The organism is Frigoribacterium sp. PhB118, assembly GCF_003751725.1.
Taxonomy (GTDB): domain Bacteria; phylum Actinomycetota; class Actinomycetes; order Actinomycetales; family Microbacteriaceae; genus Frigoribacterium.
Map to the genome: position 1 here is coordinate 519,045 of NZ_RKID01000001.1, position 114,947 is coordinate 633,991.

The following is a 114,947-nucleotide window of genomic DNA, read 5'->3' on the forward strand; positions in this document are numbered from 1 at the left end:
GGTGTGCCGTGGGCTCTCGAGGCGCAGCAGCTGCTCGCCGACGACTGGAACGTCGCGGCCGACGTCTGGAGCGTCACGAGCTGGAACGAACTGCGCCGCGACGGCCTGGCCGCCGAGGAGCACAACTTCCTGCACCCGAACGACGAGCCGAAGACGCCCTACGTCACCGAGAAGCTGAAGGACTCCGAGGGCCCCGTCATCGCCACGAGCGACTTCATGGCCGCCGTGCCCGACCAGATCCGCGAGTACGTGCCCGGCGACTACCTGACCCTCGGGGCCGACGGCTTCGGTTTCAGCGACACCCGGGCCGCCGCCCGCCGGTTCTTCAAGATCGACGGACCGTCGGTCGTCGTCCGCACCCTGCAGGCCCTGGCCCGTCGCGGCGAGGTCGACCCCGCTGTGGTCCAGCAGGCGATCGATCGTTACCAGCTGCACGACGTCACGGCCGGCACCAGCGGCACCGCCGGCGGGGAGGCCTGACGACCCCGTGAGCGCCGAGCGGGTGCCCGGATCGCCCCTGCAGCCGTCCGCGGCCACGAAAGAGCGCACGCTCGCGTGGCTGCGGACGGTCTCGGGTGAGCTGTCCACCGCGACCATCAAGCGCCTCGAAGAGACGCTGCCCTGGTACGGGGACATGCCCCCCGGGCGCCGCTCGGCGGTCGGGCTCGTCGCCCAGGCCGGCATCACCTCGTTCATCAGCTGGTTCGCCGACCCGCGATCCACCCCGTGGATCGCAGCCGACGTCTTCGGTTCGGCCCCCCGCGAACTTCTCCGCTCGGTCAGCCTCACGCAGACCCTGCAGCTCATCCGCATCACCGTCGAGGTCGTGGAAGAACGCGTCAAGGACGGCGACGACTCGCTGCGCGAAGCGATCCTCCTGTACTCGCGCGAGATCGCGTTCGCCTCGGCGGACGTCTACGCCCGGGCCGCCGAAGCCCGAGGCCTCTGGGACGCCCGACTCGAGGCCCTGGTCGTCGACTCGATCCTGAGCGGCGAGTACGACGACGAGTTGCCCAGCCGCATCGCCGCGCTCGGATGGCACGGGCACGGTGAGGTCGCCGTCCTCGTCGGCACGGCTCCGCGGATGCTCGACGTCGACATGCTCCGACGCACGGCCCGGCACCGGGAGGCCGACGTGCTCATCGGCGTGCAGGGTAGCCGACTGGTGCTCGTCATCGGGCGGGCCGATCCGCTCGACGAGGGCAGCGCCTCCTCGACCCATCCCAGCTTCACCGAGATCGCGCGTGCCCTCGAACCCGGCTTCGGAGACGGGCACCTCGTGCTCGGCCACGAGGTGCCGAGCCTCGTCGACGCCTCGAAGAGCGCCAAGGCCGCCCTCGCCGGTTTCGCGGTCGCACGGGCCTGGCGCAACGCGCCCCGCCCCGTCCTCGCCGACGACCTCCTGCCCGAGCGCGCCCTCGCCGGGGACCCGGTCGCACGGTCGACCCTCGTCAACCGCATCTACAAGCCCCTCAAGACGCACTCGACCGAGTTGCTGACGACCTTGTGGTGCTACCTCGACAACGGGCGCTCGCTCGAGGCCACGGCACGCGAACTCTTCGTGCACCCGAACACCGTGCGGTATCGCTTGAAGCGCGTCACGGACGTGATCGGCTGGGATGCGACCGGCGCCCGTGAGGCGCTGATCCTCCAGTCGGCGCTCGTGCTCGGATCGATCGCCGACCCCGAGGGCTCAGGGGTCCGACGCAAGTGACCGTCGGGCTGACCGCGAGGACGGCTGTGCGCTTCGACAACGTTCTCGCTCATCTTTGGTCGAGTTGCTACACCGCAGACCCTCGACTCATTGGCATGATGGTCCAGTGATCGTTGTCGTAGCGCCCGGTCAGGGCTCCCAAACTCCCGGTTTCCTCGACCCCTGGCTGGCCGACCCCGACCAGCGTGAGCTGCTGACGTCGCTCTCCGACGCGGCCGGCCTCGATCTCGTCGCCCACGGCACCACGTCCGACGCCGACACGATCCGCGACACCGCCGTGGCCCAGCCCCTCATCGTCGCGGCCGGCATCCTGACCGCCCGTGCCCTCTTCCGTCGCGTCGAGCGCTCCGCCGTCGCCGGCGTCGCGGGCCACTCGGTCGGCGAGTTCACCGCCGCGGCCGTCAGCGGCGTGCTGAGCGACCTCGACGCCGTCACGCTCGTCGCCGAACGGGGCCGGGCCATGGCCGACGCCGCCGCACTCGTCGAGACCGGCATGAGCGCCGTGCTCGGCGGTGACGAAGCCGAACTGCTCGCCCGTCTCGACGCCCTCGGGCTCTTCCCCGCCAACTACAACGGTGGCGGCCAGATCGTCGTCGCCGGCGAGACCGCCGCACTCGCCGAGCTGGCGGCCGACCCGCCGGCCAAGAGCCGCGTCGTGCCCCTCCAGGTCGCCGGCGCCTTCCACACGCGGTACATGCAGCCCGCAGTCGAGCGCCTCCGCTCCGCCGCCGCCTCGGTCACGGCCGCCGACCCCTCGACGACGCTCTGGACCAACCACGACGGCAGCACCGTCGACTCGGGCGCGCGCTTCGTCGAGCTGCTCGTCGGGCAGGTCTCGTCTCCCGTCCGATGGGATGCGACCATGCGGTCGTTCGCCGACGCCGGTGTGACGGGCATCGTCGAACTCGCCCCGGCCGGAGCCCTGACCGGCCTGGCCAAGCGCGCGCTGAGGGGTGTCCCCTCGGTCGCCGTCAAGACACCCGACGACCTGCAGGCCGCCGTCGACCTCATCGAGGGAGCAGCATGACCACCCCCCAGCTCAACCAGACCACCGGTGCGCAGTTCACCCGGATCTACGCACTCGGCGCCGCCCGCGGTGAGAACGTGGTCCCGAACGCCGACATCATCGAACCGATCAACTCCAGCGACGAGTGGATCCAGCAGCGCACCGGTGTGATCACCCGCCGACGGGCAGGCAAGGACGTCAAGGTCGTCGACCTCGCCGAGACCGCCGCCAACGAGGCCATCGCCAAGTCGGGCATCCGCCCCGACCAGATCGGCGCCGTCCTCGTGTCGACCATCGGTGCCGGCGTCGTGACCCCGTCGGTCGCCTCGCTGCTCGCCGAGCGCGTCGGTGCGAACCCGGCCGCCGCCTACGACATCTCGGCCGCCTGCGCCGGCTTCACGTACGGCATCGCGCAGGCCGACTCGTTCGTCAAGTCGGGCCTCGCCGAGTACGTCCTCGTCGTGGGTGCCGAGAAGCTCAGCGACGTCATCGACCCGACCGACCGCACGATCTCGTTCCTGCTCGCCGACGGAGCGGGTGCGGCCGTCGTCGGCCCGTCCGACACCGCGGGCATCGGCCCGACGGTCTGGGGCTCGGACGGCTCGAAGTGGGACGCCATCGGCATGACCAACACCATGACCGAGTACCGCGAGGGTGCCGGCGAGATCCCCTGGCCGACCCTCCGCCAAGAAGGTCAGACGGTCTTCCGCTGGGCCGTCTGGGAGATGGCCAAGGTCGCCAAGGAGGCCCTCGAACGCGCCGGCGTGACCGCCGACCAGCTGTCGGCCTTCGTGCCCCACCAGGCCAACATGCGCATCATCGACGAGTTCGCGAAGCAGCTCGGCCTGCCCGAGTCCGTCGTGATCGGTCGCGACATCGCGACCACCGGCAACACCTCGGCCGCCAGCATCCCGCTCGCGACCCACCGACTGCTCGACGAACACCCCGAACTCAGTGGCGGTCTCGCGCTGCAGATCGGTTTCGGTGCCGGACTCGTGTTCGGCGCCCAGGTGGTCGTGCTGCCCTAGCGCGCCGCTGCCCACCCGACCGCGGGGCGCTGTATAGGCTTTACCCCGGTCACAACGACACCCCCTCAAGGAGACAACACCATGGCACTGTCCACCGAAGAAGTCCTCGCCGGCCTCGCCGAGCTCGTCAACGACGAGACCGGGATCGCCACCGACACCGTCGAGATGGACAAGTCGTTCACCGACGACCTCGACATCGACTCGATCTCCATGATGACCATCGTCGTCAACGCCGAAGAGAAGTTCGACGTCAAGATCCCCGACGAAGAGGTCAAGAACCTCAAGACCGTCGGCGACGCCGTCACGTACATCCACAAGGCGCAGAACTAAGACGTCGGCTGCCCGGTCGCCGTCACGGCGACCGGGCCCCGCCGCTGTGCCCTCGACGCCGTCGACCCCACGCCACCAGCCTCGGCTGCAGCCCGGGTCACGGCGTCGTCGTACATCGGCACAGCCCACCGACCGGCCCTCCCAGAAGGAACGTCAATGACCAAGAAGATCGTCGTCACCGGCCTCGGCGCCACGAGCCCGCTCGGTGGCACCGCCACCGAGAGCTGGCAGAACCTGCTCGCCGGCCAGTCGGGCATCACCACGCTCGAACAGGACTGGGTCGCCAAGTACGAGCTGCCCGTCACCTTCGCCGGCCAGGCACGCACCCCCTCGGCCGACGTGCTCGACCGCCGCGAGATCAAGCGCCTCGACCCGTCGAGCCAGTTCGCGCTCACCGCGGCCCGCGAGGCCTGGGCCGACGCCGGCTCGCCCGAGGTCGTCCCCGAACGCTTCATCGTCGACTGGGCCACCGGGATCGGCGGTGTCTGGACGCTGCTCGACGGGTGGGACACCCTGCGCGAGAAGGGCCCGCGACGCGTCCTGCCGATGACCGTCCCCATGCTCATGCCGAACGGTCCCGCCGCCGCCATCTCGATGAGCCTGGGTGCGCGCGCCGGAGCCCGCACGGTCGTGTCGGCCTGCGCCTCCAGCACCGAGTCGATCGCCATGGCCTACGAGCACCTGCAGTCCGGCCTCGCCGACATCGCCGTCGCCGGCGGTTCCGAGGCGGCCATCCACCCGATGCCCCTGGCCTCCTTCGCGGCCATGCAGGCCCTCTCGAAGCGCAACGACGACCCCGCCACCGCCTCGCGTCCCTACGACGTCACGCGCGACGGCTTCGTCCTCGCCGAAGGAGGCGCGGCGCTCGTCCTCGAGACCGAGGAGCACGCCCTGGCCCGCGGGGCCCGCATCTACGCCGAGCTCATCGGTGGTGCGGTCACCAGCGACTCGTACCACATCACCGCTCCCGACCCCGAGGGCACCGGCGCCGCCCGGGCCGTCATCGCGACGCTCGAGAACGCGGGGGTCGACCGCGACCAGGTCGTCCACGTCAACGCCCACGCGACGAGCACCCCGGTCGGCGACATCGCCGAGTACCACGCCATCAAGCGCGTCTTCGGCGACCACACCTCGAAGCTGATCGTCTCGGCGACCAAGGCGGCCACGGGCCACCTGCTCGGCGGCGCGGGCGGCATCGAGGCGCTGTTCACGGTCAAGGCGCTGCACGAGCGCGTGGCACCGCAGACGATCAACGTCACGCAGATGGACGACGAGATCGACATGGACGTCGTCGTCGGAGAACCGCGCCCCCTGCCCGAGGGCGAGATCGTGGCCATCAGCAACTCGTTCGGCTTCGGCGGCCACAACGCCGTCGTCGGGTTCCGCTCGGTCTGACCGAGGCGACCGACGCAGGAGGCGCGGGTGGCGTGATCACGCCACCCGCGCCTCCTGCGTCGTCACCCGGTGCGCCCGGGACGCCCCTCCCCGGGCAGGGCCGGGTCAGCTGACCTTGTGCAGCCAGACGACGGGGTTGCCTTCGCCGCTGTAGCGGAACGGTTCGAGTTCGTCGTCCCAGGCCTGGCCGAGGGCGAGACGCAGCTCGCGGTGCAACTCGAGGGTGTTCGACCCGGCGATCTCCATCGCGTAGCGGATGCGGTCCTCGGGGATGACCGTGTTGCCGGCGGTGTCGGTCTGGGCGAAGAACACGCCCAGGTCGGGAGAGTGCATCCAGCGACCCCCGTCGTGGGTCTCGCCGGGGTCTTCGGTCACCTCGTAGCGGAGGTGCTCCCAGCCCCGCAGAGCAGAGGCGATGCGCGCGCCGGAGCCTTCGTCGCCCTGCCACGAGAACTCGGTGCGCTGGGCGCCGGGCAGCACGGGTTGGTCGACCCAGGCGAAGTTCACGCCGTGCCCGAGGGCACGACCGACGGCCCACTCGACGTGTGGGCACAGTGCACGAGGGGACGAGTGCACGTAGAGCACTCCCCGAGCGGTTGCAGCAGCCACGATTCCTCCATCTGGTTCAGGTGCGACTTCCCCATCGACCTGTCAGACGTGATTCGTGTGCGTTCTTCGATTGTGCGGGCCGGGACCCGGTGATGCGCGGGACGGTGCCCGTTCTGTGAATTATGACCGACCCGCCTGAGAAATCACAACTGTGTAACACCTGCGAATGGTGCGGCGTCTCGCACGGCCGGCCGGCTCACTTGGCCTGCGAGTAGTCGTCCACGACCGCGACCGTGACCGGGAAGGCCACCGGGGCGTCGCCGAAGAGCAGCCGGCCGGCCTCGACCGCGCTGTCGGCGACCAGCGCGGCGACCTCGTCGGCGGCGGCCGCGGGGGCGTGCACCACCACCTCGTCGTGCAGGAAGAACACGAAGTGGGGTGCCGGGACGCCGGTCCCCCAGCGCGCGTGCAGACGACGGCGCAGGGCGCCCATCCAGCAGAGGGCCCACTCCGCGGCGGTGCCCTGCACGACGAAGTTGCGCGTGAACCGACCCCACGAGCGTGCGTCGCGATCGGCCGGCCGCACGCCCATCTCGGGAGGCAGCGCGCCCGCCCCGGCGCCCCCGGAGGCGTCCGGGTCGTCGGACGGCCGCGGTGAACTGCGGCCGAGCAAGGTGTCGACGACTCCCCCGGCCTCGCCCGTGCGCGCCGCCGTCTCGACGAGCGCCATGGCGTCGGGGAACCGCCGCGCCAGACGGGGCACGAGACGGCCGCTCTCGCCCTGGGTCGCGCCGTACATCGCGCCGAGCATCGCGACCTTGGCCTCGGCCCGCGTGGCGACGGCCCCGCTGGCGACGATGCCCTCGTAGAGGTCGCCCGACCCGGCCCGGGCCATCGAGCGGTCGCCGGACAGGCCGGTCAGGATGCGCGGCTCGAGTTGCGAGGCGTCGGCGACCACGAGCTTCCAGCCAGGGTCGGCCACGACGGCGCCGCGGACCGCCCGGGGAAGCTGCAGAGCGCCTCCTCCGCTCGTGGCCCACCGGCCGGTCACGACGCCGCCCGGCACGTAGTCGGGGCGGAAGCGCCCACCGTGCACCCAGGCGTCGAGCCAGGCCCAGCCGTTGGCGACGAGCAGGCGCTGCATCTTCTTGTAGCGGAGCAGCGGCTCGATCGCGGGGTGCTCGTGCCGTTGCAGTTCCCACTGCCGCGTCGACTGCACGAGCACGCCAGCACGGTTCAGGGCCCTGATCAGCTCGGCGGGCGAATCGGGGTTGAGGTCGGGCGCGTCGAGCGCCTGCCGCACCTCGTCGAGGGCGTCGCGCATGCGGGCCGGTCGCTCCCCCGGGGCGGGCCTCGGCCCGAGGGCGGCGGTCAGCAGTTCGTCGTGCACCCGGGGCGACCACGGGATGCCCCGGTGACGCATCTCGGCCGCGGTCAACGCGCCGGTGGACTCGGCGGCGACGAGCAGCTCGAGTCGACCCCGGGCAGGCGACGCCTCGACCGCCTCGCGCTGGGCGAGGAACTCGGCCGCCGGGTCGGGCAGCGACTCGGGGAGGACCTCGAAGAGGCCGTCGGACTCCCCCGGCGATGCCTGGGCGACGTCCCACGGCCCGGGAGCCGCGCCTCCGAGGGGGAAGGCGGGCGCCGCCGTCGACCGTCGCAGGATCGCGTGCACGAGCCGGAGGTCGACGCACCGCGCCAGCGTGACCCCCGCGTCGAGGAGGCGCGGGTACCACCGCGGGGTGTCGTCCCAGACCCAGCGGGGCGAGGCCTCGCGCTCGAGGTCGGCCACGCGCGCCGGCAGGTCGGCCGCGGGGATGGTCTCCACGCCGACCGCTTCGAGCAACCCCGACGTGCCACGCTCGTACCGCGTCAGCTCGACGTCACCGTCGGGCAGTCGACGCAGCAGGAAGAACACCGCCTGATCATCCCACCCCGCGCCGACGCCGCCGGCCCGTTCTCAGTGCAGCGGCTGCCCGGCGGCGTCGAGGACGTTCTTCTCGCCCGCCTCGATCGGCGACGCGAACCGGTTCTGGGCCGGCGGGATCGGGCAGTTGAAGGCGTACGAGAAGGCGCAGGGCGGCAGGACGGCCCGGTTGAAGTCGAGCGTGATGGTGCCGTCGCCGTTCGGCACCGGGAAGAGGAACCGCCCGACCGAGTACGTGCTGTCGCCGTTGGTCGCGTCGCCGAAGACGAGCTGCAACCGGTCGCCGTCACCCGACGGGAACGCCGCGAGCTCGTGGTCGACCCCGTCGCGGGTGAAGCGGATGAGCCCGGGCAACGGCTTGGGCCGACTGAGCTCGAGGTCCGCCTGGTGACGGATGTCGACCTGGGTGTCGGGCGCGGTCGGCACGAAGTCGGCCGTGACGACCCAGTCCGGGTCGAACGGGAAGGCGTCGATCGATCCGAAGCCCGTCACGGCGTCCGACGCGGAGTCCCAGACGCGCAGGGCGTACCCGGTGTGGTCGTCGTTCGCGATCACCGTGCCGGTCGTGGTCTCCGAGAACCGGAGGCTGCTCGGGACCAGCGCGTCGTCACCCGCCACGACGACGGTGCCGTCGACGAGGTCGCCGTCCACGTGGATGCCGTCCGCGGCGGCGGCCGTCAGCGCCAGTCCCGACACGCCCTGCGGGGTCGGCGCCCAGCGACCCGGCACGCCCCAGACGGTCTGCTCGTGGTCGACCCACTGCGTGCCGGTCAGGGCGAGCGGACCCTGCGGCGACACCGCGCGGGTGCGGCGCAGGACGTGGAAGCGGTCGAGCTCGGCCTGCGCGGCCGCGTGCTCGGACGGGCGGGTGGTGTCGGCGGTGCTGTGGGTCATCGGTCCTCCTGGGGTCTGACGGGGGCAACGCCGGGGAGGCGCGGTTCATGCCCCGACGGACGGGACGTGGTCGGGACCGGCACCGCGCCTCCTCGTCCGCCGTCTCAGTCGTGCAGGTCGTCGCCGCCCACGGCGAGGCGCCGGAGCTGCTCGTCGAACGGGACGACCGCGGCGAACGGGTCGTCGAGCGCGCCCTCGTGCCGCGCCACGAGCTCGGCGAACTCCCCCGCGGCGCGCGCGACCCGCTCGGGCAGCGTCGTGGAGGTGCCGTCGCCCTCGCCCCAGTCCTCGGACGCCGCGAACACGGAGGTGGGCACGACGACGGCCTGGAGGTAGGCGAACAGGGGTCGCACCGCGTACTCGAGGGCCAACGAGTGGCGGGCCGTGCCGCCGGTCGCCCCGATCAGCACGGGCGTGCCGGTCAGCGCCTTGTGGTCCATCACGTCGACGAACGACTTGAACAGGCCGCTGTACGAGGACGAGAAGACGGGCGTGACCGCGATCACGCCGTCGGCGCTCGTCACCTTCTCGAGCGCCTCGGCGAGGGCGGGAGGCGCGAAGCCGGTCAGCATCGCGTCCGTCACCTCGTGCGCGAGGTCGCGCAGCTCGACGACCTCGACCTCGACGAACGAGCCGCGGCCGACGAGGTCCCGCGTGGTGGCCTCGACCAGCCGGTCGGCCAACAGACGGGTGGAGGACGGCTGGCCCAGCCCCGCGGACAGGGCGACGATCTTCTTGGTGCTCATGGCGCGCCTCCTGCGTGTCTCAGCGGGCGGACGACGCGGTGAGCGCGTCGTGCGCGGTGGGTGTGGCCGTGGACCGCGACGCCCGGGTCGCGGCCTCGACGAGCGAGGCGTGCGTGGGGGCGTCGGGCACGTCGGCCGGACGGTTCGCGGCGAACTCGCGACGGAGGACCGGCACGACCTCGCTGCCGAGGATGTCGAGCTGCTCGAGGACGGTCTTCAGGGGCAGGCCGGCGTGGTCCATGAGGAAGAGCTGGCGCTGGTAGTCGCCGACGTAGTCGCGGAAGCCGAGGGTGCGGTCGATGACCTCCTGGGGGCTGCCGACGGTGAGCGGGGTCTGGCTCGTGAAGTCCTCCATCGAGGGGCCGTGGCCGTAGACCGGGGCGTTGTCGAAGTAGGGACGGAAGGTGCGCTTGGCGTCCTGCGAGTTCTTCGCCAGGAAGACCTGACCGCCGAGACCGACGATCGCCTGGTCGGCACGCCCGTGCCCGTGGTGCTCGAAGCGGCTGCGGTAGAGCTCGACCATCTGCTTCGTGTGCGAGGCGGGCCAGAAGATGTGGTTGGCGAAGAAGCCGTCGCCGTAGTAGGCGGCCTGCTCGGCGATCTCGGGGCTGCGGATCGACCCGTGCCAGACGAAGGGCGCGACGCCGTCGAGGGGACGCGGGGTCGCCGTGAAGCCCTGCAGCGGCGTGCGGAAGTGGCCCTTCCAGTCGACGACGTCCTCGCGCCAGAGGCGGTGCAACAGGGCGTAGTTCTCGATCGCCAGGTTGATGCCCTGGCGGATGTCCTTACCGAACCAGGGGTAGACCGGGCCCGTGTTGCCGCGACCGAGCGTGAGGTCGACCCGGCCACCGGCGAGGTGCTGGAGCATCGCGAAGTCCTCGGCGATCTTGACCGGGTCGTTCGTCGTGATGAGCGTCGTGGCCGTGCTGAGCACGATGCGCTCGGTCTGCGCGGCGATGTAGGCGAGGAGGGTCGTCGGGCTCGAGTTCACGAAGGGCGGGTTGTGGTGCTCGCCTGCGGCGTAGACGTCGAGGCCGACCTCCTCGGCCTTCTTCGCGATGGTGACCATCGCCTGGAGGCGCTCGCCCTCGGTCGGGGTGGCACCGGTCGTAGGGTCGGTCGTGATGTCGCCGACGCTGAAGATTCCGAACTGCATTGCTCCACCTTAGAACATCTGCATGCGTTTGCATGCACTTCGGTGAACCGCGGGGTGGGGCGTGGCATTCCCGGGCGTGCGACGGCAGCCCGGCCCGGCCCGGCCCGGCTCGACCTCGGTGTGCGGGGTGCGGGTGCGGGGTGCGGTTCGGGGTGCGGCGCGTTGGCAACTCCGGATCGGTGCCGCGGCGCGGAGGCTCAGGCCCGAAAACACGCGGTCCTCGCCGATCGGCGCCGCAGGAAGCAGGAGTTGCCGGCACGCGTCGGCAATTCCCGACGGGTGCCGCGCCGCGGAAGCCCGAGCCCGGAAACACGCGGCCCCTCGCCGATAGGCGCCGCAGGGGGCAGGAGTTGCCGGCACGCGTCGGCAACTCCGGACCGGTGTCGCAGCTCGGGGACCCGGGCCCGGAGACACGGGACGGACGCCGGCCGGTACGACGGGAGTCAGGAGTTGCCGACCACGCGACGGGGTAGGTGCGGGACGGACTGGGGTCGGGCGGAGAGGAGGCGCGCCAGAGTGGAGGCGCGCCGGGGTGGTCGCGCGCCGGGGCGGGGTGAGGCGGTGCGGCGGCGGGTCAGGCGAGGGGGGCGAGGCGCAGCCAGCGCTCCGCGACCTGGGCCTGCGAGACGGGCCCGTCGCCGTCACGGTCGATCTGGGGCGAGTCGAACTCGACCCACCAGGTGCGGGCCGAGCCGCCGATGGCCGACACCCCCTGCCAGGCGCTGCCCCCGGCCCGGACCACGATGCCCGTCGGGCCGTACGGGAACGGCGTAGAAGGGTCCTCGTCGGAGTCGAGGACGTACACCTGGGCCCCCACGCCCATGCGCGCCGGGCCGGATCGCCCGGCGTCGTCGGAGGAGGCGCCGCCCCAGGCGTCGGGGTCGGGCTCCGGCTGTCGGGGCCGCTTGGTGAACATGGACGACATCGTGCCACGCACGACGGACGCCGGGCGACGACGCGGCCGCGCTCACAGCAGGCCCGGAGGCCGCGAACCGACCGGAACCGGGTCAGGCGCCACCGGACACCACGAGTAGGGCGGACGGGACTTGAACCCGTGACCGATCGATTATGAGTCGACTGCTCTAACCGGCTGAGCTACCGCCCCTCGCGTCGGCCCACCGGTGCGAGCCGTGGCCGGCCGGGGCGGTGCCGCGGTCGACCGTCAGTGCGCGCGGTCGGACGCCGCGTCGGTGGAGGGGACCACCGGCTGACCACGATACAGGCTCTCGAACACGCTGAGCGTTCGCTCGATGTCGTGCCCCTCGATCATCTTCAGGCTGGCCCGGCGCATCGCGAGGTACTCGTCGTCGGGGGCGGTCAACACCGTCGTGAGCTTGTCGGCGAGGTCGCGGCTGTCGCCCGGGCGGAAGAGGTAGCCGTTCTGGCCCTCGTCGACCAGGTGCGGCAGGGCCATGGCGTCGGCCACGACGATGGGCAGCCCCGACGCCATCGCCTCGAGGCTGGCGATGCTCTGGAGTTCGGCGATCGACGGCATGGCGAAGACCGTCGACTCGGTCAGCGTGCGCCGCAACTCGTCGTCGGACAGGTACCCGGCGAAGGTGACGACGTCGGTGAGGCCGAGGTCGCGGCTGGTCGTCTGGAGCTGCTTGAAGAGGTCTCCGCCGCCCACGATCGTGAGCGTCGCGCCGAGGGCCGGGTCGAGCAGGGTCATCGCCTTGAGCAGCACGTCGATCTGCTTCTCGGCCGTGACCCGGCCGACGAACACGATGCGGTTCTCGGCCGGACGGGTGTCGAGGGCGGTGTAGTGCCCGGCCTCGATCCCGCAGGAGACGGCGAGCACGCCCGTGACCGCGACCGACTTCTCGAGGAACGTGGCCGCCTTCTGCGTGGGGGTCGTGATCGCCGCGGCCTTGTGGAACGTCTTGCTCGCGTCGTTCCAGGCCATCTGGGTCGCCTTGGCGCGCAGCCCCTTAGGCAGACCGGTGTGCTCGAGCAGGTTCTCGGGCATGAAGTGGTTCGTGGCGACGATCCGCACGCCCCGGCGTTCGGCGACCTGCGCGACGCCCCGGCCCATCACGATGTGCGACTGGATGTGGACGACGTCGGGGTGGATCTCGTCGAAGATCGCCTCGGCGTGCTCCTGCACGCGCCACGGGGTGGCGAAGCGCAGCCAGTCGTGCAGCGGCCACCGCGTCGAGTACAGCCGGTGGACGGTCAACGTCACGCCGCCGTGCTGCTCGAGGAAGGTGCCGTGGTGCCGGCTGGCCGCGGGCACCATGAGGTGCACGTCGTGGCCGCGCTGGGCGAGCCCCACGGCGAGCCGCTCCGTGAAGTTGGCGGCGCCGTTGACGTCGGGCGGGAAGGTGTCGCCCGCGATCAGGACGGTCAGACGGTCGGACGACCCCGAGGAGGCGCGGGTCGCGACGTCAGCCGACGTCGCGTCGTCGGGTCGGCCGGGTTCCGAGGGCGTCGGGGCAGGTGTCACGGGTCGTGGCGTCCTTCTCGTGCTCGGTGGGGTGTGCGGCGCATCGTGCCCGGACGATCGTCGACCGGCGGGCGAGACGACCCCACGCTAGCTCAGGCTCGGGTCTGGGGATGGTATTTGGCGAGTTGGAACACGCCGTAGACCGCGATGGCGGCCGCGACGACGAAGAAGACGCCGGCGATCGCGGGGGCGTTCTGCGCCTCGCCCAGGACGACGATGCCGATGCCGACCGCGATGAGCGGATCGACGACCGTGAGACCGGCGATGACGAGGTCGGGTGGGCCGGACGAGTAGGCGTTCTGCACGAAGTACCCGCCGAGCAGTCCGGCCGCGAGCAGGAACACGATGCACACGATCGTCAACCAGTCGAAGTTGCCGGCGAAGACCCGGTTGAGGACGACCTTGGCGAGGGTCGCGACGAAGCCGTAGAGCACGCCCGCCGCGATGATGTAGAACAGCGCGCTGCGACGGCGGCGCAACAGGGCGAAGGCGACACCCAGCACGGAGCCGACGACGGCGAGGATCACGAGGACCGTGACGAGCTGCCGCGTGGTGATCTCGGGCTCGATGGCCGTGAAGGCCGCCACGGTGACGAAGAGCCCGACGCCGCCGACGCAGAAGAGGATGGCCCGCTTGGCGCGCCGGTCGAGTCGTCGACCCGTCGAACGGGAGTTGAGGACCGCCGTGATGACGAGGGCGACCGCCCCGAGCGGCTGCACCACGAGGAGCGGGGCGATGCGCAGACTGGTCAGCTGGAAGAGGATCGCGAGGCCGAGCATCAGCGTGCCCAGCACCCACGAGGGGCGGCCCACGAGGGCGAGCACCTGGCGGACGTTCATGCCGCTCTTCGCCGCACCGATCCGTCGCTCGACCTTGGCGACGCCCTGGTGCTGGAGCTGGGCGCCGATCGAGAGGAACACCGCTCCGATCAGCGCGATCGGGATGCCGAGCGCCTGATAGGGGGTCAGGGATACCTGCTGGGTGAGCTCCCCGATGTCCGTCGTCACGGCGTCCACGCTAGCGCCGTGGCGCTGGATAGTCTGGACGAATGGCCGTTCGACCCATTTCCATCACGGGTGACCCCGTGCTCCACTCCCCCGCCTCCGAGGTGACCGTCGTCGACGACGACCTGCGCACCCTCGTCGCCGACATGTTCGAGACGATGGACGCCGCCCCAGGCGTCGGTCTGGCGGGCCCGCAGGTGGGCGTGGGCAAGCGGCTGTTCGTCTACTCGTGGACCGACGACGACGGCGAGCTGTGGCGCGGCGTGGCCATCAACCCGACGCTCTGGCAGAGTCCGCTCTCGATCGAGCCGCTCGACGACGACTCCGAGTCCGAGGGCTGCCTCTCGGTGCCCGGCGAGAGGTTCCCGTTGCGGCGTGCCGACGGCGTCGTGCTGCGGGCCACCGACCTCGACGGCGACGCGGTCGAGATCGAGGCCTGGGGCTGGCTCGCCCGCGTCTTCCAGCACGAGTACGACCACCTCGACGGCATCCTGTACGCGGACCGGCTCGAGCATCCCTTCCACAAGGCGGCCGCGAAGGCGGTCCGCAAGAAGGGCTGGGGACAACCGGGCAGCACCTGGCTGCCGGGCGTCGACCACCTCGAGGACTGACGGCCGGCCCCGGCCGACCCCGCGACCGAGGAGGCGCGTCCTGCGAACCGCAGGACGCGCCTCCTTCTCGTTCGGGCACGGAACGGAACGTAACGGAACGGCGAGAGAGGCCCAGGACGGACCGGGCAAGAGAAAAGGCCCAGAGGGTGGAGCCTCTGGGCCTTCGCTCCCCGAGTTGGACTCGAACCAACAACCTGCCGGTTAACAGCCGGCTGCTCTGCCAATTGAGCTATCGAGGAATGGCAACCGCCCCGGACTTTCGTCCGTGACAGCGGAGACAACACTAGCAAAGATCTGAGCCCCCGAGGGACCACGCCGACGACGCGGCGCGTCGCACGGCTCCGAGCGCCGCGTCAGTACCCGTCGTGCGGGTCGACCACGCCGACGAACTCCCCGTCGCCGAGGAAGGCCCGCACGTTGAGCCGGATGCGCTCGGCCAGCAGCGGGGCCGTCATCTCGGGGGTGTCCGCCTGGTGCGGCGTGACGACGACACGCGGCTCGCCGAAGAGCGGGTGCCCGTCGGGGAGCGGCTCGGGCGTGGTGACGTCGACCCCCGCGCCCCAGAGTCGCTCCGCCCTGACCGCCTCGACGAGGGCGTCCGTGTCGACCAGGCTGCCCCGCGCGACGTTGACGAGCACGGCCGTCGCCGGCAGCAGGGCGAGCCGACGCGCGTCGAGGAGGCCTGCCGTGCCGGGCGTCGCGGCGGCGGCGAGGACGAGGACGTCGGCCTCGGGCAACACCTCGTCGAGTCGCTCGACGGGGACGGTCCGGTCGGCCCCGGGCACGGGTTCGCTCGACCGGCGCACGATGGTCACCCGGACGTCGAACGGGGCCAGGAGGCGCATCAGCTCGATCGCGATGCCCCCCGCCCCGACGATGACGACGTGCCGTCCGTAGAGCGACCGGCCCTGTTGTTCGGTGGCCCAGGAGGTGGCGCGCACGCGCTGGGGAACGACCCTCAGCAGCGACAGCACGAGCATGAGGGCGTGCTCGGCGACGGGTTCGGCGAACGCCCCCTTGGCGCTCGTCCAGAGGGGCAGCGCGCGGTCGGCACGGGCCGCGATGACCTCGGAGAAGGCGTCGACCCCGGCGTAGGGCAGCTGGACCCACTCGATGCCCGGGTGCTCGTCCAGCGCGCGGGCCAGGCCGTCGGGGTCGCGGTACGAGAGCCAGACCAGGCCACGGGTCTCCGGGCCCAGGGGGACGACGTCCGCTCCCCCGGTCCGCACGGCGTCGACGAAGACCGGGGTGGGGCGGGGGGCCACCGAGACGGCACCCGGGGTCGGGCGTCGACCCGGGGCGAGGACGGGGCCCGCGGTGACGACCGCGCGGTGGCCGCGCGCGCCTCCCGGGCTCGTCGCCCGGGCCGCATCCGAGACGGTCGAGCCCGTGGCCGGCTCGGCGGTCACGAGGGCCGGTCTCCGCGGAGGCCGGAGTCGGGGTCGAGCGGTCGCCCGGCCTCGCGCTCCTCCGGGCGGATGATGTCGATCGGGGTCGTCTGCGAGAGCACCTTGACGTAGGGGTCGATGCCGGTCCGGAGGACCTCGTCGATGTCGCCCAGTCCGACCAGACGGCCACCGCGCATGACGGCGACGCGGTCGGTGATCGCTCGCGCCTCGGCCACCGAGGAGGTGACGACGAGCGCCGAGAACTGACGCCCCTCGTGCAGGTTCCCGATGACGTCGAGGACGGCCTGGCGGACGAGCACGTCCACCCCCCGGGCGGGCTCGTCGGCGATCAGCAACGGGGGCTCGAGGACGAGGCTGCGGGCCAGGGCGACGCGTTGTCGCTGACCGGAACTGAGCTCCCAGGTCTGCTTGAGCATGGTGCCGAGCGGCAGGTGCACGCCGTCGACGAGCGTCGCGACGATGCGCCCGGCCTCGGTGCGGTCGAACTTGCGGTCGCGCTGGTAGATCGGCTCGGCGATGGCCTCGCCGACGGTCAGGTCGGGACTCAGCCGCTCGCCGTCGTCCTGCGCCAGGTAGCCGACCATGGCCGAGAGCCGGTCCCGGCGCCGGCCCGAGAGCTTGCCGACGTCCTGGCCGAAGACCCGTGCGGTCCCACCCACCAGACGCGGGCGCCCCTCGTCGACGCGGCCCGTGCCGGTCAGTCCGGCGAGGGCCATCGCAAGCGTCGACTTGCCCGAACCGCTCTCGCCGAGCACGGCGACGATCTCGCCCGGCTCGACCCGCAGGGTGACCCCGTCGACGGCACGCACGGCCGGATGGCCCGCCCGGGCGGGGTAGAGCAGCGACAGGTCGTCGGTGACGACCGGCTGGTCGAGGTCGAGCTCGCGACCCGGCACCGTCAGGCCGCCCCGACGGTGTCGGTTCCGCGCTCCGGGTCGCCCGCCGCCCGGCGGTCGAGTTCGGCCAACCGCTCGCGGCGGGACGCCTGCTCGATCGGATCGGGCACCGGCAGCGACGCCAGCAGGCGCTGCGTGTAGGGATGCTCGGGCGCGCCGAGGACCTGGTCGTTCGGTCCGCTCTCGATCAGGTCGCCGTGGAACAGCACGCCGATCCGGTCGGCCAGCATGTTGACGACCGCGAGGTCGTGGCTGATGAACAGGGCGGCGAAGCCCAGCTGCGACTGCAACTCGGTGAACAGCTCGAGCACCCGGGCCTGCACGGAGACGTCCAACGCGCTGGTGGGCTCGTCCGCGATCAACAGCGTCGGGTCGAGGGCGAGCGACCGGGCGAGGCTCGCCCGCTGACGCTGTCCGCCGCTGAGCTCGTGGGGGTACCGGTCGGCGAACGACTTGGGCAGCTGGACCGCCTCGAGGAGTTCGTCGACGCGCGGACGGGCGGCCCGGGCGTCCTTCGCACGACCGTGCACGATGAGCGGCTCGGCCACGCACTCGGCGATCGTCAGCAACGGGTTGAAGCTCGACGCGGGGTCCTGGAAGACGAAGCCGATGTCGGCGCGCTTCGGCTTGAAGTCACGCTCGTGCACCCCGTTCATCTCGATGCCCAGCACCTCGAGCGACCCCCCGGTGACCTTCGTCAGCCCGGCGATGGCCCGTCCGATCGTCGTCTTGCCCGAACCGCTCTCGCCGACGAGGCCGAGGACCTCGCCGCGGGCGATGGTGAAGTCGACGCCCTTGACGGCCCGGAAGCCGCCGCGGCCGAGGCGACCGGGGTACTCGATCTCGAGACCCCGGGCACGTACGACGACCTCGCTGTCGGCGGGCTGCTCCTGCTGCGTGTGGCCGCGGGCCTCGAGCTTCGGCACCGAGCCGAGCAGGCGCTTCGTGTAGTCGTCCTGCGGGTTCGCGAACAGCTCGACGGCCGGGGCCTGCTCGACGACCTTGCCGAGGTACATGACGGCGACGCGGTCGGCGAGGTCGGCGACGACGCCCATGTTGTGCGTGATCAGCACGATGGCCGTGCCGAACTCGTCCCGGCAGCGGCGCAACAGGTCGAGGATCTCGGCCTGCACGGTCACGTCGAGGGCCGTGGTCGGCTCGTCCGCGACGATCACCGACGGGTCGAGCACGAGCGCCATCGCGATGACCACGCGCTGCTTCTGCCCGCCCGAGAACTGGTGCGGGTAGTAGTCGACGCGGGTCTCGGGGTCGGGGATGCCCACGCGACGCAGGATGTCGATCGCCTTGACCCGCGCCTCCTTGCGTCCGACCTTGCCGTGGGCCCGCAGGCCCTCGGCGATCTGCCAGCCCACCGTGTAGACGGGGTTGAGCGCGGTCGACGGCTCCTGGAAGACCATGGCGACGTCGGTGCCGCGGAGCTCGCGGACCTTCTTCGGGCCGACCTCGAGGACGTTCTGCCCCGAGAGCAGCACGGCACCGGTGGCGACCGCGGTCTCGGGCAAGAGGCCGAGGATCGTCTTCGCCGTGACGGTCTTGCCGCTCCCCGACTCGCCGACGATCGCCAGCACCTCGCCGGCGCGGACGTCGAGCGTCACGCCCTGGACGGCCGCGACGTCGCCGCCGTCGGTCGCGAAGGTCACCTCGAGGTCGGTGATGCCGACGGCGACGGGGCGCTCGTCGCGCGGCGTCGCGGGTCGGCCGGTCGTGGTCGTGTCGGCGGTCATGCGGTCACCTCGTCGTGGGTCGTGGTCGGGGCCTGCTCGGTGCGTCGGGTGCCCTTGGTCTTGCGCTTCGCGCGACGGCGGGTCCGGAGGCGCGGGTCGGCCAGGTCGTTCAGGCTCTCGCCCATCAGCGTGATGCCGAGCACCATCAGCACGATCGCCGCACCGGGGAAGACGCCGGTCCACCAGATGCCGCTGGCGGTGTCGGAGAGGGCGCGGTTCAGGTCGTACCCCCACTCGGCCGCCGCGGTCGGGCCGATGCCGAACCCCAGGAAGCCGAGGGCCGCCAGGGTCAGGATCGCCTCGGACGCGTTGAGCGTGAGGATCAGGGGCAGGCTCCGCGTGGCGTTGCGGAGCACGTGCTTGAACATGATGCGGCCCGTGCTGCTGCCGTTGACCTTGGCCGACTCGACGAACGCCTCGGCCTTGAGCCTCGTGGCCTCGGCGCGGACGACGCGGAAGTACTGCGGGACGTACACCACGGTGATCGAGATGCCCGCCGAGACGATGCCGCCCCAGAGGCTCGACTGGCCCCCGCTGATGACGATCGAGACGACGATGGCGAGCAGCAGCGAGGGGAACGCGTAGACCGCGTCGGCGACGACGACGAGCACGCGGTCGAGCCACCCGCCGAGGTAGCCCGAGATCAGGCCGAGCGTCACGCCGATCGTGATCGACAGCACCACGGCCACGATGACGACGGCCACGGCGGTCCGGGTGCCCCACATGACGCGGCTGAACACGTCGTAGCCGCCGACAGTCGTCCCCCAGAGGTGTTCGGCCGACGGTGGCGCCTGGCGCGGGAAGGCCTCGGTGGCACCGCGCAGCTGGCCGAAGCCGTAGGGCGCGATGAGGGGGGCGAAGATCGCCAGCAGCACGAACACGGCGACGATGACGACGCCGGTCAGCAGCATGCCGCGCTGCAGCCCCACCGAACGGCGGATCTGGGCGACGACGGGGAGGCGCTTGTAGAGGGGTTCGCGGCGGTCGGCCGCGACGGTCGATTCGGTCATGGTCAGTACCTCACGCGGGGGTCGATCAGGGCGGCGATCACGTCGACCACGAAGTTGGTCACGGCGACGATGACGGCGAGCACGGCGACGATGCCCTGCACGGCGATGAAGTCGCGGGCCGACAGGTACTGCTGCAGCTGGAAGCCCAGCCCCCGCCAGCCGAAGGTGGTCTCGGTCAGCACCGAGCCGCCGAGCAGCATCGCGATCTGCAGCCCCATGACGGTGATGATCGGGATCAGGGCGGGCTTGAGCGCGTGGGCCCGGACGAGCCGGAACTCGCTGACGCCCCGCGACCGCGCCGCGTCGACGTACTCGGAACCGAGCGTGCCGATGACGTTGGTGCGCACCAGGCGCAGGAAGATGCCGGCGGTCAGCACGCCGAGCGCGAGGGCGGGCAGCACGGCGTGCGAGAGGACGTCGACGATGATCGTCGAGTTGCCGGTCCGCAGGGCGTCGACGATGTAGATGCCCGTGGGGTTGTCGATGCGCCCCAGGGCGATGGCGACCCGCGTGCTGGCACGACCGCCGAGCGGGAGCCAGCCGAGCCAGACCGAGAAGGTGAGCTTGAGCAGCAGGCCCGCGAAGAAGACCGGGGTCGCGTAGGCGAGGATCGCCAGCACGCGCAGGATCGCGTCGGGCCAGCGGTCGCGCACGTACGCGGCGAGCATGCCGAGCGGGATGCCCAGCACGAGCGCGACGATCAGCGCGTAGAAGACCAGCTCGATCGTGGCGCTGCCGTACTGCAGCAGGATGCCGCTGATCTCGCGGTTGTCGGTCGCGGTGGTGCCGAAGTCGCCTCGGACGATCTGGCCGAGGTACTCGAGGTACTGCACGATCACGGGGCGGTCGTAGCCGGCGGCGGCGAGACGCTCCTGCAGCTGGGCCTCGGTGAGACGCCCGCCGACGGAGGCGGTGATCGGGTTGCCGACCACGCGCATCAGGAAGAACACGAGCGTGACGAGGATGAACACGGTGGGCACGATGAGGATCGCGCGGATCACGATGTAGCGTCCGAGGCCGCCGCCGCCGGAACTCCGGGACTTCCCGGGACTGGAGGTGGGCGGTGCCGTGAGGGAACCGTCGGTGATCAGGGTCACGTCGTTGGGCCTTTCGATGGTGTGGTGCCGGTCGCAGACCGGAGGGGGCGCCCCGCGGTGTCGCGGGTCGCCCCCTCGGCGTACGGCCGTGGTGCGGAGTCCCCCGACGCCGGAGGCCGACCGGCGGACCGGCGGGACTCAGGGGACGGGGAGGCGCGTCAGCGGCTCAGCGCACCGTAACGGAACTTGAACGACGCGTCGAGCGTGTCGTCAACGCCCTTCACGTCGGACTGCGAGACGACGACCTGCGTGCCCTGCAGCAGCGGCAGGGTCGGCAGGTCGGCCGCGACGGCGTCCTGGATGTCCCCGATGGTCGCCTCACGAGCCGAGGCGTCCTGCTCGCCGATCTCCTTCGTCAGCAGACCCTGGACGGTCGGGCTGTCGTAGTGGTTGCCGACGAAGTTGTCCGCGCTGAAGAACGGCGTCAAGTAGTTGTCGGCGTCCGAGAAGTCGGGGAACCAACCCAGCTGGTAGACGGGGTAGGCGTCCTCGCGGCGCTCGGTGCTGTAGGTGTCCCACAGGGTCGACTGGAGGTTCACGGTGAACAGGCCGCTCGCCTCGAGCTGCGACTTGATCAGCGCGTACTCCTCGTCGCTCGACGCACCGTAGTGGTCGGGGCTGTACTGCAGGTCGATCGACACCGGGGTGCTGACGCCGGCGGCCGACAGGGCCGCGGCGGCCTTGTCGACGTCGGGGCCACCCTGGCCGTCGCCGTAGAGGCCCTCGAGGGGCGTCGTCGCACCGGTCAGGCCGTCGGGGACGACCGAGTAGAGCGGCGTGTAGGTGTCGTTGTAGACGTCCTTGGCCAGGGCGGCACGGTCGACCGTGTCGGCCACGGACTGACGCACGGCCAGGGCCTTGGCCGGGTCGGCGTCGGGCTGCGTGGCGCCGTAGGGCATGGTGTTGAAGTTGAACACCAGGTAGCGGATCTCGCCGCCGGGGCCGTTGTGCACGGTGAGCGCATCGTCCTTGGCCAGGTCGGCCAGGTCGGTCGGGCTCAGGCTGCGGTTCGCGACGTCGACGTCGCCGTTCTGGACGGCGAGCTTGAGGTCGGTCTCTTCGGTGTAGTAGGTCGCCGTGACCGAGTCGGTCTTCGGGGCACCGAGCACGCCGTCGTAGGCGTCGTTCGCCTCGTAGGCGATCGTCTCGTTCTGCGAGTAGTCGGTGATCGTGTACTGACCCGAGAAGGCGTTGCCCTTGACGATGTCGTCGGCGTCGGTGAGCCCGGTCGCCGAGAAGACGTCCTCGTCGACGATCGGGCCGGCGGGGCTCGAGAGCACCTGGGGCCAGGTCTGGTCGGCCGACTTGAGCGTGAAGACGACGGTCGTGTCGTCGGGCGCGTCGGTGCTGGCCAGGTTGCCGAGCAACGACGACGGGCCGTTGGGGTCGGCGATGGCCAGCTGGCGGTCGAAGCTGAACTTGACGTCGCTCGAGGTGAGCGCGTTGCCGTTCGCGAAGTTCAGTCCGTCCTTGAGCTTGACCGTGTACTCGGTCGGGCTGGTGAAGTCGGCGGACTCGGCCAGGTCGGGCTCGACGTCGGGGCTGCCGTACGGGGCGTTCGTCAGGAAGCCGAACACCTGGTTTTGGACGGCGAACGAGCCGTTGTCGTACGAACCGGCCGGGTCGAGCGACGTGATGACGTCGGTCGTGCCGATGCTGAGACCGTCGAGGGCGTCGGTCGCGTCACCACCGGAGGCGCAGCCCGAGAGGACGAGTGCGGTGGCAGCGGCGCCACCGACGACGGCGAGGGCGCGTCGGGCGAGCTTGGAGTCGGATGTCATATCCGGTTACCTCTTTCTCTGTGTGCAAGGGGCCCCGGGCCGTGCTGTGGACGCGGCCGTTTCAGGGAACGTCCATTGGTAACACACACGTGAGCGCGAGACGGGCTCATCGCGCAACTGTTTACAGGCCCGCAACGAACCCTTGCCAACTGGTCGCCTCGAGGCCGGCGGCGCATCCTCATGATGTATGCGCGTTCAGGCCGGGGCACCGCGTGACGGCCGCCGACCTCACTCTTGGCGGATGGACCGGCGCTCGGCCTCGACGGCGGCGATCCGCACCTGGATCTCGCGCCAGCGATCGGGTTCGGTCTTCATGTCGGTGCGGAACGACTGCCCGAGCAGTTCGGACTTCTCGCGGATCAGGTCGCGCTCGACGATCGAGACGACGATGCCGCGACAGTAGGTCGTGATCTCGCGTCCCTCGCGCTCGGGGATGGGGGCGACGGCCAGCTCTTTCGCCAGGGCGTCGAACGGCGACGGCGTCTGGCCGAGGACGACGTCGAGCCAGTCGGCCGAGTCGAACCGGTCGAGGCTCGCGCCGATCGCGTCGCGGACGACGGCCAGCGCACCGTTCTCGATGCGTGCCCGTGCCGCCCGCTGCATGAGTTCGAAGCCGACCGTCGCCGGGTGCTGGAGCATCGCCATGAGCGCGTCGCGCTCGGTGCGGGTGGTCAGGTCGCCCGGGAGCGTCAGCAGGCTCGGGCCGGCGGGCTCGTCGGGCACCGGCGGCAGGCTCGTGATCGACTGCCGGCCGTCGGTGGCGTTCTTGGGCTGCGACCGCTCGAGCGCGTTCTGGGCCGAGGAGGCGCGACCCGCGTCGTCGACGGACCGCGCGACGTCGGCCGGGTCGAGCCCCAGCCACCCGGCCAGCGACCGCACGTAGCCCTGGGTCATCGAACGGTCCCGGATGCCCGCCACCACCGGCGAGGCCGCCCGGAGCGCCGACACGCGACCCTCGACCGTCTCGAGGTCGTGCCCGTCGATGAGCCGGCGGATCATGAACTCGAACATCGGACGCTTGGTCGAGATGAGGCGGCGCACGGCGTCGTCGCCGCGGTTCAGCCTGAGGTCGCACGGGTCGAGCCCGTCGGGGGCCACGGCGACGAAGGTCTGCGCGGCGAACCGCTGCTCTTCGGCGAACGCGCGTGACGCCGCCTTCTGGCCCGCCTCGTCGGGGTCGAAGGTGAAGACGACCTCGCCGCCGGTCGAGGTGTCGGCCCCGCTGACGTCGCCGAGCATGGGTCGCAGCACCTTGATGTGGTCCACGCCGAACGACGTGCCGCAGGTCGCGACGGCCGTCGTGACCCCGGCCAGGTGGCACGCCATCACGTCGGTGTAGCCCTCGACGATGACGACCTGCTTGCCCTTCGAGATGTCCCGACGGGCCAGGTCGAGCCCGTAGAGCACCTGGGACTTGTGGTAGATCGGCGTCTCGGGGGTGTTGAGGTACTTCGGGCCCTTGTCGTCCTCGAGCAACCGACGCGCGCCGAACCCGATGGTCGACCCCGTGACGTCGCGGATCGGCCACACCAGCCGCCCGCGGAAGCGGTCGTAGGGGCTGCGGTCGCCCTGGCTCAGCAACCCCGCGGTGACGAGCTCGTCGTCGCGGTAACCGAGCCCCTTGAGGTGCGACCGCAGGGCGTCGAACGACTTGGGGGCGAACCCCACGCCGAACCGCTCGGCCGCGGCCGGGTCGAACCCCCGCTCGCCGAGGAACCGGCGGGCGGGCTCGGCGTCGGCGGCCGTGAGGTGGTCCACGAAGAACTCGCGCGCGGCCTCGTTCGCCGAGATCAGACGCGCCCTGTTGCCGTGGTCGCTGGCCTGCCCGCCGTCCTCGTAGTGGAGCTCGAAACCGATGCGCGCCGCCATGCGTTCGACCGCTTCTTGGAAGGTCGTGTGGTCGGTCTTCATGACGAAGCTGAAGACGTCGCCGTCCTCACCGCAGCCGAAGCAGTGGTACCGCCCCACCTGGGGCCGCACGTGGAAGCTCGGACTGCGCTCGTCGTGGAACGGGCAGAGCCCCTTGAGCGACCCCACGCCCGCCCCCTTGAGCGTGACGTGGTCGCCGACGATGTCGGCGATGTTGGTGCGCGACCGGACCTCGTCGATGTCGTTGCGTTTGATCAGGCCGGGCACGTGTCGATTGTAGGTCGAGCCACCGACCACGCCGACCCGGGAGGTCGGCCGCGGGAGGACGAGGAGGCGCGGTGCGGCCGGTCGGGACCCGCGCCTCCTCGGCGACCCGCCGTCAGCGGCCGGCGGTGAGCCGGTCGTGCCATGCCATGGCGCTCTGGTCGGTCAGCGAGGCGACCTGGTCGACGACGACCCGACGCCTCGCGGCGTCGTCGTCCGCCGAGGCCCAGTCGGCGGCGAAGCCACGGTCGAGTTCTGACGGGCCCGCCTGCCACAGGGCGTCGGCGAGGCTCGTCAGGACCTCGCGCTGACGCAGGTAGATGGGCTGCCGGTTGTCCCGCGTCATGACGAAGGCCGCGACGATGCCCTTGAGCACGGCGATCTCGCCGATCACGTCCGGGGCGACGACCACCGACGCGCCGAAGCGCATCAGGGCGTCACCGGGATAGGACTCACGGGTCGCCTGGGTGGCCGAACCGGCGAAGCGCCCGATCAGCTGGCTCGTGAGGTTCTTGAGACGGGCCTGCGCGAACCGGCTGCCGTCGTACGACTCGAGCCAGAACGGCAGCGCCTGCAACCGGTCGAAGGCCTCGGTCAACTCGTCGCGGCTGAGCTCCCCGCCGACCCACTCGTGCATGGCCGTCACGAGCGAGTCGTGGTCGACCCGCGCCCCGAGGGCGGCGACGTCGACGTAGCCGTTGACCACGGCGTCCTCGAAGTCGTGCACCGAGTAGGCGATGTCGTCACTGAGGTCCATGACCTGGGCCTCGACGCACCGCCGTCGACGCGGGGCACCCCGACGCAACCACTCGAACGCGGCCGTGTCGTCGTCGTAGAAACCGAACTTCATGCGACCGCCCGGGTCGGGGATGCCCTGGGCCGCGGGCCACGGGTACTTGCAGCTGGCGTCGAGGCTGGCACGGGTGAGGTTCAGCCCGAAGCTGCGTCCCGTCGCGTCGATGACCTTCGGCTCGATGCGGGTCAGCAGTCGCAGGGTCTGCGCGTTGCCCTCGAAGCCGCCGATGTCGGTCGACCAGTCGTTCAGCGCCCGCTCGCCGTTGTGCCCGAACGGCGGGTGGCCGAGGTCGTGCGCGAGGCAGGCCGTGTCGACGACGTCGGGGTCGAGGCCGAGGCTCGTGGCGAGCTCGCGACCGACCTGTGCCACCTCGAGCGAGTGCGTCAGCCGGTTGCGGGCGAAGTCGAGGCCGGCCGTGGGGCTCAGCACCTGCGTCTTGGCCGCCAGGCGCCGGAGCGCGCTCGAGTGCAGCAACCGGGCCCGGTCGCGGGCGAAGTCGCTGCGCCGGTTGGAGTGCTGCTCGGGCGCCCAGCGCTCGGAGTCGGCGGGGTCGTACCCGGGGGTGGCGCTCGGCAGGGCTTCGGTGGACACCGGGGCCTCTCGGTCGGGACGGGAAGGGATCTCGGGAGGGGGTGCCTAGCCGCCGCTGTGGTGCAGCTCGGCCGCGGCGAGCTCGGCCTTGAAGGCCTCGTCGAGCTCGCGGCTCTCGAGCCAGCGGTCGGGCAGGGCGGGCCGCTTCGGGCTGCCCGCACGGCCACGCGGCCCCTCGGCCGCCTCGCCGGGGTACCGCTCGTGGGGGTCCATCGTGGCGAGCAGGTCGTCGATCTGCTGCAACGAGTCGGCCAGGGCGAGAGCCGCCCGGACCTCACCGCCCACGGGGTAGCCCTTGAAGTACCACGCGACGTGCTTGCGCATGTCACGGCAGGCGCGGCCCTCATCGCCCGACCAGAACTCGACCATGAGTTCGGCGTGGCGCCGGAAGGCCCGTCCCACCTCGCCGAGCGTCGGCTCGGCCTTGAGATCCTCGCCGCGGAAGGCCGCGGCGAGGTCGCCGAACAGCCACGGCCGACCGAGGCAGCCGCGACCCACGACGACGCCGTCACACCCGGTCTCGTCGACCATGCGCAGGGCGTCGGCCGCCGACCAGATGTCGCCGTTGCCGAGGACCGGCACGTCGGTCACGGTCTGCTTCAGGGTGGCGATGGCGGACCAGTCGGCGGTGCCCGAGTAGAAATCGGCAGCCGTGCGGGCGTGCAGCGCGATGCTCGCGACGCCGGCCCCCTGGGCGGCTCGACCGGCCTCGAGATAGGTGAGGTGGTCGTCGTCGATGCCCTTGCGCATCTTGACGGTCAGCGGGATGTCGCCGGCGGCCTTGACGGCACCCTCGACGATCTCGCGGAAGAGGCCGATCTTCCAGGGGAGGGCCGAGCCGCCGCCCTTGCGCGTGACCTTGGGCACCGGGCAGCCGAAGTTGAGGTCGATGTGGTCGGCGCGGTCCTCGGCGACGAGCATGGTGACCGCCTCGGCCACCGTGTTCGGCTCGACGCCGTAGAGCTGGATGCTGCGCGGCGTCTCGGACTCGTGGTGCTGGATGAGGCGCATCGACTCGGGCGTGCGCTCGACCAGCGCCCGACTCGTGATCATCTCGCTCACGTAGAGGCCGGCGCCGTACTCGCGACAGAGGCGGCGGTACGCCGTGTTGGTGATTCCGGCCATGGGGGCGAGCACGACGGGCGAGGCCACGTCGATAGGTCCGATCGAGAGGCCGCGCGAGGGCAGGGTGGTGGTGGACATCGTTACGATTCTCCCATGAGCGACGGCGGGCTGACGAGTGGTGTGGACGACGCGGACGTCGGGGGCGACCAGGGTCCACTCGACGGCACGGACCGGGTGCGGGAAGACGCCGCTGCGCGCGGTCTCGCGGTCGAGATCGTCGCGCGCCCCGCGGCCGACTCGCTCGAGGCCGCTGCTGCTCTGCTCGGGCTGCAACCGTCCGACATCGTGAAGAGCCTGGTGGTCAAGCGACACGACGGCTCGTTCCTGTTCGCGCTCGTGCCGGGCGACCGACAGATCTCGTGGGCGAAGCTCCGAGCCGTCGTGGGCGTCAACAAGCTGTCGATGCCGAGCGCCGACGTCGCCCTCGAGGTCACCGGATACGAGCGGGGCACCATCACCCCCCTGGGCAGCTCGACCGCGTGGCCCGTGGTCGCGGACTCCCGAATCGTGGGGAGGCGCGTCGCCCTGGGTGCCGGAGCCCACGGCTTCAGCGCCTTCGTCGAGGCCGACGACCTCGTCGCCGCGTACGACGCGACCGTGGCCGACGTCAGCGACTGACGCCGCGCCTCCCGGGCTCGGCGGCCGGGGACCCGACCGCGGACGTGCCCTCGGCGACCGGGGGGACGACCAGACAGGAGTCCCCCTCGCAGGCGACGGCGTCCGGTGCACCGAGCATGGTCAACGGCGCGGACGGCGTCGCGAGCCCGGCCCCCGACCCGGCCCCGGCCTCGCGGGAATCGCTCATCGGGCCACCTCGGAGGCGACCTGCTCGAGGGCCTGGACGAACGTCTCGGGAGCCTGGGCGCCCGAGATGCCGTACTTGCCGTCGAGGACGAAGAACGGGACGCCGGTGATGCCGAAGGCCTGCGCCTGGGCCTGGTCGGACCGCACGTCGTCGAGGTGACGCCCGGTCTCGAGAGCTTCGCGCGCCTCTTGCTCGTCGAGGCCGACCTCGGCGGCCAACGTGACGAGATCGTCGACGCGGCCCACGTGGCGGCCCTCCTCGAAGTAGGCGTGGAGGAGGCGTTCCTTCATCTCGGCCTGACGCCCGTTCGCCTTGGCGAAGTGGAGCAGCTCGTGCGCCTTGACCGTGTTGGTGTGCTGCAGGTGCTCGAAGTCGTAGGCGAGGCCGACCTCGGACGCGATGCCGGCGACGGTGTCGAGCATGCCGCGGACCTGGTCGGCGGGCATGCCCTTGTGCTTCGAGAGGAAGTCGACCTCGTCGCCCTCGAAGTCGGCCGGGGTGTCGGGCGAGAGCTCGAACGAGTGGTACTCGACCTCGACGGGGCCGTCGAAACGTCGCACGGCCTCCTCGAACTTGCGCTTGCCGATGAAGCACCACGGGCAGGCGATGTCGGACCAGATGTCGACCTTGACGGTCGCGGACGGGGTGGCTGGGTCTGCGGTCACGGCAGGCCCAACCCTCGGCCGTGCCCCGCCATTCCCCGCGCCGTCCCTCCGCCCCCCTCAGGCGCCCCCTCCGGCTCCTCCCCTGTCGGCAACTCCTGCCTCGTGCGCTGCCCGAGTACGGCGAGCCGCCAGTTCCTGCGGCCGCGGGGGCCGAGCACCCGGGGCGTGCAGGAGTTGCCGACACGTGACCCGGGCGTGGGGCCACCCGCCGTGGCCACCAGGGCGTCGATCGCGGCAGAGGTGCGAGCCCACAGGTCACGCACCATGATCGTCCCCGCGCGGAACGGGACGAGCCCGTCCAGAGCGATGTCGGCGTCCTTGAGGCGGTCCTGGTCGAACCGCCTCTCGTGGTGCTCGCGACCGTCGGTCTCGAGACCGACGATGCCGTCGACGAGCATGTCGAGGACCTTGCCCGTGGTGCCGACGGGCACCTGCCGCACGACGTGGTGCCCGGCCAACCGGAGCCGCGTCCCGGCCGCCGACTCGAGGATGCTCTGTGCTCCCCCGTCGCTCCAGGCCACCAGGCCCACGGCATCGGCACGCTTCCGGGCGAGGACCTCGGCGGCGTCCTCGTCGTCGGTGACGAGGCCCATGCTGCGGGCCCAGTCGACCAGGATCACCGCGTCCTCGAGCGATGCCGCCTCGACGACCGCGCGGGCGAGGGCGTCACGTGGGTCCACCATCCAGGTCGAGCCGCGGGCTCCCAGAGCGACGGGGTCCCAGACCACCCGGACGCCCCGTCGACGTCGGAGGCGGGAGGCGGTCTCGGGTACCGAGACCGTGATCCGCGGGCGTCGCCACGACCAGGCGCCGAGTTGGTGCAGGGCAGCTGCCCCGGTGAGCCGGCCACCCACTGCGACGGCGACGAACCTCGGGTCGCGGGGCGGCCACGTCGAGTACCAGCCACGTCGGGGACGACGGACCGTGCGGGCGCGCACGGCGACGGTCAGGTGGCGGTCCGTGGCACCCAGCGCGACCAGGTCACGCTTGTGCAGCAGGCCACCGGCATCGGAGACGAGTTCGGCGATCGTGGTCATGCCGACAGCGTGCCGAGCGGTGCCCCTCTCCCGGGGCGGCCGAGGGCGGCTTGGGGACGGTGGCCGCGCGTGGCTCCCCTGGGGCCGAGACCTCGTCGCGGGGACTGCGACTCGGGCGACGGCAACTCCTGCCCCGTGCCTCGTGGGCCCGCGACACGCCACGTGGGCGGCGCGGGTCGCGGCACGAGGCAGGAGTTGCCGACGCACCGCCCCACGAACGAACCGGGCGCGGAGGCGCAGGGCGGCACGTGTCGACGCGACCGGGCGTGGGGCGGCACGAGGGTGCGCGGAGTCCCCGGGCGATCGGCCGAGCACGGCGGGGCACGGAGGTGCAGGGCAATCGGCTGAGCACGACGGAGCGCGGAAGTGCAGGGCGAACGGGCTCTGCACGAGGGGGTGCGGAGGCGCTCGGCGGTCGGCAACTCCGGGCCCGTGCCTCGTGGGCCAGCGACACGCCGCGTGGGCGGCGCGGGTCGCGGCGGGAGGCAGGAGTTGCCGACGACGGACGGGCCCCCGTCGTGCAACGCGTGCACGACCGGGGCCCGTCGCGGAGGGGCGGGCGCGAGGCGCCCCGGCGGCTACGCGCCGAGCAGCTGCTCGGCCAGGTAGGCGCGCAGCCCGGCCAGGGGGATGCGCTGCTGGGCCATGGTGTCGCGCTCGCGCACGGTCACGGCGTCGTCCTCGAGCGAGTCGAAGTCGACCGTGACGCAGAACGGCGTGCCGATCTCGTCCTGGCGGCGGTAGCGTCGGCCGATGGCGCCCGCGTCGTCGAAGTCGATGTTCCAGTACTTGCGGAGGTCGGCGGCGAGCCCGCGGGCCATCGGCGACAGCTGCTCGTTGCGGCTGAGCGGCAGCACGGCCACCTTGATCGGTGCCAGGCGACGGTCGAGCTTCAGCACGGTGCGCTTGTCGACGCCGCCCTTGGCGTTCGGCGCCTCGTCCTCGGTGTAGGCGTCGACGAGGAACGCCATGAGCGAGCGGGTGAGACCGGCCGCGGGCTCGATGACGTAGGGAGTCCAGCGCTCGTTCTTGGCCTGGTCGAAGTAGGTCAGGTCTTTGCCCGAGGCGGCGGCGTGGGTCTTGAGGTCGTAGTCGGTGCGGTTCGCGATGCCCTCGAGCTCGCCGAACTCGCCGCCGGCGAACCGGAAGCGGTACTCGATGTCGACGGTGCGCTTGGAGTAGTGCGAGAGCTTCTCGGCCGCGTGCTCGTAGAGGCGCAGGTTCTCGGGGTCGATGCCGAGGTCGACGTACCACTGGAACCGCTGGTCGATCCAGTACTGGTGCCACTCTTCGTCGCTGCCGGGCTCGACGAAGAACTCCATCTCCATCTGCTCGAACTCGCGCGTGCGGAAGATGAAGTTGCCGGGCGTGATCTCGTTGCGGAAGCTCTTGCCGATCTGGCCGATGCCGAACGGCGGCTTGATGCGCGACGACTGCAGGATGTTGTCGAAGTTGGTGAAGATGCCCTGCGCGGTCTCGGGTCGCAGGTACGCCATGCCCTGCTCGTTGTCGACCGGGCCGAGGAAGGTCTTGAGCAGACCGGAGAAGTTCTGCGGTTCGGTCCACGAGCCGGGCTGGCCCGTGTCGGGGTCGCGGACGTCGGCCAGGCCGTTCTCGGGCGGGTGGCCGTGCTTGGCCTCGTACGCCTCGAGCAGGTGGTCGGCGCGGTAGCGCTTGTGGGTGTGCAGCGACTCGACCAGCGGGTCGCTGAAGACCTCGACGTGCCCCGAGGCCTCCCACACCTGGCGCGGCAGGATGACCGCCGAGTCGAGGCCGACGACGTCGTCGCGGCCCTGCACCATGGTCTGCCACCACTGACGCTTGATGTTCTCCTTCAGGGCGACGCCGAGGGGCCCGTAGTCCCAAGCCGAGCGCGAACCGCCGTAGATCTCTCCCGACTGGAAGACGAAGCCGCGGCGCTTGGCCAGGGCGATGACGGAATCGAGACGGTTGGGTGCTGCCACGTGTGATGCTCCGATGAGTTGAGGCCCGAGCTGGGTGCCCGGTCGGTCGAGGTACCCGGCAACTCTACCGGCGGTGCGTCACCGGCCGAGCGCGACGGCGACGGCCTCGACGTCGCCCTCGTCGTTCCAGAGGTGGAAGGCCACGCGGACGCGACCGGCGCGCCCCGAGACCACGAGACCGGCGTCGCCGAGGAGGCGCTGGTCGCGTCCGTCGGGATCGGCCCAGGTCACGATCGCGCGGCCCTGCGCCTCGATCCCGAGCCGCGAGCAGAGCGCGTCGCCCGTCCCGGCGGCGTGCGCCCAGGTCTCGTCGGGGTCGAGCGCGGCGAACGTCGTGAGCGCGGGCAGCGCCCCGGCCCAGGCCTGCCAGGCGGGCGACACGTCGAAGGCCCGCGCGTCCGTGGCGAGGCTCATGTCGGGGCCGTAGCACGAGGCCCACACGTCGTCTCCCGCGTACCAGCCGGCCTGGGCCGGGACCATGGCCTCCTGCAGCCGCTCCCCCACGGTGAGGAACGCCACCCCTCGCGGGCAGCACAACCACTTGTAGGCATGCGTGACGCTGGCGTCGTACCGCGAGGCGTCGACGGGCCGCACGCCGGCCGCCTGCGTGAGGTCGCACAGCGTCAACGCCCCGTGTCGGGCCGCCGCGGCGACGATGGCGGCGTCGTCGGCGACCTCGCCGGTGGCGGACTGGACGGCCGACCAGGCCACGAGGTGCGTGCCGGGCCCGACGGAGCCGGCCAGCTCGGCCAGCGGGACGCTCCGCACCCGGATGCCCCGCGCCTCCTGCACCACGAAGGGGTAGACGATCGAGCTGAAGTCGCCCGTGGGCACCAGCACCTCGGCGCCGTCCGGGACCGAGGCCGCGATGACGGCGACCATCGCCGACGTCTGCGACGCGATGGCCACGCGGTCGACGCCGACCCGGGCCAGCCGCGCGAAGGCCGCGCGCGCCTCCTCGACGACGGCGCCGTAGGCGGCCGGGCCGGCCCGACCGGACGACCACCGGTCGAGGTCGGCGCGCGACGCCTCGATCGTGGACCGCATCGGCAGGCCCATGGTGCAGGCGGCCAGATAACCCGGTGCGGGGGCGAAGAGGTCGGGTCGGGACACGGTCATGTCCTCAGGCTCCCCCCGTCGAGACCGGAGGACAACCACCAGTGTCTGAGGCCGATCATCACCGCGGCTTATGATTCGTCCGTGCCCGACGACCTCGACCTCGCGTCCCTGCGCGTCGTCCGTGCCGTGGCCGACACCGGCACCATCACGGCGGCGGCCGCCTTGCTCGGCTACAGCCAACCCGCCGTCAGCCAGCAGTTGCGTCGAGCCGAACGCCAGGTCGGGCAACCGCTCGTGCTCCGCGCCGGGCGCGGCGTCGCCCTCACCGAGGCCGGGCACAGGCTCGCCGCGCACGCCGTCCACGTGCAGGCGGCCCTCGACGCCGCGCGGCAGGACCTCGACGACCTGGGCGGCGTCGCCACGGGCCACGTCACCCTGGCCGGGTTCCCCAGCGCGTCGTCGACGATCGTCCCCGACGTGCTCTCGCGCCTGCGCGACCGGCATCCGGGCCTCACGGTCGACTACGTCGAGGCGGAACCCCCGGAGGCGCTGGCACGACTGCGCGACGGCTCGGCGGACGTCGCGGTCACCTTCCGTCACGGGGGCGACCCCGGGGGCGAACGCGACCTCGACGGGTTGCTGCACCGCGCCTCCTTCGTCGACCGCACGGTGCTCGCCGTGCCGTCTGCCCACCCGTTCACGCGAGGCGACGACTTCGGCGGCCTGGCGCACGAGAGGTGGATCGGCGGATGCCCCCGCTGCCGGGGCCACCTGCTCGCGACCTGCGCCGCGTCCGGGTTCGAGCCCGAGATCGTGCTCGAGACCGACAACGCCCTGGCCGTGCTCGGCCTCGTCGCGGCGGGCCTCGGCGTCGCCCTGCTCCCGGGGCTCTCGCTCGTGTCCGCCGCCGTGCCTCGCGGGGTGCGGGTGGTGGAGCTCGACGACGGCCTCGCCCGCGTCGTGCACGTGGTCCACGGGCGTGGCGGCGACCGCGTGCCGAGCGTGCGGGCGGTCCTCGACGCCTTCGAGCAGGTGGACGGCGACGCGCTGGGCCTCGTGCCGGTGCCACGGGGCGAGCCGTCCACGGCGCCGGGTTAGGCTGGCCCGACGAACCAGGAGAGGTGCAGGTCGTGCGCACAAGACTGACCGTCGGCATCGCCGTCTCGGTGCTGGCCCTCGTCGGGCTGACCGGCTGCTTCCCGAGCCTCGACGACCTCACCCCGGCCGGTGCGGGCGGATCGGCGTCGACCCCCGGCCCGGGAGCCACCGGCGCGCCGCAGCCCCAGGTCACCGGGGCTCCCGGCACCGGCGGCGGCACGGGGTCGCAGCCCGACGCCCTCGCCCCCGGGGGCACGCTGCTCGGCCAGGTCAACTACAAGGACCTCACCATCTACGTCTACGGCGTCGGCGAGCTGACGACCTCGGCGCCCTCGATCTACGCCCGCCCCGACGGCACCGACCCCTACCCCGCGGGCACCGACGTCGAGGTCACGGCCTACGTGCTGACGAACAACTCGCAGCGTCGGCTCGACCTGACCGACCTGAGCGCCGACTACTCGTCGTACGGCAACGACCTCGCCACACAGGACGTCTTCGCCGGGCAGGATCTGTTGACCCAGCTGGGCTACGAGACCTCGCTCGAGTCGAAGTTCCCGGCGGACAGCGCGAACTGGTACCTGCTGCCGGGCGAGTCGACCGTCTTCGCCAACGCCTGGTTCCACCGGGCGAGCGACGGACCGCTGACCCTGCAGTTCCTCTGGCCGGCCGAGCGGATCTTCCTGGGCGCGAACATCCAGTTCTGACGGGCGTCCGGTCAGGCCGGGCCGGGGGCGTCCACCGCTCCCCCGAAACGACGGGTGCGCGAGGCGTAGGTCTCGACGGCCTGCCAGAGGTCGGTCCGGGTGAAGTCCGGCCACAGCCGGTCGAGGAACACCATCTCGGCGTAGGCGGACTGCCAGAGCAGGAAGTTGCTCGTGCGCTGCTCGCCCGAGCTGCGCACGAAGAGGTCGACGTCGGGCAGTTCGGGTGCGTACAGCCGCTTCTGGATCAGCTTCTCGCCGACGGCCGAGGGCTTGAGTCGACCGGCGGCGACGTCGTCGGCGATCGAGCGCACCGCGTCGGCGATCTCGGTCCGCCCGCCGTAGTTGACGCACATCGTCAACGTCAGGACGTCGTTGCCCTTGGTCAGCTCTTCGGCGAACTGCAGCTCTTTGATCACCGACCCCCACAGCCGCGGCTTGCGCCCGGCCCAGCGGACCCGCACGCCCCAGGCGTTCAGCTGGTCGCGACGTCGGTGCAGCACGTCACGGTTGAAGCCCATCAGGAAGCGCACCTCGTCGGGCGAGCGCTTCCAGTTCTCGGTCGAGAACGCGTACACGCTGAGGTGCTTCACGCCGATCTGGATCGCCCCGGCGACCACGTCGAGCAGCGACATCTCGCCGGCCTTGTGGCCCTCGACGCGGGTGAGCCCGCGCCCGTTCGCCCAGCGGCCGTTGCCGTCCATCACGATCGCGACGTGCTCGGGCACGGCGCCCCGCGGCATCTCGGGCGGGTGGACGCCCGTCCAGTCGAGGGGGCGGAAGTCGGCGGCGTCGCGGTGGGTCTTCTTCACGGTCTCTCTCTTCCGGGCACCCGGTCGACGTGCTGCAGCGATCGCAGTCCCCGTTCGAGGTGCCACTGCGTGTAGGCGGCGACGACGCCGCTCGCCTGGTTGCGGGTCGCGTCGGGTGCGTCCTCGGCGTGGTCCCAGTCCCCCGTGAGCAGCGCGCCCAACAGGGCCAGCGCCTCCTGCGTCAAGCGCGGAGCGCCGGGAGGCGCGTGCGAGTCGGCCACCACGCCACCGAGCTGGACGACGAAGGCCGAATGCGGCCCGGGGGCACCGGTCACTGCGCAGTCGCCGAAGCTCGGCGACCAGCCCGCGATGCTGAGCGCACGCAGGAGGTACGAGTCGAGCGTGAGCTGGGGGGCGTGCTCGTGCCGTGCGAGCGAGCGGAGGGCCCCGACGAGCAGGAGGTACTGCTGCAGACCCGCCTCGGCCTCGGTCAGCTTGTCGGCCGTCTCGACCATCACGCTGCCGGCCGTGTAGCTCTCGTAGTCGGCCGCGATCACGGCACCGTACGAGCCGAGCGACTCGGCCTGCTGCACGATGTCGAGCGAGCGGCCCTCGTAGAGCTGCAGGTCGGCGACCATCATCGGCTCGAGGCGCGCCCCGAACTTCGACGCCGTCCGTCGGACGCCCTTGGCCACGGCCCGGATCTTGCCGTGGTTGCGGCTGAGCATCGTGAGGATGCGGTCGGCCTCACCCAGCTTGTGGGTGCGCAGCACGACGCATTCATCACGGTAGACGGGCACCGACCAAGCATCGCACGCGTGGTACAAACGTCAGGTGCACGCCACAGCCTTCGCCGTACCCCTGTGGGTGGACCTCCTGGCCGTCGGCATCGGCAGCCTGCAGGGGGCGATGTTCGCGTCGGAGTACAAGGACCGCCGTCTCGACCTGCTCGGCATCGCCATCATCGGGATCGCCACCGGGCTCGGCGGCGGCGTGCTGCGCGACGTGCTGCTCGGCGAGGTGCCGCGCGCCATGTCGAGCAACTGGTACCTGCTCGTCGCCGTCGCCGCGGCGATCGTCGGCATGGCGCTCCAGCGCGTGTTCACCCGGCTAGCCGGGGTCATCACCGTGCTCGACGCGCTGACCATCGGCCTGCTCGGCGCGATCGGGTCGACCAAGGCGCTCTCGCTCGGACTGCCCGAGATCCCGGCCGTGTTCGTCGGGGTCATCGCGGCCGTCGGCGGCTCGGTGCTCCGCGACCTGCTGATGAACCTCACCATTGCGATGATGCACGTGGGATCGCTGTACGCCGTGGCGGCGGCCGGCGGCACCGTCGTGCTGGTCGTGGCCGTGACGCTCGGCGCACCCGTGGCCGTCTCCGCGATCGCGGGCACGTCGATCACCCTGGTCATCCGCATGTTGGCGGTGCGGTTCGGCTGGACCCTGCCCGAGCAGCGCGCCCTCAGCCGGCTGCCCCGCTGGCGTCGTCCGCGCTGAGTCCGGCTGCCCGGTCTCGACGCCCGGTCTCGACGCCGGGCCCGTCGCCGGGCCCGACGCCGGGCTCGGCGTCGGGCCGGTCGCCGGGCTCGGCGTCGGGCCGGTCGCCGGGCACGTCGCCCCTCGTCGGGCCCGTCGCCCCTCGTCGCTCGTCCCTCGTCGGGCCCGTCGTCCTTCGTCGGGCCCGGGCCGCACCCCGTCGGCAACTCCTGCCCCCTGCGCCAGCGCACCCCGACACGCCGCACACCCGCACCCCCGCACGACACCGGGCAGGAGTTGCCCGCACCCGTCGGGAACTCCTGCCCCCTGCGCCAGCACACCCCGACACGCCGCACCCCCGCACCCGCGCGCGACACCAGGCAGGAGTTGCCCGCACCCGTCGGGAACTCCTGCCCCCTGCGCCAGTACACCCCGACACGCCGCACATCGGCGCCTGCGCCCTACACGAGGCAGGAGTTGCCGACGACCGCAGGCGCGAGACAGCCGGCACGACGACGCCCCCGGCACCGCGAGGGCACCGGAGGCGGGTCGGGTCGGGCGGGGCGGGTCGGGTCGGGACGGTCAGACCGACGCGAGCTCGCGCACGTCGGTCGTCGTGCGGATGGCGCGGTTCACCGCCGAGACGATGGCCTTGAGCGACGCCGTCGAGATGTCGGCGTCGATGCCGACTCCCCAGAGCCGGGTGCCGTCGACGTCGAGCTCGACGTAGGCCGCGGCCTGGGCGTCGCCCGAGGCGCTGAGGGTGTGCTCGACGTAGTCGTAGAGCTTGACCTGGACGCCCTGCTCGGCGAGGACGGCGATGAACGCCGCGATGGGCCCCGTGCCCCGGGCCGACGTCGACTCGACCGTCTCGCCGACCCGCAGGTCGACGTCGAGGACGGTCTCGCCCGACATGTCGCTCGCGGTGCTCGTCCGGGTCAACTCGAAGCGACCCCACCTGTCGTCGGCCTCGTCGGCGGGGAGGTACTCGTCCTGGAAGATCGACCAGATGTGGGCGCTCGTCATCTCGCCCCCCTCCTGGTCGGTACGCGACTGCACGACGCCGCTGAACTCGATCTGCAGCTTGCGCGGCAGGTCGATGGCATGGTCGGCCTTCAGCAGGTAGGCCACGCCGCCCTTGCCCGACTGCGAGTTGACGCGGATGACCGCCTCGTAGCTGCGCCCCAGGTCTTTGGGGTCGACCGGCAGGTACGGCACCGCCCACTCGAGCGCGTCGACGTCGACCCCGCGCGACGCCGCGGTCGCGGCCATGGCCTCGAAACCCTTCTTGATGGCGTCCTGGTGCGAACCGGAGAACGCCGTGTAGACGAGATCGCCGGCCCAGGGGCTGCGCTCGTGCACGGGCAACTGGTTGCAGTGCTCGGCGGTGCGCTTGACCATGTCGAGGTCGCTGAAGTCGATCTGCGGGTCGATGCCCTGGGTGAACAGGTTGATGCCCAGCGCGACGAGGTCGACGTTGCCCGTGCGCTCGCCGTTGCCGAAGAGGCAGCCCTCGATGCGGTCGGCGCCGGCCAGGTAGCCCAGCTCGGCGGCCGCGATGCCGGTGCCCCGGTCGTTGTGCGGGTGCAGCGACAGGATGACGCTGTCGCGACGGGCCAGGTGACGGTGCATCCACTCGATCGAGTCGGCGTAGACGTTGGGGGTCGCCATCTCGACGGTCGCCGGCAGGTTGACGATCACCGGTCGCGAGGGCGTCGCGTCGAAGGCCTCGATCACCTGGTTGCAGATGTCGAGCGCGAAGTCGAGCTCGGTGCCGGTGTAGCTCTCGGGCGAGTACTCGTAGAACACGGCCGTCTCGGGGATGGTCTTCTCGGCCTCGAGGCACAGGCGGACGCCCTCGAGGGCGATGTCGACGATGCCCTGCCGGTCGGTGCGGAACACGACGTCCCGTTGCAGCACGCTCGTCGAGTTGTACAGGTGGACGATGGCCTGCTTGGCGCCGGCGATCGACTCGTAGGTGCGGGCGATCAGGTGCTCGCGCGCCTGGGTCAGCACCTGGATCGTGACGTCGTCGGGGATGGCCCCCTCGTCGATGAGGCTGCGGACGAAGTCGAAGTCGGTCTGCGAGGCGCTCGGGAAGCCGACCTCGATCTCTTTGTAGCCCATGCCGACCAGCAGGTCGAACATGATGCGCTTGCGCTCCGGGCTCATCGGGTCGATCAGCGCCTGGTTGCCGTCGCGCAGATCGACGGCGCACCAGCGGGGTGCCTCGGTGATGCGCTGGGACGGCCAGGTGCGGTCGGGCAGGTCGACGGCGATCTGCTCGTGGAAAGGCCGGTACTTGTGGATCGGCATGGCCGACGGCTGCTGTGCGTTCTTCATGTCCTGTGGTCTCTCTCGCCCTCGAGGGGCTGCTCTTCGCGGGGGTGTCGGCCGACGACGAACTCCGCGACGAGGGGGGCCTGGGTCAGGACTCGCCGCGGCAGCTAAGGAGGAGCAGGCCGGTGAACACGTGACGAGGCTAGCACCGACCGAGGAGGCGCGGGTCGTCGCGGGCCGGCACCGCGCCTCCTCGGCTCCCCCGCCCGATCAGACCACCGTGCGGACGAGCCGCACGACGGCCCCGACCGAGAGGTCGGGCAGGTAGGCGCGGCCGAGCGCCGTGCCGATGGCCGGGAGCTGCACCGGATCGGGGAACGCCATGACGAGCGGGACGAAGTCGGGCTGGAACTTCTTCTTGAACGCCAGGAGGGTCCGGAACCCGTAGGCCGGCTCCAGCACGCGCCCGAGGAAGGCGAGCACGCGCTCCGTCTGCGTCGACGGCCCGTCGGACGGCGCACCGCTCGCCAGCGGCGCCGCCGACAGGCTCAGGAACTCGACGCCCTGCTCCTTCATCGCCAGGGCCGACGAGGCGATGACGAACTCCATGACGCCGTTCATGCTGTCCGGCCGACGCCGCATGAAGTCGAGCGTCCAGCCGACGACGACCCCGTCGCGCCACGAGGGCAGCCAGCTCGTCACGGCCTGGACCGAGTCGTCCTCGTCGAGGGCGAGCATCAGCGCCACATCGGGGTCGCGCAACTCGTCGACGCCGCCGAGGGTGAAGCCCATCTCGGGCAGGTCCTTTTCGGCGACCCACTGCTCGCTGATCTCGCCGATCTGGCGGGCGACGGCGGGACGGAGGTCGGCGTACCGGGTCCATTCGGCCCGGACGCCGTTCTTGGTCGCACGGTTGATGCTCGACCGGACGTCCTGCCACTTCTTGCCCGTCATCGCGAAGGTGGCCGGGTGCAGCACCGTCTCCTCGCCGACGGGCAGCGTCGCCCACCCCATCTCGTCGTAGAGGGGCGAGAGCTCGCCGCGCACGCTGTAGAAGACCGGGGTGAGGCCCTGGTCGTCGCACCACCGGGCGAACTCGCGGGTCACCTCGCGGAGCCGGTCGGCCGCGCAGAGCGGCTCGCCCGTGGTGATCGCGATGCCCGCGACGACGCGATAGGCCACCGCGGCGAGGCCGTCCTCCGTGAACCAGTACCGGTTGCCCTCCCAGAGGGCCATGTGCGACAGCGTGCCGGGGGTCCCGCGGTGGACGATGTCGCGCACCTGGGTGCGCGCCGCGTCGGGACGGACGTCCCCCGGCCGGGTCGCGCCCACCCCGAGCCCGACCAGGACGACGAGCCACCAGACCGGCCCCACCCACTCGAAGGCGGCCCGGACGAGCCCGCCGTCCGGCACCGGTCCGATGCGGGTGAGCCCGACGAACCCGACCGGCACGAAGCGTTCGGGCACGTCCAGCAGCAACGTCCACGGTTCGATCGTCGGGACGAAGGAGGCGCGCCCCAGCCACCCGACGACGGCGAACGTCACCGCCAGCACCAGACCCGACAGCACGACGACGAGCGCGAACCGCGGTCGTCGCGTCCCCTCGGCACCGACGCCGAAATGACGGCGCAGGAGGAACAGCCCGAGGGCCACCGCGGCCGGCACGGCGACCGCCAGCCCGGCGAGCACCACCCTCTCGACCACGTGTCGGGGCTGGTCGACCACCGGATCGGTCGTGACGGGCAGCACCACGTAGTACAGACCGGCGAAGAGGGCGAGGAGCCCGTTGACCGCGACGGCCACGTCGAGGGCGAGGCGACGTCCCCGCCGCAGGTACCAGGCGCAGAGCAGCAGCACGGCCAGCGGCAGCAGGCTCAGCAGGACCGTCGGGACGGTGTCGATGCCGGCGAGGGCCGCGGCGCGCGCGCAGGCTCCGATCGGAGGCGCGTGCCGGTCCGGTGCGCCCTGTCCCGCGGCCACGCACGCGGCCGAGAGCGATCGCCCGGGGAGGACGTCGCGGAACAGCATGCCGAGGGGCGAGAGGGCCCCGATCGGGCTGCGGGTGAGGAGGGTCAGGACGGGACCCAGCGCGGTCACCGCGACGATGGTCGACGCGAGGCGGCGTACCTCGTGGTGCGAACTGCGCGACCAGCCGCGTTCGGCGGGGCGACCGGTCAGCACCACCCCGAACGCGAGCCCGACGAGGGCGCCGATCAGCGCGTAGAGACCGGCCGGGTGCCCGTCGTAGAGCACGAAGGCGAACACGCACGAGAATCCGACCAGCCGGATGCGCCGTCGCCAGAGGGGTCCGGAGAACGCGCTGGCGGTCATGATCGTGCCGAGGGCGGGGGTGAGCGGGTGGAGGGTGGACTCGGCCGCCACCTCGAGGGCCCAGGTCTCGCCGACCGCCTGCCCCAGGGCCTGCACCGCCACGCCGACCCCGGTCGCGACGACGGCCGTCACCAGGTAGGCGGCCACCGTGCGGGACCAGCCCATGCGACGCTCGGCGGTGCCCACGAGGACGAGCACGCCGACCACGGCCAGGACGAGCTGCGCGGGACTGCCGGCGAAGAACACCGAGCCGACGACGAGCAGCCATGAGGTGCGGTCCTCGAAGGGGTCGAGCCCTGCTCCGACGAGGTCGCGCAGCCGCTCGCTCGGCGCATGCGTCACGCTGCCCGAGGCGAGCGCGAGCACGACGAGCAGCAGCGCGAGGGCGAGACTGACGGGACGGCCGCCGACGAACGCCACCACGCGGGTCGCGACGCCGTCCACGAACCGGCGCGCACGCCCCGGCTCGTGGGGGTCGGGCTCGTGGGGCGCCGGCCCGGGGGGTGCCGTCGTGGAGGCCGTCGGCACCGTCGGTGCGCCGGCGCCGGCGTCGGCCCCGGCACCGGCGTCGGCTCCGGCCAGCTCGCCGCTCACGGTGTCTGCACCGTCGCACTCAGGCCGAGGCGCGGGTAGAACTGTCCGATGCCGTGGGCGAAGCCGTTCGTCGCGGTCGTCCAGTCGTGCCCGCTGCCCGGGGACACGTAGCGCGTCACCGTCATGCCGGCCTTCGCCGCGGCCGCCGAGTTCGCGGTCATGATCTGGCCGTACCGACCGTCCGTGGCACCGACGGCGAAGAACGCCGCGGTGTCCTCGTAGGGCCCGTGCGCGGCCATGATCGCCTGCGGTTGGGCCGCCTCGTAGGCCGCTCGGTTCCCGGCGAAGCCCTGGTCGATCGTGGTCTTCTCGTCGCCGATCGAGGGGCCTAGCTCACCCGACACGTCGATGAAGGTCGAGAACAGGTCGGGCCGCGCCGACGCGAACTGGATCGAGCAGGTGCCCCCCTGCGAGAACCCACCGATCGCCCATGCCCGCGGCCCGGTGGCGACGTGGAAGTGACTCGTCATGTAGTCGACCACATCGGTGGTGATGTAGGTGGCGCTGTTGCCCAGGGCGCCGTCGACGCACATCGGGTTGTGGGCGTCGGCGCTCAGCTGGTCGGGCACGACGACGATCGGCGCGAGCCCGTGGTTCTTCGCCGCGAAGGCGTCCAGCGTCTCGACGAGGTGGCCGGCCGTGATCACCGAACTCGGTTCGGCCGGTTGTCCCGAGAGCATGATCATCACGGGAAGGGCGGGGGCGTCGGCCACGAGGGCCGCCGGGGGCAGGTAGACGACGGCGTCACGGGCGGGGAAGTGCGAGACGGCGCCGGGGATGGCCACGCTGCCGTACCGTCCCACGGCCGGGAGGTCGGCGGGGGCCTTCCAGGTCGACCAGAGGGTCGGGTCGAACTCCGTCGAGCCGGGCGCCGCGGAGGGAGGCGCGGCGGCGGTCGCCGGGAGGGCGGGCACCTCGTCCCGACCGAGCGCCTGGGACAGGTTCTGGTAGACGCTGCCGTCCCGGTTCAGGGCGAGGCCCCCGGCCAGGGCGAAGACCAGGACGGCCAGGACGGCCACGAGCTGCCGCCACCACCGGGTGCGGAACAGGTTGACGACGACGACGGCGACGCCGGCGACCACGGCGGCGACCCAGAGGCGATCCACCCAGGTGGGTGACAGGCCCAGCACGTCGCGTACGTCGCCGAGCCACCAGGTCGCGAGGGCGCCGAGGCCGGCCCCGAGCAGGACCGCGAGGGCGATCCACCGCCACCACGTGCGTCGGGTCCGCGGGCGGACGAGGAGCCCGACGGCGACGAGGGCGGCGACGACGTCCACCGTCAGCAGCATCGTCGTGGACAAGAGCGGAACCGACAGCAACCAGTCCATGCGAGAGCTTCTTTCGGCGGAGGATCGGGGTGATGGCCACCCAGGTGACACTCTGCCGCCTCGGAGTCTCTCGACACGAGCCGTGCCGCCCGGTCTCAGCAGCCTCATCAGGTGTGATCAGCCACCACACGGCACCGACACGTCGCACCGGGGCGCCCCGTCGGCGACGGCCGTGGCAGCCCGCTCCAGCCGAACTACTCGGCGAGCCCGTGTTCGTACGCGTAGACCACCAGTTGCACCCGGTCGCGCAGGGACAACTTCGACAGGACCCGACTGATGTGGGTCTTGACCGTCGCCTCGCTGAGGAACTCCCGCGACGCGATCTCGGCGTTGCTGAGGCCCCGCGCCGCGAGGTCGAAGATGTCACGTTCCCGGGTGGTCAGGGTGCCGAACGACGCGGGCACGGCCCGGGCGCGTGAGGCCCGGCCGTCGAAGTGCTCGAAGAGTTCACGCGTGGCCGACGCCGCGATGACGGCGTTGCCCGCGTGCACGGTGCGGATCGCGGCGAGCAGGAACTCGGGGTCGGCGTCCTTGAGGACGAAGCCGCTCGCGCCTCCCCGGATGGCGCGGGTGGCGGCCTCGTCGAGGTCGAAGGTCGTCAGCACGATGATGCGCGGCGGGCGACGGGAGGCCGTCTCGGCCTGCGCCAGGACGGCGGTGGTGGCCGCGATGCCGTCCATCACCGGCATGCGGATGTCCATGAGGACGACGTCGGGAGCGGTGCGCCCGACCATCGCCACGCCCTCCTCGCCGTTGCTGGCCTCGCCGACGAACTCGAGGTCGGGCTGCGAGCCGACCAGCATCTTGATGCCTGCACGGAACAGGGCCTGGTCGTCGACCAGGGCGACGCGGATGGGTGCCGTCGAACGGCCGGGCATGTCGATCATCGGATGCGTACCTCTTGGGTCAGTGCCAGGGTCGGCACGATGGCGTGGACGACGAAGCGTCCGTCGGCGTTCTGGGTGGTGAGCGAGCCGCCCGCCAGGGTGGCGCGCTCCCGCATGCCGTCGAGCCCGTGGCCGCCCCGTCGCTCGTCGCCGGACGTGTCGAGCGGACGCGTCGGCGGCCGCACGACGTTGGAGATCACGAGGTGCAACGCCTCGTAGCGCCAGTCGAAGTGGAGGCCGACGGGCTGGTCGACGGCACCGTGACGCAGGACGTTGGTCAGGCTCTCCTGCACGATGCGGAACACGGCGAGCTGCCGGTTGGTCCCGAGGACCTGTGGTTCGCCGGTCACGAGCAGGTCGACTGTGAGACCCGACCCGCGCATCTGGTCGAGCAGACGGTCGAGGTCGCCGAGGGCGGGCTGGGGCGCCTCGCCCTGGCTGTGCCGCAGTTGACCCAGCAGCACCCGGACGTCGCCGAGGGCCTCCCGCGCCGTCGTGGCGATCGTCGTGAGCGCCCCGTCGACCGAGGTCGGGTCGACCCGGGCGGCGTACCGGGCCCCGTCGGCCTGGGCGATGACGACGGCCAGCGAGTGGGCGACGACGTCGTGCATGTCCCGGGCGATCCGGTTGCGTTCCTGCTCGACGGCGATGTCCCGCTCGGCCCGGGCGGCCTCGCGTTCGGCCCGCGCGGCGTCGTTCTCTGCCCGAGCGGTCTCGCGCTCGGCGATGAGCCGCGCCTCACGGCTGAGCCGCTCGGACCATCGCGCCCGGGCCAGCAGTCCCCCGGCCCAGGGCAGACCGAGCAGGGCGAGGAATCCGAGGAGGCTGATCCCCAGCTGCAGGAGGATGCGGACGACGTCGGTCACCGCATAGATGTCGTAGTCGACGCCGAACAGGCTCTGCTGCACGAACGAGAGGTAGAAGGTGCCCAGGAGGGCCCCCACGCCCACGGAGACCAGGCCCGACCACTTCACCCGGTTCGTCCCGTACGCCGCCGTGGAGTACAGCACCGCGCAGATCGCGAGGTTCGTGACACCGGGCGTGCTGCCCGTGATCATCTGGGACGCGGCGACCAGCCAGGCGAGGGTGAGGGCGAGCCCCGGCGACAGGCGGCGCAGGGCGAACGTGACCGTCATGCCCAGCACGACGAACGGGGTCGTCACGACGCCGTCGGACAACACCAGGCCGACCACGCCGAGCAGGAACGCCGCCGACAGGTCGACGGCGACCTGGTAGGGCGCGAGGCGGCGGAAGATCACCCGACCACCGTACGACCTACGGCGGCCCGTCCGGGGCGGCCGCCGTGCGCGAACGACCTCGGGACCACCACGATCATCCGCAGGGACGAGGACGACCCTCCTGCCCGGGACGGGGCCGGACGACCGGGAGGGGGCGTCAGAACCCCAGTCGACCGAGCTGCTTCGGGTCGCGCTGCCAGTCCTTGGCGACCTTCACCCGGATCGAGAGGAACACCTGCTTGCCGACGAGCGGCTCGATCTGCGCGCGGGCACGTTCGCCCACCTCGCGCAGGCGCTGACCGCCCTTGCCGATGACGATGGCCTTCTGGCTGTCGCGCTCGACGAAGAGGTTGGCGTAGATCTCGAGGAGGTCCTTGTCGTCACGCTCGACCATGTCGTCGATGGTCACCGCGAGCGAGTGCGGCAGCTCGTCCTGCACGCCCTCGAGCGCGGCCTCGCGGACGTACTCGGCCACCCGGTCGGTCAGGCCTTCTTCGGTGACCGCATCGGACGGGTAGAGGGGCTGTGACAGCGGCATGAGCTTGATCAGCTCGGCCGTGAGGACGTCGAGCTGCACGTCGCTGACCGCGGACAGCGGGATGATGGCCTCCCAGTCGCGCAGACGGCTGACCGCGAGCAACTGCTCGGCGACGGCCGGCCGCGACGTGGCGTCGGTCTTGGTGACGATCGCGACCTTCTTGGCCCGCGGGTACTGGTCGAGCTGCTCGTTGATGAACCGGTCCCCCGGCCCGAGCTTCTCGTCGGCCGGCACGCAGAACCCGATCACGTCGACGTCGCCGAGGGTGGTCTGGACGATGTCGTTGAGCCTCTCGCCGAGCAGCGTGCGCGGACGGTGCATGCCCGGGGTGTCGACCAGGACGAGCTGGCCGGTCGCCTGGTGCACGATGCCGCGGATCGCTCGTCGAGTCGTCTGCGGCTTCGACGAGGTGATGGCCACCTTCTGCCCCACGAGGGCGTTGGTCAGCGTCGACTTGCCGACGTTGGGCCGCCCGACGAACGAGACGAACCCCGCGCGGTAGGTCGACCCCCGAGGAGGCGCGGCCGAGGGGGTGAGGTCGTCTCCGGTGGTCGACATGGGGGCCTTTCGTGAACGTGCGGGAACGGGTGGGAGGTGGAGGGTCGCGACGACCGGACGCTCAGTCGTCGCGAGCGGCGTCGGCGAACGCGGCCTGGGCGTCCGCGAGGTCGGGATCGCGCTCGACGAGCACGGTCTGCAGGTCGTGCCGACGCCCCTCGGTGCGGTCGGCCGTGAGGACGAGGCCCGACACGCGGACGACCGAGCCCTGCTCGGGCAGGCGTCCCAGGACCTTGGTGAGCAGCCCTCCCACCGAGTCCACGTCGTCGTCGTCGAGTTCGAGGCCGAAGAGATCGCCGAGCTCGTCGACGGGGAGACGGGCACTCACCCGGAAGACCCCCGCGGAGACCTCGCGTTGCGGGGCGACCTCGCGGTCGTACTCGTCGCTGATGTCGCCGACGAGTTCTTCGATGAGGTCCTCGAGCGTGACGAGGCCGGCGATGCCGCCGTACTCGTCCACGACCATCGCGAGATGGTTCTTGTCGAGCTGCATCTGCCGGAGGGCGTCGTCGGCCTTCTTGGACTCGGGCACGAAGACGGCCGGGCGGGCGAGCGTCGTCACCGGGGCCGAGTCGTCGCCGCTGTGCTCGTGCAACCGCCGGGCGAGGTCGCGCAGGTAGACGATCCCGACGACGTCGTCGGAGTCGCGACCGACGACCGGGACCCGCGACACGCCCCGACCGAGGAAGAGGCTCATCGCCGAACCGACCGACGCGGTGGCGTCGAGGGTGACCATGTCGGTGCGGGGCACCATCACCTCACGGACCACCGTGTCGCTGAACTCGAAGATCGAGTGGATGAGCTCGCGGTCGTCCTCCTCGAGGACGTCGAGCTCGGTGGCTTCGTCGACCATGCTGAGCAACTGCTCTTCGGAGGAGAACGACGCGCTGCGCGGACGTCCGGGGGTCACCCGGTTGCCGACCGCCACCAGGGCGTCGGCCAGGGGCCCGAGCACGACCCGGACGAACCGCACGAGACCCGAGGTCAGACGCACGAGGCCGCGGGCGTGGGCCCGGCCGACGCTGCGCGGGCTGGAGCCCACGAGGACGAACGACACGACCGTCATGATGAGAGCCGAGAGCAGCAGGGCCAGCCACCACGGCTCGACCGAGAAGGCGAACGACAGCGACACGAGGACGGCCGCCGACGTCTCGGCGAGGATGCGCACGAAGTTGACGGCGTTGACGTGCGCCCCGACGTCGGCGGCGATGGCGGTCAACGCCGTCGCGTGACGCGGATCGTCGTCCGCCTCGTCGAGGAGGTCCTGGCGGCTGAGGACGCCGAGTGCGGAGTCGGCGGCGGCCAGGAGGCCGCCGAAGACCACCAGGAAGACCGCCACGACGACGAAGACCGTGACCATCACGGCGTCACCGACTCGTGTCGGACGCGGCGAAGGCCGCGAGGATCTCGCGCTGCAGACCGAACATCTCACGCTCGTCGTCGGGTTCGGCGTGGTCGAAACCGAGGAGGTGCAGGATGCCGTGACAGGTGAGGAGCAGCATCTCGTCGAGCGGGCTGTGCCCGGCCGTGGCGGCCTGGGCCACGGCCACCTGCGGACACACGACGATGTCGCCGAGCAGGCCGGCCGGCGTGGGTTCGTCTTCGGTGCCGGGGCGCAGTTCGTCCATCGGGAAGCTCAGCACGTCGGTCGGACCGGGTTCGTCCATCCACTGGACGTGGAGCTGCTCCATCGCCGCCTCGTCGACGAACACGATCGCGAGTTCGGCCTCGGGGTGCACGTGCATCTGGTCGAGCGCGAAGGTGGCCAGACGTTGGATCGTGGCCTCGTCGACCTCGACGGCGGATTCGTTGGCGACCTCGATGCTCACCGGGTTCCCTTCTTCGGCAGGCGGTCGCGAGCGTCGGCCTGCTGGTCCGCCGCCTCGAGACGGCGGTGCTGCTGGGCCTGACGCTCGGCGTCGTAGGTCGTGTACGCGTCGACGATGCGGCCCACGAGCGTGTGCCGCACCACGTCGTCGCTGGTGAGACGGGCGAAGTGGATGTCGTCGATGTCGTCGAGCACCGTCGTGACGAGCTGGAGGCCGCTGGCACCGGTGGGCAGGTCGACCTGGGTGACGTCGCCCGTCACGACCATGCGCGAGCCGAATCCGAGACGGGTGAGGAACATCTTCATCTGCTCGGGCGTGGTGTTCTGCGCCTCGTCGAGCACGACGAACGCGTCGTTGAGGGTGCGACCGCGCATGTACGCGAGAGGGGCGACCTCGACGGTGCCGGCCGCGAGCAGCTTGGGCACGATCTCGGGGTCCATCATCTCGTTCAGGGCGTCGTAGAGCGGCCGGAGGTACGGATCGATCTTGTCGGTCAGCGTGCCGGGCAGGAAGCCCAACCGCTCGCCGGCCTCGACCGCGGGGCGCGTCAGGATGATGCGCTGGACCTCGCGGCGCTGCAACGCCTGGACGGCCTTGGCCATCGCCAAGTAGGTCTTGCCGGTGCCGGCCGGGCCGATGCCGAAGGTGATGGTGTGCTGGTCGATCGCGTCGACGTAGTCCTTCTGGCCCCGAGTCTTCGCCCGGACCCCCTTGCCGCGGCTGGTGACGATCGGCTGCCCGAAGACCTCGGACGGGCTGCCCTGCCCCGAGTCGAGCAGACGGGCCGACGTCGCGACCTCGGCCGGGCCGAGGTCGTGACCGCCGCGGACCATCGAGACGAGCTCGTCGACGAGGCCCTCGGCCCTGCCGACGGCCGACGAGGGCCCCTCGAGGGTGACCTCGTTGCCGCGGACGAGCACGCGCACGTCGGGGTACTGCTTCTCGACCGCACGCAGCAGGCGGTCTTGCGGGCCCAGGAGCTGGACCATGGCGACGCCGTCGACGGTCACGTCGACACGACGGACGTCGTCACCCGTCGTCGGTGTCGAGGGGCCGGTGGCGTTCGTGTCGCTAGTGGGCAAGGGTGCCTTCCTCCAGGGGTCCACCGAGCACATGGGCGTGCACGTGGAACACGGTCTGCCCGGCGGATGCGCCGGTGTTGAAGATCAAACGGAACTCGGACCCGGAGTGTTCCCCGAACGCTGCCGGGTCGGCCGCGAGCCGGGAGGCGGTCGCCACCAGTTCGGCGAGCAACGCCGGGTCGCCCGCGGCGAGTTCGACGACGTCGCGGTACGCCTGGGTCTTGGGCACCACGAGCAGGTGGACGGGTGCCCGGGGCGCGATGTCGCGGAAGGCGATGACCGCGTCGCTCTCGAAGACGATGTCGGCGGGGATCTCGCGCGCGACGATGCGGCTGAAGACGGTGGGCTCGTCGGAGGTCTCGGACATGCTGCCCATCGTAGCGACGACCGCCGACACGGCCCCGGGGGGCGTCGAGGTCACCAGCGACCGAGTCGCGCGCTCAGCACGGACAGCGCGGCGGGCCCGGCCGTGGAGGTCCGCAGGACGGCGTCCCCGAGGCGCACGGCGCGGGCACCCGCCTCGGCGAGCTGGTGCAGCTCGGCGGGCGACACCCCGCCCTCGGGACCGACGACCACGACGACGCGGCCGGGCACCGCGCCTCCTGCGGTCAGGTCGACCGCCGTGAGCGCCTGCTCGGCCGACGGCTCGAGCACGAGGACGAGATCGCGGGAGGCGCGCTCGGCCAGCTGCCGCGTCGTCGCGAGCCCCGAGACCTCGGGCGACCAGGGACGGATCGACTGCTTGGTCGCCTCGCGCACGATCGACGACCAGCGGGTGAGGCCCTTGGCGACCTTGGGGCCCTCCCAGCGGGAGATGCTGCGCGCCGCGGCCCACGGGACGATCTCGTCGACGCCGAGCTCGGTCGCGGCCTGCACGGCGAGTTCGTCGCGGTCGCCCTTGGCCAGCGCCTGGGCGAGGACCAGCCGCGTCGTCGGCGGTTCGTGCCGGACGACCCGGGTCGCGAGCAGCACCAGCCGCTCGGGGGCCGCCTCGGACACCTCGCCCTGGACCACCAGCCCCCGTCCGTTGCCGAGGGTCAGCGGCTCGCCCACCCGCACCCGGCTGACCGTGACCGCGTGTCGGGCCTCGGAACCGGTCAGCTCGACGCTCGAGCCGACCTCGGCGGCGGCCAGGTCGTCGACCAGGTAGAAGTGCGCCACGATCAGAAGTTCAGGAAGCGGTCGCGCAACTTGCCGAAGAGACCCTGCTGGAAGTGCGACAGCTCGGGCGCCGGGGAGCGGCGACCCGAGGCGAACTTCTCGATCAGCTCGCGCTCCTTGTGGCTGAGCTTGGTCGGGGTGACCACCTGGACGCCGATCTTGAGGTCGCCGCGACCCGTCCCGCGCAGCCTGGTGATGCCGCGGTCCTTCACGGTGAGGATGTCGGCACTCTGGGTGCCGGGCTTGATCTCGACCTCGATCTCGCCGTCGAGCCCGGTGAGCGTCGTCGACGTGCCGAGGATGGCGTCGGCCATCTGCACCTCGAGCGTGGCCAGCAGGTCGTCGCCGTTGCGGCTGTAGGTGTCGTGGTGACGCACCTTGACCTCGAGGTACAGGTCGCCGTTCGGGCCACCGGCCTGGCCGACCTCGCCCTGACCGGGCAGCTGGAGCCGGAGTCCGGTGTCGACGCCCGCGGGGATGTCGATGGGGATCGAACGTCGGGCCCGGACGCGACCCTGGCCCTGGCACGTGGGGCAGGGATTGGGGATGACGGTGCCGTAACCACGGCAGGTCCCGCACGGGCTCGACGTCATGACGTTGCCGAGCAGCGAGCGCACGGTGCGCTGGATCTGTCCGGAGCCCCCGCAGATGTCGCAGGTCTGGGGCGAGGTGCCGGGTGCGCAGCACGAGCCGCTGCACGTGTCGCAGAGGACGGCCGTGTCGACCTCGATGTCGCGCTGCGTGCCGAAGACGATGTCCTCGAGGTCGACCTCGAGGCGCAGGAGCGCGTCCTGCCCGCGTTCCCGCCGGGACCGCGGACCCTGACGCTGGCCCTGGCCACCGCCGCCGAAGAACGCGTCGAAGATGTCGCCGAAGCCGGCGGCCCCGCCACCGCCACCGAAGCCGGGCTGGGGGCCGAGGTCGTAGCGTTCGCGCTGCTGCGGGTCGCTGAGCACGTCGTAGGCGTGCGTGACGTCCTTGAACCGTTCGGACGCGTCGGGGCTGGGATTGACGTCGGGGTGAAGCTCGCGGGCGAGCTTGCGGTACGCCTTCTTGATCTCTTCCGGGGTCGCCTGACGGTCGACTCCGAGGACGTCGTAATGATCTGCCACTGGTTCTCGTCTGCCTCTGGTGTGGTGTGGTGGTCTTCCCGGCGGGGCCGGGCCCGGCGGACCGGGACGGGGATGGGGGTCGTGGGACGGCCGGGGCCGTGGTGGTCGGCTACCGCTCGGTGAGCAGCGACGACAGGTACCGCGCGACGGCACGGACCGCCGCCATGTTGGTCGAGTAGTCCATGCGCATGGGCCCGAGCACGCCGAGCCTCGCGATCTCGCTGCCCTGCGTGGAGTACCCGCTGGCCAGCACGGACGCCTGGGACAACCCGAACGACGCGTTCTCGCGGCCGATGCTCGCGGCCACGTCGACGGCGTCGAGTTGCATCTCGCCGAAGAGCCGCAAGAGGGCCACCTGCTCTTCGATCGCCTCGAGCACGGGGAAGAGGTCGCCGCTGAAGTCGTCGCCCGTGCGCACCAGGTTCGCCGCACCGGCCATGACGAGGCGGTCCTGACGTCCGGCGGCGATCTGCTCGGTAAGACTCGCGACGACCACGCCGACGACCGCCGCGAGGTCGGGACGGAACCGCGCCGGCAGGTCGGTGAGGGCGGTGGAGGCCTCACCCAGGGGCCGACCGCCGACCGCGGCGTTGATGGCGGCCCGCAACTCGGACAGGAAGGACTCGTCGACGGCGGTGCGGATGTCGACGACCCGCTGCTCGACCTGGCCGCTGTCGGTGATCAGCACCGTCATGACGCGACCGTCGCCCAGGCTGACCAGCTCGACGTGACGCACGCGGGCCCGGGAGAAGGTGGGGTACTGCACCAGGGCCACCTGGTTGGTGAGTTGCGACAGGAGCCGGACCGTCCGACCGAGCACCTCGTCGAGGTCGGTGGAGTCGCCCAGGAACGTCTCGATGGCCTGACGCTGGGCCGCGCTGAGCGGGCGCAGGTCGGCGAGCTGGTTGACGAAGAGCCGGTAGCCCTTGTCGGTCGGCACGCGTCCCGACGAGGTGTGCGGTGCCGCGATGAGCTCTTCTTCTTCGAGCAGCGCCATGTCGTTGCGGATGGTCGCCGCCGAGACGCCGAACTGGTGTCGCTCGACGATGGACTTCGACCCGACCGGCTCACGGGACGCGACGTAGTCGTGCACGATGACGCGAAGCACTTCGAGACCGCGTTCGGAGACCATGACGCACCTCTCTTCGCTCGACGTCCCCCGGGTCGTCCGCACGCCGGGCGACCGGGCCTGGCACTCGACGTGCCGGACTGCCAATCGTACGACACCTCCGTCGCGAGGCCTACTCGGGCCGCACCCGGCTGCCCTAGGGTGGCGGGGACATCCGCAGGACACTCACGAACAGGTGCAGCCATGACCGAGAACCCTCCCGCCCAGCCGAACGGCCCGCAGAACGGCCAGCCCGGCCAGAACGGCCAGCCCGGCCAGCCGTACGGGCAGGGTCTGCCCGGCCAGGGTCAGCCCGGCCAGGGCCAGCAGTCCGGCCCCGGCTTCGGCCAGCAGCCCGGCTACCAGCCGCAGCCCGTCCAGCCGATGCGCCCCGAGGACGAGAAGCTCTGGTCGACGCTCATCCACCTCGGCGGGATCCTCTTCGCGTTCGTCCCCGCCCTCGTCGGCTACCTCGTGTTGAAGGACCGCGGCCCGTTCATCCGGGAGCACACCAGGACCGCGCTGAACTTCCAGATCACGATGGCCATCGTCTACGTGATCTCGGCGATCCTGTCGATCATCGTCATCGGAGGGGTGCTCGCCCTCGTCGCCGGCATCCTCGTGATCATCTTCTCGATCATCGCCGCCGTCGCGGCCAACAAGGGCGAGTGGTACAAGTACCCGCTGACCATCGAGTTCGTCAAGTAGACGGTCGACCGGCCCGGACGGGCACGACGCGAGGCGCGACTCCCCCCGGGAGCCGCGCCTCCTGCGTTCCGGGCCCGCGCCTCCTGGTCGCCACCGCGGCGATCAGGACGATCGGGACGCTCAGTCGGGCAGCAGACGCCGCACGACGGCGTCGGCCATGAGCCGCCCCTCGCGCGTGAGCACGACACGACCCCGCGGGGCCGCACGCCCCTCGACCCAGCCGTCGGCGATGAGGCCACCGACGGCCCGGCGTCCGTCGTCGTCGAGCTCGGAGGTGGGCAGCCCCTCGCGGATGCGCACCCCGAGCAGGACGCGCTCGACCCGACGGGTCTCGTCGTCGAGGGTCTCGCGCCCGGCGGCCGGCGACTCGCCCGCGGCCATGCGCTGCTGGTAGGCGGCGGGGTGCTTGACGTTCCACCAGCGGACGCCACCGACGTGACTGTGCGCGCCCGGGCCGACGCCCCACCAGTCGTGGCCCTGCCAGTACGCCAGGTTGTGGCGGGAACGGTGCTCGACGCCACGCGACCAGTTGCTGACCTCGTACCAGTCGTAGCCCGCGCCGGCGAGCCGGTCGTCCGCGATCTCGTACATGTCGGCCGCGGTGTCGTCGTCGGGCATCGGGACCTCGCCCCGCTTGATCTGGCGGGCGAGCTTCGTGCCGTCCTCGACGATCAGCGAGTACGCGGAGAGGTGGTCGGGCTCCTGCTCGAGGGCGACGTCGAGCGAACGCCTCCAGTCGTCGAGGGTCTCGCCGGGTGTGCCGTAGATGAGGTCGAGGCTGACGTCGAGCCCCGCGTCACGGGCCCAGCGCACCACGAACGGGATGCGCTCGGGGTCGTGCGTGCGCTCCAGGGTGGCGAGAACGCTCGGGACGGCCGACTGCATGCCGAAGCTGACGCGCGTGAAGCCGGCGTCGGCGAGCTGCTGCAGGTACGCGGCGTCGACCGAGTCGGGGTTCGCCTCGGTCGTCACCTCGGCGCCGGGCTCGAGACCCCAGGTGTCGACCATCGCGTGGAGCATCGACGTGAGGTCGCTCGACGGCAGCATCGTCGGGGTGCCCCCGCCGAAGAACACCGAGGAGGCGCGGCGCGGCGGGAGCCCCGCCTCGCGCAGCACCCGGCCCCCGAGCTCGATCTCGGTGACGGCCTGCCCGGCGTAGTCGTCGCGACGAGCGCCTCGCAGCTCGTCGCCCGTGTAGGTGTTGAAGTCGCAGTACCCGCAGCGCACGCGGCAGAACGGGACGTGCAGGTAGACCCCGAAGTTGCGGTCGTCCGCGCCGACGGCGACGGTCTCGGGCAGGCGTCCGTCGACGGGGGCGGGATCGCCGAGGGGAAGGGCTCCGGGCACCGTCAGGCGCCGGTTCCCGCGGCGTCGCCGCGCGGGCCGGTCGGGGGGCGCTCGTCACCGCGGGGGTCGCCGACGCCGGCCTCGGTGTCTTCGACGACGACGACCTCGTCGGTCTGCTCGCCCTTCTCGTTGAGGCTCAGTGCCCTCAGGTACCGCTTCGTGTACTGCGCCTGCGTGCGTCGCAGGAACGGTGCCACGAGGCGCCACTTCGCGCTCGACGGCTTCGAGAACGACCGGATGGAGAGCCACACCGAACCGTCGTCGGTCTGGTCGACGATCCAGGACTCCTCGCCGCTCTCGGGGTGGCCGTCGAGGGTTCCGTACGCGAAACCCTTGCGCTTCGGTTCGTCGATCACGTAGACGACGCGCACCGGGGCCTCGACCGTGCGCCCGTAGGCCTCGATGCTCAGCGTGGCCGTCGTGCCCGCCGTGAGGAAGGGCGTGCCGTCGGGCGAGTAGCGCGACTCGTCACGCGCGGTCGCCCATTCGGCGGCGTCGACCGGTTGCCCGTGCTCGTCGAACTGGACGGGCGTGTACTCGCTCTCGTCGGCCGGCGGCACGGTGTCGACCCGGACGCGGATGCCGCTGCGCTCCTGAATCTGCCAGGTCATGGTGGCGATCCAGGCCGCGGCGAAGCGGGCGTCGCCGTGGCCGACGCGGGCCCGGTACTCGGCCGGCTTGAACCCCTTCGGCGGGTACTGCATGAGGTCGGGGGCCTGCGTCGCCCCGACCTCGCCGTAGGTCGTGCGGGTCTCGGTGTGGGTGGCTCGACGCATGGACCCTACTTCTTGTCTTTCTTCTCGACGTCGCCGCTGAGGGCGGCGATGAAGGCCTCTTGGGGCACGTCGACCCGACCGATGGTCTTCATGCGCTTCTTGCCCTCCTTCTGCTTCTCGAGGAGTTTGCGCTTGCGCGAGATGTCGCCGCCGTAGCACTTGGCCAGGACGTCCTTGCGCATGGCCCGGATGCTCTCGCGGGCGATGATCCGGGCACCGATGGCGGCCTGGATGGGCACCTCGAACTGCTGCCTCGGGATGAGTTCGCGCAGCCGGCCCGTCATGAGCACCCCGTAGGCGTAGGCCTTGTCGCGGTGCACGATCGCGCTGAAGGCGTCGACCTGCTCACCCTGCAACAGGATGTCGACCTTGACCAGGTCGGCCTCTTGATCGCCGATGGGCTCGTAGTCGAGGCTGGCGTAGCCCGCCGTCTTCGACTTGAGGCTGTCGAAGAAGTCGAACACGATCTCGCCGAGGGGCATCGCGTAACGGATCTCGACCCGGTCCTCGCCGAGGTACTCCATGCCCAGCAGGGTGCCGCGGCGCTGCTGGCAGAGCTCCATGATCACGCCGACGTAGTCCTTGGGCGCGAGGATGCCCGCCTTGACCATGGGCTCGCTGACGCTCGCGATCTTGCCGCCCGGGAACTCGCTCGGGTTGGTGACCGTGACGGTCTTCTTGTCTTCGGTGGTGACCTCGTAGATGACGCTCGGGGCCGTCGTGATGAGGTCGAGGCCGAACTCGCGGTCGAGTCGTTCGGTGACGATCTCGAGGTGGAGCAGGCCGAGGAACCCACAGCGGAAGCCGAAGCCGAGGGCCACCGAGGTCTCGGGCTCGTAGACCAGCGCGGCGTCGGACAGCTTGAGCTTGTCGAGGGCCTCGCGGAGGAGGGGGTAGTCGCTGCCGTCGATCGGGTAGAGCCCCGAGAACACCATCGGCAGCGGTTCGGTGTACCCGCTGAGGGCCTCGGTCGCGGGCTTGGCCGACGTAGTGACGGTGTCGCCCACCTTCGACAGGCGGACGTCCTTCACGCCGGTGATGAGGTAGCCGACCTCGCCGACCGACAGCCCCTGGCTCGGGACGGGCTCGGGTGACGAGACGCCGATCTCGAGGATGTCGTGGGTCGACTTCGTCGACATCATCTGCACCTTCTCGCGAGGGTGCAGGGTGCCGTCGATCATGCGGATGTACGTCACCACGCCGCGGTAGCTGTCGTAGACCGAGTCGAAGATCATCGCGCGGGGCGGTGCGTCCTTGACGCCGACGGGAGAGGGAACGCGGTCGACGACACGGTCGAGGAGCTCTTCGACGCCCATTCCGGTCTTGCCGCTGACCCGCAGCACGTCGGCGGGGTCGCCGCCGATCAGGCCCGCCAGCTCGGCGGCGTACTTGTCGGGGTCGGCCGCCGGGAGGTCGATCTTGTTGAGCACCGGGATGATCTCGAGGTCGTTCTCGAGCGCCAGGTAGAGGTTCGCCAGGGTCTGCGCCTCGATGCCCTGGGCCGCGTCGACCAGCAGGATCGCCCCCTCGCACGCGGCCAGCGAGCGGGAGACCTCGTAGCTGAAGTCCACGTGGCCGGGGGTGTCGATCATGTTGAGCGCGAAGGTCTCGCCGTTGCGCTCCCACGGCATGCGCACCGCCTGGCTCTTGATCGTGATGCCGCGCTCGCGCTCGATGTCCATGCGGTCGAGGTACTGGGCACGCATCGCACGCGACTCGACCACGCCGGTGATGCCGAGCATGCGGTCGGCGAGGGTCGACTTGCCGTGGTCGATGTGCGCGATGATGCAGAAGTTGCGGAGGGACTCGGGCTCGGTCGACGCCGGCTCGAGTGCGCGGGTTGCTTGGGGACTCACACGATCCTCTGGGGGTGGTGGGCGGGGGTACCGCACGATTCTCCCACGCCGGGGCGACGGATCGGGCGTCGGCCCGCGCAGGGCCGCCCGTCGGCAACTCCTGCCCGGTGTCGCGACCGGCACCGCGCCTCCCCCGGTCGACGGCTCGTGCCGTGAGGGCAGGCAGGAGTTGCCGACACCGTGGCCGCACCGGATGCCGTGCGCGCGGGGCGCCCTGGGACAGGCACGCGGTGGGCCGGTCGGCGGGTGGGTCAGAGGGGGCGCGAGCCAGAGGGGCGGTGTGGGCAACTCCTGGCCGGTGCCGCTCGGGCGGTCGGACTCCGCGGTCGTCGCGACGGGCGTGCGACGGCAGGCAGGAGTTGCCGACGCAGGAGGCGCGTGCCGGACCGCGGGACGGGCCCGCCGGGCGGGCCCGCCGGGCGGGACTGCCGGGCCGAGGGTCATGCCGCGGTGTCGGGAAGGAGCGCGAGGACGCCGGCGCCCCCGACGACGGCGAGGCCGATCGCCAGGGCGATCAGCGTGCCCACGAGCATGACGGCGGACGAGACGATGCCGACGAGCGCCATGGTGCGATCCTCGGGCTCACGGCGGCGGGACAGGATGCCGAGGACGAGGCCGGCGATCGGGACGACGAAGGTGAAGCCGAAGCCGATCGAGGCGAGGCCGAGGACGAGGCTCCAGACGGCGAGGGGCGAACGGACGCCGGTGCTGGAGGCGGAGAAGGTCGTGTGTACGGGTTGGTTCGTCATGCTCCGAGCCTAGGAAGCCCCTCGCGTCGACCCCAGGGGGCTGACCCCCGGATCTCAGCGGGGGTCGCCCGGCGCCGGCAGTTTGCCGAGCCCCCGGGTGATCACCTCGGGTGACGACGCGAGGCAGACGCGGATCCACCCCTCGCCGCTCCGGCCGAACGCACTGCCCGGCGCGACCGCGACGCGCTCCGACAGCAGGAACCTCTCGGCCCACGCCGCCACGTCGCCCTGCGACGCGTGGCTGACGTCGATCCAGAGGTAGAAGGCGCCGGTGGGCTCGAGGTACCGGATGCCGCGCTCGTCGAGCAGAGTCGTGGCGAGGTCCAGGTTGCTCCGATAGTGCTCGCGGGCGTCGGCCACGGGCTGGTGGTCCCCCACGACGGCGGCGAGGGCGGCGCACTGGTCGGGCTCGGCGACGCAGCTGATGGCCGCCTCCTGGACCGTGCGCATCGTCTCCGCGAGGCCCTTGGGCGTCACGAGGTAGCCGACCCGCACGCCCGTCATGGCATAGGTCTTGCTCATCGAGAAGACGCTGAACACCCGGTCGTCGCCGTCGAGCGACGCCAGGCTGACGTGCTTCGGCCCGTAGGTGAAGTACTCGTAGACCTCGTCGCTGATGACCCAGAGGTCGTGCCGGCGGGCGAAGTCCAGCAGGCGCCGCAGCGTCTCCTCCGGATAGACGACGCCGAGCGGGTTCGACGGGCTGTTGACGATGAGGGCGCGGGTGCGGTCGCCGACGAGGTTCTCGAGTTCGTCGAGGTCGGGGTGGAAGCCGAGCTCGGGGGCCAACGTGTAGGGCACGGGCACGGCGTCGAGCATGTGGGCGTTCATCGTGAACGTCGTGTAGCCGGGGTCCGGCACCAGCACCTCGTCGCCGGCCGCGAGCAGCAGTCCCATCGTCTGGTGCAGGGCCTGCGTCCCCCCGACGGTGACCCAGACCTGCTCGAGGTCCACGTGCACGTCGTTCTCCCGGGCGAGTTTGTCCACGAGCGCCTCGCGCAGGGCCGGGATGCCGCCGTTAGGCGTGTAGTCGGTGCGGTCGTCGGCCCAGGCGCGGCGTGCGGCGTCGGCGATGTGGCGGGCGACGGGCACGTCGGGTTCACCCACCACGAGCATGTCGACGCCGTCGAGCTGCGCCGCGAGCTCGTAGACCCGACGGATTCCGGAAGCGGGCACGGTGGTCATGTGGGGTGCGAGCTGAGGCATGATGGCACGGTACCCCGCACGACACGGCACGCCGACCGGTCGACGTTCGTTGAGAGTCGGGCTCGCTGCTGGTAACGTTGCCTGTTGGCTTGCGCGTTACGTCTGCAGTGGCGGAACGCGATCGCAGCCGAGAGCCGCTCCGGTGGCCATCACCGGCGGCAGCACCGGGTCGACCGATTCACGTCGGTCGGACGCTCGGCTGGCGCACATCGTCCGATACTCAGAATCCAGAAAGTAGTTCACGTGGCAAACATCAAGTCGCAGATCAAGCGCATCGGCACCAACAAGAAGGCCCAGGACCGCAACCGCGCAGTCAAGAGCGAGCTCAAGACCGCCGTCCGCGCCACCCGCGAGGCCATCGCCGCCGGCGACAAGGACAAGGCCACCTCGGCTCTGCTCCTCGCGTCGAAGAAGCTCGACAAGGCCGCCAGCAAGGGCGTCATCCACCAGAACCAGGCCGCGAACCGCAAGTCGTCCATCGCGAAGCAGGTCGGCGCCCTCTAGGCTCCCCTCCCCCGAGCCCCCGGGCTCGACGACGAAGGCCCCGTCTCGATCGAGACGGGGCCTTCGTCGTCCCCAATCGCCCGCAGGACAGGCGACCGGACGGTCAGGAGGCGCGACTCACGACAGCAGCGAACCGCGCGTCGAGATCATGGTCACCATCCGCTCGAGCGCGTACACCGGATCGCGCTCGGCGCCCTTGACGGCCGCGTCGGTCTCGGCGAGCAGCTCGATGCACCGGCCCAGCCCGTCCTCGGTCCAGCCCCGGAGGTCTCGTTGTGCCCGTTCGACCTGCCACGGGGCGAGTCCGAAGCGCGAGGCGAGTTGACCCGAGCCGCCGTAGGAGCCCTGCACCTTGGCCATGGTGCGGATCTTCATCGCGAACGCCGCCACCACGGGCACGGGATCGGCCCCGGTCGACAACGCGTGGCGGAGCAGGACCAGAGCCTCGCCCTGCTGACCTGCGATGGCCGCGTCGGCCACCTTGAAGGCGTTGGTCTCGACCCGACCCGAGTAGTACTTCTCGACCGTGGCCTCGGTGATCTCGGCCGCGGCGTCGCTGATCAGCTGCTGGCACGCGCTGGCGAGCTCGGCCAGGTCGTCGTTGAAGGCCGTCACGAGCGCCCGGAGGGCCCCCTGCGAGATGCGACGCCGTTCGGCGGCGAACTCGGCGGCCGCGAACTCGAGCTTCTCGGTGTCTTTCTTGAGCTCGGCGCAGACGACCTCGAGCCCGCCGCCGGTGCCGCCCCGGACGGCGTCGAGCAGCTTCTTGCCGCGGACCCCGCCTCCGTGGCGCAACACGAGGGTCGTGTCGTCGGCGGGCGTGTCGAGGTAGCGCAGCGTCTCGGTGAGGAAGGCGTCGGTGCACTTCTCGACGTTCGAGACGCGGATGAGACGTGGCTCGGCGAAGAGCGACGGGCTCGCCAGCGTCACGAGCTCGCCGGGCTGGTAATGGTCGGCCTCGAGATCGTGCACCTCGAGGCTGGGGTCTTCGGCGACGAGCTGGTCGCGCAGCTGGCGCGAGGCACGGTCGGCGAGGAACTGCTCGGGCCCGCTCACGAGCACCACGGCCGCGGGGCGGATCTTGTCCCACCCGACCTGGTCGATCGCGACCGAGGCCTTCTTCGCCGTCTTGCCACTCGCTCGCGCTGCCATGCTGCCTCTCGGACGTCGTCCCACGGACGCGGGGCCCGCCGCGCCTCCTCCGATGCTAGAGGACGCCACCGACGTGTCGGACGCGCGATCTCGACCCGCGGACCCCGCGTGCTCCCGCCAGATCCGCAGGCCGACGTCGCCGCCGTCACGGCCGACGGGCGTGACGGCGGCCTGACCCGCCTCGTCGCTGCGGACCACGACTCCCCCGCCGTCCCGGACCAGGTCGAGCGCGACGTCGGTCGGGTGCCCGTAGGAGTTGTCGGCCCCCACGCCCACCAGGCCGACGCGGGCCGACACCCGCTCGTACAACTCGGCGTGCTGGTCCGCCGACCCGTGGTGCGAGACCTTCAGGACGTCGACCCGCCCGAGCCCCTCGTCGCCGTCGGGTGACGAGGCCAGACGGCGTTGGGCGGTCTCACCGAGATCGCCGAGGGCCAGCAGGGAGAGGCAGCCGACCCGGCAGGACCCGCCAGGGTCGAGGCGCACCACGAGGCTGGCGTCGTTGCCCGCCGGGGTCGCGGTGGGCGGCCAGAGGAGCCGCCACGTGTGGTCGCCGAGGCGTCCCCGGGTGCCGACCCGCGCCTCCTGGACCTCGGCGCCACCGCCGCGCAGGGCGGTCACGACCTCGGCGTCGTCCGAGCGCCCCACGGGCCCGACGAGGGCCGTGCCGACCCGGCCGACGACCGAGCCGATCGCCCCGACGTGGTCACGGTCGAAGTGGGTGAGCACGAGCAGGTCGACGTGGCGCACGCCGAACGTCGAGAGGCAGCGGTCGACGGCGGCCTCGTCGTCACCCACGTCGATCAGGGCGACGGCCCGCGCGCTCCGGACGAGCACGGCGTCGCCCTGCCCGACGTCGCACTGGGCGACGACCCAGTCGTCGGGAACGGAGGCGCGGGTCACCACGGTGCGCCCGCCCACCACCCCGACGGTGGCCACCAGCACGCCCACCAGCAGCGTCGTCGCCACGGCCCGCAGGCGGCCGCGGGCCCGGGCCACCACGGCGACCACGACGAGGGCCGTCACGCCGACCAGGGAGGCGACGCCGAGCGCCGAGGCGTCCCACCCGAGTCGCGTGCCCGGCCAGGTCGACGCCGACCGGGCGACGGCCGCGACCCAGGACGACGGCAGCCACGAGGCCCACGCGACGGCCGCGGCGGTCGCGGACGCCCAGGGCGCGAGCACGCAGACGACGAGCCCACCCACGGTCGCCACCGGAGCCGCCGGGCCGGCCAGCACGTTCGCGGCGACGCCGTGCAGGGCGATGCTCGGTTCGAGGGCGAGCAGCACGGGCTGGCAGGCGAGCTGCGCGGCCGTGGGGACGGCGAGGGCCGCCGCCACGGGTTCGGGCACGAGGCGCGCCAGCAGGGCGGTCAGCGGCCCTCCGAGCACGACGAGCCCCGACGTCGCGAGGACCGACAGGACGAAGGCGAGGTCGCGGGCCAACCACGGGTCCGCGAACAGCAGCCCGGCGACCGCCAGCGCGATCACGGGCACACCGGCGATCGGCCGTGCCACGGCGAGGTGCACGAGGACGAGCACCGCCATGACGGTGGCCCGGACAATGCTCGGCTCGGGCGTGACGAGCACGACGAACGCCACCAACACGACGACGGCCATCGCGAGTCGCAGCAACCGCGGGACCCTCAGCACCGACCCGACGAGCACCACGAATGCGACCAGCACGGCGCAGTTCGAGCCCGACACGGCCGTCAGGTGGCTGAGCGACGCCTGCGTCATGTCGTCGTCGAGGTCGTCGGGCACCCCCGACGTGTCGCCGATCGCGAGCCCGGGCAGCAGGGCCCCGCCGTCACCCGGCAGGTCTGCGGCCACGGCACGGAAGGCCGAGCGGAGCCCGTTCGACCAGGCCGACGTCCGCCCGGGCTCGGCGCGGACGCCGAGCGGCTCGACCGCCCGCCCCTCGAACGCGACCGACTCGCCGTACCTCACCGGGCCCAGGACGAGCCGGGCCGACACCCGGGCCCCGATCTCGGCCGACCGGCGACCGTCGAGGCGCGCCCCGAACACCCGCACCGGGACGCGGTCCCCGAGGGCCACGGTCCCCGCGCCGACGTCGAGTCGGTCGACCGACATCGTCAGGACGTCGGACCGCGCCTCGACCCGGTCGAGCAGGCGCCCCTCGACGGTGACCGCGTGCCCCACCGACGTCGTGAGCCCCGACGGGTGACGGCGGTCGTCGCGCACCGCCGCCTGGCCCGTGAGCCCGGCACACGCCCCGGCACTCAGGGCCACCACCAGCAGGACCTGCCCGGCGGCGAGGGCGCCCACCCGCGCCACGAGCACGAGCCCGACCGCGACGACGCAGACGACGAGGGCGACGGCGGCCACGACGGGCGACAGCCCCGGCCGGGTCGAACCCACGGCGAGCCCGACCCACGCCACGGCCACCGGCACCCCGAGCCGCAGGTCGAGGACGCGACCGGGCGTCACACCCGCACCCGCTCGCGCAGTGCCTCGAGCGTCTTCGGACCGATGCCCGGCACCCCCAGCAGGTCGTCGACGCTGCGGAAGCGGCCGTTCTCGTCACGCCAGGACAGGATCGCCGCCGCGGTCGCCGGCCCCACCCCGGGCAGCGTCTGCAACGCGGCGTCGTCCGCGAGGTTGAGGTCGACCGTCCCCCCACCGGCCCCCGTCCCGCCACCGGTCGCCGTTCCCCCCGCGGCCGACCCACCCGCCGCCGCGTCACCACCACCCGCCACCCCGTCGTCCGCGGTCTCACCGACGGCCGGCACCCGCAGCTGCTCGCCGTCGACCAGCACCCGCGCGAGGTTGACCGCCGCCTGGTCGGCCTCGTCCGTGAACCCGCCGGCCGCCGCGACCACGTCGACGACGCGGGCGCCGTGCGGCAGTTCGTACAGGCCGGGCGCCGCCACCCGGCCGTGCACGTGCACGAAGACGACCGAGGCACCCGCGGGAGGTGCGGTGCCGGCCCCTGCCCCGGCCTCGGCCCCGGTGCCCGGCTCGACGGTCACGAGCTCGTCCGCCGCGCCTCCTCGGGTGGCGAAGGCCGACACGGCGACGCTCACCGCCAGCACGACGAAGAGCAGGACGACGACCGCCCCGACCCCCACGCGCCACCGCGGACCACCCGGCTCGGACGGGTCGACGGCGGTGCGGAAGCTGACGGTCATGACCCGTCACGGTACGAGCGGGTGTCCGCCCGCACGGACGACGACGGCCGCCCTGGGGAGCCAGGGCGGCCGTCGACGAGTGGGGACGAGACGCCCCGAGTGACCTACTTCACCGCGATGTTCACCAGGCGCGGCGCCCGCACGATGACGTTGACGATCTGCTTGTCGCCGATCGCGCGCTGCACGGCCGCCGAGTCGCGGGCCATCGCCTCGAGCTCGTCGGAGGCGATCTTGGGCGACACCTCGAGCCGGTCGCGCACCTTGCCGTTGACCTGGACGACCGCGGTGACGCTCGTCTCGACGAGCAGCGTCGGGTCGGCCTTCCGCCAGCCGTACGTGGCGAGGGCACCGCCGTCGTAGCCGAGCTTCTCCCACATCTCGGAAGCCGTGTAGGGAGCGAACAGCGACAGCCCCAGCGCGACGGTCTCGGTCGCCTCGCGCACCGCCGGGTCGGACGCGCCGGGACCCGAGTCGATCGCCTTGCGGACGGCGTTGGTGAGCTCCATCAGGCGAGCGACGACGACGTTGTACTTGAACGCCTCGCTCAGCCCCGGGGCCTCGGCGAGGAACCGGTGGGTGACCCGGCGCAGGGCCTGGTCGCCGTCGGCCCACACCACGTCGCGCGAGCTGTCGACGTCGCTCGCGAGACGGAACGCCCGGGCCAGGAACTTGGCCGAACCGGCGGGCGAGACGTCGGCCCAGTCGATGTCGTCCTCGGGCGGGCCGGCGAAGGCCATCGTCAGGCGGATGGCGTCGACGCCGTGCTTCTCGATCTCGTCGGAGAGGCTGACGACGTTGCCCTTGCTCTTGCTCATCTTGGCGCCGTCCTGCAGCACCATGCCCTGGTTCAGCAGCGCGCTGAAGGGCTCGGTGAAGTCGACGTGGCCGAGGTCGAAGAGCACCTTGGTGATGAAGCGCGCGTAGAGCAGGTGCAGGATGGCGTGCTCGACGCCTCCGACGTACTGGTCGACCGGCGCCCACCTGCTGGCCTGGGCCGGGTCGAAGGCCCGGTCGGCGTCGGTGGGATCGAGGAACCGCAGGAAGTACCACGAGCTGTCGACGAAGGTGTCCATCGTGTCGGCGTCCCGACGCGCGGGCGACCCGTCGCGCGGGTCGGGCACGTTCACCCAGTCCTCGGCCGCGCCGAGCGGCGAGCTGCCCTTCGGCTTGAGGTCGAGGCCCTCGGTCGACGGCAGTCGGACCGGCAGCTCGTCGTAGGGCACCGGCACCTCGACGCCGTCGGCGCCGTGCACGATCGGGATGGGCGTGCCCCAGAAGCGCTGGCGCGAGATCAGCCAGTCGCGCAGACGGTACGTCTTGGCCGCCCCGCCGTCACCGGACGCCTCGAGCAGTTCGACGACGCGCTTGATCGCGTTCGACTTGCTGAGGCCGGTCAGGGCGCCCGAGTTCATCAGCCGGCCGTCGCCGGTCAGGGCCACGCCCGTCTCGCGGGGGTTCAGGTCGGGCAGGTCGTCCGGCAGGATCGCCTGGCCGTCCTCGTCGAGCTCGAGCTTGGGGATCACGCCCGTGACGGGCGCGTTCGTGTCGACCACGACGCGCACCGGGAGGTCGTACTTGCGGGCGAAGTCGAGGTCGCGCTGGTCGTGCGCGGGCACGGCCATGACCGCGCCGTGGCCGTAGTCGGCCAGCACGTAGTCGGCGGCCCAGACCGGCATCGGGTCGCCCGTGAGCGGGTTGACCGCCACCCGGCCGAGCGGCACGCCGGTCTTGGGGCGCTCGCTCGACTGGCGCTCGATCTCGGTCGCCTTCTGCACCTCGACGAGGTACTCGGCGAAGGTCGCCTTGACGTCGTCCGTCGCGTCGGCGACGAGTTCGGCCGCGAGGTCGGAGTCGGGTGCGACGACCATGAACGTCGCGCCGTAGAGGGTGTCGGGACGCGTGGTGAAGACCGTGACCTTCTCGTCACGGCCCTCGATGGCGAAGTGCACGTCCGCACCGATCGAGCGGCCGATCCAGTTGCGCTGCATGTTGAGCACCTTGGTCGGCCACCGGCCCTCGAGCTGGTTGAGGTCTTCGAGCAGGCGGTCGGCGTAGTCGGTGATCTTGAAGTACCACTGCGTCAGCTTCTTCTTGACCACGACGGCACCCGACCGGTCGCTGGTGCCGTCGGGCAGCACCTGCTCGTTGGCGAGCACGGTCTGGTCCACCGGGTCCCAGTTGACCCAGCTGTCTTTGCGGTACGCCAGGCCCTTCTTGTACATCTCGAGGAACAGCCACTGGTTCCACTTGTAGTACTCGGGATCGCTCGTATGCAGCACCCGGCTCCAGTCGAACGACGGGGCGTAGAGCTTCATGCTCTGCTTCTGCTGCGCGATGTTCGCGTAGGTCCACTCGCGGGGGTCGACGCCGCGCTTGATGGCCGCGTTCTCGGCGGGGAGCCCGAAGCTGTCCCAGCCGATCGGGTGCAGCACGTTGAAGCCCTGCTGGCGCCAGTAGCGCGTCACCATGTCGCCGAGGGCGTACTGCTCGGCGTGGCCCATGTGCAGGTCGCCCGAGGGGTAGGGGAACATGTCGAGGATGTACTTGCGCGGCCGCTTGTCGTCGGGGTCGACGACGAACGGCTGCTCGGCGTCCCACCGGGCCTGCCACTTCTCTTGCAGGCGGGCGACGTCGTACTCGCGTTCGGGCACGCCGTCGTGGGGCGGGATGGCCGAGGAGGCGTCGGTCGCGGTCGTGTCGTGCTCGTGTGCCACGGGGCTCTCATTCACTGCTGGCAGTCGGTGCGGTGGGGGCGGACCGTCCGTGCGAGGGCACGGCGACGTGCGCCGGGCTCGGCGATCCTCGCCAAGGCTACCGAACGGCACGCGCCGTCACGACATGCGGACCGGGGCCCCGTCGGCGGTACGGACGCCGAGCACGGCGAGCAGGGCCGCCGCCTTCAGCTCGACCTCGTCGCGTTCGTCGACCGGCACCGACGAGATGGTGATGCCGCCGCCCACCCCGACGCGAGCACCCGCCGGTCGCACGGGCCGTCCCGCACCCGCCGCCCGGGCCCCGTGCACGACGATCGAGCGGATGGTCATCGCCAGGCTCGCCGAGCCGTCGCGCCCGAGCCAGCCGGTCGCACCCGAGTAGATCCCCCGGGGCGCTCCTTCGAGGTCGGCGAGCAGTTCGACGGCCCGTCGCTTCGGGGCACCGGTCATCGACCCGGCGGGGAAGGCCGCCTCGACGACGTCGGCCGCGGTGCACCCCGCCCCGAGACGGGCCCGCACCGTGCTGACGAGCTGGTGGACGTGCTCGTACGAGTGCACGGCGAGCAGCTCGGACACCTCGACCGTGCCGAGCAGGGCCACCCGGGCGAGGTCGTTGCGGACCAGGTCGACGATCATGACGTTCTCGGCGCGCTCCTTCTCGCTCTCGACGAGCTCGCGCGCGAGCACCGTGTCGTCGGCGCCCGACCCGCGGCGTCGCGTGCCCTTGATCGGCGCCGACGACACCCGGCCGTCGGCCGTCACCTCGACGAACGACTCGGGCGACGCCCCGACGACGGCCACGTCGCCGATGCGCACGAACGACGCGTGCGGCGCCGGCGAGGACCGACGGAGGCGCGCGAAGGCCTCGAGCGCGTCCACCGGCCCCACGACGTCGACGGCCGTGGTCAGGCAGAGCTGGTACGCCTCGCCGGCCGCGATGGCCCGCCGACACCCCTCGATCAGGTCGAGGTACTCGTCGGGGCGGTGCCGCCAGCGGGCGATGGGCGGGGCGGCGCCCCCCGAGGAGGCGCGGGTCGGCCCGGGCACCGGAGGCTCGGGCGGCACGTCGGCCCAGGTCTCGACCAGGGAGGACGCCCACGGGTCGCCGGCCCGCGCGACGGCCTCGACCGAGCGTGCGGCGTGGTCGAAGACCAGGGCACGGTCGACGTCGAGCAGGGCGAGGTCGGCGGGGTCCCCGTCGGCGGCGACGGTGGAGGCGGTGGCTGCCCGCCGGTGCCCCTCGGTGGCGTCGCGGTCGAGCAGCCGGCAGCCGAAGCCGTAGCCGAGCCAGCCGGCCCAACCGAGGGGATGGCTGTCGGGCTCGACGTCGACCAGGTCGTCACGCACCGCCTGCCAGAGCCGGTCGGCGCCGCCGTCGCGGACGTCGCCCGTCCACGCCGGGCCGAACCCAACGACGGACCGGCCCCGAACGGCGCCCACCCCCGCGTCGCGCCAGACCACGTCGCCGGTCGCGGCCAGGTGCCGGACGACGGCCTCGGGGTCGCGCCACGGCAGGGAGGAACGGACGACCGCGGGACGCATACCCTTGATCCTATGAGCGGAGACCCGACCCGATGAGTGGCGAGCGGCCGGGTGGTGACGTGCTGCACGTCTGGCAGGGCGACGAGCTGGCGACGCGCGGGGGCGGAGGGGCGGCGGACGCCGACCCGCGCCTCCTCGTGGCGGACTCGTGGCTGGTCGACGACGGCTCGGTGCTGGCCCTCGACGTGCACCGCGACCGGTTCGCCGGGTCGGTCGCCGAGGTGCCCGGGGCGCCCGACGCGGACGAGGTGTCGGCGTTCTGGACGGCGGCCCTCGCGGTCCTCCCCCGGACGGGAGCCTGGTTCCCCCGCGTCGAGCTCGTCGCAGGCGACGGAGCCGAGGACGGCGACCGGGCACGGCTGCGGCTGCGCCTCCGTCCCGCTCCCCCGCGCCACCGCTCGGTCGTCCTCGCCACGGCCGACCGGGACCCCCGCACGCGACCGACGGTCAAGGGGCCCGACCTCGCCGCCCTCGGCTCGCTCGTCTCCGAGGCGCGGTCCCGAGGGGCCGACGAGGCCGTGCTGCTCTCGCCCGAGGGACACGTCGTCGAAGGCGCCTGGAGCTCGATCGTCTGGTGGCGCGGGGACGCCCTCTGCCTCCCGTCGGACGACCTGGCGCGCCTCCCGGGCGTCACGGTCCGCAGCCTGACGACGCTGGCCGCCGTCCTCGGCGTCGACGTGCTGCACGACCGCACCCGGCCGGACGAGCTCGACGGGTTCGAGGTCTGGGGCCTCGGCGCACTGCACGGCATCCGCATCGTCACCGGCTGGATCGACGGCCCGGCACCCGCCGAGGAGCCGGGGCGCCTGGCGCTCTGGCGCGGCCGACTCGACCGCCTGCGACGACCGGTCGACGGCTGACCCCCACCGGGCCGCGATCGGTGCCTCGACGCGTCAGGCGCCGGCCCCGTCGTCGGGCGTGACCTCGGACCCGACCTCGGAGCCCACCTCGACCTCGCCGAGGCGGCCCGCCTCGAGGCGCACGCGCCGCGTCACCAGCTCGGCCGGCACCTCGACGTGCGAGATCACGACGACCGTCGAGCCGTCGTCGCGGGCGGCGGTCAGGACGTCGTGCACGAGCCGACGGGAGGTCTCGGCGTCGAGTCCGGCCGTCGGCTCGTCGAGCACGAGCACCGGGAACCCCCGCAGGAGGGCACGCGCGAGCGAGATGCGCTGGGCCTGACCACCCGAGACGAGGACGCCGCGCTCGCCCACCGGTGCGTCGAGCCCGCCGCGCTCGGCGGCCCAGCGGCCCAGCCCGACGCGGTCCAGGACCGCGAGCAGGTCGTCGTCGGTGGCCGTGTCGCGGGCGAAGAGCAGGTTCTGCCGCAGGGACTCGTCGAAGAGGTAGGGCGTCTGCTCGATCAGGCCGACCGTGGCCCGGACGGCGGCCGGGGCGAGGATCGCCGTGTCGACTCCCCCGACCTCGTAGCGACCCGTGTGCTCGACGAAGCGGGCCAGCACCCACGCCAGCGTGGTCTTGCCGGCGCCGCTCGGCCCCTCGACCACGAGGCGGTCGCCGACGGCCACGTCGAGGTCGACGCCGCGGAGCGCGGGGCCCGCCGCCCCCGGCCAGGTCGCCGAGACTCCCCGCAGGCGAAGCGCGGGCACGGAGGCCGGCACGGCGGGCCCGTGGGCTCGGAGAGGGTCGGAGGCGGTGACGTCCGCCCCACCGGACACGTGGTCGTCGTCGACGACGCCGGCCGGCACGTCGACCGGCACCGCCGAGTCGACGCGGTCACCGCTCGCCCGCACGCGACGCCAGGCCAGCACGGCCGTCGGGACGGCACCGACGACCTCGAAGACGGCGAGGGGCACGAGGGCGACCAGCGCGAAGGCGGGACCGGTCAGCCCGCCCGAGGCGACGTCGGGCGCCACGACGGGGATCGTCGCGAACACGGCGGCACCCGACAGCGCCGAGAGCACGGCGGCGACCACGCCCCCGGTCAGGGCCCGACGCGAGGAGGCGCGGCGCAGGTCGTCGTCGAGTCGAGCGACCCGGGCGAGCTGACGGTCCACCGCCTCGAACGCGACGAGCACGTCGAGGTTCTGCACGAGGTCGACGACGGCAGCCGAGAGCGCCCCCCGCCGGTCGGCGAGGGTGCGTTCACTGCGGCGGGCGAGCCGGTCCGCGGCGACGCAGCCGACGACGAACGCGATGACGAGTGCGCCTGCCAGGACGACCGCCGCCATCGGCGACACGAGGGCGACGCCGACCACCGCGACGACCGAGGTCAGGCCCGACACCACGAGCGGCTGCACGACCCGGAGGGGAAGGTCCTGCAGGGCGTCGACGTCACCGACGACGCGCGCCAGCAGGTCGCCGCGATCGGTGCGGCCGAGACCCGCCGGGGCCACGCGGATCAGTCGGCGGTAGAGCTCGGTGCGGACCACGGCCAGCTGACGGAAGGCCGCGTCGTGGCTCGACAGCCGTTCGAGGTAGCGGAAGACCGCGCGGGTCAGGGCGAACGCGCGGACGCCCACGACGGCGAGCGAGAGGTAGAGGATCGGCGGCTGCTCGGCGGCCCGCGTGATGAGGTATGCCGACGCCGCGAGCAAGGCCACCGCCGAGAGGGCGCTCAGCGACCCGAAGACCAGGCCGGGGGCGGCGCGGCGTCCGGCGGGCTGAGCCGTGCGGAGCAACGAGCGGGTCACGAGGGGCCTCCGATCGGGACGACGACGTCGGCCGCGTCGCTCACGGCGCGGCGGTGCGTGACGACGACCACGGCGACGCCCGTGGCCGCGATGCGACGGAGGCCCTCGACGACCCGGGCCTCGGTGACCCGGTCGAGGGCGGACGAGGGCTCGTCGACCAGCAGGAGGCGCGCCCCGACCCGGTCGAGCCGGTACAGCGCCCGGGCCACCGACACCCGCTGCGCCTGGCCGCCGGACAGTCCCTCGCCGCCGGCCCCGAGCACGAGCGCCGGGTCGAGGCCGGCCGCGCCGGCCAGGTCGAGGGCGCGGACGACGGCCTCGGTGTCGGGCCCGTCCTCGTCGCCGAGGCCGACGTTCTCGGCGACGGTGCCGGACGACAACTGGGCGGACTGGCCCGACCAGGCGATCTCGTGGCGGGCGGGCGCGCGGCCCGACGAGCGCCAGACGGCGCGTCCCTCGCACGGCTCGAGCCCCAGCACGGCGTCGAGCAGGGTGGACTTCCCGGCACCGCTCGGTCCGACGACCGCGGTGACGCGACCCGTCTCGGCGACGAAGGAGGTCTCGGCCAGCCGCACCGCCCCTCCTCGGCCGACCGACACCCGGTCGACGACGAGCGCGTCGGCCTCGGTGAGGGCCGCGGCCGGATCGGCGTCGGTCGTCGCCCGGGACGACCGGGGCGTGACGTCGCCGTCCTCGTCGTCCAGCAGCTCGAAGACGTCGTCCGCCGCCGCGACCCCGTCGGCCGCGGCGTGGTAGTTGGCTCCGACCTGGCGCAGGGGCAGGTAGGCCTCGGGGGTGAGCAACAGCACGAACAGCCCGGCGGTCAGCCCCAGCGACCCCTCGACGAGCCGGATGCCGATGGACACGGCGACGAGTGCGACGGACAGCGACGCCGCGAGCTCGAGCACGAAGCCGCTGAGGAACGACACGCGCAGCACCGTGACCGTCTCGACCCGGTAGTCGTCGGTGATGCGACCGATCCGCTCGACCTGGCGCCGCTCGCGACCGAAGGCCTTGAGCGTCGACGCCCCGCCCACGGCGTCGGCGAACGACGAGGCGAGGCGCGTCAGGCGGTCCCACTGCCGGGTCTGGGCGGCCCGCGTGGTCCACCCGATCAGGACCATGAAGACGGGGATCAACGGCAGGGTCAGCACGACGATCAGGGCCGACAACCAGTCGTGGAGCGCCATGACGACGATCAGCAGCGGCGTCGCCAGGGCCGTCAGCACCAGCTGCGGCAGGTAGCGCGCGAAGTACTCGTCGAGGGCGTCGAGCCCGGGGCCGACGAGCGTCGCGACGCGCGCCGAGGAGTGGCGGTCGACCCAGGCGCGCCCCCGGTCGGCGACCGCGCGGACGACCCGGGCCCGCAGCTGGCTCTTGACCTGCGCCGCGGCCCGCGCGGCCGTCACCTCGAGGGCCCAGGCGACGAGCGATCGTGCCGCCACCGAGACTCCGAGCCCCAGCAGGGTGGTCGAGAGACCGGAGACGCGCCCGTCGACGACCTGGACCACGGCCGTCGTGGTGAACCAGGCCACGGCGACGATCGCGAGGGTCTGCGCGAGGCCGAGCACGGCACCGAGCCCCAGGAACACCCGGGCGGCGGAGGCGTAGCGCAGGAGGCGCGGGTCGAGCGGCTTCACGGACGTCGCCTCAGTGCGCGGCCGGGATGGTCGCCCGGGTGATCCGCTTGCGGAAGATCCAGTAGGTGAAGCCCTGGTAGCCGAGGATGAGCGGGACGAAGACGAGGGCCACCCAGCTCATGATCGTCAGGGTGTAGGTCGAGCTCGACGCGTTGGCGATCGTGAGACCGTTCGCCGGATCGTTGCTCGCCGGCATCACCCAGGGGAAGAGCGCGGCGAACAGGCTCGACACCGCCAGGGCGATCGTGAGGGCCATGAGGCCGAAGGACCGGCCCTCGCGACCGCGCAGGTTCGCGACGAACGAGGCGATCAGGCTGACGGCGGCCCCGGCCGAGAGGACCACCGAGGCGAGGGTCCCGTGCATCAGCGAGGTCAGGACCAGGAAGGACGCCGCGACGACGATCGTCACGAGCCCCGCGCGGGTGGCCAGGCGCCGGGCCCGGTCACGGATCGCCCCCTCGGTCTTGAGCGTGACGAACACGACGCCGTGCGTGAAGAAGAGCAGCAGGGTCGTGAGACCGCCCAGCAGGGCGTAGGGGTTCAACAGGTCGACCAACGTCCCGGTGTAGTTGTGCCCCTCGTCGAGCGGCACGCCCTGCACGACGTTAGCGAACACCAGCCCCCAGACGAACGCCGGCACGGCCGAGCCGACGACGATCATGAGGTCGAAGCGGCGCTTCCACGAGGACTCGGGACGCTGGTGGCGGTACTCGAACGAGACGCCCCGCGCGATCAGGGCCAGCAGGATGAGCAGCATCAGGAGGTAGAAGCCGCTGAACAGCGTGGCGTACCACTCGGGGAAGGCCGCGAACAGGAACGCACCGGCGACGATGACCCAGGTCTCGTTGAGGTCCCAGACCGGACCGATGGTGTTGATCAGCACGCGCCGGTCGGTGTCGTCGCGACCGAGGAAGGGCAGGGACATGCCGACCCCGAAGTCGAAGCCGTCGAGCACGAAGTAGCCGACGAAGAAGAACCCGAGGATCACGAACCAGAGGGTGGGGAGGTCCATGGTCAGAGCCTTTCTCGCATCGGTTCGGTGGGGGTGGTGGGCATCAGTAGACCGTCGCCTCGTGGCGGATCTCGCCCGACACGGGGTCGGGCTCGGGGGCGTCGGCCGGACCCTTCTGGGCGGCCCTGACGATGAGCTTGAACTCGACGACCGCGAGCGTGCCGTAGATCAGCGTGAAGGCGACGAGCGAGATGAGCACCGTCAGGCCGGTGACGCCCGGCGAGACGCCGTCCTCGGTCTTCAGCAGCCCGAAGACGAGCCAGGGCTGTCGACCCATCTCGGTGAAGACCCAGCCGACGATCATGGCGAGGAGGGGCATCGGGTAGCTGAAGACCGCGGCCCGCCAGACCCACCTGTTCTGCGGCAGGCGTCCTTTGCGGGTGATCCAGAGGCCGACGAGCGAGACGAGCACGCTGACCATGCCGAGGCCCATCATCCAGCGGAAGGACCAGTAGGTGACCCAGATGATCGGGGTGTAGTCCCCCGGACCGTAGAGCTGCACGTACTGCGCCTGGAGGTCGTTGATGCCCTCGACCGTGCCGTCGAAGGTGTGCGTCGACAGGAACGACAGCAGGTACGGCACCCGGATGCTGAAGAGCTCGTGCACCCCGTCGGGCGTGCCCAGGGTGAAGATCGAGAACGAGGCGTCGGCGCCGGTGCTGGTCTTGTACAGGGCCTCCGCGGCCGCCATCTTCATCGGCTGGGTCTCGACCATGGCGAGACCCAGCTGGTCGCCCGTGATGAAGGTGAGCGCGCCGGCGGCCACCATCGTCCAGAGACCGAACCGCAGGGCCGGTCGCATCGTCTCGAGGTGCTGGTTGCGCGAGAGGTGCCAGGCGGCGACGGCGACGATGACCGCGGCCGAGACCATGAAGCAGGCGAAGATCGTGTGCGGGAACGCGGCGAGGGCGACCTTGTTGGTCAGCACCTCCCAGATGCTCGTGAGCTCGGCCCGCCCCTTCTCCTCGTTGATGTCGTAGCCGACCGGGTTCTGCATGAAGGCGTTCGCGGCGATGATGAAGTACGCCGAGAGGATGCTGCCGACCGTCGCACCCCAGATGCTCAGCAGGTGGAGCTTCGGCGGCACCTTGTCCCAGCCGAAGATCCAGATGCCGATGAAGGTCGCCTCGAGGAAGAACGCGAGCAGGCCCTCGAGCGCGAGCGGGGCGCCGAACACGTCGCCGACGAACCGCGAGTAGTCGGACCAGTTCATGCCGAACTGGAACTCCTGGACGATGCCGGTCACGACGCCCATGGCGAAGTTGATCAGGAAGATCTTGCCGAAGAACTGGGTCAGCTGCAGGTAGTGGACGCGGCCGGTGCGCACCCAGGCCGTCTGGAAGACCGCCACCGTGAAGGCCATGCCGATCGTGAGGGGCACGAACAGGAAGTGGTAGATCGTGGTGAGCCCGAACTGCCAGCGGGACAACAGCAGCGGGTCGAGCAGCTCGTTCATCGGGATGTGCCTTCTCCCTCGGATGGTGGTGGTGGTCGTGCGTCGCTCCGTCGGGACGTGTCGAGCCTAGATCCGGAGATGAACGACACCTGTCGTTTAGGGCACCCGGGCGCCGTGCACTCGCTGTGAATAGGCTCGGGCGGGTGAACGACGTGCTGACGACCCTGCTCGACCTGGTGCAGTCCGTCGATCCCGTGCTGAGGACGGTGCTGGCCGGCATCGCCATGGTGCTCGAGACGTCGGTGCTGCTCGGCCTGATCGTGCCGGGCGACACGGTGGCGATCGTGTCGGCCACGGCGGTGGGGTCACCCTTCGAGTTCGGTGCGCTCGTGGTCGCCCTCGTCCTCGGCGCCCTGGTGGGCGAGAGCATCGGGTTCGCCCTCGGCCGGTTCTTCGGACCGAGGATCCGCGCGAGCGCGCTCGGACGACGCCTCGGCGAGGCGAACTGGGTCCGGGCCGAGAACTACCTCGCGCGACGGGGCGGCATCGCCGTCTTCGTCTCGAGGTTCCTGCCGGTTCTGCACTCGCTCATCCCGTTGACGGTGGGCACGAGCCCCATGCGCTACCGGACGTTCCTCACCTGGACGGCCCCCGCCTGCCTCCTCTGGGCCCTCGCCTACGTCTCCGTCGGCGCGGCGGCCGCGGGCGGCTACCGCGAGCTGGCGGACCGACTGCACCAGGCCGGGTACGTCTTCGTCGGCATCATCGTCGCGTTCGTCCTGCTGGTCGTCGTCGTGAAGAAGGTCCTGCACCACCGCGAGGAGCGCCACATGACACGCCCCGACGGGGACGCGGGCGACGGGACGTCCTGACCCGCGCCTCCTCGGGGTCGCCCTCCGGGCGGGGCCCGGACGACGGAGAGCCCCGTTCCGCGGACGGAACGGGGCTCTCGACGAGGGGGCCTAGCTGTCGAGCAGGCCCTTCTCGGTCAGGTAGTCCTTGGCGATGGTGGCCGAGGACTCCTTGTCGGTCTGGCTCTTCGAGTTGAGCTTCTGCAGGTCGGAGGCGCTCAGGACCTCGTCGACGCTGTCGATGACGTCCTGCGCGTCGGAGTCGACCTTGTCGGACACGATCGGCACCACGTTCTGCGGCAGGATCATGTTCTCGGGGTCTTCCAGGGTGACGAGGTCGTTCTCGGCGATCAACGGGCTGGCCGTGTAGATGTCGGCCAGCTGGACGCTGCCGTCGGTCAGGGCCTTGACCGTCAACGGGCCACCGCCGTCGTCGATCGGCGTCGAGGTGACGTCGACACCGTAGATGCTCTTCAACCCGGGAGGGCCGTAGGGACGTTCGGCGTTCTCGGGCGGAGCACCCAACGTCAGCGTGCCGGAGTAGTCCTTGAGGTCGGCCAGGCTCGTGATGTCGTTGTCCTCGGAGAACTCCTTCGTCACGTTGTAGCTGTCCTGGTCGGACGCAGCAGCGGCCTTCAGCGCGGTCAGACCGGAGGGCAACGCGGCGGCGAGGGCCGTCTCGACCTCTTCAGGCGACTTGGCGGTCTCGTCTTTGTCGTAGTACTGCAACAGGTTGCCGGTGTACTCGGGGAAGACGTCGATCTTGCCGGACTCGAGCTCGGGCAGGTAGACCTCGCGCTGACCGATCTGGTACTGACGGTCGACCGTATAGCCCTTGGCCTCGAGGGCCTGGGCGTACAGCTCGGCGATGATCTCGTTCGAGTAGTACTGCTGCGAGCCGATGACGAGCGTGTCGCCGTCGCTCGACGCCGACGAGTCGCCGGAGCTCAGCGGGTCGCTCGACGCGCACCCTGCCAGGGCCACCATGGCCCCGATCGCGACCGCGCCGAGAACGGTGAGCCGGCCTTTCTTGTTCGCTGTGATCACTGTGTGCCTTTCGTGAGGGGTGTTGCCGTGACCGCCCCGGGCCGGACGGCCCTGGAGCGGATGTCGGTGGGGCGCCCGGCCGTGACCCCGGCGGGGACGACGAGGCGCTGGACGATCGAGAAGAGGATCTCGAGGACGACCGCGAGGGCGATGACGAGGATGGAGCCCGCCAGCATCTTCGGGTAGTCGTTCGCCCGGAGGCCCGTGATGATGTAGCTGCCGAGACCGCCCGCGCCGACGAAGGTGGCGAGGGTCGCCGTCGCGACGACCTGGAGGACGGCGGACCGGATGCCGCCGATCAACAGGGGCAGGCCGAGGGGCATCTCGACCTTGGTCATGATCTGCCACTCGGTCATGCCGACGGCCCGTGCGGCGTCGACGGTCTTGCGGTCGACGGCCTCGAACCCCGAGTAGGCACCGGCGAGCACCGACGGGATCGCCAGGATGACGAACGAGATGATCGGCGCGGTGAGGCCGATGCCGACGGACAGGGCGATCAGGGTGATGACGCCGAAGGAGGGCAGGGCACGCGCGCCGCCCGAGATCGAGACGGCGATCGAGCGACCACGGCCGGTGTGTCCGATGAGGTACCCGACGGGAACGGCGATCACCGAGGCGATCACCACCGAGAGGGCGCTGTACCAGAGGTGCTGGCCCAGCCTCGTGGGGATGCCGTCGGCACCCGTCCAGTGGATCGGGTCCGCGAGCCAGGCGAACGCCTCGACGAAGAAGTTCACGGCAGCACGACCTTCTGGCGGGCCGGGACGGGAGCGACGGGCTTGATCTTGGCGTCCTTGCGGCTCCAGGGCATGAGGACCCGCCCGAGGAGCACGAGCAGGAAGTCCAGCACGAGGGCCATGACGATGGTGAGCACGATCCCCGCCACGATCTCGGCGGTGATGTCGCGCTGGAAGCCGTCGATGAAGAGGAGTCCCAGACCGTTGACGCCGAGCACCCCTCCGACCGTGGCGAGGCTGACCGTGCTCACCACGACGACCCGCAGACCGGCGAGCATGACCGGACCCGCCAGGGGGAACTCGACCCTCCAGAACCGTTGCCAGGACGAGTAGCCCACGGCCGTCGCCGACTGCGTGACGTCGGCCTCGACGGCGGCGAGGGCGTCGGCCACCGATCGGACCATGAGGGCGATGCCGTAGAGGGTGAGGCCGATGACGATGTTGACGGGACTCCGCAGCGAGGTGCCGAAGACCACCGGCAGGGCGATGAGGAGGGGCAAGGACGGAATCGCGTAGAACAGACCGGCGACCGTGAGTATCCCCCTCGACACCCGGTACCGGTTCGCGAACCAGCCGATGGGCAGCGAGATGACGAACGCCAGGATGACCGGCGGCACGCTCAGGCCGAGGTGCACGATCGTCTTGTCGAGGATGTAGTCGCTGTTGGACCAGATCCAGTTCACGACGCCTGCCCACCTCGGACCGACTCGGTCAGCACCCCGGCGGTGCGCCCGTCGCCGTCCACCACCACCTGCCCGGTCGGCGTCTGCTCGACGTGGAGGGCACGCTTGCCCCGGTTGGCTCCGATGAACTCGGCGACGAAGTCGGTGGCGGGTGCCGAGAGGATCTCGGCGGGGCTGCCCTGCTGGGCGATCTGGCCGCCCTTCTCGAGGATCACGACCTGGTCGCCGAGGTAGAAGGCCTCGTCGATGTCGTGCGTGACGAAGACGACGGTCTTGTCGAGTTCGCGCTGCAACCGGATGAGCTCTTGCTGCAGGTCGGACCGGACGAGCGGATCGACGGCACCGAAGGGCTCGTCCATGAGCAGGATGTTCGGGTCGACGGCGAGGCCACGGGCCACGCCGACCCGCTGTTGCTGCCCACCGGACAGCTGGCTCGGGTAGCGCTGGGCCAGGTCACGGTCGAGACCGACCGTGTCCATGAGCTCGAGGGCGCGGTCACGGGCGACCTTCTTCGACGTGCCCTTGAGGACGGGGACGGTCGCGATGTTGTCGACGACCTTGCGATGCGGAAGGAGACCGGAGTTCTGCATGACGTAGCCGATGCTGCGGCGGAGCCCGACGGGCTCGAGGTCGCCGATCGACTTGCCGTCGATCTCGATGACACCGGAGGTCGGGTCGACCATGCGGTTGATCATCCGCAGGATCGTCGTCTTGCCGCAGCCGCTCGACCCGACGAAGACCGTGGTCTTCCGGGACGGGATCACCAGGCTGAAGTCGTCCACCGCCAGGGTGCCGTCGGGGTACTGCTTCGTCACGGAACGGAACTCGATCATGGGTGGCTCATTCCTCGTGGGCAGCACGAATCGACACTTGCCAGGGCGTTCACCCAACCACAGATCCCGACGAAGCGTCATCGACCCCGCCGGGGCCCCCGACGCCGGCCGTCACGCGGCCGACGAGGTCAGTGCGCGCCGACGAGGGGCTCGAGGTAGCCCGTCAGGACCGTGCGGCACTGGTCGACGAAGCGGCCGTCGCCCTCGACATCGTCGATGAAGGCGCGCGCCAGCAGGGCGTTGGCGATCTCGACCGCCACCTGGAGGCCCAGCTCGAGCTCGTCGGTGCGCGGCACCGAGCAGTGGTCGACGAGCACGGCGAGCAGCTGCTCGGCCAGGGGGCTCGTGTACTGGCGCGTCTCGGGCGTGCGCACGTCGGGTGCGTCGCCGAAGCGGATGGCCCGGAAACCGGGCTCGCTGCGGTACATCTCGGCCTTGGCGTCGACGAACAGGTCGACGGCACGACGCCAGTCGGTGACGGCGTCGTCGGACACGGCCTCGTCGACCCGGACGGTCAGACGCTGGACGGAACGCAGGGCGAGCGCGTCGACGACGGCGATGCGGTCGGGGAAGTAGCGGTAGACCGTGCCGATCGAGGCGCCCGCCCGCTCGGCGACCATGGCCGTCGTCAGACGCTCGTAGCCGATCTCGTCGATGATGGCCGCGGCCGCGTCGAGCAGCCCGGTGAGCCGCGCGGAACTGCGAGCCTGGACCGGCTCGTTCCTCAGCAGCGGTGAACCCCCGGGCAGTGCGTCATTGACGTCGGTGACGAGCAACGTTTCTCCGTTTCGTGGCGATGCCTCGACGGGGTCGGGCACGGTGCGATGACGTCGGAAGGGGGACCGAGGTGGCGGTCACCGGATGTCGGCGGCTGCCACCAGAATGGATCGCATGTGCGGACGATTCGTGATGGCACGCGCCTCGAGCGACCTGGTGGCCCTGTTCGACGTCGATGTATCAGGAGACACTCTCCCAGAGCCTTCCTGGAATATCGCTCCGACCCGGCCGGTGAGTCTGCTCGTCGACGCGGCTCCTCGGGGCGAGGACGCCGGCGGCCCGCCGGTCCGACGGCTCGCCGCGGCGCGGTGGGGTCTCGTGCCCGGTGGCTCGGCAGGGCCCGACTCCGGTCCCCCGCTGTTCAACGCGCGGTCCGAGTCGGTCGCCGAGAAGCCGTCGTTCCGCGACGCCGTGGTCTCGCGCCGCGGCCTGGTCCCGGCCACCGGGTGGTACGAGTGGCAGACCCTGCCCGGCGGCTCGAAGCGCCCCGTCCTCGTGCGGCTGCCCGACGACGAGGTGGTGCTGTTCGGCGCGCTCTACGAGTGGTGGCGAGACCCGTCGGCCGAGGTGGGCGCCCCGTCTCGGTGGCTGTTGTCGACGACCGTGTTGACCCGCGCCTCCTCGGGTCCGGTGTCCGAGGTGCACGACCGCATGCCGGTGCTCGTCGGCACCGACGTCATGGACGACTGGCTCGACCCCGAGACCGAGGGCGACGACGACCTGGTGCAGGGCATCGCCGGCCTCAGCGACGAGATCGCCGCGCGCCTGCTGCACCACGAGGTCGGCCCCGAGGTCGGCTCGTCGTCGGTCGACCACCCCGGTCTGCTGGCCCCCGTCGGCTGATCCGGTCCGCCGGCGGTCCGTCCGTCCGTCCGACGACCCATCGTGCGAGACTGACCGGATGCCCGACACCCGCAAGGCACCGCCCGCCGCCGTCGAGCCCTTCCTCCACCGAGCGGCCCGCATCGAGAACTCGGTCCACCGCTTCCGCGAGAAGCGAGCCCGACGCCGCGGCCTCCTGCCCACCGTCGTGCCGTACACCGGCTACGGCGCTCCCGGATGGGCGCGGGTGCTGTCCCGCGTCCTGCTCACCCGGACGGGCACGCTGTCGGGCGTGGACCGCCTCAACGTCCGGGGGTGGCGCAGCTTCACCAGCGTGCCCGTCGAGAAGGCCCTGGTCGAGGTCTCGCTCGGCGGTCGCGTCCAACGCGTCCAGGCCGACCGCGGTGGCGTGCTCGACGCCCGCATCGCCGTCGACCTCGAACCCGGCTGGCACGTCGCGACCCTGAGCACCGAGGGGTCCGTGCCGGTCGAGGCGCCGATCTTCGTCATCGATCCGGAGGCGCGGTTCGGCATCGTCTCGGACATCGACGACACCGTGATGGTCACCTCGCTGCCCCGGCCGCTGCTCGCGGCCTGGAACACCTTCGTGCTCAACGAGCACGCCCGGCGCCCGGTGCCCGGCATGGCCGTGCTCTACGAGCGCCTGAACGCGGCGAACCCCGGGTGCCCCGTCATCTACCTCTCGACGGGCGCCTGGAACGTGGCGCCGACGCTGTCCCGCTTCCTGTCCCGCAACCTGTACCCGAGCGGCGCACTCCTGTTGACCGACTGGGGCCCCACCCACGACCGGATCTTCCGCAGCGGTCGCCTGCACAAACAGGAGTCCCTGCGCCGCCTCGCCGACGAGTTCCCCGAACTCAAGTGGCTGCTCGTCGGCGACGACGGGCAGCACGACGAAGAGCTCTACGGCACGTTCCTGCACGACCACCCCGAGAACGTGGCCGCCGTGGCGATCCGTCAGCTGTCGCCGAGCGAGGCCGTGCTGGCCGGTGGACGGTCGCGGTCGGAACACGCCGAGGGCAGCGACGTCGTCTGGGTGTCGGCACCCGACGGCGCCGGCCTGTGGGAACAACTCCTCGACAACGGCGTGATCGACTGACTCTGGTAGCTCGTGGTGATCCTGTGATAGTGGGATAGTCCTGTTTTGCGGGTCGACATGGCTGCTATCGTGGATCATCCCGAGATTGGAGCATCGTGTTCGACGACGACCAGGCCGCACGAGTGCCGGTGCCCCCGCTCGTGTCGACGGACGAGCGTGAACGCCAGGTCGGCGAGCAGGTCCGTCGCCTGCGGCTCGACCGGGGACTCGACCAACTCGAACTCGCCCGACGGGCCGACCTGTCCCCCAGCACGGTGCAGTCCCTCGAGGCCGGCCGCGGCAGCACGTTGCGCACGCTCGTCCGCGTCCTGCGGGCCCTCGGTGCCGACGACGTCCTCGGGGGCATCGCCCCGGCGAGCGCCGTCAGCCCGCTCGACGTGCTGCGGTCGGCGGGCGACGAGCCACGACGTCGGGTGTATCGCCCGCGGGGCGGACGATCGCCGGGCGGCGACTCGTGAGCTGGGTCCCGGTCCGTGCGGTCGAGGTGACGGCGTGGGGTCTCCGGGTGGGGGCCGTGGCGCTCGACCCGGGGATCGGGGCGTACGTCTTCGAGTACTACCCGGACTGGGTGGCGCGCGGCATCGAGTTGGCGCCACTGACGATGCCGGTGCGTACGCGGCGGCACGTCTTCCCGCAGTTGCCCGAGGCGACGTTCCATCGCCTGCCCGCCGTGCTGGCGGACGCGATGCCGGACGACTTCGGCAATGCGGTGATCGACGCCTGGTTGGTGCGCCAGGGGGTGTCACGGCAGCAGGTGAGCCCGCTCGACCGGTTGGCGTACATGGCGGACCGGGCCATGGGGGCGTTGGAGTTCCGGCCGGCGCGGGGACCGCGTCAGCGGACGACGAGCGCGGTCGAACTGAGTGCGCTCGTCGAGGGGGCACGCAGCGTGCTGGACGCCAGCTTCGGCGACGACCGCGAGGCGGAGTCGGCGATCAGGTCGTTGATCCAGGTGGGGACGTCGGCGGGTGGGGCGCGGGCGAAGGCGGTGGTCGCGTGGAACCGTGGCACGGGCGAGATCCGGTCGGGCCAGGTGGCGGCGCCGGACGGGTTCGAGCACTGGTTGATCAAGCTGGACGGGGTGGGCCCGCACTCCGAGCTCGGGTCGGGAGGTCTCGCCGGACGGGTCGAGTACGCGTATTCGCTGATGGCGGGGGCGGCGGGGATCGACATGGCCGAGTGCCGGTTGCTCGACGAGAACGGGCGGTCGCACTTCATGACGCGTCGGTTCGACCGCCGGGCCGAGGGCAAGGCCCACGTCCTGACGCTGTGCGGGGCGGCCCATCTCGACTTCCGGCAGCGACAGGCCCACGACTACGGGCAGCTGTTCGACGCCGTCCGTCGGATGGGGTCGGGCGACGAGGCGATGGCGCAGGCGTTCCGCCGGATGGTCTTCAACGTGCTGGCGGCCAACAACGACGACCACACGAAGAACTCGTCGTTCCTGTTGGCGGGGCCCGAGGCGTCGTGGGGGCTGTCGCCCGCGTACGACGTGACGTTCGCGCACAACCCGACCGGGCGGTGGACGTACCAGCACCTCATGGGGGTGGACGGCGTCTTCCGTGACGTCTCGCGGGCCGACGTGATGCGCCTGGCGGACCGTTTCCTGGTGCGGGACGCGTCGGGCATCGTCGACGAGGTGCGTGACGCGGTGGGGCGGTGGCGGTCGTTCGCCGACGAGGCCGGCCTGCCCCGCGAGGCGGTCGTCCACGTCGAGGAGGCGCTGCCCGGCTGGTGAGGACGCCGGCGCCTCGGCGCCCGGGCCTCGGCCCCGCACCGGGGGGTGGCCGATGTCGGTGGGGGTTCGTAGACTCCGTTCGAACACACATTCGAACGAGAGGTCGGCAGATGAGGGTGGACGAGAAGGTCCCGGTCGAGACGACCGCCGACGGGGCGCCCCTGCGCTTCGAGTGGCGGGGGGTCGTGTACGGCGTCGTCAGTTCGCCCGAGCTCTGGGTCACTCGGACGGACTGGTGGCGATCGGCGACCCGGGCACCACGCGGGGCGAGCGCGCACCTGCTCGAGATGACGGTCTGGCGGGTCGACGCCGTGCCGCTCACGGACGGTGCCCACCGGGTCGACGGCACCTTCGACCTGGCGCTCGACGGCCGAGGCGACTCGTGGTTGCTGCTCGGGGTGTTCGACGACCGGGTCGAGCAGCAGCTGTTCGCCTGAACCCGGGGCGTCCGTCGGACGACGGTGGCCGGTGAGCCGTGCGACGTCGGGAATTCCCCCCGTGCCACACTCGTTGACGCACCAGGCGCCCTGCGCCCCGGGGACGCCGTGGTCCCGCACCACCCGCCTCCCCGACCGAAGAGAGCCTCCCGATGAATCCGTTGCTGTGGTTGTTCGACGCGCAGGTGCACATCGGCGACCAGACGATCCTCTGGCGCGAGGTGGTGGGCAACGTCTTCGGCCTGCTCAGCGCCCTCGGCGGCATGAGGCGCAAGGTCTGGGCCTGGCCGATCGGCATCGTGGGCAACGCGCTGCTGTTCACCGTCTTCCTCGGCGCGGTGTTCGACACCCCCAACCCGGTGAACCTGCTCGGGCAGGCCGCACGCCAGGTGATGTTCATCGTGGTGTCGATCTACGGCTGGTACCGCTGGAAGCACGCCGACGACGCCGGCGACGCGGCCGTCGAGCCCCGCTGGGCGGGGTGGAAGAACCGGGTGCTGATCGTCGTCGTCCTCGTCGGCGGCACCGCCGCGTTGACCCCCCTGTTCCGCCTGCTGGGATCGTACGAACCCGTGTGGGCCGACGCCTGGATCTTCACCGGGTCGCTCCTCGCCACCTACGGCATGGCCAAGGGCTGGGTCGAGTTCTGGTTGATCTGGGTCGCGGTCGACCTCGTCGGCACTCCCCTGTTGTTCAGCGCCGGCTACTACGCGTCGGCGTTCATGTACGTCTTCTACGGCGCCTTCACGCTCGCGGGCTTCGTCGTCTGGGCTCGCACCCGGCGACAGAAGCCCAAGGTCGAGACGCTCTGGCCCGATCCGACGCTGCAACGCTGATCCCGGCCCCGGGGCGCGCTGGTTTGATGAGCACATGCCCCTGCCCATCGAGAACTACGCACTGATCGGCGACCTGCACACCGGAGGCCTCGTCGGCTCCGACGGCAGCATCGACTGGCTCTGCCTCCCCCGCTTCGACTCCGCGTCGACCTTCGGTGCCCTGCTCGGCGACCACGACGCCGGACGCTGGCTCGTGGCCCCCTCCGACGCCGCCGCCACCTCGACCCGGCGATACGTCGACGACACCTTCGTGCTCGTCACCCGCTGGACGACGCCCACCGGCGTGGTCGAGGTCACCGACCTCATGCCCTACGGCGACCGGCGGGCCGACGTCGTCCGCCGGGTGACCGGGGTCTCGGGCACCGTCTCGATGCACGTGGACCTCGCGATCCGGTTCGGCTACGGGACGGCCCTCCCCTGGGTGCGGCAGATCCCCGAGGGCGACGAGACGGCCCTCGTCGCCACGGCCGGGCCCGACGCCGTCGTGGTCCGCGGCCCGCGGCTGACGGCCACCGACCACACGCACGAGGCGACGTTCGACGTCTCCCCCGGCGAGACGGTCGACCTCAGCCTCACCTGGTACCCGTCCCATCGCGAACCGCCGGCGCCCCTCGACGTGCCGGCCGGCATCGACGAGACCGTCGCCTGGTGGCAGGCATGGGCCTCACGCTGCTCGGCCCCCGAGGCCTACGCCCCCGAGGTGCACCGGTCGCTCCTGATCCTCCGAGCCCTCACCAACGAGGACACCGGAGGCATCGTCGCCGCGGCGACCACGAGCCTGCCCGAACGGTTCGGCGGCTCGCGCAACTGGGACTACCGCTACGTCTGGCTGCGTGACGCGTCGATGACGCTGCAGGCCCTCATCCTGCACGGATACGCCGAGGAGGCCGACCGGTGGCGCGGCTGGCTGCTGCGTGCCATCGCCGGGGACCCCGCCGACGTGCAGATCATGTACGGCCTGGCCGGCGAGCGGTACCTGCACGAGAGCGAACTCGGGCATCTGCCCGGCTACGACGGGGCCTCACCGGTGCGCATCGGGAACGCCGCGTACGAGCAGTACCAGGGCGACATCTTCGGCGAGGTGATGGTGGCCCTGCACGAAGCCCGCCTGCTCGGCGTCGAGGAGAGCGAGTACTCGTGGCCCCTGCAGCGTGCCCTCATGCAGTACGTCGAGGACAACTGGACCCGGCCCGACAACGGCATCTGGGAGATCCGCGGCGAATTGCAGCACTTCACCCACTCGCGGGTGATGATCTGGGCCGCTCTGGACCGGGCCATCAAGGGCATCGAGCAGTTCGGCCTCGACGGCCCGGTCGACCGGTGGCGTCGGCTGCGTGACGAGGTGCGCACCGAGATCGAGACCCGCGGTTGGAACGCCGACCGCGCCTCCTTCACCCAGCACTACGGCACGACCGAGGTCGACGCGTCCCTGCTGCAGCTGCCGCAGGTCGGCTTCGTCGCCGCCGACGACCCCCGGATGCTCGGCACCGTCGCCGCCATCGAGCACGATCTGCTGCAGGACGGCCTGCTCATGCGTTACCGCACCGAAAGCGGCATCGACGGCCTGGACGGGGCGGAGAACCCGTTCTTGACCTGCTCGTTCTGGCTGGCCGAGCAGTACGCCGCCTCGGGGCGCGTCGACGACGCCGTCGCCCTGATGGACCGGCTGGTCGGCTACTGCAACGACGTCGGGATGCTCTCGGAGGAGATCGAGGTCGCGACGGGACGCCACGTCGGCAACACCCCGCAGGCGTTGTCGCACCTGGCGCTGGTGCGCGCGGCCGACGCGATCGGGAAGGCGCACGACCGCGGGTGACCCGACCCGCGCCTCCTCGGCTGCCGGACGCGACGACGGCCGCCCTGCTCGGGAGAGCGGGGCGGCCGTCGAGGTCTGCCGGTCAGGAGTGCGCGACCAGGATCAGGCGGGCCAGTCCGACGGACCGGTCGACCCGGCGGCGTAGGTGTCGAGCGGCACCTGGTCGGCCTTCCAGGCCTCGATCACGGGAGCGACGATCGCCCAGCAGCGCTCGGCCACGTCGCCGCGGATCGAGAGCGTCGGGTCGTCGTGGAAGATGCCGCTGAGCACCTCGCCGTAGGGCGTGAGCTCGGGCTTGCCCAGGGTGACCGACATCGTCGACTTCTCGAGGTCGAAGGGGTTGCCCGAGCCGTTCGTGGTCACGCCGAGCTCCATCGTCTCGGGGCTGATCTCGATGCGGAGCGTGTCGGGCGTCGACGAGCCGTTGAGGCCCTCGGGAAGCGCGGGGACCGGCTTGAAGGTGATGAGCACCTCTTTGCGGATCTTGGTCATGCCCTTGCCCGACCGCAGGATGAACGGGACGCCCGCCCAGCGACGGGTCTTGACCTCGAACTCGACCTCGGCGAGGGTCTCGGTCTGGCGCTCGTTGTCGACGCCGTCCTCGTCGGCGTAGGCGGGGACGTCCTTGCCGTCGATCGTGCCGGCCGCGTACTGGGCGCGACGGCTCGAGGCGACCGGGTCGGCGTCCTTGACCCAGGTGGCGCGCAGGACGCGGGCGATCTCGCTGCGCAGCTCGACCGAGTCGATGCTCGACGGGGCGTCCATCGCGATGACGGCGAGCACCTGCAGCAGGTGGCTCTGGATCATGTCGATCAGCGCGCCGGCCTTGTCGTAGTACTGGGCGCGACCCTCGAGGCCGAGGACCTCGTCGTAGAAGATCTCGACCTTCTCGATGTTCTCGCTGTTCCAGACCGGCTCGAAGAGGCGGTTGGCGAAGCGCAGGCCGATCATGTTGAGGACCGTCGCGCGACCGAGGAAGTGGTCGGTGCGGTGGATGCGCTCCTCGGGGACGATCTTGAGGAGTTCGGCGTTGAGCTCGCGGGCGCTCTCTTCGTCCGAGCCGAACGGCTTCTCGAGGGCGAGGCGCAGGCCGTCGGGCAGGTCGATCTCGGCGAGCGCCTGGATGACCTTGGTGCTGATGGCGGGCGGCAGGGCGAAGTACATGACCGGCGTGCCCTCGCTGGCCTCGAACAGGGCCTTCAGGTGCTCGACCGTGGTCGGGTCGCCCTGGATGTACCGGCTCGACGCCAGCGTCTTCTTGGCGAGGTCGCTGCCGGCGTCGCCGTTGAAGGCGGTCTTCACGACGTCGTCCCACTCTTCGGGGCTGCGCTCGCTGCGGCCGGTGCCGATGAGCTGGACGTCGACGCCGCGGTCGCTCTTGAGCAGGCTCGCGAGGCCGGGGAGCAGCAGACGCTCGGTGAGGTCTCCGCTGGCTCCGAGGATGATGAGGGTGGTGGTGTCTGTCACAGTGCAGCTTTCGTGGGAGGGCGACGATCGTGTCGTCGCTGGTCGATCAGGCGGCGGGGGTTCTCGGGGCCACGGGTGTCAACGCACAGGGGGGACGGACATTCCCGTCGACCGCCCCGGCCGCGGAGGGCACGGGTCGCGTCTCGGCGCCGGTGCCCGGTCAACCGTACTGCTCCCGGAGGGCGAGCGCCGTATCGGGGTCAGCGACCGGCGTCGGCCTCGCCGTCCTGCACGGTGTCGTGCGGGGCGGTGTCGCGGGGTGCACTGTCGTCGTCGACCGGCCCCGTGCTGTCGGTGCCGCCCACCCGGCCGCCGGTGTCGTCGTCGCCGGCCGTGCGCCCCTCCTCGGCGGCGTCGTCCTCGGGGCGGGGCGCGGTGGTGTCGTCGGGGTCGAGCGCGGCGATGATGCGTCCGAGCGAGACGGCGATCGAGACGCCGCCGCTCGTGTCCGTGGTCGGGCGGTCCCGGTGGCGGTCGACGGCGTCCCAGAGGTCCGCGACGCGTCGCCGGGCGTCGGTGAACGCGTCGACGTCGTCGGCCCCGTGGCGTCGGATGACGGTGGCGACGCCGTGCACGGCGTGGGCGACGTCGGGCGCGAGGTCGTCGGGCATGCCGATCTGCCGGCCGATCCGGCGACCGAGGATGCCCGAGACCTCGGCGACGTCCTGCAGGTGGAACGAGACGCGCTCGTACGTGGCGAGATCCGCGTACTCCTGGCCGAGGTCGCGGCGGCGGAGCAACCACCGCGGGTTCATGCGACGGGACTCGTCCGCGTACGCGACGGTCTCGCGGACGCGGCGGAGGGTGCTCGGCAGGACGCCCACGCGACGCTCCCATTCGTCGTCCTCGAGGGGCCAGGGGGTCTCGAACACGCCGGCGACCTCGTCGGCCCGGTCGGCCAGCGAGTCCTTCACCCGGAGGAGGCGATCCTCGGCGCGCGAGGCGTAGAGCGGCGGCACGAGCACCAGGTTGACGATGACGCCGACGACGACGCCGACCCCGATCTGCACGATGTAGCCCAGCGAGTAGGCCTCGGCGTTCGCGCCGCCGAGCAGCAGCACGAACAGCCCGGCCGTGAGCACCCAGTCGCGACCGGCGCCGAGCCAGCGGATGCCGGCCACGAGCACGCCGACCCCGACGACGAGCGCCACCGCCAACACGCCGGGCCGACCGTCCTGCAGCGAGAAGACCGCCGTGGCGAGGGCGATGCCGACGACCACGCCGACCAGCACCTGGAACCCCTGTCGCAGCGAGCTCTTGATGGTCGGGTACATCGCGATCACGGCGCCGAGCGGCGCGTAGTACGGGTAGTCGGCGGCGACGCCGGGCACCTGCGGCGCGATCCAGTAGGCGAGGGCGGCGGCGAGCGCCGTCTTCACGGCGAGCAGGAGGCGCGGTTGGGCCAGCAGGACGCGGGTCCAGTGGGTCGCGGTGCGGGCGTCGCGACGCAGGGCGGACCGTCGATCGGGCGAGGTGGAGCCTCGATCGGTCGGGGTGGGGCGTCGATCGGACATGCCCCGATGATGACAGGCCGTGGGACCCGAGGGACGGGCCACGGGGTGCGACGGCCGATCGGAGCGACGTACACTGGTCGAACACCTGTTCGAACGACCCGGCCGGGGGTTCAGCAGCCCGAGGTACCGACCATGAGCTTCACCCACCTGCGCGTCGCGTCGGCGTTCAGCGCCCACCACGGCACGGCGCACCCGAAGGCGCTCGTCGACGCCGCCGTCGCGGCGGGTGCCGACGCGGCGGCGATCACCGACCGGGACGGGCTGTACGGGGCGATCCGGCACGTCGGGGCCTGCCGGACGGCGGGCGTCGACCCGATCGTCGGAGTCGAGCTGGGGTGCCGGGACGACCGCGAGGGGTTCGTGGACGGTGGTGCCGACGGCGGCGGGGCCGTCGGCGGGGTCGACCGCATCGTGGTGCTGGCGCACGGGGCGCGGGGCGGCGGGCCGGCGAAGGCGGGGTGGGCGGCGCTGTGCCGGCTGATCAGCGCGTCCCACGGTCGGGCCACCCGCCGCGCCAGCGGCAGCGCCAACAGCGTGGCGACCATCGCCCGGTCCCGGGTGAGGGGCTTCGTCCAGGGCGAGACCGAGCCGGCGGCGACCGTGCTGCTGGGGCCCGACTCCGACGTGGGCCGACTGGTCCAGGCGGGGCGTCACAGCGAGGCCGCGGCGTCGCTCGCCGACTGGGCGGCGACGCTGCCGGGCGGCGTGGTGGTCGAGGTGGTCTGCCACCTGACCGAGCCGGGCGAGAGCCGCAGCATCCGGCACGCCGCCCGCATGCTCGAGTTGGCCGACCACGTCGGGGTGCCGGCCGTGCTCACGAACGCCGTGCGGTACCTCGATCCCGACGAGGCCGTCACGGCCGACGTGCTCGACTCGGCGGGGCACCTGGCCGCCCTCGGCTCGTTCCGGCCCCAACCGAACGCCCAGGCCTACCTCAAACGCCCCGCCGACATGCGCCGACTGGCCCGTCTGGTGAGCGACGCCTCGTCGTTGCCCCGCAGCGTCGGCGACGAGATGCTCGCCGCCACCGAACGCCTGGCCGACCGGTGCCGACTCGACCCCGTCGCCGACCTCGGCTGGGGCCGCCCGAAGGTGCCGGAGCTCAGCGCGATCGGCGTCGACGGCGACCCCGACCAGGCGCTGTTCCGGCAGGCCCAGGCCGGCGTCACCGAACGCTTCGGCGACGCCGACCGTGCCCTGCGCGACAAGGTCGAGGACCGCATGCGCTACGAACTCGGCATCATCACCGGGTTCGGCTTCGCCGGGTACTTCCTCACCGTGGCCGACGTCTCCGCACTGATGCGCGACCTGCGGGTGCGCAACGCGGCGCGGGGATCGGGGGCGGGCAGCCTCGTCACCTACCTGCTGCGCATCTCGAACGTCGACCCGATCGAGCACGACCTGCTGTTCGAACGGTTCCTCGGCAACAAGCGCGAGACCCTGCCCGACATCGACATCGACGTCGAGGCGGCGCGGCGGCACGAGGTCTACCGGGCGATCTTCGACCGGTACGGCAGCAACCGGGTCACGCTCATGTCGATGCAGTCCACCTACCGCGGACGCGGGGCGGTGCGCGACGCCGGTCTCGCGCTGGGCCTCGACGACGAGCAGATCGACCTCGTGGCCAAGAACGTCTGGCGGTCGAACGCCCGAGACCTGCGCACGGCGATGGCCGAGAAACCCGAGCTGCGCGAGATCGCCGAACTCGCCAGGAGCAACGACCAGATCGACCTGCTCGTCGACCTCAGCGAACGGCTCGACCGTCTGCCCCGGCACATCTCGATGCACCCGTGCGGGGTCATCCTCGGCGACTCCGACCTGCTCAGCACGACCCCCGTCCAGCCCAGCGGCATCGGCCTGCCGATGAGCCAGTTCGACAAGTACGACATGAACGACGCCGGCCTGCTCAAGCTGGACGTCCTCGGCGTCCGCATGCAGAGCTCGCTCGCTTACGCCCTCGACGAGATCGAACGCGTCAACGGCCCCCGTGCCGCCCTCGCCGGAGCCCTGCCCGTCGACGTGCCCTACGTGAACCGCCAGGGTCGGATCGAGCTCGACGAGATCCCGCACGACGACGAGCCCACCTTCGAGGCGATCCGCACCACCCACACGCTCGGCATGTTCCAGATCGAGAGCCCCGGTCAGCGCGAGCTGATCGGCAAGATGCAGCCCGACCGCTACGAAGACCTCATCGCCGACATCTCGCTGTTCCGGCCCGGCCCGATGAAGGGCAACATGATCGCGCCGTTCCTCGACACCAAGCACGGATTCCAACAGCCCGACTACCTGCACCCGAGCTTCGCGTCGTTCCTCGACGACAGCTACGGGGTGGTCATCTACCACGAGCACGTGCTGCGCATCCTCGAGGCGACCATGCAGGTGTCGCTCGCCGAGGCCGACGAGATCCGACGGCACATGGGCAAGGGCGACGACGACGCGCTCGAGGCCACCTTCCGCGAGCGCACCCGCGGCAACCTCGACCCCGCGACCGGGAGGCGACGCTTCGACGACGCCGCGGTCGACCGGATCTGGGCCGCGCTCAAGGGGTTCGGGTCGTTCGGCTTCTGCAAGGCCCACGGGGCCGCGTTCGCCCTGCCGACCTACCAGAGCGCGTGGTTGAAGACCCACTACCCGGCCGAGTTCCTGGCGGGCGTCCTCACCCACGACCCGGGCATGTACCCGAAGCGGTTGCTGCTGACCGAGGCGCGACGCATGGGCGTCCCCGTGCTGCCGCTCGACGTCAACGCCTCGACCGACGTCTACCGGGTCGAGCGCCTCCGGCCGCCCGCGACCCCGATCGCGCCGACCCGGGTCGGCGACCTCGGTCTGCGGCTGTCGCTGGCCGACGTGCACGGCATCAGCGACGCCGAGTTGGCCCGGGTGGTCGTGAACCGTCCCTACGACTCGATCACCGACTTCTGGCAGCGGGCGACGCCGTCCCGATCGCTCTTCGAGCGCCTGGCGCAGGTCGGGGCGCTCGACTCGGTCGCCGGGCCCGGCCGCACCCGCGGCGACGTCCTGGCGCGGGTGCGGGCGCTCACCGGCCGGTCGTCGCGCCCGAAGGCCACCGACGTCGAGAACCAGCTCGACTTCTCGATCGACGACTCCGACACGGTGCCGACCGGCACGCCCGACGTCGACGCCCGGCAGCGGGTCGCCGACGAGCTCGACATCCTCTCGATGGAGGTCAGCGAACACGTGATCGAGAGCTACCGGCCCATGCTCGACGACCTGGGCGTGGTGCGCGCCGCCGACCTGCGCGACCACTGGAACGGCACGACCGTGCTCGTGGCGGGCATCCGCATCGCGACCCAGACCCCGCCGATGCGCAGCGGCAAACGCGTGGTCTTCATCAGCCTCGACGACGGCAGCGGCTGCTCCGACTCCACGTTCTTCGAGGAGGCCCAGGCCCGCGCCGGCTCGCTGCTGTTCGGCACACAGCTGATGGTGATCCAGGGACGCACGCGTCGCACCGGCGAGCGCGGCATCTCGCTCGAGGCCGAGAACGCGTGGGACCTCAAGGCGATGTGGCGCGACTGGAACGCGGCCCGCGCCTCCTCGTCCCTGGCCGTCGGCAACTCCTGACCCGTGTCGCCACCACGGCGGCCGGGGCCGCCGCTCGTCCCTGCACGTCGCAGCAGCCAGGAATTGCCGACACCCCGTGCGTAGGGTGGCGACATGAGCGATCAGCAGGTCAAGGGCAGCTACGTCGAACCGGGTCAGGAGTACACCCGCGACACCAACTACATCGAGGACCGCATCACGCGCGATGCCGTCGACGGGTGGCCGGTCGAGGCCGGTCGCTACCGCCTGGTCGCCGCCCGGGCCTGCCCCTGGGCGAACCGCAGCGTCATCTCGCGACGCCTGCTCGGGCTGGAGGACGCGATCTCGCTCGGCCTGCCCGGCCCCACGCACGACGCCCGCAGCTGGACCTTCGACCTCGACCCCGACGGTCGCGACCCCGTCCTCGGCATCGAACGCCTCCAAGAGGCGTTCTTCGCCCGCACGCCCGACTACCCGCGCGGCATCACCGTGCCGGCGATCGTCGACGTGCCGAGCGGCAAGGTCGTCACGAACGACTTCCCCCAGATCACCCTCGACTTCGCGACCGAGTGGACCGCCCACCACCGTGAGGGCGCCCCCGACCTCTACCCCGAGGCCCTCCGCGGCGAGATCGACGAGGTGAACGCCGTGGTCTTCCACGACGTCAACAACGGGGTCTACCGCGCCGGTTTCGCCGGGTCGCAGAAGAGCTACGAGCGGGCCTACCGCACCCTCTTCGAGCGGCTCGACTGGTTGTCCGAGCGACTGGCCGGTCAGCGCTACCTCGTGGGCGACACCATCACCGAGGCCGACATCCGGCTGTTCACCACGCTCGCCCGGTTCGACGCCGTCTACCACGGGCACTTCAAGTGCAACCGGAACAAGCTCAGCGAGATGCCGGTGCTCTGGGCCTACGCCCGCGACCTGTTCCAGACCCCTGGGTTCGGCGACACGATCGACTTCGACCAGATCAAGGCGCACTACTACGTCGTGCATTCCGACATCAACCCGACGGGCATCGTCCCGGTCGGTCCGGACGCCTCGGGATGGCTCACCGACCACGGGCGCGAGCAGCTCGGTGGCCGCCCCTTCGGCGACGGCACTCCCCCGGCACCGCCCCGCGCCGGCGAAGAGGTGCCGACGCTCGTCGGGGCCTGAGGCACCGCCTCGTGCTCGATCCCTCGGACCGGTTGCGCACCACACGCGACGAGGCCCTGGCGCTTGCCGCGCGACTGCTCGGGGACATGGAGGCGGTGGCCGCGGCCCGCGAGGGAGCCAACGTCGACGACGAGCACGACCCCGAGGGGTCCACGATCGCCTACGAACGGTCGCAGCTCGACGCCGTCCGGCGGTCGGCCCTCGAACGCGCCGCCGACGCCGAGGCCGCCCTGGCCCGGCTCGCCGACGGCACCTTCGGGCGCTGCGAGCGATGTGCGGCCCGGATAGGCGAGGCGCGGCTCGAGGCGCGACCCACCGCCCGACTCTGCATCGACTGCGCGAGCTGACCCGCGCCTCCTGCCGGTGCCTCGTCCCGCACCCACAGCGGGGGCGTCAGCGGGGCGTCAGCCCCAGATGCGAGCGATCTGCTCGTCGAGGAACGACTCGAACCAGGCGTCGCGGTCGGTGACGACGTTGGTGAGGTGACCGAAGAGCTCGAAGCTGAGATGCCCGTAGAGGGCCGTCCAGGCGGTGATGCCCGCGGCCAGCACACCGGGGGCGACCGACGCCCCGAGGCCCTGGGCGAGCTGCGTGAACTCGTCGGCCAGGCCGGCCCGCACGGGCATCGCCCGCAACGTGGCTCCGCTCGCCGCCGCGTCGTCGACCGCCCCGAGCAGGAGCAGCCCCACCGCGATCGCCGGTTCGACGGTGTCGACGGGGGCCGCGTACCCGGGGACGGGTGAGCCGTAGAGCAGGGCGTAGCGGTGCGGGTCGGCGATCGCCCAGCGACGGGTCGCACGGGCCGTCTCGCGGAAGCGCTCCTGGTGGTCGGCCCGGTCGACGGCCTGCTCGGCCCGACGGGCGGCCTCGGCGAGGTCGACGTAGGCGTCGGTGATCAGGCGGGTCAGCAGGGCGTCGCGGCTCGGGAAGTACCGGTAGATCGCCGACGACGCCATGCCCAGGTCGCGCGCGACGGCGCGCACCGACAGGGCGGCCGCTCCCACCTCGGCCAGCTGCCGGTGGGCCGAGGCGAGGGCGCGCTCGACGATCTCGGTCCGTGCGCGCTCGCGGACGCCCCCCACGGCCCGGTCGCGTCCGTCGTCCCCTGCGTTCGTGGTCATGCCCCGATCCTGTCGTCCGAGAGCACGCGACACAAACGAGAGCACCGCTCTTGCGTGTCGGGCCGCCCGACCCTAGGGTCAGATCCGAGAGCACCGCTCTCGCTCATTGCCCCAGGAGGACCCCATGCCCACCCATCTCGTCGTCGGAGCCGGAGCCATCGGCACCCCCCTCGTCCGCCGCCTCGCCGAGCGGGGCGACACCGTGCGCGTCGCCACCCGCCGCGGCACCGCGATCACCGGGGCCGCCCCGTTCACGCTCGACGCCAAGGACGCCGCCGCCCTGACGAACGCGGCCCACGGCGTCGACACGATCGTGGTCTGTTCGAACCCGCCCTACCCCGCCTGGGGCGTCGAGTGGCCGGCCATCACCACGGCCCTGATCGAGACGGCCGTCACCACGGGGGCGGGCATCGTGCTGATGGGCAACCTCTACGGCCACGGGCCGGTGTCCGAGCCGATGACCGAACACACGCCCCTCGCCTCCGCCGAGGGGAAGGGCAGGGTGCGCGCCGACAGCTGGCAGCGGCTCCTGGCCGCGGCCGACCGGGGCGTCCGGGCCGTCGAGGTGCGCGCGAGCGACTACTTCGGGCCCGGCGCCGGGCGCAACGCCCACCTCGGCAGCGACTTCTTCGGGCCGCTCGTCGCGGGCCGCACCGCCCACGCGGTCGGCGACGTGAGCCAGCCGCACGCCTGGGCGTACCTGCCCGACGTCGTCTCGACCCTCGTGGCCGCCATCGACCGCGACGAGTGGGGACGCGCCTGGCTGACGCCGCACGCCACCCACGCCTCACGGGTCGCGATCGCCGAGGAGGCGCGGCGCCGGTACGGCCTGACCGGTCGCGTCCGCCCGTGGAACCCGCTGCTGTGGGCCGGCCTGACCCGCACGGTGCCGTTCCTCCGCGAGGTGAGGGCGATGAAGTACCAGTTCGACTCGCCCTTCGTCGTGGACTCGTCCGAGAGCGAACGCCTGCTCGACATCGGACCGACCCCGTGGCCCGAGGCGCTGGACGCGACGATCGCGGCCGCCCGCGACGCCGTGCGTCGGTGACTCCTGACTCCTGTCGCCCGCGCACGACGACGGCCCCTGCCCCCGGGGCTTCCCGCGACGGCGCGACGGGAAGCAGGAGTTGCCGACGGGACGGACGGTTCCCCGAGGTCACAGCAGACCCCCACGCGCCGCCCTTCCCCGACGGCCGCACGCCGCCGTACGCTGACAGCACCCCGGCGACGACGCCGCACGACGGCCGACTCGCCCCGATCGACGACGATTGGTGCTCCATGACGCTGACCGCGAGCCCTCCGCCCCGCGACGTCGGGCCGCAGCGCCGGGTGGTGCGCGACTCGTGGGACCGCGCCTCCCGGCACCGGCTCGATCCCGACGGCCTGCCCCGACTCGAGCTGCCCGAGGACGACCTCGACGACTGGCGTCGGGACCACCCGTTGGCGCTCGCGCTGCCCGTGGTGCGTCGTCTGCTCACGGACGACGTCTCGGGCTCGGGACTGCTCGTCGCGATGGGCGACGAGCACGGACGCCTGCTCTGGGTCGAGGGCGACCACGCGGCCCGCCGCCGAGCCGAGGACATGCTGTTCGTCGCCGGTGCGGGCTGGTCGGAGTCGCGGGTCGGCACCTCGGCCCCCGGCACCGCCCTCGTGCTCGACCGGGGCGTGCAGATCCGCGGCGACGAGCACTGGAACCACCGCGTGCGGGCCTGGAGCTGCACGGCCGTCCCGGTCCACGATCCCGTCGACGGGCACGTCATCGGAGTCGTCGACATCACGGGAGACGAGCGGGCGGCCGGCTCGTTGACGCTGCCCCTGGTCACGGCGACCGTCGCGGCCGTGGAGGCGCACCTCGCGCTCCTGGGGTTGGCCGCGGTCGATCGCGTCCCGACCCGCACTCCCCGGCGGCCGGTCCGACCCGGTCCGGGCTCCCCCGCCGGCCTGACGACCCTGGGCCGTGACGAAGCCGTCCTCACGGTCGGGGACGGCCGCATCGCGCTGGGTGCCCGGCACTCCGAGATCATGACCCTGCTCGCCCACCGGACCGCCGGGTACACCGCTCACGAATTGGCCGACGCGGTCTACGGCGACGTCGACGCGGTGTCCACCCTGCGTCCCGAGATGGTGCGCCTACGGCACGTCGTCGAGGCCCTCGACCCCACGCTGGTCCCCCTGTCGCGCCCGTACCGCCTGCCCCGCCCGGTGGCCCTCGACCTCGACGCGCTCGTCGGACTCGTCGACCGCGGTGCCCACCGCGCCGCCGTGCGAGCCGACACCGGCCCGGCGCTGCCCTCGTCCACGGCACCCGGCGTCGTGGCGCTGCGGGTCGAGGTCGCGGCGACCGTCCGGGACGCGCTGCTCACCGGCGGGTCGATCGAGAGCCTGGTGTCCTACTCCGAGTCGGACGCGGGTCGCGACGACGTGCGCGTGCTGCTCGAGCTGCTGCGTCGGCTTCCGCCGGGATCGCCCCGGCGGACGCACCTGGTCGCGCACCTCGAGGCGCTCGGGGGCCGGGACTGACGCGCAACCGGATGCAACCCCGCCCGACGTAGCCTGCCGCCAGCGGCGGGCGACCCCCGCCACCGACCCGACACCGTCGTCGAAAGGGACCGTCATGACCGTCACCACTCCCCCGAACACCTACGCCGCGCCGGGACGGCCCGACGCGAAGGTGGCCTTCAAGCCCCGCTACGACCACTTCATCGGCGGCGAGTACGTCGCCCCGGCGAGCGGGCAGTACTTCGAGAACCCGAGCCCGGTGAACGGCAAGGTCTTCACGGAGGTCGCCCGGGGCAACGCCGCGGACGTCGACAAGGCGGTCGAGGCCGCCTGGCGCGCGTTCGACTCGTGGAAGAAGACGACGATCGCCCAACGCGCGCTGATCCTCAACAGGATCGCCGACGTCATGGAGGCGAACCTCGAGATGCTCGCCGTCGCCGAGACCTGGGACAACGGCAAGCCCATCCGTGAGGCCCTCGCCGCCGACGTCCCGCTCGCGATCGACCACTTCCGCTACTTCGCCGGGGCGATCCGGGCGCAGGAGGGTTCGACCGGCGAGATCGACGCCGACACCGTCGCTTACCACTTCCACGAACCGCTCGGCGTGGTCGGCCAGATCATCCCCTGGAACTTCCCGCTGCTGATGGCCGTGTGGAAGCTCGCCCCCGCCCTCGCCGCCGGCAACTGCGTCGTCCTCAAGCCGGCCGAGCAGACCCCCGCGTCGATCCACGTCTTCATGGACCTCGTCAAGGACCTCCTGCCCGCCGGGGTGCTCAACATCGTCAACGGCTTCGGCGTCGAGGCCGGCGCCCCCCTGGCGAGCCACCCGAACATCCGCAAGATCGCGTTCACCGGCGAGACCACCACCGGGCGCCTGATCATGCAGATGGCGAGCGAGAACCTCATCCCGGTGACGCTCGAGCTCGGCGGCAAGAGCCCGAACGTCTTCTTCGCCGACGTCGCCGACGAACGGGACGACTTCTACGACAAGGCCCTCGAGGGCTTCTCGTTCTTCAACCTGAACTCGGGCGAGGTGTGCACCTGCCCGAGCCGGGCGCTCGTGCAGCAGTCGATCTACGACCAGTTCACCGCCGACGGCGTCGAGCGGGTGAAGAAGGTGAAGCAGGGCGACCCGCTCTCGATGGACACCATGATCGGCGCCCAGGCGTCCAACGACCAGCTCGAGAAGATCCTGAGCTACATGGACATCGGCAAGCAGGAAGGCGCGACGCTGCTGCTCGGCGGCGACCGGGCCGACCTGGGCGGCGACCTGACCGGCGGCTACTACGTCAACCCGACGATCTTCGAGGGCCGCAACTCGATGCGGATCTTCCAGGAGGAGATCTTCGGCCCCGTCCTGTCCCTGACGAGCTTCAGCGACTACGACGACGCCATCAAGATCGCCAACGACACCCTCTACGGTCTCGGTGCCGGCGTCTGGAGCCGCAACGGTGCCCAGCTCTACCGGGCCGGCCGCGACATCCAGGCCGGTCGCGTCTGGTCGAACACGTACCACCAGTACCCCGCCGGGGCGGCGTTCGGCGGCTACAAGCAGTCCGGCATCGGTCGCGAGAACCACAAGATGATGCTCGACCACTACCAGCAGACCAAGAACCTGCTGGTCAGCTACGCGGACGGTCCGATGGGCTTCTTCTGATGACGCCCGAGCAGACGGCCGCCGCCGCGCCGGCAGCGGCAGCAGCCGAGGAGGCGCGGGTCGGCGCGGTCACGCCGGCCCACGCCTCCGGGATGGTCGCCGCCACCCCCTCCCGGGTCGACGTCTCCCCCGAGGCGGCGGCGTTCCTCGTGTCCCTGACGGCGCAGCACGGCCCGCTGATGTTCCACCAGTCGGGTGGCTGCTGCGACGGTTCGTCGCCGATGTGCTACCCCGTCGGGTTCTTCCGGGTGGGAGCCGTCGACGTCCATCTGGGCGACCTGCACGTCGACGGGATCGACCCGATCGAGGTCTACATGTCCCGGAGCCAGTTCGAGTACTGGAAGTACACGCACCTCACGATCGACGTCGTGCCGGGCCGCGGGGCCGGGTTCTCGATCGAGAGCCCGGAAGGCCGGCGGTTCCTGATCAGGTCACGACTGCTGGACGACGACGAGCTGCGGGCGTTCGGACTCGACGATGCGGTGGGCGACACCCCGGCCTGATCGGCCGACGCCGCCCGGGGACTCAGTCGGTCGGCGGGTGGGGCAGGGCGTAGACGCCGTGCCCCACCCGGTCGACCACTCCCTGTCGGGCGAGGACGCTCAGCGTCGAGAGCACGCTGCTCCGGCGGTAGTCGGGCAGGGCGGCGACGATCTCGGTGGTGCGCCGGGCCCCGTTCCGCAGCACCTCGGGCACGCGGTCGGCCAGGGAGTCGCCGACGGGCGCGGTCGCCGGGGCGACGTCCGTCGGGTCGCCGGCCCGCGCCTCCTGGTCGTACTCGGCCCGGGCCTGGTCGAGTCCCTCGGCCGAGACCCGGGTGGTCGCACCGTCGGCACCGGAGGCGTGCGCGTAGGGCGCGAGGGTGAGCGATCGGCCGACGCGCGCGTACACGGCCGAGGCGCTGGTGCCCTGGTGCTCGGCGATCTCGGGGTAGGACGCGCCGCCGAGCAGCAGCACCGCCTCGCCCTCGAGGCCGAGCCACTGGCCGAGGCTCGCGATCTCCCAGCCGGCGGTCGTCACGGCCGAACCCCAGACCTCGATGTCGTCGGCGTGCTCGGTGGTGAGCGTCTCGAGGTCGTCCAGCAGGTCGAGGAGCCGCCGGCGGGCGTCGTCGACGATCTCGGCCGTGAACTGTGGCGGGCGGCGAAGTTTGATCGGTCGTGACATTTGTGAAAGACTATCCAAGTTGCCTTCGTGGCACCACGACGTCGTCCGGCAGTCCGGGCGTCACATCCCCCACTTTTTTGGAGTTCCCATGGCTTTCGCAATCGTGCGCGCCGGTGGCCGTCAGGAGAAGGTCGAGGTCGGCACGATCCTGACCGTCGACCGCCTCAAGGCCGCGACCGCCGACACCGTCTCGTTCGTCCCCGTCCTGCACGTCGACGGCGACACCATCCTGTCGGGCGACGACCTGGCCAAGGTCACCGTCGAGGGCGAGGTCCTGAACGACCTGCGCGGCCCGAAGATCGTCATCCAGAACTACAAGAACAAGACCGGTTACAAGCGTCGCATGGGCTTCCGTGCCGACCTGACCCGCGTCAAGATCACCTCGATCACCACCAACTAAGGGGCTGACACCACATGGCACACAAAAAGGGCGCATCGTCCACCCGCAACGGTCGTGACTCGAACGCACAGCGCCTCGGCGTGAAGCGCTTCGGCGGCCAGGTCGTCCTCGCCGGCGAGATCATCGTCCGCCAGCGCGGCACCCACTTCCACCCCGGCGTCAACGTCGGCCGCGGCGGAGACGACACCCTCTTCGCCCTCGCCCCCGGCTCGGTCGAGTTCGGCAACAAGGGCGGCCGCAAGGTCGTCAACATCGTCGCCTCCGCGACGGCCGTCGCCTAGGCGACAGCACACGCGTCATCCGCCTCGGGGCGGTCGGGCCCAGGCCCGGCCGCCCCGAGGCTTTTCCGTGCCCGCTGTACCCCTCGTCCAGGCGGCACGGGGCGAGGACGCGTAGACGGGAACGATGAAGGCACTCACGTACCAGTCCGTCACCAACGTCTCCGTCGAGGACGTCCCCGATCCCACGATCATCGACCCGAGCGACGCGGTCATCAAGGTCACGTCGGCCGCGATCTGCGGAAGCGACCTGCACCTGTACGACGCCCTGGGCGCGTTCCTCGACAAGGGCGACGTGCTCGGCCACGAGACCATGGGCATCGTCACCCAGGTCGGTTCCGAGGTCAGCCGCATCGAGGTCGGCGACCGCGTCGTCGTCCCCTTCGTCATCGCGTGCGGCCACTGCTTCATGTGCGACCGCGGGCTCTTCTCGCAGTGCGAGACCACCCAGGTCACCGAGTACGACTCGGGCGCCACCCTCTACGGCTTCAGCAAGCTCTACGGCCAGGTGCCCGGTGGCCAGGCCGAGCAGCTGCGGATCGCGCGTGCCGACGCCAACCTCGTGAAGGTCGGCGCCGACCTGCCCGACGAGCGCTACCTCTTCCTCAGCGACATCCTGCCGACCGCCTGGCAGGGCGTCGAGTACGCCCAGGTGCCCGAAGGCGGCACCCTGGTCGTCCTGGGCCTCGGCCCGGTCGGCCAGTTCGCGTCGCGCATCGGCAAGTACCGCGGCTACCGCGTCATCGGCATCGATCCGGTGCCCGAGCGTCGCGCCATGGCCGAGCGCCACGGCGTCGAGGTCCTCGACCTGACGAAGGACGTCGCCGACGTCGTCAAGGGCATGACCGACGACCGCGGACCCGACTCCGTCGTCGACGCCGTCGGCATGGAGGCACACGAGCACGCCGGCATCGGCCTCGTGCAGAAGTTCGCCGCCGCCCTGCCCGACGCGATCGGCCAGGCCGTCATGCAGAAGGCCGGCATCGACAGCCTCGGCGCCATGCACCTCGCCTTCGAGATCGTGCGCCGTGGCGGCACCGTCTCGCTCAGCGGGGTCTACGGCGGCACGGCCGACCCCACGCCCTTCCTCACGCTCTTCGACAAGCAGATCACCATCAAGATGGGCCAGTGCAACGTCCAGAAGTGGATGGACACCCTGATGCCCCTCGTCGAGGACCCGACCGACCCGCTCGGCACCGAGGACCTCGTCACCCACCCGGTGCCGCTCTCCGAGGGCGCCGCCATGTACGACGTCTTCAAGAACAAGGAGGACGGCTGCATCAAGGTCGTCCTCAAGCCCTGACGCCTCGACACGTCAGAGACCTCGACGACGCGACCCCCGCCTCCTGGGGGTCGCGTCGTCCCGTGAGGCGGGCTAGCGTCGTCGCTCGGGAATGCGGCCTGTTCGACGACCGTTCACCGAAACGCGCGCGCACGTTCACCCCACTCATGGCAAACGGGTGATGGACTGGTGACGAATCAACAACGAGGGTCTCGTCCCGAGCCCACGTCGGCGACATCGATTGAGAGAACCATGGATCTCCGGACGGCCGAACACCCCAGGCCGAACCACTTCATCCTGCACCTCAGCGACACGCACCTCGTCGGCGGGGACCGCGACCTCTACGGCGCCGTCGACAGCGAGGCCCGGCTCCGTCAGATCATGGACGAGATCGAGGCGTCCGACGGGCGGCCCGAGGCCATCGTCTTCACGGGCGACCTCGCCGACAAGGGCGAGCCGGACGCCTACCGCAAGCTCCGCGCCCTGATCGAGCCCGTCGCCGAGCGACTCGGAGCCCAGGTCATCTGGGCCATGGGCAACCACGACGACCGCAGCGCGTTCCGGTCCGAGCTCTTCGGGCAGCTGCCGTCGCAGCGACCCGTCGATCTCGTCTACGACGTCAACGGCCTGCGCGTCATCACCCTCGACACGACCGTGCCCGGCCACCACTTCGGCCGGCTCTCGGGAGACCAGCTCGACTGGCTCGCCGAGGAGCTCTCGACCGATGCCCCCGACGGCACCATCATCGCCATGCACCACCCGCCGGTCCCGAGCGTGCAGGACCTGACGGCCCTCGTCGAGCTGCGTGACCAGGCGGCCCTCGCCGAGGTGATCGAGGGCAGCGACGTCCGCTCCATCATCGCCGGGCACCTGCACTACTCGACCAACGCCACCTTCGCGGGCGTCCCCGTCTCGGTCGCGTCGGCCACCTGCTACACGCAGGACCTCAACGTCGCCGGCGGCGGAACCCGCGGCCGCGACGGTGCCCAGGCGTTCAACCTGGTGCACGTCTACGAGGGCACCGTCGTGCACTCGGTCGTGCCGATCGGCACCTACGAGACCGTGGGCGAGTACGTGCCCGCCGACGTGGTGGCCGAGCGTCTCGCCGTCGCCGGCGTGCGCATCGCCCCCGCCGCCCCCCGCCACCGCGCGACGGACACGGCACCGGTGCCCGTGGTGCCGCGCGACCTCGCGCTGACGGGGCCGATCGACACGCTCTGACCGGGCGGGCCCGCCCGCCGCAGCCGGTCTCGTGCACCGTCGGCAACTCCTGGCTCATGCTGCGCGCGACGGCCGGTGCCCCCTTCCCTGGCCCGTCGTGCGGCACAGGGCAGGAGTTGTCGACCCTCGCTCGGTGCCGTCGACCCCGCCCCTCCCGACGCAGCCACGCCGACGACGACCGACCGCCCCGAACACGGCCCGCGCGAGTCGGCAATTCCTGCTTCACGTCGCTCGATCGACGCCGACACGCCCCCGCCTGCGATCGCCGTGACGGGAGTCAGGAGTTGCCGACGAGGGACGAGGACTCCGTGACGGAAAGCGGGCGGTGCCGACCCGGGCGCCGGCCACGGGCCGGGTCAGCCGTGCGCGGGGGTGCGGGCCTCCGAGGCCATGGCCGCACGCAGCCGACGCAGGTACCCGTCGCGGAGGACGTGACGGAGGCGCGGTGGCAGATGCGGGACGACCGCAGCCGTGACGCGCATCACCCGGTCGTAGCGGCGTTGGATGGCCGGCGACCAGGGCAAGCCGAAGTCGTCACGGACTCGACCCGGCAACAACCCCGCGGTGACGAGCCGGGCGAGCGGCATCACCGCCCGCAGCCACCACGGCCCCGTCGTCGGGTGCAACAACTCGTGGGCGACCCGACGCGTGACGTCGTCCACCACGAGGTGCGCGACGGCGTCGTCCCAGTAGCGCCGGAACGACGCCGCATCGGCCGGCCACACCTCGCGCGGCATCTGCAGCGACGTGCCGACGAGGGCGTAGTCCTGGTAGACGGTCTCGGCGTGGGCCGGGTCGATCGGCCCGTGCACCCGCTCGAACAGCTGCACGGCCGAGTCGTAGAGCGTGGCTGCGACCCAGAGCTGCAGATCGGGGTCGAACGCGTCGTACCGCACCGGCGAGGACCCGCCGTCGTGCACCGGACGGTGCGCCCGCCCGACGACCCGGCGGACGTGGGCCACCTCGGACGGGGTGCCGAAGACGATGGCGTAGAGGTACGTCATGGTGCCGTGCAACCGCGACAACGGGCGCTCGACGAAGTCGCTGTGCTCGGCGACGCCGTGCCCCACCCCGGGGTTCGCGAGTTGCAGCAGGATCGCCCGGCCCCCACCGGCCAGGAGCAACGACTCGCCCGCCATGTCGGAGATGCGCCGCACGTCCGAGCCGTGAAGGGTCCAGGGCAGTCGCATGCGGTCAGCCTACGGCGGGCCGTCGGTAGGGTGCTGACATGGCCACCCCCGACTTCGTCCTGTCCCTGCGCGAGAAGATCGGCACGGCACCGCTGTGGCTCGCCGGCGTCACCGCGGTCGTGGTGCGCGGTGACGAGACGCTGCTGGTGCGCCGAGCCGACACCGGCGCCTGGACGCCGGTGACGGGCATCGTCGACCCGGGCGAGCACCCCGCCGACGCCGCCGTCCGCGAGACCCTCGAGGAAGCCGACCTGAACGTCGTCCCCGAACGGCTGGCCTCGATCGGAGTGACCGACGAGGTCGTCTATCCGAACGGCGACCGCGCGCAGTACCTCGACCACACCTTCGTGATGCGCTACGTCTCGGGCGAGCCCTCCCCCGCGGACGGCGAGAACACCGAGGCGCGGTGGTTCCGGCTGGACGACCTGCCGCCCATGGGCCCGGACATGCTCTCTCGTCTCGACACCGCACTCTCGGGCGAACAGGCCGCCCGCTTCGGCACCTCGTCGAGCTGAGCGGCCGTCCGGACGACGGTGACGGCCACCGCGCCGGTGTCCGGCGTCGGCACCCGGCGCCAGTGACCGGCACCCGGCGCCAGTGACCGGCACCCGGCGCCAGTGACCGGCACCCGGGGCCGGTGACCGGCACCCGGCGCCAGCGACCGGCGACGGGCGACGGCGACGGCCACGCCCGTCACACTCGCGACGCGGGTACGACCGGCGTCAGTCCGACCCTTCGAGCCCCCGCTGGGACGACGGTCCGGTCGCCTCGCCCGACTGCGCCGCCTCGGCTCCGAGTGCCCGCCTGTCCTGCTCGGCGTTCTCGAGGGCGACGCGCTGCATCTCGTCCTTCTCCCACGGTGCGGGGAACGGGTAGTACCGCTCGAGGAAGTCCGTGACCGTCGCGGTCCGCTCGTCGTCGGTGACCTCGGGGAAGCTGCCGTCGTTGAGGCAGAAGAAGTCGAACGCGCGTTTCTTCAGCACCTCGGACAACGACGCCAGGCCCGACACCATCGTGGTGTCGATGTAGCTGACCTTCGCGTTCTCCTGCACGATCGCCCGACCCGTCATCAGCGAGTAGTAGTGGTAGAGCGAGTTCGTGACCGAGATGTTCTCCTTCGCACGGAAGGGGCTGCCTGCGGTGGCGGCGAACTCGTCGGCGAACTCGTGCTCCATCTCGAACAGGACGCTGCGGCGCAGCGGCGCGGCCGTGTGCTCGAGGTGGCGGGTGAGGACGCGGCCGAAGCGCTGCTGCAGCAGGCGGCGGTTGACCCGCGCGGCGTTCTCGAACCCGCTGCGGTCGATGTTGTTGTGCCCGAGCCCGATGCGGGTGTCGGCCTCGATGAACTTGGTGACGGAGCCCGGAGAGAAGAACATGCTCGGCGCGACGGGTCGCCCGAAGAACATGTCGTCGTTCGAGTACAGGAAGTGCTCGCTGAGACCCTCGATGTGGTGCAGCTGCGACTCGACGGCCTGCGAGTTGTGCGTCGGGAGCATCGAGAGGTCGCTGAAGAACTCCTCGCTGCGCACGACGCGGACGCGGGGGTGCTCGCCCAACCACTCGGGCACGGGCGAGTCGGTCGCGATGTAGATGTTCCGGACCCACGGGGCGAACATGTATACCGACCGCAGGGCGTACTTGAGCTCGTCGATCTGACGGAACCGGGCCGCCGAGTCGTCGCCCTCGCCGACCACGTGACGTTTTGCCTGGGCGGCCCGGGCACGTTGGTACTCGATGGAGTTGCCGTCGACCCACGAGAAGACGATGTCGATGTCGAAGGTGATGTCGGTGGCGTGGTCGTCGAACATGTGCTCGAGGGTGGGCCACTCGATGCCGTACCGCTCGACGGTCTGTTCGACGGCCTCGGCACGGGGCAGTTCGGTGCGCATCAGTGCGTTCTCGGTCGGGGCGAGGATCTCGTCGTCGGTGATGATCCAGAACTCGACCTGCACGGCCGTGCCCGCGCCGTAGCGGAGGCGGCCGATGGGTTCGACGCGCGGCCGGTAGACACGGAAGACCCGCTCCGTCTCGAGCTCGAGCCCGCCCTCGATGACGAGGGACGCCTGACCCTTGCGGGGCTTGGCGTAGAAGGGCTCGGTGGCCGAGGCCGCGACCATGGCGGCGGTGAAGCGGTCACGGTGGACGGTGTCGACGGCGATCACCGGGCGGACGTCGTTTCCGCGCACGAGCAGGAAGGGCACCTGGGCGGCGTCGAGCACCCGCCGGATGTAGAGCAGGTCCTCGATCATCGACTGTTGGGGCGTGAGGTGACCGTTGAGGAGCGTGAACTGGCCCTTGCGGACGACGACGTCCTCTCGGTCGAGACCACCGGCTCGGTGACGAGGGGTCAGGAGAGGGCTCTCGGACGTGCCGACCATCTCTGACGTACCGGGGATCTCCGTGGCCATGCAGACTCAACCTTCCGTGCGGGCCTCGGGCGGGCGGACGCACCCTCGGCATTTTACGGGGTCGGAGGCACCTCGGCGGATCCGCTGCCCACGACGGTCAGCGACGGCCTCGGACCGGGGCGGCCCCCGTGGTCGTCGCGGCCGCGGTCGGCACCTTCACGAGCACCCCGACGGCGATCATGAGCGCCGCGGCGACGAACTGCAACCCTTGCCAGAGGTCGGGCTGGACGGGCACCACGAACACCGGGTTCCAGAGGACGGCCACGGCGGCGAGCAGGGGCAGCGCCCACCAGGCACGCCCCCGGTAGGCGAAGACGAGGACGATCAGGGCGAAGATCGACACCACGTACCGGAACACGGTGAAGACGTCCGAGCCGAGCAACGCGGTGCCGGCCAGCAGGGCGATGGCCGCGATCAGGCCGGGCGCCAGGGCCGGACGCGTGAACGCGGGGGCGGTGGGGGTGGGCACCGCCTACTCGATGTCGTAGGCGACGTCGAGGACGCTGATCGGACGGCTCATCGGCGGCTCGTCACGCAGGCGCTCGAGGGCCGGCTGCAGTTCGCTCAACCAGGCCTGGTAGCCGGCGTCGCTGAGGTGGACGTGGTCGGCGGCGAACTCGGGTCGCAGCGCGTCACCGGATTCGTCGGCGAGGGCGGGCCAGAGGTCGAGCCACTGCGCCCGGACCGTCGAGGAGAACTGACGGAGGTGGCGGTTGGCGTCCTTGAGGCGGGGTGCGAACTCCGCCCCCCGCGGCGCGATCGACTGCAACAGCAGACGCGTGCCGGGCAGTTCACGACGCATCGCCACCATGAGGTTCTCGATGCCGCGCACCACCTGTTCGACCGAGCGTCGCGCGGTGAAGTCGTTGGTGCCGATCATGAGCACGACGGAGTCGGGGTTCGCGGCCACGACGTCGTGGAGCCGTTCGGTCAGGCCGGCGACCGTGTCGCCCCCGACGCCCAGGTTGACGACCTGCTCGTCGGGCAACCACGCCGCCCAGTCGCCGTTCTCGGTCAAGCTGTCGCCGACGAAGGCGACGGTCTCTCGGTGTGTCATCACGACCTCCTGGTGGTCTGCTGAAGTGCCCCCATCGTGCCATCACCCGCTGGGAGCCGCGAACCGGCGCGCGCGTGCGCACCGCCCCGACCTCATTGACGGAAGCGCCGCGGCCTCTTCGACCAGACGCGGTCGAGCGCGTGGCGGACGCGCGGCAGCAGCACCACGAACGACGACACGACGACGAGCACCCCGAACAGCACCCCGAGCCACAACGGCACGGGCGACATGGCCTCGTCGCCCGCCGGGTACAGCGGCACCGGCGACGACGCCAGGACGAGGAGGCGCGGGTCGGTCACGCCACGGCCGTCGCGTCGGTCGTGGCCCCGCCCGCGGCACCGGCCACCCGCTCGCCGGTCGCCCGGGCGGCCGCCTCCCGCTCGGCCGTCGCCGTGATGCGCCGCAGCATGCCCGAGAAGATCACGCCATGAAACGGCAGGATCGCGAACCAGTAGAGGCGCCCGCCGAGTCCCTGCGGGAAGAACACCGCGCGTTGGCGGTAGTGCGAGCCACCGTCGCGACGCGGCTCGACCGTGAGTTCCAGCCACGCGCCTCCGGGGACCTTCATCTCGGCCCGGAGCCGCAGCAGGTGGCCGCGATCGAGCTTCTCGACCCGCCACCAGTCGAGGGCGTCACCGACGCGCAGGGTGGTCGCACTGCGGCGGCCGCGACGGAGGCCCACTCCCCCGACCAGTCGGTCCATCCAGCCGCGGGCCGACCACGCCAGCGGGAACGAGTACCACCCGTTCTCGCCGCCGATGCTCTCGAGCACCTTCCAGAGCTCGGCGGCCGGAGCGGAGGTGTCGGTCTGCCGGTCGTCGGTGTAGACGATGTGCCCGGACCAGTCGGGGTCGCTCGGCAGCAGGTCGCTCGGCGCGCCGGCGACCGACGAGTCCTGCCAGCTGGTCTCGACGTCGCCGTCCTGTTCACGCTGCAGGGCGAGGCGGACGGCGCGACGGTAGGGCAGCAGCCCCTCGGCGGGCGGGGGCACGACGGCGTCGATGTCGTGCTCGCGCACGACGCAGTCGTACTGCAGCGACGCGATGATCGGCACGGCGAGGGCACGGGGCACGGGGGTGACGAGGTTGACCCACTGCGAGGCGAGCCACGGGGTGAAGACGGGGAGGGACGCGATCGGCCGCTGCTTGAGGCCGGCCTCGAGGGCGTACCCGTTCATCATCTGCCCGTACCGGAGCACGTCGGGACCGCCGATGTCGAAGGTGCGGTTGACGTCGTCGGGCACGTCGGCCGCCCCGAGCAGGTAGTGCAGCACGTCGCGGACGGCGATCGGCTGGATGAAGTTGCGGACCCACTTCGGTGCCGGCATGTAGGGCAGCACGTCCGTCAGGTGGCGCACCATCTCGAACGAGGCGCTGCCCGACCCGATGACGACGCCGGCCTGCAGGGCGACGGTCGGGACCCCGCTCGCCAGCAGGACGTCGCCGACGTCCTTGCGCGACTGCAGGTGCTTCGACAGGTCGCCCTCGGGGTGCAGTCCGCCGAGGTAGACGATCCGGCGGACACCCGCGTCGCGCGCCGCGTCGGCGACGGTGTGCGCCGCATCGGCCTCCGCGCGCTCGAAGTCGCCCTTGCCACCCATCGCGTGGGCGAGGTAGTAGACGACGTCGACGCCCTCCATGGCCGGACGCACCGTCTCGGGGTCGGTCAGGTCACCCTGGACGACCTCGACGTCGCCGGACCAGGGCACGTCGCGCAGCTTCTCGGGCGATCGCACCAGCACCCGCACGTCCGCCCCGGCGGCCACGAGCCGCGGCGTCAACCGCCCGCCGATGTACCCGGTCGCCCCGGTCACCAGCACCCGGCGGGAGGCCACGGCGTGGTCGGTGTCGCTCGTGACGGGGGCGCTCGACGGCTCGGCGTCGGGAGTGTTCGCTGACATGGGCCCAAGCTACGCTGGACCCCATCATGACTACCCAGCAGCTCCCCACCGTCTCCGCCGTCGCCGGCATGATCGACCACGCGATCCTCAAGCCCGAGCTCACCCGCGCCGAGGTCGACGCGGCCCTCGACGACGCCGCCGCGAACCACGTCTTCAGCGTCTGCGTCCGGCCCTCCGACATCGCGCACGCCGTCGAGCGCCTCGAGGGCACCGGCGTGCTCGTCGGCACCGTCATCGGCTTCCCCCACGGCACGACCTCGACGGCCGCCAAGGCCGCCGAGTCGCGCCAGGCGATCGCCGACGGCGCCGCCGAACTCGACATGGTCGTCAACATCGGCTGGCTGCGCAGCGGCATGACCGACGAGGTCGAGGCCGACGTGCGCGGCGTGGTCGAGGCGGCGGGCGACACGCTCGTCAAGGTCATCCTCGAGACGGCCTACCTGGACGACGACCAGATCGTCGCGGGTTCGACGGCCGCCGAGCGCGCCGGGGCCGCCTTCGTCAAGACGTCCACCGGCTTCGCGGGGGGCGGGGCGACGCTCCCGCACCTGCGCCTCATGCGCGAGGCGGTCTCCGACTCGGTGCAGGTCAAGGCCTCGGGCGGCGTGCGCGGCCTCGACACCGTGCTCGAGATGCTCGACCTCGGCGTCACGCGCTTCGGCACGAGCGCCAGCGGCACGATCCTCGCCGACCTGGCGCACCGCCTCGAGACGGGCCGTGCCTCGGGCGCGGGCGACGACACGACGTCGTACTGACGAGCCGAGGAGGCGCGGGTGACGTCGACGACGTGACCCGCGCCTCCTCGAGGCCGTCGGGCCGCACCGCCGCACGGTTCGGCGTCCTGCCGTCGACGTGCGCCGGACGATCGACTCCCAGCGCTCGACGCGTGACGCGTGACGCCTCAGGCGGTCGGCAGCCCCAGGATCTCGCGCGTGCGGACGACGTCGGCCCTGATGTGCGCGATCAGGGCGTCGAGCCCCTCGAAGCGCACGTTGCCGCGCACCCAGTCGACGAAGTGGACGGTGACCTCGAGCCCGTAGAGGTCGAGCGAGACGTCGAGCAGGTGCGCCTCGACCTGCTTGGCCGGCACCCCCTCGAACGTCGGGTTGTTGCCGACCGACACGGCCGCCGGGTAGAGCGTGTCGCCGACCGAGACCCGGGCGGCGTAGACGCCGTCGGCCGGGACGAACCCCTCGCTGTCGCGGGCCAGGTTGGCCGTCGGGAAGCCCAGCTCGCGGCCCCGCTGTTCTCCGTGGACGACGATGCCGCGCACCGACGGCTCGCGGCCGAGCAGGACGCCGGCCTCACGGACGTCACCCGCGTCCATCAGCTCGCGGATCCAGGTGGACGACGCTCGGCGGCCGCCACTCGGTCTCACGTCGTCGATCGACACGACCCGGAACCCGCGCGAGGCACCGAGGCCGCGCAGGGTGTCGACCGTGCCGCTGCCGCGCACGCCGAACCGGAAGTCGTCACCCACGAACACGACGCGGGCGTGCAGGGCCCCCACGAGGATGCGGTCGACGAACTCGTCGGGCGTCAGCGCCCGCAGCTCGGCGTCGAAGGTGAGCATGAGGGTCGCGGCGACCCCGGCCTCGTCGAGCAGCTCGCGCTTCTGACGGTTGCTGACGAGAGCCGTCGGCACGTCGTCGGGTCGCAGGACCGCCAACGGGTGCCGGTCGAACGTGACCACGGTGGACACGAGACGCTCGTCGCGCGCCACCCCCTCGAGCATGTCGATCACGGCGCGGTGCCCGACGTGGACCCCGTCGAACTTGCCGATGGTGACGGCGCTCGGCCCGAAGTCGGGCGGCACGTCGCCGACCAGGTCGTAGAACTGCACGCGCGCTACCTCGTCGTGCCCGGGTCGCGAGGGACCCCACCGGCCCCCACGCCGTCGGCGCCCGCCCGGTCGACCCCCGAGGCGTCGACGGCCCGGGCCACGCGGCCCTGTCGGCGCAGCCACAGGATGCCGAGCACGGGCAGGACGAGCGGCACGAAGCCGTACCCGCGACCGAAGAACGACCACACGGTGTCGTGCGGGAAGAGTTCGGGGTCGAGCACGGTCACGAGACCGATGATCAGGACGCCGGCGAGCTCGAAGCTGATGGTCGCCCAGGCCACGGCGTACCACCCCTGGCCACGACCGATGAGGGCCACGGTGGCGACGATGTAGACGACGGCCGACAACGCGCTCAGGGTGTAGGCCAGCGGGGCCTCGGAGAACTGGGTCGCGATCTGGAAGACCGACCGACCGGTGGCGGCGAGGGCGAGGAGGGCGTACACGGCGATGAGGACCCGGCCGAGGCCGACCGCGCGCGTTGACTTCTGAGTGACCATCTCGTCAAGGATAGGACTCCGACGCCTCCACCGCCGACCGGGTGGGTCAGAGGCCCTGGACGGTCCAGATCTGGAACATCCGGTAGACCATCACCGCGATCGCGAACGACGAGGTCGCCAGCACGAGGTTGCTCCAGCGCGTCCGGTCGACGAGGGCCCAGACCGTCGCGAGGGGCGGCAGGAGGATGGCCGAGACCAGGTAGATGTAGAACTCGACGAGGTTGCCCGTCGGTCCGTTGCCGACGAAGGGCGCGACGATCGCGACGACCAGCTGCACCAAGAGGAGCAGCAGCACGACGGCACCCGTGCCGACGGTGATGTCGTCGGGCTGACGCTTGGCGAAGCAGGCGACCACGCAGACGATGCCGGCCACCACGGCCACCACGACCTGCACCCAGGTGAACCACTCGATCATGCCTGCACCTCGTCGGTCGGGAAGTTCACGATGGGCTTGGCGGCCCCGCCCCGCACCGAGACCAGGCCGGCGAGGGCGCCCGTCGGGGTGACGGCGGCGACGGGCCCCGGGGTGTCGGCCAGCTCGACGGCCACGCGCTTGCCGTGCCCGAGGTCGACGGCCTCGGCAGCGGTCATCGACCACTCGGGGAAGAGGGTGCGGGCGACGTCGACCGGAGGGAGCAGCGCCGGGGCGACGTCGATGCCCTCGAGGACGGAGGCGCGGGTCACGTCGAACGGCCCGACCCGCGTCCGACGCAGTGCGGTCAGGTGTCCCCCGACGCCGAGGTCGGCTCCGAGGTCGCGGGCGAGGGCCCGGACGTAGGTGCCGGACGAACACGAGACCCGCACGTCGAGGTCGCGCACGGGCACACCGTCGACGACGGCGTCGCGTCGCTCGAGCACGGTGAACTCGGAGATCGTCACGTCGCGGGCCGTCAACTCGACCTCGACCCCGGCACGGGCGAGGTCGTAGGCGCGACGGCCGTCGACCTTGATCGCGCTGACCGTGGTGGGCACCTGGCTGATCGGCCCGGTCAGTCGCGCGATGCCGGCGTCGACGGCGTCGTCGGTGACGTCTCCGGCCGCGGTCGTCGAGACGACCTCGCCGTCGCTGTCGTCGCTGGTGGTGGAGACGCCGAGGCGGATGGTGGCGTCGTAGCCCTTGTCGAGGCCGACCAGGAAGGTCAGGAGGCGCGTCGACGAGTTCAGGCCCAAGACCAGCAACCCCGTGGCCAGCGGGTCGAGCGTGCCGGCGTGGCCGACCTTGCGCGTGCCCGCGGCCTTCCGCACACGGGAGACCACGTCGTGGCTGGTGATGCCCTGCGGCTTGTCGACGAGGAGGAGACCGCTGTTCACCCGACGACGTTAGCGCAGCAGGACCGCGACCAAGCCGGGGACGCGCTCAGCACGCGTCGTCGAAACGTCGACGGGGGTGCTCGCGGTCGGAGTTGTCGACGACGGCCGAGGCCCTGGCCCGGGCGTCGAGTCGCGAGTCGTCGGCCGTGACCCACACCCGGTAGTGCCACAGCCCCGCGAGGCCGGGGCGGGCGAGGTCGGTGCCGTCGACGAGCAGCACCGCGTCGGCGGGGCCCGTGACCCAGGCGGACTCGACCGCACGGTCGGCGTCGGCGTCCCAGGCCCGGTCGACCCAGCCCGTGCTGCCGCCCATCCGGAACGGCTCGACGAGCACCCG

At 71.7% G+C, this 114,947-nt stretch carries 105 protein-coding genes, 2 tRNA genes and 1 pseudogene (2 of these 108 cut by a window edge); 35 read left to right on the forward strand and 73 right to left on the reverse strand.

The features are described 5' to 3' along the window. From aceE to EDF21_RS02360, 6 genes are all read left to right on the forward strand, one after another. Positions 1 to 480, forward strand: the 3' portion of a protein-coding gene (gene aceE / locus EDF21_RS02335; RefSeq protein ID WP_123570161.1) for a pyruvate dehydrogenase (acetyl-transferring), homodimeric type. The gene continues 2,265 nt to the left of window position 1, outside the view; only the last 480 of its 2,745 coding nucleotides appear in the window; the start codon falls outside the window, past its left edge; the stop codon is at positions 478 to 480. A 7-nt stretch (positions 481 to 487) separates the two neighbouring features. After that, on the forward strand, positions 488 to 1,714 hold the full coding sequence (locus tag EDF21_RS02340; protein ID WP_233568329.1) for a CdaR family transcriptional regulator: 1,227 nt from the start codon (positions 488 to 490) through the stop codon (positions 1,712 to 1,714). A gap of 106 nt (positions 1,715 to 1,820) precedes the next feature. Next, positions 1,821 to 2,741 (forward strand): ACP S-malonyltransferase, encoded by a 921-nt coding sequence (locus tag EDF21_RS02345; RefSeq protein ID WP_123570162.1) that lies wholly within the window; start codon positions 1,821 to 1,823, stop codon positions 2,739 to 2,741. Next, complete coding sequence (locus EDF21_RS02350; RefSeq protein WP_123570163.1) at positions 2,738 to 3,748, forward strand: beta-ketoacyl-ACP synthase III; 1,011 nt, start codon at positions 2,738 to 2,740, stop codon at positions 3,746 to 3,748. Before EDF21_RS02345 ends, EDF21_RS02350 begins: the two co-directional genes overlap by 4 nt. An 81-nt stretch (positions 3,749 to 3,829) precedes the next feature. Next, positions 3,830 to 4,078: an acyl carrier protein gene (locus EDF21_RS02355; protein ID WP_043592609.1), complete on the forward strand. Its 249-nt coding sequence runs from the start codon at positions 3,830 to 3,832 to the stop codon at positions 4,076 to 4,078. Between the two features lie 156 nt (positions 4,079 to 4,234). After that, a complete protein-coding gene (locus EDF21_RS02360; RefSeq protein WP_055972470.1) occupies positions 4,235 to 5,473 on the forward strand; it encodes a beta-ketoacyl synthase in 1,239 nt (412 codons plus the stop codon). Positions 5,474 to 5,578: 105 nt separating this feature from the next. Here the strand turns inward: EDF21_RS02360 and EDF21_RS02365 are convergent, their stop codons facing one another. The 9 genes from EDF21_RS02365 to EDF21_RS02405 all read right to left on the reverse strand — a co-directional run bounded on the left by EDF21_RS02365 (position 5,579) and on the right by EDF21_RS02405 (position 14,198). Further along, entirely contained in the window at positions 5,579 to 6,082 is a 504-nt protein-coding gene (locus tag EDF21_RS02365) for a DUF3145 domain-containing protein (protein WP_056045587.1), read from the reverse strand. A gap of 196 nt (positions 6,083 to 6,278) precedes the next feature. After that, positions 6,279 to 7,940 (reverse strand): bifunctional 3'-5' exonuclease/DNA polymerase, encoded by a 1,662-nt coding sequence (locus EDF21_RS02370; protein ID WP_123570164.1) that lies wholly within the window; start codon positions 7,938 to 7,940, stop codon positions 6,279 to 6,281. Between the two features lie 42 nt (positions 7,941 to 7,982). Beyond that, complete coding sequence (locus tag EDF21_RS02375) at positions 7,983 to 8,843, reverse strand: DUF1684 domain-containing protein (RefSeq protein WP_123570165.1); 861 nt, start codon at positions 8,841 to 8,843, stop codon at positions 7,983 to 7,985. A gap of 104 nt (positions 8,844 to 8,947) precedes the next feature. Further along, positions 8,948 to 9,589 carry an FMN reductase gene (locus tag EDF21_RS02380; RefSeq protein ID WP_123570166.1) on the reverse strand — a complete coding sequence of 214 codons (642 nt, stop codon included), beginning with the start codon at positions 9,587 to 9,589 and terminating at the stop codon, positions 8,948 to 8,950. 19 nt (positions 9,590 to 9,608) lie between these two features. Next, positions 9,609 to 10,745, reverse strand: coding sequence for an LLM class flavin-dependent oxidoreductase (locus tag EDF21_RS02385; protein ID WP_056045601.1), 1,137 nt, complete (start codon positions 10,743 to 10,745; stop codon positions 9,609 to 9,611). 574 nt (positions 10,746 to 11,319) lie between these two features. Next, positions 11,320 to 11,661 carry a hypothetical protein gene (locus EDF21_RS02390; RefSeq protein ID WP_148053615.1) on the reverse strand — a complete coding sequence of 114 codons (342 nt, stop codon included), beginning with the start codon at positions 11,659 to 11,661 and terminating at the stop codon, positions 11,320 to 11,322. 115 nt (positions 11,662 to 11,776) lie between these two features. After that, positions 11,777 to 11,850: transfer RNA gene (locus tag EDF21_RS02395), tRNA-Ile, on the reverse strand. Positions 11,851 to 11,907: 57 nt separating this feature from the next. Beyond that, complete coding sequence (locus tag EDF21_RS02400; protein WP_370274437.1) at positions 11,908 to 13,191, reverse strand: glycosyltransferase; 1,284 nt, start codon at positions 13,189 to 13,191, stop codon at positions 11,908 to 11,910. A gap of 92 nt (positions 13,192 to 13,283) precedes the next feature. After that, positions 13,284 to 14,198, reverse strand: coding sequence for a DMT family transporter (locus tag EDF21_RS02405; RefSeq protein ID WP_123570787.1), 915 nt, complete (start codon positions 14,196 to 14,198; stop codon positions 13,284 to 13,286). 41 nt (positions 14,199 to 14,239) lie between these two features. On the opposite strand from EDF21_RS02405, the gene def reads away from it, so the two are divergent. Next, on the forward strand, positions 14,240 to 14,806 hold the full coding sequence (gene def, locus EDF21_RS02410) for a peptide deformylase (RefSeq protein ID WP_056045610.1): 567 nt from the start codon (positions 14,240 to 14,242) through the stop codon (positions 14,804 to 14,806). A gap of 166 nt (positions 14,807 to 14,972) precedes the next feature. Here the strand turns inward: def and EDF21_RS02415 are convergent. From EDF21_RS02415 to dusB, 10 genes are all read right to left on the reverse strand, one after another. After that, positions 14,973 to 15,045 (reverse strand) — tRNA-Asn (locus EDF21_RS02415). Positions 15,046 to 15,159: 114 nt separating this feature from the next. Then, the gene (locus EDF21_RS02420) at positions 15,160 to 16,215 is read right to left on the reverse strand and encodes an NAD(P)-dependent oxidoreductase (RefSeq protein ID WP_123570168.1); all 1,056 of its coding nucleotides are present in this window, start codon (positions 16,213 to 16,215) and stop codon (positions 15,160 to 15,162) included. After that, complete coding sequence (locus EDF21_RS02425) at positions 16,212 to 17,111, reverse strand: ATP-binding cassette domain-containing protein (RefSeq protein ID WP_123570169.1); 900 nt, start codon at positions 17,109 to 17,111, stop codon at positions 16,212 to 16,214. The genes EDF21_RS02420 and EDF21_RS02425 overlap by 4 nt, the downstream gene beginning before the upstream one ends. A 2-nt stretch (positions 17,112 to 17,113) precedes the next feature. Further along, positions 17,114 to 18,856: an ABC transporter ATP-binding protein gene (locus EDF21_RS02430; RefSeq protein ID WP_082460242.1), complete on the reverse strand. Its 1,743-nt coding sequence runs from the start codon at positions 18,854 to 18,856 to the stop codon at positions 17,114 to 17,116. Next, positions 18,853 to 19,866, reverse strand: coding sequence for an ABC transporter permease (locus EDF21_RS02435; RefSeq protein WP_123570170.1), 1,014 nt, complete (start codon positions 19,864 to 19,866; stop codon positions 18,853 to 18,855). Before EDF21_RS02435 ends, EDF21_RS02430 begins: the two co-directional genes overlap by 4 nt. A 2-nt stretch (positions 19,867 to 19,868) precedes the next feature. Continuing rightward, positions 19,869 to 20,963 carry an ABC transporter permease gene (locus tag EDF21_RS02440; RefSeq protein ID WP_055972446.1) on the reverse strand — a complete coding sequence of 365 codons (1,095 nt, stop codon included), beginning with the start codon at positions 20,961 to 20,963 and terminating at the stop codon, positions 19,869 to 19,871. A gap of 158 nt (positions 20,964 to 21,121) precedes the next feature. Next, the gene (locus tag EDF21_RS02445) at positions 21,122 to 22,744 is read right to left on the reverse strand and encodes an ABC transporter substrate-binding protein (RefSeq protein ID WP_123570171.1); all 1,623 of its coding nucleotides are present in this window, start codon (positions 22,742 to 22,744) and stop codon (positions 21,122 to 21,124) included. A gap of 228 nt (positions 22,745 to 22,972) precedes the next feature. Further along, complete coding sequence (gene dnaG / locus EDF21_RS02450) at positions 22,973 to 24,880, reverse strand: DNA primase (RefSeq protein ID WP_123570788.1); 1,908 nt, start codon at positions 24,878 to 24,880, stop codon at positions 22,973 to 22,975. Between the two features lie 112 nt (positions 24,881 to 24,992). Then, positions 24,993 to 26,264, reverse strand: coding sequence for a deoxyguanosinetriphosphate triphosphohydrolase (locus EDF21_RS02455; RefSeq protein WP_082460243.1), 1,272 nt, complete (start codon positions 26,262 to 26,264; stop codon positions 24,993 to 24,995). A gap of 45 nt (positions 26,265 to 26,309) precedes the next feature. Beyond that, positions 26,310 to 27,467, reverse strand: coding sequence for a tRNA dihydrouridine synthase DusB (dusB, locus tag EDF21_RS02460; protein ID WP_123570172.1), 1,158 nt, complete (start codon positions 27,465 to 27,467; stop codon positions 26,310 to 26,312). Positions 27,468 to 27,482: 15 nt separating this feature from the next. Here dusB and EDF21_RS02465 point away from each other — a divergent pair, with 15 nt between their 5' ends. Beyond that, positions 27,483 to 28,007, forward strand: a complete 525-nt coding sequence (locus tag EDF21_RS02465; RefSeq protein WP_123570173.1) for an aminoacyl-tRNA deacylase — start codon at positions 27,483 to 27,485, stop codon at positions 28,005 to 28,007. Here the strand turns inward: EDF21_RS02465 and EDF21_RS02470 are convergent. The 5 genes from EDF21_RS02470 to EDF21_RS02490 form a co-directional block, all read right to left on the reverse strand. Further along, the gene (locus tag EDF21_RS02470) at positions 27,997 to 28,194 is read right to left on the reverse strand and encodes a hypothetical protein (RefSeq protein WP_123570174.1); all 198 of its coding nucleotides are present in this window, start codon (positions 28,192 to 28,194) and stop codon (positions 27,997 to 27,999) included. The two genes, EDF21_RS02465 and EDF21_RS02470, sit on opposite strands and share 11 nt — an antisense overlap. Further along, entirely contained in the window at positions 28,191 to 28,859 is a 669-nt protein-coding gene (locus EDF21_RS02475) for a DsbA family protein (protein WP_123570175.1), read from the reverse strand. Before EDF21_RS02475 ends, EDF21_RS02470 begins: the two co-directional genes overlap by 4 nt. Next, positions 28,856 to 29,896, reverse strand: a complete 1,041-nt coding sequence (locus EDF21_RS02480) for a glycyl-tRNA synthetase (RefSeq protein WP_123570176.1) — start codon at positions 29,894 to 29,896, stop codon at positions 28,856 to 28,858. Before EDF21_RS02480 ends, EDF21_RS02475 begins: the two co-directional genes overlap by 4 nt. Before the next feature lie 578 nt (positions 29,897 to 30,474). After that, complete coding sequence (locus tag EDF21_RS02485) at positions 30,475 to 31,860, reverse strand: glycine--tRNA ligase (RefSeq protein WP_056045637.1); 1,386 nt, start codon at positions 31,858 to 31,860, stop codon at positions 30,475 to 30,477. Between the two features lie 78 nt (positions 31,861 to 31,938). Further along, positions 31,939 to 32,979, reverse strand: coding sequence for an aminotransferase class V-fold PLP-dependent enzyme (locus EDF21_RS02490; RefSeq protein WP_123570789.1), 1,041 nt, complete (start codon positions 32,977 to 32,979; stop codon positions 31,939 to 31,941). Positions 32,980 to 33,060: 81 nt separating this feature from the next. Between EDF21_RS02490 and EDF21_RS02495 the strand changes: the two genes are divergently transcribed. Continuing rightward, entirely contained in the window at positions 33,061 to 34,017 is a 957-nt protein-coding gene (locus EDF21_RS02495; RefSeq protein ID WP_233568330.1) for a LysR family transcriptional regulator, read from the forward strand. A gap of 32 nt (positions 34,018 to 34,049) precedes the next feature. After that, positions 34,050 to 34,721, forward strand: coding sequence for a hypothetical protein (locus tag EDF21_RS02500; protein ID WP_148053616.1), 672 nt, complete (start codon positions 34,050 to 34,052; stop codon positions 34,719 to 34,721). An 11-nt stretch (positions 34,722 to 34,732) separates the two neighbouring features. Here the strand turns inward: EDF21_RS02500 and EDF21_RS02505 are convergent, their stop codons facing one another. Together EDF21_RS02505 and recO are read right to left on the reverse strand one after the other, a co-directional pair. Further along, positions 34,733 to 35,530, reverse strand: a complete 798-nt coding sequence (locus tag EDF21_RS02505) for an isoprenyl transferase (RefSeq protein ID WP_233568331.1) — start codon at positions 35,528 to 35,530, stop codon at positions 34,733 to 34,735. Beyond that, positions 35,527 to 36,270, reverse strand: a complete 744-nt coding sequence (recO, locus tag EDF21_RS02510) for a DNA repair protein RecO (RefSeq protein WP_123570177.1) — start codon at positions 36,268 to 36,270, stop codon at positions 35,527 to 35,529. Before recO ends, EDF21_RS02505 begins: the two co-directional genes overlap by 4 nt. Positions 36,271 to 36,304: 34 nt before the next feature. On the opposite strand from recO, the gene EDF21_RS02515 reads away from it, so the two are divergent. Continuing rightward, complete coding sequence (locus tag EDF21_RS02515; protein WP_056045653.1) at positions 36,305 to 36,967, forward strand: trimeric intracellular cation channel family protein; 663 nt, start codon at positions 36,305 to 36,307, stop codon at positions 36,965 to 36,967. A gap of 561 nt (positions 36,968 to 37,528) precedes the next feature. Here EDF21_RS02515 and leuA read toward each other — a convergent pair. The 13 genes from leuA to hrcA form a co-directional block, all read right to left on the reverse strand. After that, on the reverse strand, positions 37,529 to 39,289 hold the full coding sequence (leuA, locus tag EDF21_RS02525) for a 2-isopropylmalate synthase (RefSeq protein WP_123570178.1): 1,761 nt from the start codon (positions 39,287 to 39,289) through the stop codon (positions 37,529 to 37,531). 207 nt (positions 39,290 to 39,496) lie between these two features. Beyond that, a complete protein-coding gene (locus EDF21_RS02530; RefSeq protein WP_123570179.1) occupies positions 39,497 to 42,151 on the reverse strand; it encodes a bifunctional lysylphosphatidylglycerol flippase/synthetase MprF in 2,655 nt (884 codons plus the stop codon). Then, positions 42,148 to 43,479, reverse strand: coding sequence for an esterase family protein (locus tag EDF21_RS02535; protein ID WP_158612836.1), 1,332 nt, complete (start codon positions 43,477 to 43,479; stop codon positions 42,148 to 42,150). Before EDF21_RS02535 ends, EDF21_RS02530 begins: the two co-directional genes overlap by 4 nt. Before the next feature lie 194 nt (positions 43,480 to 43,673). Then, positions 43,674 to 44,366, reverse strand: coding sequence for a response regulator transcription factor (locus tag EDF21_RS02540; RefSeq protein WP_369794374.1), 693 nt, complete (start codon positions 44,364 to 44,366; stop codon positions 43,674 to 43,676). Next, on the reverse strand, positions 44,363 to 45,625 hold the full coding sequence (locus tag EDF21_RS02545; RefSeq protein WP_123570181.1) for a sensor histidine kinase: 1,263 nt from the start codon (positions 45,623 to 45,625) through the stop codon (positions 44,363 to 44,365). The genes EDF21_RS02540 and EDF21_RS02545 overlap by 4 nt, the downstream gene beginning before the upstream one ends. Before the next feature lie 136 nt (positions 45,626 to 45,761). Further along, a complete protein-coding gene (gene era / locus EDF21_RS02550; RefSeq protein WP_056045670.1) occupies positions 45,762 to 46,700 on the reverse strand; it encodes a GTPase Era in 939 nt (312 codons plus the stop codon). Positions 46,701 to 46,761: 61 nt separating this feature from the next. Beyond that, positions 46,762 to 48,060, reverse strand: a complete 1,299-nt coding sequence (locus EDF21_RS02555; RefSeq protein ID WP_052505052.1) for a hemolysin family protein — start codon at positions 48,058 to 48,060, stop codon at positions 46,762 to 46,764. 7 nt (positions 48,061 to 48,067) lie between these two features. After that, positions 48,068 to 48,529 (reverse strand): rRNA maturation RNase YbeY, encoded by a 462-nt coding sequence (gene ybeY, locus EDF21_RS02560; RefSeq protein ID WP_056045671.1) that lies wholly within the window; start codon positions 48,527 to 48,529, stop codon positions 48,068 to 48,070. Continuing rightward, complete coding sequence (locus EDF21_RS02565; protein ID WP_216844210.1) at positions 48,526 to 49,518, reverse strand: PhoH family protein; 993 nt, start codon at positions 49,516 to 49,518, stop codon at positions 48,526 to 48,528. Before EDF21_RS02565 ends, ybeY begins: the two co-directional genes overlap by 4 nt. 82 nt (positions 49,519 to 49,600) lie before the next feature. Next, entirely contained in the window at positions 49,601 to 49,978 is a 378-nt protein-coding gene (locus EDF21_RS02570) for a histidine triad nucleotide-binding protein (RefSeq protein WP_056047543.1), read from the reverse strand. Positions 49,979 to 50,028: 50 nt separating this feature from the next. Continuing rightward, positions 50,029 to 50,772, reverse strand: coding sequence for a 16S rRNA (uracil(1498)-N(3))-methyltransferase (locus EDF21_RS02575; protein ID WP_123570183.1), 744 nt, complete (start codon positions 50,770 to 50,772; stop codon positions 50,029 to 50,031). Positions 50,773 to 50,774: 2 nt separating this feature from the next. Beyond that, positions 50,775 to 51,884, reverse strand: a complete 1,110-nt coding sequence (gene dnaJ / locus EDF21_RS02580; protein ID WP_123570184.1) for a molecular chaperone DnaJ — start codon at positions 51,882 to 51,884, stop codon at positions 50,775 to 50,777. 109 nt (positions 51,885 to 51,993) lie between these two features. Further along, entirely contained in the window at positions 51,994 to 53,016 is a 1,023-nt protein-coding gene (gene hrcA, locus EDF21_RS02585; RefSeq protein WP_056045687.1) for a heat-inducible transcriptional repressor HrcA, read from the reverse strand. A 180-nt stretch (positions 53,017 to 53,196) separates the two neighbouring features. Here hrcA and EDF21_RS16970 point away from each other — a divergent pair, with 180 nt between their 5' ends. Further along, positions 53,197 to 53,700, forward strand: coding sequence for a DUF4870 domain-containing protein (locus EDF21_RS16970; protein WP_233568332.1), 504 nt, complete (start codon positions 53,197 to 53,199; stop codon positions 53,698 to 53,700). 120 nt (positions 53,701 to 53,820) lie between these two features. Here EDF21_RS16970 and hemW read toward each other — a convergent pair whose 3' ends face one another. From hemW to EDF21_RS02615, 5 genes are all read right to left on the reverse strand, one after another. Continuing rightward, entirely contained in the window at positions 53,821 to 55,047 is a 1,227-nt protein-coding gene (gene hemW / locus EDF21_RS02595; RefSeq protein WP_123570185.1) for a radical SAM family heme chaperone HemW, read from the reverse strand. Positions 55,048 to 55,049: 2 nt separating this feature from the next. After that, a complete protein-coding gene (locus EDF21_RS02600; protein WP_199736190.1) occupies positions 55,050 to 55,823 on the reverse strand; it encodes a DUF1990 family protein in 774 nt (257 codons plus the stop codon). A 5-nt stretch (positions 55,824 to 55,828) separates the two neighbouring features. Beyond that, complete coding sequence (gene lepA, locus EDF21_RS02605) at positions 55,829 to 57,679, reverse strand: translation elongation factor 4 (RefSeq protein WP_123570186.1); 1,851 nt, start codon at positions 57,677 to 57,679, stop codon at positions 55,829 to 55,831. Positions 57,680 to 58,119: 440 nt separating this feature from the next. Beyond that, complete coding sequence (locus EDF21_RS02610; protein ID WP_123570187.1) at positions 58,120 to 58,428, reverse strand: DUF4190 domain-containing protein; 309 nt, start codon at positions 58,426 to 58,428, stop codon at positions 58,120 to 58,122. A gap of 54 nt (positions 58,429 to 58,482) precedes the next feature. After that, positions 58,483 to 59,634, reverse strand: a complete 1,152-nt coding sequence (locus EDF21_RS02615) for a pyridoxal phosphate-dependent aminotransferase (protein ID WP_056045696.1) — start codon at positions 59,632 to 59,634, stop codon at positions 58,483 to 58,485. A gap of 243 nt (positions 59,635 to 59,877) precedes the next feature. Between EDF21_RS02615 and rpsT the strand changes: the two genes are divergently transcribed. Beyond that, a complete protein-coding gene (rpsT, locus tag EDF21_RS02620; protein WP_043596189.1) occupies positions 59,878 to 60,138 on the forward strand; it encodes a 30S ribosomal protein S20 in 261 nt (86 codons plus the stop codon). Between the two features lie 117 nt (positions 60,139 to 60,255). On the opposite strand, the gene holA is transcribed toward rpsT, so the two are convergent. The 5 genes and pseudogenes from holA to EDF21_RS02640 form a co-directional block, all read right to left on the reverse strand. Further along, positions 60,256 to 61,290: a DNA polymerase III subunit delta gene (gene holA, locus EDF21_RS16975; RefSeq protein ID WP_056047549.1), complete on the reverse strand. Its 1,035-nt coding sequence runs from the start codon at positions 61,288 to 61,290 to the stop codon at positions 60,256 to 60,258. A 651-nt stretch (positions 61,291 to 61,941) separates the two neighbouring features. Beyond that, positions 61,942 to 63,384: pseudogene (locus EDF21_RS16980) on the reverse strand (ComEC/Rec2 family competence protein); the annotation flags it as partial. Between the two features lie 353 nt (positions 63,385 to 63,737). Next, complete coding sequence (locus EDF21_RS02630; RefSeq protein ID WP_123570189.1) at positions 63,738 to 64,442, reverse strand: ComEA family DNA-binding protein; 705 nt, start codon at positions 64,440 to 64,442, stop codon at positions 63,738 to 63,740. 104 nt (positions 64,443 to 64,546) lie between these two features. Beyond that, positions 64,547 to 67,093, reverse strand: coding sequence for a leucine--tRNA ligase (gene leuS / locus EDF21_RS02635; protein WP_370274454.1), 2,547 nt, complete (start codon positions 67,091 to 67,093; stop codon positions 64,547 to 64,549). Between the two features lie 180 nt (positions 67,094 to 67,273). Then, on the reverse strand, positions 67,274 to 68,698 hold the full coding sequence (locus tag EDF21_RS02640) for an anthranilate synthase component I family protein (protein ID WP_123570191.1): 1,425 nt from the start codon (positions 68,696 to 68,698) through the stop codon (positions 67,274 to 67,276). Positions 68,699 to 68,730: 32 nt separating this feature from the next. Between EDF21_RS02640 and EDF21_RS02645 the strand changes: the two genes are divergently transcribed. Beyond that, positions 68,731 to 69,558 (forward strand): aminotransferase class IV, encoded by an 828-nt coding sequence (locus EDF21_RS02645; RefSeq protein ID WP_123570192.1) that lies wholly within the window; start codon positions 68,731 to 68,733, stop codon positions 69,556 to 69,558. 33 nt (positions 69,559 to 69,591) lie between these two features. Here the strand turns inward: EDF21_RS02645 and cydC are convergent, their stop codons facing one another. From cydC to EDF21_RS02665, 4 genes are read right to left on the reverse strand one after another with little or no spacing between them, the layout of a single operon-like run. Next, entirely contained in the window at positions 69,592 to 71,352 is a 1,761-nt protein-coding gene (cydC, locus tag EDF21_RS02650; RefSeq protein WP_123570193.1) for a thiol reductant ABC exporter subunit CydC, read from the reverse strand. Beyond that, on the reverse strand, positions 71,349 to 72,992 hold the full coding sequence (gene cydD, locus EDF21_RS02655; RefSeq protein WP_123570194.1) for a thiol reductant ABC exporter subunit CydD: 1,644 nt from the start codon (positions 72,990 to 72,992) through the stop codon (positions 71,349 to 71,351). The genes cydC and cydD overlap by 4 nt, the downstream gene beginning before the upstream one ends. Positions 72,993 to 73,002: 10 nt before the next feature. Beyond that, positions 73,003 to 74,004, reverse strand: coding sequence for a cytochrome d ubiquinol oxidase subunit II (gene cydB / locus EDF21_RS02660; protein WP_056045711.1), 1,002 nt, complete (start codon positions 74,002 to 74,004; stop codon positions 73,003 to 73,005). Between the two features lie 43 nt (positions 74,005 to 74,047). Then, positions 74,048 to 75,460 carry a cytochrome ubiquinol oxidase subunit I gene (locus EDF21_RS02665; protein ID WP_123570195.1) on the reverse strand — a complete coding sequence of 471 codons (1,413 nt, stop codon included), beginning with the start codon at positions 75,458 to 75,460 and terminating at the stop codon, positions 74,048 to 74,050. A 143-nt stretch (positions 75,461 to 75,603) separates the two neighbouring features. Between EDF21_RS02665 and EDF21_RS02670 the strand changes: the two genes are divergently transcribed. Further along, positions 75,604 to 76,272 (forward strand): DedA family protein, encoded by a 669-nt coding sequence (locus EDF21_RS02670; RefSeq protein WP_123570196.1) that lies wholly within the window; start codon positions 75,604 to 75,606, stop codon positions 76,270 to 76,272. Positions 76,273 to 76,362: 90 nt separating this feature from the next. Here the strand turns inward: EDF21_RS02670 and EDF21_RS02675 are convergent, their stop codons facing one another. From EDF21_RS02675 to EDF21_RS02695, 5 genes are all read right to left on the reverse strand, one after another. Continuing rightward, positions 76,363 to 77,298 (reverse strand): ABC transporter substrate-binding protein, encoded by a 936-nt coding sequence (locus EDF21_RS02675; protein WP_233568333.1) that lies wholly within the window; start codon positions 77,296 to 77,298, stop codon positions 76,363 to 76,365. Beyond that, positions 77,295 to 78,035: an ABC transporter permease gene (locus tag EDF21_RS02680; RefSeq protein WP_056045720.1), complete on the reverse strand. Its 741-nt coding sequence runs from the start codon at positions 78,033 to 78,035 to the stop codon at positions 77,295 to 77,297. The genes EDF21_RS02675 and EDF21_RS02680 overlap by 4 nt, the downstream gene beginning before the upstream one ends. Continuing rightward, entirely contained in the window at positions 78,032 to 78,718 is a 687-nt protein-coding gene (locus EDF21_RS02685; RefSeq protein WP_123570197.1) for an ABC transporter permease, read from the reverse strand. Before EDF21_RS02685 ends, EDF21_RS02680 begins: the two co-directional genes overlap by 4 nt. Then, a complete protein-coding gene (locus EDF21_RS02690) occupies positions 78,715 to 79,551 on the reverse strand; it encodes an ABC transporter ATP-binding protein (protein ID WP_056045726.1) in 837 nt (278 codons plus the stop codon). Before EDF21_RS02690 ends, EDF21_RS02685 begins: the two co-directional genes overlap by 4 nt. Before the next feature lie 128 nt (positions 79,552 to 79,679). Continuing rightward, complete coding sequence (locus EDF21_RS02695; protein ID WP_123570198.1) at positions 79,680 to 80,327, reverse strand: TetR/AcrR family transcriptional regulator; 648 nt, start codon at positions 80,325 to 80,327, stop codon at positions 79,680 to 79,682. 115 nt (positions 80,328 to 80,442) lie between these two features. On the opposite strand from EDF21_RS02695, the gene EDF21_RS02700 reads away from it, so the two are divergent. From EDF21_RS02700 to EDF21_RS02730, 7 genes are all read left to right on the forward strand, one after another. Next, positions 80,443 to 81,171: an SOS response-associated peptidase gene (locus EDF21_RS02700; protein ID WP_158612837.1), complete on the forward strand. Its 729-nt coding sequence runs from the start codon at positions 80,443 to 80,445 to the stop codon at positions 81,169 to 81,171. Between the two features lie 58 nt (positions 81,172 to 81,229). Next, complete coding sequence (locus EDF21_RS02705; protein ID WP_056045734.1) at positions 81,230 to 82,270, forward strand: App1 family protein; 1,041 nt, start codon at positions 81,230 to 81,232, stop codon at positions 82,268 to 82,270. Between the two features lie 95 nt (positions 82,271 to 82,365). Further along, complete coding sequence (locus EDF21_RS02710) at positions 82,366 to 82,728, forward strand: helix-turn-helix domain-containing protein (RefSeq protein WP_056045735.1); 363 nt, start codon at positions 82,366 to 82,368, stop codon at positions 82,726 to 82,728. Beyond that, complete coding sequence (locus tag EDF21_RS02715; protein ID WP_123570200.1) at positions 82,725 to 84,008, forward strand: type II toxin-antitoxin system HipA family toxin; 1,284 nt, start codon at positions 82,725 to 82,727, stop codon at positions 84,006 to 84,008. Before EDF21_RS02710 ends, EDF21_RS02715 begins: the two co-directional genes overlap by 4 nt. Before the next feature lie 110 nt (positions 84,009 to 84,118). Continuing rightward, positions 84,119 to 84,445: a DUF6504 family protein gene (locus tag EDF21_RS02720; RefSeq protein ID WP_055972315.1), complete on the forward strand. Its 327-nt coding sequence runs from the start codon at positions 84,119 to 84,121 to the stop codon at positions 84,443 to 84,445. Positions 84,446 to 84,597: 152 nt separating this feature from the next. Beyond that, a complete protein-coding gene (gene pnuC, locus EDF21_RS02725; protein ID WP_123570201.1) occupies positions 84,598 to 85,281 on the forward strand; it encodes a nicotinamide riboside transporter PnuC in 684 nt (227 codons plus the stop codon). Beyond that, positions 85,262 to 87,097, forward strand: a complete 1,836-nt coding sequence (locus EDF21_RS02730; RefSeq protein ID WP_255416431.1) for a glycoside hydrolase family 15 protein — start codon at positions 85,262 to 85,264, stop codon at positions 87,095 to 87,097. The genes pnuC and EDF21_RS02730 overlap by 20 nt, the downstream gene beginning before the upstream one ends. A gap of 102 nt (positions 87,098 to 87,199) precedes the next feature. Here EDF21_RS02730 and EDF21_RS02735 read toward each other — a convergent pair whose 3' ends face one another. Both EDF21_RS02735 and EDF21_RS02740 read right to left on the reverse strand, forming a co-directional pair. Beyond that, positions 87,200 to 88,564, reverse strand: coding sequence for a glucose-6-phosphate dehydrogenase (locus EDF21_RS02735; protein WP_056045748.1), 1,365 nt, complete (start codon positions 88,562 to 88,564; stop codon positions 87,200 to 87,202). A gap of 200 nt (positions 88,565 to 88,764) precedes the next feature. Next, entirely contained in the window at positions 88,765 to 90,078 is a 1,314-nt protein-coding gene (locus EDF21_RS02740; RefSeq protein WP_123570203.1) for an aromatic acid exporter family protein, read from the reverse strand. Positions 90,079 to 90,210: 132 nt separating this feature from the next. On the opposite strand from EDF21_RS02740, the gene EDF21_RS02745 reads away from it, so the two are divergent. The 3 genes from EDF21_RS02745 (at position 90,211) to EDF21_RS02755 (ending at position 95,126) form a co-directional block, all read left to right on the forward strand. After that, complete coding sequence (locus tag EDF21_RS02745; RefSeq protein WP_123570204.1) at positions 90,211 to 93,663, forward strand: DNA polymerase III subunit alpha; 3,453 nt, start codon at positions 90,211 to 90,213, stop codon at positions 93,661 to 93,663. Between the two features lie 93 nt (positions 93,664 to 93,756). Further along, positions 93,757 to 94,779: a glutathione S-transferase family protein gene (locus EDF21_RS02750; protein WP_123570205.1), complete on the forward strand. Its 1,023-nt coding sequence runs from the start codon at positions 93,757 to 93,759 to the stop codon at positions 94,777 to 94,779. An 11-nt stretch (positions 94,780 to 94,790) separates the two neighbouring features. Further along, the gene (locus EDF21_RS02755) at positions 94,791 to 95,126 is read left to right on the forward strand and encodes a TraR/DksA C4-type zinc finger protein (protein WP_233568334.1); all 336 of its coding nucleotides are present in this window, start codon (positions 94,791 to 94,793) and stop codon (positions 95,124 to 95,126) included. Positions 95,127 to 95,183: 57 nt separating this feature from the next. Here the strand turns inward: EDF21_RS02755 and EDF21_RS02760 are convergent, their stop codons facing one another. Next, positions 95,184 to 95,900 (reverse strand): TetR/AcrR family transcriptional regulator, encoded by a 717-nt coding sequence (locus EDF21_RS02760; protein ID WP_123570206.1) that lies wholly within the window; start codon positions 95,898 to 95,900, stop codon positions 95,184 to 95,186. A 124-nt stretch (positions 95,901 to 96,024) separates the two neighbouring features. On the opposite strand from EDF21_RS02760, the gene EDF21_RS02765 reads away from it, so the two are divergent. The 4 genes from EDF21_RS02765 to EDF21_RS02780 all read left to right on the forward strand — a co-directional run bounded on the left by EDF21_RS02765 (position 96,025) and on the right by EDF21_RS02780 (position 100,559). Then, the gene (locus tag EDF21_RS02765) at positions 96,025 to 96,948 is read left to right on the forward strand and encodes an NAD-dependent epimerase/dehydratase family protein (RefSeq protein WP_123570207.1); all 924 of its coding nucleotides are present in this window, start codon (positions 96,025 to 96,027) and stop codon (positions 96,946 to 96,948) included. Positions 96,949 to 97,178: 230 nt separating this feature from the next. Beyond that, on the forward strand, positions 97,179 to 98,420 hold the full coding sequence (locus tag EDF21_RS02770; RefSeq protein ID WP_123570208.1) for a GAF domain-containing protein: 1,242 nt from the start codon (positions 97,179 to 97,181) through the stop codon (positions 98,418 to 98,420). Positions 98,421 to 98,514: 94 nt separating this feature from the next. After that, positions 98,515 to 100,056 (forward strand): aldehyde dehydrogenase family protein, encoded by a 1,542-nt coding sequence (locus tag EDF21_RS02775; RefSeq protein WP_056045771.1) that lies wholly within the window; start codon positions 98,515 to 98,517, stop codon positions 100,054 to 100,056. Between the two features lie 92 nt (positions 100,057 to 100,148). Further along, positions 100,149 to 100,559, forward strand: a complete 411-nt coding sequence (locus EDF21_RS02780) for a DUF779 domain-containing protein (RefSeq protein ID WP_123570795.1) — start codon at positions 100,149 to 100,151, stop codon at positions 100,557 to 100,559. A 22-nt stretch (positions 100,560 to 100,581) separates the two neighbouring features. On the opposite strand, the gene EDF21_RS02785 is transcribed toward EDF21_RS02780, so the two are convergent. After that, entirely contained in the window at positions 100,582 to 101,223 is a 642-nt protein-coding gene (locus EDF21_RS02785; RefSeq protein WP_056045774.1) for a hypothetical protein, read from the reverse strand. Between the two features lie 88 nt (positions 101,224 to 101,311). Between EDF21_RS02785 and rplU the strand changes: the two genes are divergently transcribed. The 4 genes from rplU to EDF21_RS02805 all read left to right on the forward strand — a co-directional run bounded on the left by rplU (position 101,312) and on the right by EDF21_RS02805 (position 104,404). Continuing rightward, the gene (gene rplU, locus EDF21_RS02790; protein ID WP_054144935.1) at positions 101,312 to 101,623 is read left to right on the forward strand and encodes a 50S ribosomal protein L21; all 312 of its coding nucleotides are present in this window, start codon (positions 101,312 to 101,314) and stop codon (positions 101,621 to 101,623) included. A 14-nt stretch (positions 101,624 to 101,637) separates the two neighbouring features. Further along, the gene (gene rpmA, locus EDF21_RS02795) at positions 101,638 to 101,904 is read left to right on the forward strand and encodes a 50S ribosomal protein L27 (RefSeq protein WP_043596143.1); all 267 of its coding nucleotides are present in this window, start codon (positions 101,638 to 101,640) and stop codon (positions 101,902 to 101,904) included. A 124-nt stretch (positions 101,905 to 102,028) separates the two neighbouring features. Further along, positions 102,029 to 103,204 carry an alcohol dehydrogenase catalytic domain-containing protein gene (locus tag EDF21_RS02800; RefSeq protein ID WP_123570209.1) on the forward strand — a complete coding sequence of 392 codons (1,176 nt, stop codon included), beginning with the start codon at positions 102,029 to 102,031 and terminating at the stop codon, positions 103,202 to 103,204. Positions 103,205 to 103,435: 231 nt separating this feature from the next. Continuing rightward, positions 103,436 to 104,404, forward strand: coding sequence for a phosphodiesterase (locus tag EDF21_RS02805; protein WP_056045780.1), 969 nt, complete (start codon positions 103,436 to 103,438; stop codon positions 104,402 to 104,404). A gap of 356 nt (positions 104,405 to 104,760) precedes the next feature. Here EDF21_RS02805 and EDF21_RS02810 read toward each other — a convergent pair whose 3' ends face one another. Next, positions 104,761 to 105,594, reverse strand: a complete 834-nt coding sequence (locus EDF21_RS02810) for an oxygenase MpaB family protein (protein ID WP_123570210.1) — start codon at positions 105,592 to 105,594, stop codon at positions 104,761 to 104,763. A gap of 38 nt (positions 105,595 to 105,632) precedes the next feature. Between EDF21_RS02810 and EDF21_RS02815 the strand changes: the two genes are divergently transcribed. After that, positions 105,633 to 106,109 (forward strand): NUDIX domain-containing protein, encoded by a 477-nt coding sequence (locus EDF21_RS02815; protein ID WP_123570211.1) that lies wholly within the window; start codon positions 105,633 to 105,635, stop codon positions 106,107 to 106,109. Between the two features lie 207 nt (positions 106,110 to 106,316). Here EDF21_RS02815 and EDF21_RS02820 read toward each other — a convergent pair whose 3' ends face one another. The 5 genes from EDF21_RS02820 to EDF21_RS02840 all read right to left on the reverse strand — a co-directional run bounded on the left by EDF21_RS02820 (position 106,317) and on the right by EDF21_RS02840 (position 110,959). Continuing rightward, complete coding sequence (locus EDF21_RS02820; protein ID WP_233568391.1) at positions 106,317 to 107,972, reverse strand: stealth family protein; 1,656 nt, start codon at positions 107,970 to 107,972, stop codon at positions 106,317 to 106,319. Between the two features lie 127 nt (positions 107,973 to 108,099). Then, a complete protein-coding gene (locus EDF21_RS02825) occupies positions 108,100 to 108,471 on the reverse strand; it encodes a DUF6804 family protein (RefSeq protein ID WP_056045790.1) in 372 nt (123 codons plus the stop codon). Between the two features lie 3 nt (positions 108,472 to 108,474). Continuing rightward, positions 108,475 to 109,059, reverse strand: coding sequence for a GDSL-type esterase/lipase family protein (locus tag EDF21_RS02830; protein WP_123570213.1), 585 nt, complete (start codon positions 109,057 to 109,059; stop codon positions 108,475 to 108,477). Positions 109,060 to 109,151: 92 nt separating this feature from the next. Continuing rightward, entirely contained in the window at positions 109,152 to 109,358 is a 207-nt protein-coding gene (locus EDF21_RS02835; RefSeq protein WP_056045798.1) for a hypothetical protein, read from the reverse strand. Next, the gene (locus tag EDF21_RS02840) at positions 109,355 to 110,959 is read right to left on the reverse strand and encodes an SDR family oxidoreductase (protein WP_123570214.1); all 1,605 of its coding nucleotides are present in this window, start codon (positions 110,957 to 110,959) and stop codon (positions 109,355 to 109,357) included. The genes EDF21_RS02835 and EDF21_RS02840 overlap by 4 nt, the downstream gene beginning before the upstream one ends. Positions 110,960 to 110,985: 26 nt before the next feature. Here EDF21_RS02840 and deoC point away from each other — a divergent pair, with 26 nt between their 5' ends. After that, positions 110,986 to 111,714 carry a deoxyribose-phosphate aldolase gene (gene deoC, locus EDF21_RS02845; RefSeq protein WP_123570215.1) on the forward strand — a complete coding sequence of 243 codons (729 nt, stop codon included), beginning with the start codon at positions 110,986 to 110,988 and terminating at the stop codon, positions 111,712 to 111,714. A gap of 146 nt (positions 111,715 to 111,860) precedes the next feature. Here deoC and EDF21_RS02850 read toward each other — a convergent pair whose 3' ends face one another. The 5 genes in view from EDF21_RS02850 to EDF21_RS02870 are tightly spaced (at most 46 nt apart) and all read right to left on the reverse strand, a layout consistent with a single transcriptional unit that may run on beyond the window. Continuing rightward, positions 111,861 to 112,802, reverse strand: a complete 942-nt coding sequence (locus EDF21_RS02850; RefSeq protein ID WP_123570216.1) for a bifunctional riboflavin kinase/FAD synthetase — start codon at positions 112,800 to 112,802, stop codon at positions 111,861 to 111,863. Between the two features lie 5 nt (positions 112,803 to 112,807). After that, on the reverse strand, positions 112,808 to 113,299 hold the full coding sequence (locus EDF21_RS02855; RefSeq protein ID WP_233568335.1) for a hypothetical protein: 492 nt from the start codon (positions 113,297 to 113,299) through the stop codon (positions 112,808 to 112,810). Between the two features lie 46 nt (positions 113,300 to 113,345). After that, positions 113,346 to 113,714 carry a hypothetical protein gene (locus EDF21_RS02860; protein ID WP_123570217.1) on the reverse strand — a complete coding sequence of 123 codons (369 nt, stop codon included), beginning with the start codon at positions 113,712 to 113,714 and terminating at the stop codon, positions 113,346 to 113,348. Further along, positions 113,711 to 114,610: a tRNA pseudouridine(55) synthase TruB gene (gene truB, locus EDF21_RS02865; protein WP_056045807.1), complete on the reverse strand. Its 900-nt coding sequence runs from the start codon at positions 114,608 to 114,610 to the stop codon at positions 113,711 to 113,713. The genes EDF21_RS02860 and truB overlap by 4 nt, the downstream gene beginning before the upstream one ends. Positions 114,611 to 114,656: 46 nt before the next feature. Continuing rightward, on the reverse strand, positions 114,657 to 114,947 hold the 3' portion of the coding sequence (locus EDF21_RS02870; protein WP_123570218.1) for a hypothetical protein. The gene runs 264 nt beyond the window's last position; only the last 291 of its 555 coding nucleotides appear in the window; its start codon lies off the right edge, out of view; it ends in the stop codon at positions 114,657 to 114,659.

What these genes read in the sequence shown, in the direction of transcription:
- EDF21_RS02350 (WP_123570163.1), top strand. Translation starts at nt 2,738, where the DNA reads ATGACCACCCCCCAGCTCAACCAGACCACCGGTGCGCAGTTCACCCGG.
- EDF21_RS02355 (WP_043592609.1), top strand. Translation starts at nt 3,830, where the DNA reads ATGGCACTGTCCACCGAAGAAGTCCTCGCCGGCCTCGCCGAGCTCGTC.
- EDF21_RS02360 (WP_055972470.1), top strand. Translation starts at nt 4,235, where the DNA reads ATGACCAAGAAGATCGTCGTCACCGGCCTCGGCGCCACGAGCCCGCTC.
- EDF21_RS02375 (WP_123570165.1), bottom strand. Translation starts at nt 8,843, where the DNA reads ATGACCCACAGCACCGCCGACACCACCCGCCCGTCCGAGCACGCGGCC.
- EDF21_RS02380 (WP_123570166.1), bottom strand. Translation starts at nt 9,589, where the DNA reads ATGAGCACCAAGAAGATCGTCGCCCTGTCCGCGGGGCTGGGCCAGCCG.
- EDF21_RS02385 (WP_056045601.1), bottom strand. Translation starts at nt 10,745, where the DNA reads ATGCAGTTCGGAATCTTCAGCGTCGGCGACATCACGACCGACCCTACG.
- EDF21_RS02390 (WP_148053615.1), bottom strand. Translation starts at nt 11,661, where the DNA reads ATGTTCACCAAGCGGCCCCGACAGCCGGAGCCCGACCCCGACGCCTGG.
- def (WP_056045610.1), top strand. Translation starts at nt 14,240, where the DNA reads ATGGCCGTTCGACCCATTTCCATCACGGGTGACCCCGTGCTCCACTCC.
- EDF21_RS02430 (WP_082460242.1), bottom strand. Translation starts at nt 18,856, where the DNA reads ATGACCGCCGACACGACCACGACCGGCCGACCCGCGACGCCGCGCGAC.
- EDF21_RS02435 (WP_123570170.1), bottom strand. Translation starts at nt 19,866, where the DNA reads ATGACCGAATCGACCGTCGCGGCCGACCGCCGCGAACCCCTCTACAAG.
- EDF21_RS02445 (WP_123570171.1), bottom strand. Translation starts at nt 22,744, where the DNA reads ATGACATCCGACTCCAAGCTCGCCCGACGCGCCCTCGCCGTCGTCGGT.
- dusB (WP_123570172.1), bottom strand. Translation starts at nt 27,467, where the DNA reads ATGTCCACCACCACCCTGCCCTCGCGCGGCCTCTCGATCGGACCTATC.
- EDF21_RS02465 (WP_123570173.1), top strand. Translation starts at nt 27,483, where the DNA reads ATGAGCGACGGCGGGCTGACGAGTGGTGTGGACGACGCGGACGTCGGG.
- EDF21_RS02470 (WP_123570174.1), bottom strand. Translation starts at nt 28,194, where the DNA reads ATGAGCGATTCCCGCGAGGCCGGGGCCGGGTCGGGGGCCGGGCTCGCG.
- EDF21_RS02480 (WP_123570176.1), bottom strand. Translation starts at nt 29,896, where the DNA reads ATGACCACGATCGCCGAACTCGTCTCCGATGCCGGTGGCCTGCTGCAC.
- EDF21_RS02490 (WP_123570789.1), bottom strand. Translation starts at nt 32,979, where the DNA reads ATGACCGTGTCCCGACCCGACCTCTTCGCCCCCGCACCGGGTTATCTG.
- leuA (WP_123570178.1), bottom strand. Translation starts at nt 39,289, where the DNA reads ATGAAGAACGCACAGCAGCCGTCGGCCATGCCGATCCACAAGTACCGG.
- EDF21_RS02535 (WP_158612836.1), bottom strand. Translation starts at nt 43,479, where the DNA reads ATGGACTGGTTGCTGTCGGTTCCGCTCTTGTCCACGACGATGCTGCTG.
- EDF21_RS02540 (WP_369794374.1), bottom strand. Translation starts at nt 44,366, where the DNA reads ATGATCGACATGCCCGGCCGTTCGACGGCACCCATCCGCGTCGCCCTG.
- era (WP_056045670.1), bottom strand. Translation starts at nt 46,700, where the DNA reads ATGTCGACCACCGGAGACGACCTCACCCCCTCGGCCGCGCCTCCTCGG.
- EDF21_RS02555 (WP_052505052.1), bottom strand. Translation starts at nt 48,060, where the DNA reads ATGGTCACGGTCTTCGTCGTCGTGGCGGTCTTCCTGGTGGTCTTCGGC.
- EDF21_RS02565 (WP_216844210.1), bottom strand. Translation starts at nt 49,518, where the DNA reads ATGGTCCAGCTCCTGGGCCCGCAAGACCGCCTGCTGCGTGCGGTCGAG.
- EDF21_RS02570 (WP_056047543.1), bottom strand. Translation starts at nt 49,978, where the DNA reads ATGTCCGAGACCTCCGACGAGCCCACCGTCTTCAGCCGCATCGTCGCG.
- hrcA (WP_056045687.1), bottom strand. Translation starts at nt 53,016, where the DNA reads ATGGTCTCCGAACGCGGTCTCGAAGTGCTTCGCGTCATCGTGCACGAC.
- EDF21_RS16970 (WP_233568332.1), top strand. Translation starts at nt 53,197, where the DNA reads ATGACCGAGAACCCTCCCGCCCAGCCGAACGGCCCGCAGAACGGCCAG.
- EDF21_RS02600 (WP_199736190.1), bottom strand. Translation starts at nt 55,823, where the DNA reads ATGCGTCGAGCCACCCACACCGAGACCCGCACGACCTACGGCGAGGTC.
- EDF21_RS02610 (WP_123570187.1), bottom strand. Translation starts at nt 58,428, where the DNA reads ATGACGAACCAACCCGTACACACGACCTTCTCCGCCTCCAGCACCGGC.
- EDF21_RS02615 (WP_056045696.1), bottom strand. Translation starts at nt 59,634, where the DNA reads ATGCCTCAGCTCGCACCCCACATGACCACCGTGCCCGCTTCCGGAATC.
- holA (WP_056047549.1), bottom strand. Translation starts at nt 61,290, where the DNA reads ATGGCAGCGCGAGCGAGTGGCAAGACGGCGAAGAAGGCCTCGGTCGCG.
- EDF21_RS02630 (WP_123570189.1), bottom strand. Translation starts at nt 64,442, where the DNA reads ATGACCGTCAGCTTCCGCACCGCCGTCGACCCGTCCGAGCCGGGTGGT.
- EDF21_RS02640 (WP_123570191.1), bottom strand. Translation starts at nt 68,698, where the DNA reads ATGCGTCCCGCGGTCGTCCGTTCCTCCCTGCCGTGGCGCGACCCCGAG.
- EDF21_RS02645 (WP_123570192.1), top strand. Translation starts at nt 68,731, where the DNA reads ATGAGTGGCGAGCGGCCGGGTGGTGACGTGCTGCACGTCTGGCAGGGC.
- cydB (WP_056045711.1), bottom strand. Translation starts at nt 74,004, where the DNA reads ATGGACCTCCCCACCCTCTGGTTCGTGATCCTCGGGTTCTTCTTCGTC.
- EDF21_RS02665 (WP_123570195.1), bottom strand. Translation starts at nt 75,460, where the DNA reads ATGAACGAGCTGCTCGACCCGCTGCTGTTGTCCCGCTGGCAGTTCGGG.
- EDF21_RS02690 (WP_056045726.1), bottom strand. Translation starts at nt 79,551, where the DNA reads ATGATCGAGTTCCGTTCCGTGACGAAGCAGTACCCCGACGGCACCCTG.
- EDF21_RS02700 (WP_158612837.1), top strand. Translation starts at nt 80,443, where the DNA reads ATGTGCGGACGATTCGTGATGGCACGCGCCTCGAGCGACCTGGTGGCC.
- EDF21_RS02705 (WP_056045734.1), top strand. Translation starts at nt 81,230, where the DNA reads ATGCCCGACACCCGCAAGGCACCGCCCGCCGCCGTCGAGCCCTTCCTC.
- EDF21_RS02720 (WP_055972315.1), top strand. Translation starts at nt 84,119, where the DNA reads ATGAGGGTGGACGAGAAGGTCCCGGTCGAGACGACCGCCGACGGGGCG.
- pnuC (WP_123570201.1), top strand. Translation starts at nt 84,598, where the DNA reads ATGAATCCGTTGCTGTGGTTGTTCGACGCGCAGGTGCACATCGGCGAC.
- EDF21_RS02740 (WP_123570203.1), bottom strand. Translation starts at nt 90,078, where the DNA reads ATGTCCGATCGACGCCCCACCCCGACCGATCGAGGCTCCACCTCGCCC.
- EDF21_RS02745 (WP_123570204.1), top strand. Translation starts at nt 90,211, where the DNA reads ATGAGCTTCACCCACCTGCGCGTCGCGTCGGCGTTCAGCGCCCACCAC.
- EDF21_RS02750 (WP_123570205.1), top strand. Translation starts at nt 93,757, where the DNA reads ATGAGCGATCAGCAGGTCAAGGGCAGCTACGTCGAACCGGGTCAGGAG.
- EDF21_RS02760 (WP_123570206.1), bottom strand. Translation starts at nt 95,900, where the DNA reads ATGACCACGAACGCAGGGGACGACGGACGCGACCGGGCCGTGGGGGGC.
- EDF21_RS02765 (WP_123570207.1), top strand. Translation starts at nt 96,025, where the DNA reads ATGCCCACCCATCTCGTCGTCGGAGCCGGAGCCATCGGCACCCCCCTC.
- EDF21_RS02770 (WP_123570208.1), top strand. Translation starts at nt 97,179, where the DNA reads ATGACGCTGACCGCGAGCCCTCCGCCCCGCGACGTCGGGCCGCAGCGC.
- EDF21_RS02775 (WP_056045771.1), top strand. Translation starts at nt 98,515, where the DNA reads ATGACCGTCACCACTCCCCCGAACACCTACGCCGCGCCGGGACGGCCC.
- EDF21_RS02780 (WP_123570795.1), top strand. Translation starts at nt 100,149, where the DNA reads ATGGTCGCCGCCACCCCCTCCCGGGTCGACGTCTCCCCCGAGGCGGCG.
- EDF21_RS02785 (WP_056045774.1), bottom strand. Translation starts at nt 101,223, where the DNA reads ATGTCACGACCGATCAAACTTCGCCGCCCGCCACAGTTCACGGCCGAG.
- rplU (WP_054144935.1), top strand. Translation starts at nt 101,312, where the DNA reads ATGGCTTTCGCAATCGTGCGCGCCGGTGGCCGTCAGGAGAAGGTCGAG.
- rpmA (WP_043596143.1), top strand. Translation starts at nt 101,638, where the DNA reads ATGGCACACAAAAAGGGCGCATCGTCCACCCGCAACGGTCGTGACTCG.
- EDF21_RS02800 (WP_123570209.1), top strand. Translation starts at nt 102,029, where the DNA reads ATGAAGGCACTCACGTACCAGTCCGTCACCAACGTCTCCGTCGAGGAC.
- EDF21_RS02805 (WP_056045780.1), top strand. Translation starts at nt 103,436, where the DNA reads ATGGATCTCCGGACGGCCGAACACCCCAGGCCGAACCACTTCATCCTG.
- EDF21_RS02810 (WP_123570210.1), bottom strand. Translation starts at nt 105,594, where the DNA reads ATGCGACTGCCCTGGACCCTTCACGGCTCGGACGTGCGGCGCATCTCC.
- EDF21_RS02815 (WP_123570211.1), top strand. Translation starts at nt 105,633, where the DNA reads ATGGCCACCCCCGACTTCGTCCTGTCCCTGCGCGAGAAGATCGGCACG.
- EDF21_RS02820 (WP_233568391.1), bottom strand. Translation starts at nt 107,972, where the DNA reads ATGGTCGGCACGTCCGAGAGCCCTCTCCTGACCCCTCGTCACCGAGCC.
- EDF21_RS02830 (WP_123570213.1), bottom strand. Translation starts at nt 109,059, where the DNA reads ATGACACACCGAGAGACCGTCGCCTTCGTCGGCGACAGCTTGACCGAG.
- EDF21_RS02840 (WP_123570214.1), bottom strand. Translation starts at nt 110,959, where the DNA reads ATGTCAGCGAACACTCCCGACGCCGAGCCGTCGAGCGCCCCCGTCACG.
- deoC (WP_123570215.1), top strand. Translation starts at nt 110,986, where the DNA reads ATGACTACCCAGCAGCTCCCCACCGTCTCCGCCGTCGCCGGCATGATC.
- EDF21_RS02855 (WP_233568335.1), bottom strand. Translation starts at nt 113,299, where the DNA reads ATGGTCACTCAGAAGTCAACGCGCGCGGTCGGCCTCGGCCGGGTCCTC.
- EDF21_RS02860 (WP_123570217.1), bottom strand. Translation starts at nt 113,714, where the DNA reads ATGATCGAGTGGTTCACCTGGGTGCAGGTCGTGGTGGCCGTGGTGGCC.